This is a genomic window from Kitasatospora sp. NPDC087315 (assembly GCF_044744345.1).
GTDB lineage: Bacteria > Actinomycetota > Actinomycetes > Streptomycetales > Streptomycetaceae > Kitasatospora.
The window spans coordinates 57672-171071 of the sequence record NZ_JBIUYD010000010.1; the positions used below are offsets into that span (position 1 = coordinate 57672).

The following is a 113400-nucleotide window of genomic DNA, read 5'->3' on the forward strand; positions in this document are numbered from 1 at the left end:
AAAACAATGGGCAACAGGCCGACAAGGGCGTGGAGCGCCGCGGTGCCGGCCACCAGCGGGGCGCCGGCCTGGCGCAGCAGGGCCAGCAGTTGCCGGGTGGCCAGCAGTTGGTCGACGTTGCGGTCGGACAGGCGCGAGCGCGTCATGGTCTCAGCCCCCGACGGTGATCAGCAGCGGAAGGATCGCTCCCGCCCGCACCGGGCCCCACTCGCGCCGCTGTCGACGCACGCCAGCGAGGAGGGTGACCTCACCGCCAGCCTCCTGAGCGGCGCCGGTCCCGGCCAGGGGAACCCGGAAGCGGAAGAGGTCCTGCCCGTCCACGCGCGCGGCAGCCGCCGTGACGGGAACCGACCCGGGACCCACGTTGGAGTAGTCCGCCTCGTCAAGGAGGTCTCCCGCCGCCCAGTAGAAGTACTCGTAGCGGTGGTCGCCGAAGTTGAGCGAGACTCCGGTCATCTCCTGCTCGGTTCCAGCGGGTACGGCGAGCTCGATCAGCAGGGCTTCATCGGTGTGTTCGAAGCTGCCGCGGACCTCGAAGTCGTTGCCGGCGCGGCGGACGACGGCCCGGCTCAGCGCGCCGTCCTCGCCGAGCCGAGTGGAGAACGGGGTCGGCCGGTCGGTCAGCATCAGTTCAGCGGCGCCGATCGAGCAGAGCACATCCCTCATGCCCAGATCCCGAAAGACCAGCTGCTCAGGATCCCACGGGAGGTCGACCGCGAAGCCGACCAGGCCGTCCCACCAGAGGTCGACCGGGAAGGACTCCCGGACCGGAGCCAGTCGTTGGAGCTCGGGATACCCGGCGAACGGGTCCCGCTGCAGCAGCGCGACGGCAAGCGTGCGGGTGTAGGAGAAGACTTCACCGGCCCGATAACGCTCGATCAGCGCGGCCATCAGATCCGGGTCGAACTCGGGCAGCGCGCAGAGGTCGACCACTGTAGCCAGTTCGGCGAGGCGGATTGTCGCGGCGGGTGTCGGATAGACACACAAAAGCGCCTCGACGTGCAGGTGTGAGGAGTGGATCAGTGCGGCCACCTCGGCTCGCAGCAGGTTCACCGAGGAAGGAATCGGACCGCGGCGTACGGGAGCGATCCACTCGGTGAGCTCGTCCGGCATGATCTGCTGAACCAGGAAGCCCTCGGTGTGCTCCCAGTGCCCCGGATGGTCAGCCGGCCGGGGTGCAGGCCGGGCGCCTAGGCGGGTCACCGGGAAATAGGAGTGGATGTCGACTTCACCGCGCCCAGCGGACTCCAAGGTAGCGAACGCCGCAAGGTGGCTCCCTCCGTCGAACCGCCGGTAGCCGCGCTTCAAGGCCAGCCCCAGCAACCGGGCCGGTTCGAGGGCGATGACGTCAGCGTCCGCGCAGCGCCGTAGGAAGGCGGGGTCACCGCCGAGACCGTAGAGGGTTACGCCCTTGAGGACCATCAGGCGGTCCTCGGGGCTGTTGTCCCGGAGCTGCTCGGTGAGCTCGATGACCATGTCTACCTGGCGGGCAGTCTGCTCCTCGATCTCTCGCCGCCGGACCGTGAGTCGCTCACGAAGGGCATCGACCGCCGGTCCCGCTGCCGGGTCGGCCTGCAGCCTTGCCCAAAGGCGTACTTCGAGCCGGTGCGCGGTCAGGGCCTCGAACAGGGCCCTGGGGTCGAGCCGCTCGAAGTCGGGAGCCTCGCCCGGCCTTCCGGCTGCCCATAGAAGGGCCTCTCGAATCGCCGGAACAGCAGGGTCCTTCGGTCGCATTGTTTCTCCTCGGGCTCTTCGAGAACCGGTCTGGCGGCTCGGGGCGAGGCAGTGGCGAGAATAAATCATCTATGGCATTGGCGCGCGCCGAAACATTCGCGTTCGCAACACTCTGAGGATTGCCCCGCCGGGCGTCAAGCCTTCGGCGTTCCGGGGCCGGAAATTCATCGCCGGTCAATACCTGCAATAGGGGGAGATATCGGACTTCATGACCCTGCTGGAATGTTGCTGAGCCAACAGGCAGAACGTGGCCGAAGGTTGCGTTCGCACTGGCCAGCGAGGGCTCCACTTCGATGACTCAGCGTCAGAAGCCTTCTTGACGGCACCCCTTGGATCGGCTACCGTTCCGGAGGGGAGTTAGGAAAGTTTTCTATCGGTCCGGTCGTGACAGTCAGTTCGACAGCCACCCGACGCAGCATGCGTCGCTCCGGGCACGCAACGGAGCGCAATTCTCCTGGCATTGCCCACAGGTTCGGCAGCCCGCTGTCTTGTCCGGATGCACATCCCCGACCAGACAAGGAGTTACCTTGAGATCCTTGGGCAGCGGCGGGACAAGACAGTGCGTACCAGAAATACTATTTAACGCGCAGACGCGGCGCTCAACTGGAATGAGTTCATTTCCATGGTTATGAGGGACGCGACCGGCACCGGCCGCGGCAGGTACGTGGGGATCCTGGGATTGGACGGATCCGGTAAGACCACCGTCGCCCATGGCTTGACCGAGCGCCTGGAGAACCAGGGGCACGAGTCCGAGTTCGTGCGGTGGCGGGATATCGCCGCCAGGCTCGATCGTGTCGAGTTTCCGCACCTCACCTTGCGTCAACTCCTGGTGGAGACCTGGCGAACGCGCTACGGCGGCGCGACCGACGAATCCTCGCTCCGGGTGCAGCACGGCCCGCCCCTGTACGAGGACTTCACGCTCGCCAGGCTCGAACAGGCGGGCTCCGCATATCCGGTCGACGTCCACCGGTCCGGCGTGATGGCGTCCGCGCTGCTCGAATTCGTTGCAGACATGCTGATTCAGGCAGAGTTCTTCAACGCGAGCGTGGCCCGCGGCCGGGTAGTTGTCACGGACAGCTACGGCTACAAGAACATCATGAAGGTGCTGCGGGTAGCCAACGCGATTCCCAGCGACGACATCTCCAAGGATCTCATCGCCAGGGTGTCCACCTTCATCTCCGACGCCTATTCCAGCCACTTCATGCAGCCCGACATCGGCGTCTTCCTGAGGGTGACGCCAGAGGAATGCTACAAGCGCGTCACCGCGCAGCGCGGCGGCGTCGGTCCAGTCGAGGACATGGGCTTCGCCGGCCGCGCGGGCCGGTCGTCCTTCCTCGAACTTCAGGGCGCGCTGCTGGTGGAGTACGAGCAGATGGCAGCCAAGTGGGGCTGGCACGTCCTCGACGTGGACGAAGCCTCCCCTGCGGAAGTCCTCGATGCCGTCAACGACATCGTGGTCGCCGAGCTGCGGGAGGCACGTCGCACAGACGGGCCCTGCATCGGAGGCGTGTAGGCCTCGCGAACCTGATTCACCGGGGCCGCACGAGTCAGCGAGAAGAAGGCGCAACCACTGTCCATGGGTACCAGCCGCAGAGGGCGAATACACCGATGACCATCCTTGACGTGCGCTCCCGAGACGTTCTGGAGCAGGTCCCCAAGGGCGTGTGCGACGAACTGGGGCTGCGGCAGGCGCACGAGCTCACCGGCGGCGGCACGCCCGCGCAGGTGTACCGCTGCGAAGACGCGGATGGAAACGTGGTCGTCGTCAAACTCCTGCGTGCCGGTGCCGGTGCCGGTGCCGGGACGGTGGACGGCCATGACCTGGGCTCTTTCCTCCGTAAGCCCGCACAGATCGCCCGAATCCACCGGGAGCTGCCAGGTCTCTCGCCGCACTACGTACCGCTCGTCGGGCAATGGCAGGGGCGCGACTGGGGGGCCTATGCCATGCCCTGGATCGACGGTGTCTCCCCTGTCACACTCCTGCACGGCGGGGAAGGCGGCGGGCAGCAGTTCCTGGCGGCACTGCAGTCCGTGTTCGGGGTCCTCGGGACGCACGGCTACGCGGCGAGCGCGATGCCCGCACCCCCCGGCCACGGCATCAGCACCCATCTGGACCGCCTGACCCGCCGCCTTCCCTTGTTGACCAGGCACTTGGGCCGGCTGGTTGACGAGGTGGACCTGCGGGTGAACGGGCGGGCGGTGCCGTCCGCCCGCGAGCTGCTCCGCCGGACTGCGGCCCGGGCGGACGTGCTCGCCGCGATCGAGCCGACCCAGCTGTACTACCCGGTGCACGGGGACCTGAACCTGGGCAATCTGATGCTGGGCACCGACGGCGGCCCCGGCCGCGATCTTGGCCCCCGATTCACCGTGGTGGACCCACGCGGCATCGACGAGCACTGGGATCCCGTGTACGACGCCGCCAAGGCACTGTTCAGTCTGACGCTGTTCGACGCCGCGATGGCCGGCGGATTCGAGATCGGCCGCGACGCCCGCGGCTACCAAGTCCGGTTGCGCTGCCCAGTGCAGGCCTACAACACCGCCGCCGCGCAAGTGCCCGCCACCCTGATGACCGTCGAGTTCTTCCGTCATCTCGGTCACACCGACCCGCTGTGGCTCCGAAGGCTGTTGTACGCCCACGCCTTCCACGTCTTGGCCGAGGCGGCCTGCCGGCTCTCGGACCAGACGGTCCGCACGTTCCCTGGGGCGTCCGGGTGGGCTGCCCGCCGCGAACTCGCCCTGGGGCTCTACCTCAGCGGACTCCTGCTACTCGACGACCTGCTGTCGGGGCCCTCCGATCCCGAGAGCGATCCCGCAGCGCACCTGGCCTGCCTGACCACCGTCGACGGGTCGGCCGCTGCCTCCTCATCCCCGAGCTGACCGCCCCGCTCGGTACCACTGCCACTTTGATGTCCTGGCCCCGACACCGGCAAGGTTCGTAGACAACGCACCGACCGATGCTGCTCGACGCGAGTTCGAGCACGACGATAGGAGGTTTTCCGTGGAACGGACTGTCAAGCGCCTGGAAAAGCGGCGCCTCGCAGACTTCTTCAGCAAGGACGAGGGGGGCGGCCCGGACGTACTCTTCGCGGACCCGGCCGCCGTGGCCGCAGCGGTCGCCGCCGGGGCCGACCAGGAACTCTATTCCGCAGCGCGTGATGTCCTCCCCTCACGGGTGGTGCCCGCCCCGGAGAAGCAGGACGGGCCGACATCGGCCGGCGCCACCCTATGGTCCGCCGATCTCGTCATCTACCAGGACGGCACGCTGCCCGGCGGCGAGCCATTCCGCTCGACCGGACACTGGAACCCCGCCGACCAACTCGAGATCTTCCAGGTACTCAGCGGCCGTGTGCTGATGCTGAGCAGCATCCTCGACAAGCCCGACGGCCAGTCGTCCGTGTTCTTCCAAGAATGCCGAGCCGGAGACCTCGCCGTGGTCCCGTTCGGCGCCTGGCACCTGACCTACGTGCTCGACGGCCCGGCAATGGTGTTCAACACGTACTCCGGTCCGATCGGCTCCCGCGACGACGCGACGGCCAGCGGTACCGCCCATACCCCGGCGACGAAATACCGCTCGCAGCGCGGCCCGGCCGAGATCACGGTCACCCGCTCCGATACAGGGTTTTCCATCGACCTATCGGCGAAATGGCGTCAGGCGTGCGGTGACCCGGTGCGTGTGTCGTGCCCGGCGTGGCTCCAACAGCACATACCGCTAAGCGGGCTTCTCACCGACCTGCACGTGTCTGCAACGGACGCCGATCTCGAAGCCTTGCTCCTCTCGGCGCGTACGTCGTCCGGTGTGGACCTGACAGAAGCCGCAGAGCGGTGGTCGTGAGTCTGGCCTGGTGGCCGCAGCGACACCCGACTCCCCCAGACTACTGTGGGGAGGCCGCATGACCGCCGTGGCCATCTGCGGCCTCGGCCTGATGGGGATGCCGGTCGCGACCCGGCTGGCGAACACGGGGTACCGGGTCAGCGTATGGGATCGCACGCCTGCCAGAGCCGCCGCCTTCGCGGGCACCGGGGTGACCGTCGCTACCTCGCCTGCGGCGGCCGCGGCCGGCGCCCGGGCGGCACTCGTGCTAGTGAGCGACTTCGAGGCCGTGCGTGCGGTGATCAGCGGGCCAGAGGGTGTCGCGGTCGGCCAGCCCCAGGTCATCGTGCAGATGTCGACGATCGCGCCGCACGAGACACTTGCCCTGGCCGAAGGGCTACCGCCGACCGCACGACTGCTCGACGCACCAGTGACAGGCAGCGTCCCTCAGGCGGCGGCCGGCCAGCTCCGCATCCTGACCGGTGGCGACGACGCGACCCATATCGCCGCCGAGCCGGTCCTGGAGACGCTGGGAACGGTCGTGCGCTGCGGCCCGCTGGGCGCGGCGTCAGCGCTCAAGTGTGTCCTAAACACCTGTGTCGCGCCCATGGTCGCCCTGCTGGCCGAAGGACTTGCACTGGCGGACAAGCTGGACCTCGACCAAGACCTGCTGCTCGACGAACTCGAGCGCACCAGGGTCGGCCCGCTGGTCACCCGCAAGCGGGCGATGATCGAGCGCGGTGAGTTTCCCGCAGACTCGCGGCTGAAGCTCTTTGCCAAAGACATGAAGGTCGCGGAGGCGACGGCTGCCGCCTGTGGGGTACAGCTGCGGCTGGCGCGCCAAGCGCGGCTGCTGGCGGACGAGGCCGTGGCTGCGGGGTTGGGCAATCTGGACTACTCCGTGCTGACGACCCACCTGCGAAACCGGGTGACACTGTGAGCCGGCCGCAGGGCTGAAGGGCCCCAGACGGAACGGACGGGGCGGGAAGGTCCTCCCAAGCGATCACAGGGCGCCGAGCCCCCGATCATCGCGCGGGAGGGTCCTGCCTGCCTGAGGGTCCTGCCCGCCGCTCGGCGGGCAGGACCCTCAGGCCCGCTGCCCTTTCCGGCTCCGGGGCGGACCGCCTGAGCCCTCCTCGCTAACGTCCACGCGCACCGCCGTCACGGCGACGGTGCTGTAGGGCATGGTGAAGCTGCCGCCCATCCTGTCGATGGCACCCGCGACGGCTTCCAGCACCCGCGCCAGTTGGTCCGATGAGAGCTTGGCAAGGGCAGTCTGCGTCGGGACCAGAGCAAGCCATTCGTCCCGCGAGTACGTCCGCTCCCAGTCGAACCGCCACTGCTCGGGCTCGCCGAACGCTCCCGTCCGGCGGATGCCGTCCGCGAACGCGTCGAACATTGGCTGGTAGAGATCCATGGCTGCGCATCGGCGGCCGTCGGAGCCATACTCGGAGACGGGCGCGATCCGCCCGTATGCCTCGGCGGAGCGGGTGGTCCAAGCCGGCAACGTCGTCCCGCCGGCAGCTTCTGCCAGCTCGGGCGGTGTGTGGGACGAATGGTGGAACGGTGCGAGCACACCACCCAGCCTTAGCACCTGCGCGGCCTTGGCCGCTCCGGCCAGCGGATCCACCCAATGCCAGGCCGTCCCGGCGACGACCGCGTCGAACCGCCGTCCCGCTGCCGCCCAGTCTTCGAACGTCGCGACCTCGACCTCGACGCCGGTACTGCGGGCGTACTCCGCCATCTCCGCGTCGGGGTCAACGCCGAGCACGGTGCACCCGGCCGCCTGGAACTGCCGTGCTTCGATGCCGGTGCCGCAGCCGACGTTCACCACCTCGTGCCCCGGCATGGCGGCAACGATGCAGGAGACCATAGCGTCCGGATAGGCGGGCCTCGACCGGTCGTAGAGGGCGGCGCCGCCGCCGAAATACGCGGAGGTCTTTCCCTCCCCTGGGAGGTCGGAAACGGGTTTGGTCATGGTTAGGATCCTCCTGATGGTCAGTGCCGGGGCGGGAAGGCGCGGTCACGCGGCGCGACGGTAGACTCGATCCAGTAGGTTTCCGCCCGCCGCTTGCGACGTCGCGAGAGCGGATCATGAAGGATCCGGCTCGCCAGCCCGAGGGGCATGGCTATCAGGAAGTAGACGACGAATAGCATCTCTCAGAACCTCCGCGGCGGATGCGGTCGGCAGGACGGGCTAGTCAAGGGGGATGTCCGCACGCCAGTCACCCTCCTCGGACCACGGCGGTTGCTCACTCTTGTGCAACAGGAAGCCGCCCATCGCGAGCATGTCGATGTCCGTGCGCATGAAGCAGGTGTAGGCGTCGTGCGGTGAGTTCACGATCGGCTCGCCACGGACGTTGAAAGACGTATTGACCAGCATCGGGCAGCCGGTGCGCGCCTTGAAAGAGGTCAGCAACCCGTGGTAAGCGGGGTTACTCTCCGGGGTGACCGTCTGCACGCGCGCGGAGCAGTCGACGTGGGTAACGGCGGGGATCGTGGAGCGCCGCACACGCAGAAGATCAATGCCTGTCGTGCCGGTCTCGGTCACCGGGAGCCGCTGAGCCGCCGCCACCGGCGCCACAACCAGCATGTACGGGCTTTCCTGACGAAGGTCGAAATAGTCCTTGGCATCCGTGGCCAGCACGGATGGCGCGAACGGGCGAAACGACTCGCGGAACTTGATCTTGAGGTTCATCGCGGACTGCATTACGGGGTCACGCGGATCCCCCAAGATGGAGCGGGCGCCCAAGGCCCGGGGCCCGAACTCCATGCGGCCCTGGAACCAGCCGACGATCTTGCCCTCGGCCAATGCCCCCGCGACGTCCTCAGCCAGGCCAGCAGCGTCTCGCTGATGGTGCGGAATGCCGTGGCTCCGAAGATACTCGGCGATCTGCGCGTCGTCGAAAGCGGGGCCCAGCAGCGAGCCGGACATCGCGTCCCGTCCGCTGCCGACGTGGGCGCGCACCGCTCCCCGCTCCATCGCCACCGCCATCGCCGCCCCCAAGGCCCCGCCGGCGTCGCCTGCGGCAGGCTGGATCCACGCCTCGTCGAAGATGCCGCTGTTGATGATCTCCCCGTTGGCGACGCAGTTCAGCGCAACTCCGCCAGCCAGGCAGAGCGTGGATTCGCCGGTGCGCTCTCGTGCAGTACGCGCCAGGCGGAGCATCACCTCCTCGGTGACACTCTGGACGGACGCGGCCAGATCGAACTCGCGCTGGGTGAGCGGCCCCTCCGGCATGCGCCGCGGGCCCCCGAAGAGCTTCTCGAACGCCCGGCCGGTCATCACCCGCCCGCGCAGGTACGCGAAGTACCGCATGTCCAGGTGGAACGACCCGTCCTGCTTGATGTCGATCAGCCGCTCCCTCATCAGGTCCGCGTACCGGGGCTCACCGTACGGGGCCAGGCCCATCAGCTTGTACTCACCGGAATCGACCTTGAAACCGCAGAAATAGGTCAGTGCGGAGTACAGCAGCCCCAGCGAGTGCGGAAACCGGATCTCGGCCAGCGGCGTGAGGCCGGTGCCCTGGCCGTGCCACAGGCTTGTAGTCGCCCACTCGCCCACGCCGTCCACACACAGCACGGCGGCCGACCGGTACGGGCTGGGAAAGAACGCCGAGGCCGCGTGGGACTCGTGGTGCCTCCTTGCAGCGATGCCCGGAGCCTTCCCCCGGCCCAGAGAGTCCAGTTCACGCCGGAGGACCTGGAGCGTCCGAAGCTTGCCATCAGAGCGCAACCAATCCGGCAGCGTTTCGCGGAACGAGCCGAGAGCAGAGGGCGCGGCGCCGATCAGTGTGGCCAGCACCCTGCGGAACTTCACCCGCGGGTCCTCGTAGTAGGCGACCGCAGAGATGTCACCGAAGGACACCCCCAGCTCGTCGAGGCAGTAGCGGATCGCATGGGCCGGGAGCGAGGGATCGTGCCGCTTCCGGCTGAAGCGCTCCTCCTGCGCTGCCGCAACGGGGACCCCATCGCGGACGAGCGCGGCTGCGCTGTCGTGGTAGAAAGCCGAGATCCCGAGAATTAGGTCAGACATCGGTGCGCTCCTCCGTCTGCGGCGTGACCGCTGCGGCACTTCGCCACTGGCTTCCCGCGAGCAGGCCGCGACGGGCAGCCCGACGGGCCAGGAACCCACCGGGCGGGTTGAGCGAGCGGTAGCCGGCCCGCAACCGCTCCCAGGCCTCCGCCCGGCTGCCCGGCCCGGGAGGGTCCGGCAGGCCTGCCATGAAGGCGTCGACGGCGTCGGCCGCCCACGCGGAATGCCCTGTGGCGACGTTGTCGATGGTGTTGTGGATGTCCACGAAGCGGGTACTGAAGCCGTACGCCCGCAGTGCCATTCCAGCTCTGCGGTAGGTGCCGCCCACACCGGACAACTCCATGGCGAGGTTGAGGCCGAGCACTTCGGGCAGGAAGGTGCGCGGGAAGCGCCCAATGCACAGCCAGTAGACGGGAAGTTCGAACGACGCGTCTCGGAAGCCCGGCCAGCGCGCGAACTCCGGTGACGCCGTGGGCGGCAGGTCGATGCCCATCTCCTTGAGGACCTGACGGTAAATCAGGGGATGGTTAAGCGCGGCTTCACCATTGCCGAGTTCGTCCCAGTAGGTCGCGAAGAGCGAGTGGCCGATGTCGGACGACGCCAGTTCGTAGTCGGTGAAGCCCTGCAGCCAGCTTCCGTCGATCAGGGTGAGCGGAGCCGTCTGCACGGCGTCGGCCACCACGGCCTCACGCGACGGCAGCGGGGCGTTCGCACTCTCCTCGAACTGCGCTCCGTGCCGGTCGTGCTGCGCCAGTAACCAGGGCCGCAGGCCGTCGGTGGTCCACCGCGTGGGGAGCGGCACCGACCAAGAGTCCATGCGGTGCCGGGCGCGGGCCAGCCACCCCCGGACGTATCGCAGGCACCAGTCGTCGAGCCCCGGACCACCAGTGCGCACCATGAGTGTGTGGTACGCCTCGCGCAGGTCGCACGGGGCACCGCCGGACGGGGCATCAGCCGCCAGCAGGGTCGAAAGCTCCGCCGAGCGCTGCGGGGCGGACGGCCCCGCTGCGGGAGCCGGCGTGCCCGCGCTGGCACCGGGCCCGGCTGCGTTCCCGGGGGCAGGCCCGGCGAGGGCGTCGATCCACCGGCTGATGACGAGGAGATCGTCCGGCGAGAAGACCCGGAACATAGGGCCACGCTCACCGACTAACTCCTTGACCAGAGGGCTGGCACCGGAGCGTCCGGGCTTAACTAGCCTGCTGCGCGCCAGCACGGCGAGGAACGGCTTCGGGTCGGCCCGGCAGTCCTTCAACCACTCCGACAGCGGCCGCCCTTCGAGGAGGACCTGATGGTGGTAGACCGAGCCTTCCCTGGCGCGCAGCCGCATCAGCTCGACCATCTCGAACCCGGGATCGAGCGACGCGCACAGCTCGTCGTGCAACGCCCCGACGTGGCTGCTCAGCACGGCCAGCGTCCAGCCGAAGCCGACGTGTACCCGGGCCGCCGACTCCGGACCAGCCTGCACCAGGGAGTTTGCGATGTCGCGGCACCGCCCGATCGGCGAGGGACCGCGATCCTCTGAGCCCGAGTAGTCGATCGCCTCCCAATCCGCCCGCAGCTCCGCCCTGACCAGGGCGAGCGGCGGCGGGAACCCCACGGCACGCAGGCACAGGTCCGCTCCGATGAGCTCCTCACGGAAGTCGTCCGGCCGCCGGCTCATCAGGAGCAGGAGGGCTGGCAGACGGAACGCCGCGTCCGCGATCCGCCGATCACCAGCGACGCGAGCGTACGGCACAGCGTTCTCCGAGGCCCGCAGCAGCCGTAGCAGGCCGAGGTAGGCGTTGCTCCTGGCAGCACCAGGATGGCCGACGCCAACGTCGGAGGCGTAAAGCGCGAGCATCTGCAGGGACAGCGGCGAGTCTGCGATCCCGGGGGCGGTCAGCCACTGAAGCCAGGCCCCGGCCGCGAGGCCGAGCGGGGCCCAGCCGAGAGCGGCCCTGCGGACGAGGAGCCGAGAGGTGCCGCTGTCCGCGAGGCTCCCCACCGCCCGGAACCGCTCCGCCTCGGCGGACGACCACTCGGCCGCCGTTCGGACCAGGCTGTCGAGCGGTCGGCCGATGTCGGTGGCGGCCTGATGCAGTTCCGCGCGGACCACATCGATCAACTCGCCACTCGGGATCCGCGCTTCTGGATCGGCAGCGCGGGCGTAGAGCTGCCGAAAGGCGGAGCCGGCGCCGCTGCTAGTAATGTCGTCGTGCATGGGCGCTCCCTGATCATGGACTCAGCACACCTGTCGAGAGGAGTCGCGCGCGGTCAGAACATCGGATAGATCGATGCGTCCTCCTTCCGCCGTGCGCGCTTCCGGCGCCTGAGGACCCTGTCGATGATCTTGCGTAAGAAAGCCATGCCGTCTCTCATTCAGGTGGGCGCGCGCTGCGCAGTCGTGAAAGCTGCGGGCTAGGAGAGTTCGAGTGCTTCGGCCGTGATCCTGGCGACGATGTCGTGGCCCGCGTCGTTGTAGTGCACCCGGTCGACGAAGAGCCAGTCATCCTTCGTGGTCGCCTCGGCGACGACGGGGTTCAGGTCGAAGAACCGGACTCCCTGCTCCTCACAGCCGATTCGCAGAGTTGCCGCGAATGCCTGCGAGACCGCCGCCGTAGCGACATCCCCGTAGAGCTCCTCCCAGACGCCGCGCTTGTAGATCCGGTCCCGCTCCTCAAAGAGGACCGCTTCCTCCGGCGTCGAGGTCTGGCGCATCCACCGCGACATCGGCTGGAGCACGTAAGAGATGCGGGTCTCGGGCCCGGCCATGCGCCGCCACACGTCGAGCTGGCGGAGCGTCGTCTCCGCAGCGCAGGCGATCACCGTGTCGATGTCACGGCACACGTCCTCGAACGTCGCGATCGCGGCGGTGCTGGCGGCCGGCTTTGCCCAACGGCTGAAGCGCTTCGCCGGCCTGCGGTCCTGCTCTCGCAGCTCCGCCATCTTCGCGAAGTAGTCTCCGCAGAAGAAGAAGGCGCCGTGCTCGCCCTGCTGCCACTCAGGCAGGCGGGCGAGAATCATCGCGTTGACCCCCGAGAAGATGACGATCTCGCTGACGTCCCCCAGCAAGTGCCGGTACAGCGTAAAGAGCAGGGCCTCCTGTGTGGGGTTGAAGCAGTGGCCAGCGAAGTTAAGCCATGGCGCGGCCGGAGCGTAGCGGCGCCACAGCAGGGATGCCAGCGTGTTGGCGTCGCTGGTGGCGCCCACCCCCAGGGCGGTCGAGCCACCCGTGATAATACGAACCGGCCCTGGTGGGACGTGCCCTGCAGCGGAGGCCCCAATCCCGTCCGGCCCCGTGCTGATCCTGAAGCCAGCCCCGTCGGTGTTGACCGTCCGCGACGAGAAATCGGTCCGCCCGAAATACATGAGGTGGGGCATATAGCGCCGCTCACCGGCATCGTTGAATTTGTCGTAGTCCCGCATCTGCGGGGTCAGCTCGTATCGTTTGAGTTGCACGGAAACTCGTTTCCCCTCCCGCTCATCTCGGTGCCGGTGTCGGGCTTCCATTGCAGACCGTCCAACGCTCACGAGTCGGCCAGGAAGCGGGTCCAAAAGCCGCCGCGCCGTGCCGTTCGAGCAGGGAAGCCGGCACCAGAGAGGTGTAGTCGCCGCCGTCACTCATCACGACTTCGTTGTCGGTCGGTTTGTAGTAGTCCATCGGGTGCGATTCTTCCCCGAAATCACCGAGCATTCGGCGCAGGCGTGGCGAGAGACCGTCGAGCACCTCGCGAGGCTGTGCGTGGTAGTCGTGCGGCCGGTGCCACAAGTGCCCGAATCGCAGAATGAAACTCTTGCGCGGCGCGCGGACGTTGCAGTCGACGGCATGCCACAGCGAGTACGGAAACAGCAGCACGTCGCCTGGCTTCGCGCGCACGGTCACCGCCCCGGGGACGCCTCCCGCGCGCTGCTGCCTGTTCATCTCTTCGATGTCGCTGGGTGTGGGCGCGGGCCAGGTGTGACTTCCCGGGATCAACAGGAAATTTCCAGAACGGGGTTCGGAAACTTCCGTGAGGAAGATCTGCGCCTTGGCCTGCAGACTGCGCCGGGTATGGTCAATCTTCACGGCGTGCATTGCGGGACCGCCATCGATGTGCCAGGGCTCGTGGGGCGCCGAGTCGATGTCGCGATAGAAGACCTCCGAGCCCAGCACATGCAACCCATGGCCGAGCAACGAGACCATCGGTCCGATGAGTCTCGGGTGATCGAGAAAGTACGCTATCTCGCGTTGCTGGGCCACAGCATTCCGCACCCGCACCAAGTCTTTCCGGCTACCCTCATTGAAGTAGCTGGCGTGGTAGGGAACGGAATCCTCTCCAGTGGCCAGTGAACGAACCGCACGGTCTACGATCTCCAGCCCGAGATCAATTTCCGCCTGGTTAAAAAGTCCGCGCAGATGAAGGTATCCCTGAGCTGCATATTGCGAGATCTCCTCATCACCCAGACTGTGCCAGTCACTAACTATCTCACCCATTCTGCACTCCGTTCAGCGTCCGCCTGTCCTGCCGACAAGCCGTTCTTCCGCCCGCCGCCTTGGGTCCTGCGGCCTGCCGCAAAGTGCATCAGAGGCCTTCTGATTGACCCGCACGGAAGTCAACACACCCCTCACCATCCACTGACCCGTTCCGGATCAGAGATTCAGACGGTATGACCACAACAAGGGGTCGAGCTATAAGGAGCAACCAATGCGACCGAAACTCGATGGGTCTAGACCTGTACCCCTCTACTGCAGATGGACAGGCCATCACGTCAGCCGCGATGAGCGGCCACCTCACCTTCCGGCCCCAGGTCGTGATCCAACCGTCGGCAGCAGCGCGAAAGCTGTTGGAGTCTCCATTGATCAGCCAGCGACTTGCCCAGTATGAAGAGCTGGTAGTTTTCGCAGGTAGCGGCACTAGAGACGCCCGGCGATCGCCGATACCCACCCAAGAGCAGGATGCGAGCGACCCAGCACCAAACCCACGCTCGAGATGCCCGCAACAGGCGGTGACTACCCACCCCAGAACCCAGATCAAGATCCACAGCAGGGGCGCCGAGCCGGCCGTACGCCTCGTCGCCGCCAGCCCCTGGGAACGCTCCGACCTTCCACGAGAGGTTACTTTCAAGTCAATTGCACACGGCAGACCCCCTTACCCGGCTCCACCCACTACAATAACCCAGCCAGGAACACAAAGACGGAAAATCTGAACATTCGAGCCAATCCACACCCACCCACCCACGAAGTAGCAAAAGCAACATAAAGCCGACTTTTCACACCATGGACATTTCACGATAATCGATCAAAGATGATGGGAGATTATAGAACTAAGGCGACATAAGGCCACTTCCTCCTAATGATTATTTCTCGTCCGGCGCGGCGACCTTCGCCAGTCATCTGTGCACATTCGGTTAGCCTGCGCGTTTCACCTGCGGCGGCGTCCGGATCGTGAGCGGGAACGCGAAAGTGCCTTCTGAACTGACCCTATGAGGGTCGGGCCCCCTTCCGTGCACAGCCCGACGATGCCTATCGTCCGGGTACGTACATACGTGCTCGGGAAGGAGGCCCGGCAATGTCTGTCTACGTCGGAATCGAAGTGCACCGCAAGCGGTCCCAGATCGCTGTGATCGACCAGGACGGCGAGGTGCAGGTCAACCGCAACGTCCCCAACGGCGTCGAGACCGTTCTCGGGGTGATCGCGCCCTTTCCTGTGTGGGTTCGCAGCGTCGGAGCGGTCTCACGCTGACCGGTCCCGTCCACCGATGCGGGCGAGGCGGCGGTAGCAGATCAGGGCTGCGGCGATGCCAGTGGGCCCGCAGATATCGACGATGGCTAACGTCCATCTTCAGCTACCTGATCAAGTGCATCTAGCAGCCCCTCTACCAGGTCCTGATGCACCCGTCGCTCGACACTTCGTGACGGGCTGGACAGCACGGTGCCCTTCGCATCGCCCAGCGCGGTCGGACCTGCACCGAGCAGTTCCCGCGTGACGACGATCGAGTCCATCACACCCACCCCCCGAGCACTCAGTAGCTCCTGCACAGCGTCCATACCTGCGGCACTCAGCAACGGTCTGCACTCGGCAATCAGCGGAGTGATCCTTGCGACCCGGTCCGGATCGAACCCCTGAAGCGACATCGGCCCCTCCCATCCATCTGATGGACCAAAGTACCCCGCTGAGGTCCTGCCTCAAGATCGAGAAATGGCACTCAAACGAGTCGCCACCCAGGACCGCTAGGCACACCGAAGCCGGTCCACCCCCGCGAACTCACCCCTCATGAATAGCCACCATTACCAACAAGGACCCGGGCAGGCCGAATCGACACACAGTTGAAAGACGCAACAGGCGGCCCTGGAACCAGCCGGCGCAGGGCTGCGCGATTCCTCGCTGGCGGATCGGCCGGTATCAAGCCCGCCAAGGGCAGTCAAGGCGGGTGTGTCAAGTTAAGTAGCCGTTGTCGTACCGATCAAGGCACTTGTCGGTCGAACGGAAGTCCCGATCGGGTGATCGTGGGGCGGTCGGCGCGTGAAGGTAGGGCCTCCTGCACAGCTCAAGGGTGTCGAGTCCATGAGCAGACAGCAGGAGGCCCTGGTGTTGCAGTCTGTCGCGCTGTCGGCGGTTTCGTCCAACTCCCGTGTGTCGTCGTGTGATTGCCTCGCTCATGTGTACGGCAACGCGGCCGATCGGCCTGACCGGAAGCGGGCCTACCCCTCGGACATGACGGACGCCGAGTGGGCGGCCGTGCGTGACCAGCTGCCCGTGCCCGCCTGGATGAGTGGCAAGGGCGGGCAGCCGGAGGGCTACTGCCACCGCCAGATGATCGACGCGATCCGCTACCTGGTCGCGGGCGGCATCACGTGGCGGGCGATGCCGGCCGACTTTCCTGCCTGGGACCGGGTCTACGCTTTCTGTGCGCCGTGAGGCGCTTCGCTGTATCCCCGACTCACTCGGGAGGAACTTGGAGGAATGTTTCTGGGTCGCCTGACTTACCTGGAGGCGAAAGCCGAAGGGGACAACAGCATGTCAGGAAAGCGGTGGCCGTCTGGAGGTGTTCAGGACGGAGTGCCGCAAGACTCGCGCGATATGGCCAAGGCTGGATTGCTTGAAGCCCAATCTCCAGTGGCACAAGTAGAAACTCACCGGAACGACACCTGAAACCGGTGCCCTCTCCTTGCCGGGGACTGAAGAACAGGTTCGGACGGCAACCTCCGAGGAGAGGGGCGTCGCCCAGTGAGGGCGGTCAAGGAGATGAGTGGGCGGCCTACGTCGTGCTCGATACGTACAGCGAAGTCGTACCACGGGATCGCCTAAGGGGCGCGAGCCCTATGGCGACGGAGTGCCCGTAGTAGTCGCCGGAGTTACGACCGGCCATGAAGTCCGGGAAAGCCGGAATGAGGGCGAAGGGGCACAGGTGAACTCGACGTCCAGTTAGGGGAGGTATGCGCAATGCAGAGCGCCGAAACAGTTCTGGACGTCATCCGGGAACGCGGCAGGCGAAGCCTGCCGTTGGAAAGAGTCTACCGGCAACTGTTCAATCCGCAGCTCTTTCTGATGGCCTATGGGCGCATCTACCGGAATTCCGGTGCGATGACTCCTGGGGTCACCGGGGAGACCGTGGACGGCATGTCACGGGCTAAGATTGACACGATCATCGGCACACTGCGGTCGGAGTCGTATCGATGGACGCCCGTCAAGCGGGTCTACATTGACAAGAAGGGCGGTACGAAAAAGAAGCGCCCGCTTGGCTTGCCGACGTGGTCGGACAAACTGGTCGCCGAGGTCGTACGTCTGTTATTGGAGGCGTACTACGACGTCCAATTCTCCGATCGCTCTCACGGGTTCCGCCCCAAGAGGGGCTGTCACACCGCGTTGCAGGACGTGGTGAAGTACTGGACCGGAACGCGCTGGTTCGTCGAGGGAGACATCTCCGACTGCTTCGGCAGCCTGGACCACGAGGTCATGCTCACGATCCTCGGGGAGAAGATCCACGATGGCCGGTTCCTGCGGCTGATCCGGGCCATGCTCAGGGTCGGATACTTGGAAGACTGGCGGTGGAACGCCACGCTGAGTGGGGCTCCCCAAGGCGGTGTGGCATCGCCCGTCCTCTCCAACATCTATCTTGACAGGCTCGATCAGTTCATTGAGCAGAAGCTCCTGCCGGAATACAACCGCGGCAGAAAACGACGGCATCATCCCGAGTACCATCGGCTCGAGAGTCGGATGAACCGGGCGAAGCGGCACGGAGATCGCGCCGCAGTACGGCAACTCCGGCTCCAAATGCGGAGCCTGCCGAGCAAAGACCCCTATGATCCAGGCTTTCGGCGCCTACGGTATGTCAGGTATGCCGACGACTGGCTGCTCGGTTTCGCTGGGCCCAAGCACGAAGCCGAGGAGATCAAGGCGCGGATCACAGCATTCCTTCTGGATGAACTCCGGCTGGAACTCTCCGAATCCAAGACCCTGGTCACGCACGCCACCAGCCAGGCGGCGCGCTTCCTCGGCTACGAAGTGAAAGCCCAGCGATGCGACACGAAGCTCACGGGACCACGACGCTCCGTCAACGGTGCCATCGGGCTTTTCGTGCCACGCGAGGTAATCCGGCGGCGTTGTGCCTCCTACATGAGCGGCGGAAAACCGAAACTCCGTGGTGTACTTCTCCACGACAGCGATTTCTCGATCGTGGCGACATACCAAGCCGAGTATCGGGGACTCGTGCAGTACTACCTTCTCGCGCAGAACGTCTCCCGCCTGAACCGCCTGCAATGGGCGATGGAGACATCCATGCTCAAAACACTGGCATCGAAGCACAGATCGACCGTCACGAAGATGGCTCGCAAGTACCAGGCGACCACCGATACTTCGGATGGCCCTCGAAAGTGCTTTGAAGTTATCGTTGAGCGCGGAGGCGAGAAGAAGGCGCTGGTTGCCCGCTTCGGCGGGATCCCGCTCAAGCGACAGCGCACAGCGGTAGTAGCCGACCGGGAACCGCTGAAACCCAACTACATCAGCACCACCGAGTTGGTAAAGCGGCTCCTCGCAGATTGCTGTGAGATGTGCGGATCAACGAGCCGGATTGAGGTCCATCACATTCGGAAACTCGCCGATGTCAAGCAGCAAGGCCGGGCCGAGCGCCCCGTATGGGTGAAGTTAATGGCAATGAGACGACGCAAGACCTTGGTCGTCTGTCGACCTTGCCACGAGAACATCCACGCGGGACGAGCGACCTCATCCATCCGGAAAAGATCACTGGAGAGCGGTGTGCTGGGAAACTAGCCCGCACCGTTCGGGAAGGGGCCGTCGGAAAAGGACCCGCGCCACGGGCACCTCGTCGGCGGCCTACTTCACTCCGACGCTGGCGCGACACCAAGCTGGTCGCCGAATTCCACGACCGGTTGCGCGGGAAGGTCCGCGCGAGCGAAGGCCGCGACGCCGAGCCGACTGCGGCGATCATCGACTCGCAGTCGGTGAAGGGCGCCGCCTCGGTGCCGGCCGCCTCACGGGGCTTCGACGGCGGAAAATTGATCAACGGGCGCAAGCGGCACGTCATCGTGGACACGCTCGGCCTGCTGCTGATGGTGCTGGTCACCCCGGCCGACACCACCGACCGCGACGCCGCCTGCGGCATGCTGCAACACCTCCGCGCCCGCTACCGCAAGCTCCGCCTGCTGTGGGCCGACGGCGGCTACACCGGCCGCCTCGTCGACTGGGCCCGCGAGATGCTCCAGCTCACCCTGGAGATCGTCAAACGCAACGACGACACGAGCGGCTTCGTGGTGCTCCCGAGACGGTGGGTGGTCGAGCGCACGCTGAGCTGGCTGATGCGCTCCCGGCGCCTGGCCCGGGACTACGAGACCCTGCCCGCCAGCAGCGAAGCCGTCGTCCTGTGGTCCATGACCATGCTCATGGGACGCCGCCTCGCCCGACACCCGGCCCGTTCCGCCGCCGGGCAGGTCACCCGGCCGCCCGTCGCGGCGTGAACACCCCGGGACGCTCCTCGACCAGCCAGCCCCGCTCCACCAGCCGCTTCGCCTTCGACCGCACCCCCTCGACCTTCGCCGGCACCCGCTCCAGACCCAGCCGAGAGGCCAACTCCCCGGCCCGCAGACCGGCTCCGCCCGCTTCGGCCTCCAACACGCTCACCAGCCGCTGGTAGTCCGGCGCGAGCGCCGCCGCGGTCAGGCCCTCCCGCCAGAGGGGCACCACCGACCCGGCCACCGGGACCTTCACCACCACCGGCACCGACACCGGCCGCACCGGCTCCTCGGCCTCCGGCTCCGGCGCGGCCAGGGCCTCGGCCAACTCCGCGATCGCGATCGTCCGTCGTTCCAACAAGACTTCGGCATCCGCCAGTTCGGCCATCACCCGCTCCACCTCCGCACGGAGCTCGTCGACCCGCACCCGCGCAGCCGCCTCGCGAGCCTCCAGCAAGCCCATGACCGACGCCACCGACCACCTCCGTGTCATCCCGGACGAACGCGACAGCCCGACTCTTCCTCGACACCACGAAGTTCACGCCTGACCAGCAGAAACCCAGCGACCACGTCCGGAAAGACAACGGCTTCTTACGGGCAACGCCGATGGCGAGGCACAGGATGCCGAGCGCAGCGACGGCCAGGCAGACGAGCAGCACAGTCGGATCTGGCTGCATGGCGTTCAATGCGGGTCGTTGCCGAAGGGGGTCAGCTCACGCCCGGTCGCCCAGAACAGGTCCTCGGAGTCGATGACCGTAACGAGACGGGCCGTGCCGAGGCAAAGGTTGGCCCTTCGGGGCTCACGATGCTCTGCGCCGGGGTCGGGCTCGGAAACGATGCGGTACTTGAGCATGGTCGAAGGCTGCTTTCTGTACAGGAACGCGTGAGCCGGACAGCGAACCGCCGAGGAGACCGGAGTGGCTCCTCGGCGGTTCGGATGGGGGGCGTCCTCAGAAGTCAATGGAATACTTCGGGGGACGACACAGGGTCACCGCGGCGGCACGCAGGTCCCTCTCGTCGTCGGGCGACCTGTCGTCCTCGTCACGGAGGTCGGTGAGCGTGAAGGCACCATCCGGGAGCAGGTAGCCGTCCTCGGACGGGACTGCGTCGCGCATGCGGAACTGCAACCCGGTGCCGGTGTCCCAGTCGTTGATGGTCTGCAGGCTGTCGCTGTTGAACAGATCGACACGACCGTCGAAGACGTCGGTGTCGCCGTTCTTCCAGGTGATGTGGGCCTCGATCCGCGAGCTGGCGTGTTCGCTGCGCTTGATGTTCAGGTCACCGATCACCTCAGCGAACGACTCGCCCAGGCGCAGCTCGAAGGCGATCGCCCGCAGGTGGTCGAAGTTGATGTCGTACTTCCGGGAGAAGTCGACAATCTCGGCCACCTGCTTCTCGGCTACTCCGGGCACCTGGTCGCGCAGGTAGGTGGCGACCGTGTCGGGCTCGGGGTAGGCGAAGCGCATGTGGTAGTGGAAGCGGCCGGGGCGGTTGAGCATGTAGTCGTTGACGCGGTGCAGCTCGTTGACCGACAGGACGTAGAGGCGCTTCGTCGTGCTCAGCCCGTCGAACAGGCTCAGAAACTGGTTCTGCGACTCGTCGTCCTCGTTGGAGAAGATCTTTTCGAACTCGTCGAAGACGACGACGACTTCGCCCAGCTCGTCGAGGAACGCGGCCAGCCCCGGCGTGTTGTGCTGCACGAGCACGGTGGGCAGGTGGTGTTCCTCGCGCATACGCTCGGCGAGCAGGCGGAGCATGAGGCTCTTGCCCATGCCCTTGTCGCCGGAGAGGATGACACCGAGCGAGCGGTCCATGGCGGAGTAGCCGGTGACGATCCGCTGTACACGGGAGGCGTGGCTGCCGTAGACGGTCTCTTCGGCGGATGTCAGCGACTCCGTCTGGCGCAGGCTGTAGCCGGCCACCTGAGAGAAGGAGATCGCGTAGGTGGCCACGGGCAGATCGGCGAAGGTCTGCACGGAGTCTCCGTAGAGGCGGAACTCCCCGCCGGAGGCGACGATCGTGGATGCGGGCATGAAGACTTCTCGCTTTCGCAGGCGTAAGTGGGTGGAGATGGCAGCGGGGCAGCGACACTCAGCGGATCGGAAGAACGCCGCCGTCCGGCCGGTAGACGCCCTCGTTCTCATTGAGCGCGGGCTTGGTGCGGGTGACGGTTGTCGACATCAGGAGCGTTGCGACAAGCGCGGCCGGGTGCTGCTCGTCGGGACCAACTTCCGTGCTCTGTCGGGGTGGTGAAGCTGTTACGACTGCTGCGCGCTGAGCGTGCGGTCGATCTGCTCCACTCGGGCGCTCAGGCGGACGGCAGTACGGCGGACATCGTCGACGGCGTCGCGTAGAACCTCCTCCAGTGCCTGCCTCATGCTGTAACCGTCGCGCTCGTTCGCGACGGCGCAGGCCGTGCCCGCATCGATGCCTTCCAGCGTCACCGTGCCGGTGAAAAGGACGTCGTGACGGTCGCTCTCCAGCAGCTCGTAGTAGGACCGGACGTCCTCGGGGGTGGCGCGGCGCACCTGGAGCGCGACGGTGTAGCCCTCATGGAGGAAGCGGGCGGTGCCGTCGAGGTCGAGGCGGAAGCCCGAGTCGGCGGGGGCGCCGAGCTGCAGCAGTTCCATTCGGGACCTCCCAGTGTGGTGGCGCCGTCCCCTGCCGGCCGGTGCGGGCCGAACGCGGCAGGACTCGGCGGCGAGCAGCCGGCAGGACCGCAGATGGTCAGTACTTACGGGGTCGGGTGGTCATCAACTGCTCCCGCCGGGCTGGGTGGCGAGCGGACAGTCGTTCTCGTGTCGGCTGACGGTCAGACCGTCTCGACTGTGACAGCGGCAGCGGGCGGGCTGGGTCTCTATGACGTAGCCGGTGCGGCGGGGCTGACCGTCGCGGGTGGTCGCGCTGGCGTGAAGCTTGTTCACCTTGATGGAGCGGGGCCGAACCTCCCGCCCTTCGTCAGTGAGAGTGACGACTTGGACCTTGCCAGCGGTCCAGCGACTGAGGTTAAACCGGTTGGGTTCGGCGGTGACCTTGATGCGGATGTGTCGCTCAAGCGGGTCGGCCCTGTTGGGGCAAACGGCTCGGTAGATCTGGCCGGGCTGGATGGTCATCGGCGTTCTCCGTTTCGGTTGGTTCGGGCCCATGACGTCCTGTGGGAGCTCGGCGGCCCCGTCGGATGGTATGGCTACGAGGGGTGAGAGGAGGCACCATGCCTACGGTGAAGCGGATCGCGGGGCGGCCGTCAGGCGTGATGTCCGGGGCGGCGAAGTTCTGAACGGTGGTGTCCGTGAGGAGGAACCCGCCCTTCGGCAGTTGGAGGCCCTGGGGCGGGTGTTCTCGACGAGCGAGACACCCGCCCCTGCGGCATGAGGTGGCGGCGGTTGGTCAGACGGCCGCGGTGACCGCGGAGCGGTCGTCGGCGCTGCTGGGAGCAGCGCTGTCGTTGTCGTCCAGGAGATCCGGATCGATGCCGAGGGCGCGAGCGGCGTTCCTCTTGTCGCGCTCGGTCAGAGCCGTCACGATCTGCTCGTAGCTGCTCTGGATCGGGGGGTTCTTCACGGTGCCGTAGCCGAGTACGTACTGGCTCCTCATGGCACGGGTGAAGGCGACGTAGAACATCCGCTTGGTGTCTTGGGTCATCTTCGTGTCCTCCCTGTAGAGGACGACAGTGTTGTCGAATTCGAGGCCCTTGGCGCCGTGGATCGTCGAAACGATCAGGTCGGCCTTGGACTCGAGGTTCTTCCGCTTACGTTCCTGGTTCTTCTGCTTGTTGATGTTCAGCTTCTGCTGGTTCCGCTGAATCTCGAAGGAGAGGAGGTTGTCGCGCAGCCGATCGAAGAATGCCTCGTGCGTGAGCGTGCCCTGGTGGCAGAGCGTGACCCAGCCGTTGATGGTCGTGCTGTTCTCGATCCACCACTCGGAGATCGTGCGCAGGATCGCCTTCGCAACGTTGGCGTTGGCAGCGTTCTTCGTCAGCTTGTCCATGTTGTCCTTGATCCCCTGGGAGACCACGAACGCGGCGTTGGTCGGCGGTGCCTGCAGGACGTCGTTCCAGAAGAACTTGATGTACTTGGAGAAGATGTCCGTGGCGTAGACGCGGTCGCTGACCAGAGAGGCGACGCGACGGTGCGGGTAGCGCTTTTCGAGCACATCCTGGATCAGGGACACTTCGGCGCGCGAGAAGGCCAGGAAGGCCACCTGCTCGCCCCGGTCCAGGCACTTGCCCACGTAGTCGGGGATGACCGTGTTGCGCACGATCGCCGGCAGGTCCTGGGTGACGAACCCAGTGAGCCTGGCCACCTCGCGGTACTCCAGAATGACCTTCTCCTGGAACGAGTCCGCCGTAGGCATTGCGAGCGAGTTCGCCTGCAGTTGGATGTTGGCGATCTGGTTGGTCTCCAGTCCGCCGAGCACGACGTTCGCGAAGTCCAGGATCTCCTGGTTGCTCCGGTAGTTCGTCGTGAGCTTGAAGGTCGCGAAGACCCCTGAGCCCTCCAGTGTGTTGAGCGCGCGCGGGTTCGCTGAGCGGAACTCGTACAGCGTCTGCGAGGCATCGCCGACGATGAACAGGGACTGAGCGTGCTTGGTGATGTACTTCAGTACGTAGATGAACTCGAACACGCTGTTGTCCTGTACCTCGTCGATGATGAGGTACTTCGACTGCACGTGGGCCGGCTCGGCCATGTCGTCGATCTTCTGGTAGCAGATGATGATCTGCAGCTCCAGCGACGTCTGCTCGATGCGGTCGAGAAGGGATATCACCTCGTCGAAGTGGCTCTCGACGAAGGTGTTCAGGGCCGTGAAGGCACCGGTCCTGTTCTGGTCGAGCTCCAGCAGGCGGTGGCGGAACGTCGCCGCGAACTGGCTGTTCGGGTAGAAGATGTCGATCGAGTTGATGATGGTGTCGATGGCCGAGACCTTGTGCCGCGGGTGGTTCATCGAGTAGATGTCAATGATCATCTTGGCGATCGTCATCGAGCCGACGTCCGGGTTCTTCTCCGTGATGTTGTCGGCCGCGGCGTTGGTGAACGACAGCACCGTGATGTCCGAGGCGGGGACCCCGCAGATTTCGAGGTACTTGATGCGTTCGAGGATCACGGTCGACTTGCCGGTTCCGGCTCCCGCCTGCGTCATCACCAGCGGCTCGTGCGTGGTGAGCGCGTCGAGCTGCTGCTTGGACAGGTGGGCCGGCAGTGCCGGAGGCGTGGCCGGCTGCGCGGGTACGACCAGCTGGGCCTTCATCTGCTCCAGGTGGTCGAGCGTGTGGTTCATCAGCAGGCTGAGGTTCTGCTTCGACAGCTGCGTGGCGACCCGGTCGGAGAAGGTCGCGTCGATCTGCTTGTGGATCTGGCGGTATGCCTCCAGTGGGGCGTTGTAGTTCTCCAGGTAGCGCAGCTGGATGGCGAGCATGTTCAGCTGCTGTTCCGTCGGGCTCGCGGGCATGTCCTGGATGTAGCGGCAGACCTCGTCGGCGATCGTCTCGGAGTCCCAGATCTGGGCCAGGCGCGTGATGCGCTCGTAGATCGGGTACTGGCGCATCCACTCGTCGAACTCATCGTCGAGGTTGGAGGCGGTCAGGCCGGCGGATGTGAGCACGTCCTGGACGTAGTCGCGAGCGTTGTCCAGCGGGCTGGTGTCCCACTGGAGGAAGACGGAGGCGTTGTGGTTGCCGTAGCCGGCCGCGCGTGCGACCGCGGTGGCGCGCTCGGGCTCGGAGAGCCCCTTTTTGAAGAAGTACAGCTCCATCCGGTACTGGATGACGAGGTCGCGCGTGGACGTGCCGCCGGACTTGTCCTCGTAGAACACGAGCGCCTGCGGGGTCATGTCGAAGGCGACGTTCCAGTCGTCGAATCGGTTGGACGAGGTGTCGACAGCGAAGCGGTCGTCGGCGTGTGGGGTCGGCAGGGTGAAGGACCCGCCTGCGTTCAGAGCGCGGCGCGTGATCGGTGCGAGCGGGATCGATGTCGTGGTGATGTCGTGCTGCGTCGAGCTCTGCTTGACCTCGATGTCGGTGGCCTTGGCGTAGGCGGTGTTGGTGGCAGTGTTGATCGGCAGCAGGGACTCGTTGAGCAGGCCGAGCTTCTTTCCGTTGCCGGTGAGCTTCGAGGAGAAGAACTTCGGGTCGACGGCCTTCTGGGCAACGGCATTGGCCGAGAGATCGAGGTCATCAAGCAGGACAGGCATGTCGTTGCCTTTCTTCGATGGTTCGAGAGGCGGATTGAGAGAGCTTGAATCGCTTCGCGCAGCAATTCCGACAAGAGGTAGACAGTCAGTCCAATACTCAAAGGCGAACGGATGCACCGCGACAGGGCTGGATCCCGGGGGCAGGTACGAACACGGGCGGGGCTCTCCTCAGTCGGCGAGCCCCGCCGGTTCTCCCCTCAACCCACCCGTCAGGGGCCGTCAGGCCTCTGAATCCGGGGTATGCGGCGAAGCCACGCCCCGGACGCCGCGCGTCACCCAGGCGCGCGGTCGTTCATCGGCAGCTCATCTCACTTCGATGGCGAGTCACAGCGCCGGTCGGGACCGTCGACGGCATTGAGGTCCAAGGGGCTGACAAGGAAGGCGCACCCGGCAAGGGGTGCGCCCGATGATCCGGAGGATCAGTCGGCTACGCGCTCAAGGTGCGACCAGTGAACGACCCACAGTTCCTTGATACCGTCAGAGTTCGGCTCGGCCTGCTCGGCCCACGCACCGCAGTCGGTGGCAGTGGCGATGCCGTCGTCGGTGACTCCACGACGACCGACGACCGTGAACATCTCTGCGGTACGGGTGTCCCGCACGGTCATACCGCTCCCGCACTCGTCCTACTTCATGATCACGCCTCCTCGTGCGCGTCGGTGCCGACAGGGACGTGCCCCTCGCGCACGATGCGCGCGTACTCCGCATACGTCTCGCCATCACATGACCAGCCGTTGACCACGGTGTGACCGGACACCCGTACCAGCGCTGGGGACTCAGCCAGGGAGTATCCCCCTCCCGGGTTCTGCCAGTACTCCACTCGCTGCCCCTTCGGGGACGTCGCATTGAGGGTCTGGATCCAGGCCATAACCGACAGAGACCTACCTTTCTGAGCTGTGAAGGCGTGGAGGTGAGGACGCCGAGGGCTCCTGCGCTTTGAGCATCCTGAACGGGAGCGCTCAGGCGATCCGGGCGGCCGTTCAGTCGTCCGACGGGGATGTCGAGGATGTGCCACCGGTCTGGGCAGCGAGCAGGTAGTCCTCGATCCAGGTGCGAACAGCCTTGCGCGCCGGCCGCGCCCCCTGGGAGTCCACGTAGGTGGCCTCTTCGATGGCGCGCAGCTCGTCGTCGGGCATCGCCACGGGCAGCGCCTGGGCCAGCCGCGGCTTGGCCTCGGCGATCCGCTCACGCTGCCGCTCGTAGTCGGCGGCCATGATCAGCCGGTAGGTCTGCCGGTCGATGGGGTTGAACCCCACGATCAGTGAGAACCGGCCCAGCAGCTCGGCGTCGAAGAACTGCACCAGCGCCTTGTTGAGGCTCTGGTTCGAGACGGTCTTCGGGTTGTTGCCGAAGCCGACCATCTTGCCGTCGAGCGAATCACGGGCGGCGTTGGTCGTGCAGATGACCAAGGCCTTGGAGAAGTCCAGTATCTTGCCGCGGGCGTTGCGGATGTAGCCTTCGTCGAACGCCGAGAGGAACAGGCGCTGCACGGCCTTGTCGGCCTTCTCGAACTCGTCGAGCAAGATCACCCGGTGGGGGTTGGACTCCAGCGTGTCGAACGGGAGCTCCTGGTTGGAGTCCGATCCGACATAGCCGGGAGGTGCGCCGATGATCTTCGACGTCGACCACTCGCCGTGGAATTCGGTCATGTTGAGGATGATCGGCTCACTGCCGGTCATCTCCTCAGCGATGATCTTGACCGCCTCAGTCTTCCCCACACCCGAGGCCCCGGCGAACAGCCACGTCGTGGGTGTCCTTGTCGGGAACAGGTCGAGTTCTTCGCGGGCCAGACGGTCCGTGAGCTTCGCGAGTACGTCGTCCTGGCCCTGCAGGCGGCTGGTGAGCGTGGCGCTCAGCACGGCGACGTCGAGATCCTTGCGCTGGGCGTTTCCGGTCATCAGGCGCTTGGCCACATCGAGCACCCGGGTGTTCGTCAGCGGCACCTGCGGCATGGATCGCAAGGTCTGCGCGAGTGCCGTGTCGCCGGCGACCTCGGCCTGGACGATGAGTTTCTTCTGCTCCAGGACCCGATCGGCCATCGCCCGGTCGAGCAGCGTGATGGCGTTGTCCGGCCGGTGCTGGCCAGCCCGGGAGTTCGTTTCGGCGATCTGTACCACCGAGGCCAGGACGTCGTCGGAGACCCCGATCTGGTGACAATAGTGCGCCATCAGGCCGGGACGGACCGTGTTCATCACGGCCAGGGTCTGCTCCACGCTCAGTTCGTCGACGATGAGCCGGGTGAAGCGACGGGCGAAGGCCGGATCCTCGTCGAAGGCCCGGGATTCGGTGCTGGTGGTCGCACCGATGACGGACATGTCGCCGCGGGCCAGGGCCGGCTTGAGGATCTGCGAGATCTTGCGGCCGACGGCGTCGCCGTGGCTGCCGGACCCTCCGGTGATCTGGTGGATCTCGTCCATGAACAGGATGGCCTTGTTCTTGGGATCCGAGGCGAACTCGACGATCGCCTTGACCTTCTCCTCCAGTGAGCCGACGATGCCGGTCCCGGCGATGATGTTGGTGATGGGCAGCTCGTAGATCGTGTAGTTCTTGAGCTGGTCGGGAATGAGGGCGTCGCCGAGCGCGATGCGCCGTGCGATGTCCTCGACGATCTTCGTCTTGCCGACGCCGGCGGAACCGACCAGCAGCGTGTTGGGCTTGGTCTTGCTGATGATGACCGAGAGGACCTGCCCGATGAGCGTGTCACGGAACATGGTCGGATCGGCGTTCTTGAACTTCTCGTTGTAGTCGACGAGGAGCTCCTTGACGTCATCGGCGCTGCCACCGCTGGACGGCAGTGCCCCGGACGGGAACTGCGGAGGGAAGCTGCCGCCACCGCCGTTGCCCTTGTCGTCGTCGGAGCCGCCGGGTGTGAAGTTGCTGAGACCCACCGGGTCCTCCTTCGGTGCGGGTCGCTCGGCGTGGTGGCGCGCTGGGCGGATGCGCCACGGTGTCCCGAGCGGGGATATGGATGGGTAAGGGGGAAAGTCAGGGGTTGCCAAAGCAGCACTGCTCTTGACGGTCTCCGAGGGGCAGCCGGATCAGGTGGCCTCGACAGCGCCCGGCGCGGTGATGGGCGCAGGCTTGGTGAGCGTGGCAGCGACCTCCTCGAAAGCGGCGACTGCCTTGCGAAGATCAGCGACGATCTCCGCGGCGATGTCGGCCGGGTTTCCGAGTTCCTGCGCGTCCTGGGCTGGGATGTCGGGTGTAGGCCAGAATGGCTTTCGATTTCAGCACGGGTTATGCAGCGTTGAAGCTCCCAATGACCATGCCGGATGGCCCCTCGGAAGTAAGCTCCTCGACCTTGGCGTTGGACCGATCAAGGCGGAACCCCCGCAACGGCTCGTCATCGAAGTACCGAATCGATGCCAGTGCGGGGTCTCTGCTGGGGCCACCGCAGACAGTACGCAGCGCCTCGTCCTCGTTCTCGGCACGGACGACGACGGCGTCATACTCGTCACGCCCCCAGCCGTCTGTGCGGGTCACCTGCCACAGCTTCATAGTCTTCAGTTCTCCTCCGGGTTTGAGGTCGGCTTGACAACTGTTTCCTGAGTGACGAACCCACTCGACTCACCGGTGGTGAGCAAGGGGCGGGCGCCTCGGCGGCTTTGACGGGGAAAAGGTGAGCGCCCTCGGCCCTAGCCCATCGGCCGCCGACCGCTTCGAGGGCCTCGTTGACGCGCTGGTACAGGGCGGGAGGCAAACGGGGGCCGACGAGCATCAGGCGATGGCCATCAGCCTTGGTACGGCCTGACAGAGCTGCGAGCACATCCGCGGGAATCCGCATCGGAGATTCCTCCACAGTGCGGCTGCTCGCCGTGATGGGCGAGAGAGGAATTCAGGATCGACAAGAGCAGTGCCGGTCAGCGGAGTTGCTCACACGGCACCGCTCCTGGCGGTTGCTGGGAGGCGCAGGGTCAGACGACCATGCCGAGCAGTCTCTGCCGGATACTCGGGTCGATGTGCTGCATCGAGTCGGCGTAACGCTTGGCCAGGTCCACCATGGACGACCAGTCCATGGCGGAGCACGGCGCGTAGTACAGGTTCTTCGGGTGGTCCTGACGCTTGGACGGCGGCGACCACTCGAAGTCGGTGATCATGAGCGAGAGCCTGCGCTGGCGCACCCGGCTGGCGTTGATGTACTGCCAGATCTGCATGTACTCGGTTCCGCCCGTGACTTTCGGGATCCTGCGGAACTCCTTCCAGATCTGAGCCGTCGACTTGTTCTCCGTGCGCAGCATCACCTCCTGGGACAGAAAATGGCTGAACGAGTTGAAGTACAGATTGATGTTGAGCTTCTTGGCGATCCGGATGAGCATCATGACCGCCTCCTGGTAGTTCTCCTCGGAGATCGAACCGGAAGTGTCGATGTAGATGTGCAGGTCGGGCATGTACTGCACCGAGGTGATCCGGCCGGGCTTGTTGAAGTCGTCCGGGTTCCGGCGGTTGGCCTTGAGGAAGGTCGCCGTCGTTGTGCGGAAAATGTTCTGCGACTTGTTGACCTTGCCCATCCGGCGCAGCACACGGGTGATGTCCTTGAACAGGTCCAGCTTGCTCGGCGGCTGCTTGCGGAACGCCACCTGGGCACTGCGGCCGCCGGACTGTCCCGGATGCTGCTTGGCTCCCAGAGCGGCGGCCCGGGCGGCGGCCCGGGGCAGCGACGTGAGCTTGGACAGCGACGTGTTCGAGACGACCTTCACCGGCGAAGCCAGCGACTGGTTGATGAGGTTCCACTCCCCCGCGATCTTCGCCGCGGTCGCCCGGGCATGGGCCTCGACGTTGACCAGGACGAGGGAGCGCGGGCAGAACAGCTCCCCGACCGTGAACGGCAGGACGCCGGTGTCCAGGGAGGTGTTCTGCCGGCTGGCCCGCGCCCGCTGCTGCTCGACGTAGTTCATGAGCATGTGCACGAGCACGCGGGCGAAGGAGTGCTCGTCGTTGGCGTCAGAGTCGTCCTTGCGCACCAGCAGCGACTCGGTGAGCCCCTTCAGGGACAGGGCCGTGAAGTCGTTGAGCAGCTTGGTGGTGGCCGGCGGCAGCGCGCTGGCCATCGTCTGAGTCTGCTGGGACAACCAGGTCTTGAAGCCGTCGAAGGCCGCGGAGGACTGGAACCAGAACCCCAGGGTGTCGGGGTGGAAGGTGTAGGCGACCGAGGCGAAGAAGGCGCTCTCCTCGCCGGTCCCCGCCAGCAGTGCCTTCGCGGCCGGCAGGACATCGGCCTGCGCGGTGTAGAGCACCCGCGGGGAGGGCGCGGGCATCTTGTTCTGCTGCCCGGCCTGGACGGCGAAGAGCTCGGCAACCGGCAGCGGTGTGCCCTGGTCGAAGTTGATCAGGGTCTGCCCGAGCACCTCCTTGACCGTCTGCTCGCTGGCCACGTTCAGCGTGTCGCCGAGGCAGCTCAGGACCAGATCCGGGATGTCCCCCGTCAGATCAGCACCCTGGGCGTCGGTGATGCTCGCCGGGGCGCTGGGGTTCAACGGCTCCAGCAGCGGGTCGACGAGAGTCTGCCGGATCGCCGGCATCGGGTCGTAGTCACCGGTGCACGAGATCGTGTGCAGTGCGTCGAGTACGGCCGGCTTCTGGTTCGTGACGGTGATCGTCATAGGTCGTGGTCTCCTTCTGAGGACAAGGCGGCGCCAGAGCGCCGCCGGTGGTGGGGAGGTGCAGCAAGGACGGCAGCCCGCAGCGACCCCCACCACCGGTGATCGATCGATCAGAGGAAGGCCGAGAGGACCGGCTTGGCCTGGTTGACGATCGGAGCGTCGGTCTCCATGAAGGCCTCCAGGTTCTGGCGGTCGATCTGCTGGCTGGTCACCAACTCGATGAGCGTGCGGGTGTGCTCCGGCTCGATCTGGGTCATGGCCTGGGCCAGCTGCTCGATGAGGCGCGCGTTGTCCTCGCTCTCCTTGAGCGCGTACAGCAGCGACCCGGACTTCTCGTTGTCGGTCAGCGTCACGATGACCGCGGCCATGTCGGTCACGGTCGCCGCGGCCTTCAGGCTCTGGTAGCAGTTCGGCTTCGGGACGTTCACCCGGCGCTGCTGCACGCCCCCGGCGTTGCTCGCCAGGTCCTGGGCGATGGTGGCCACGAGCTGCGTGGTGAACGTGGTGTCCCCGACGTAGGCCTCGATGGCCTCGTTCAGCAGCGAGGTCTCGCGGTCGCCGATCTGGATCGGGGTCGCCAGGTACTGCGCCAGCTGCTGCGGGTCGGCCGCGTTGAGCCACTTCGACAGGTTGTCGATGGTGCGCGGCGTGGTGAGCTGGTTCATCTCCTCGCCGCCGTCGAACAGCTCGGCCATGGTGACGTTGCCGTTGTCGTCGTCGTCCTGGCCGTCGGCGACGATGGCCTCGGGCGTCGACTTCTGGAAGATGAGCCCGGGGTACTGGGTGAGTACCGTCTTCACCCAGGGGTTGATGTTGTCGCCGAGGACGGACATGAGGGTGGCGGCGTCGGGCTCGACGTGGAAGATCGCAAAGCGGGACAGGCTTGCCTCGTCGAGAGAGGTGACGTTGCCCTTGTCGTTGCCGGCCACGACGATGCGGACGTTCTTGGGCAGCTCCACATACCCCATGCGGCGCAGCGTGACCAGGGTCAGCGCGCCGGAGGTGACGTCGGAGGTAGTGCGGTTGATCTCGTCGAGGAAGAGGATCGGCCACTCGCGCGGGTTCTTCTCGGCGTAGTCGATGCACTCCTGAATCACCTGGTGCGGGTAGAAGACCTGCTTGTAGCTCTGCGTGCCGTCGTCCTTGGTGTATGGCACCAGGCGCGCACCGGTGAGGTCGGCCTTGTCGGCGAGCTGGTTGCACGGCAGCGTGAATGCCTGCGTGCCCATGGAGTAGGCCAGGGCCTCCACGAAGCTGGACTTGCCGATGCCGGGCTCGCCCATGAGGGCGGGCGTCGCGCCGACCTCAAGGGCCTGCTTGATGAGGGTCGTCAGGGTGTCGTTGAACTTCATGTCGTTGTCTTTTCTGTGCGTGGGAGAGGACGAGACGACGGAGGACGGCGCTGCTGCTCCCGGCGATGCCGAGGCCGCATAGGCCGTGAACGGTCCTGTGGCGCGTGCCGAGCCGTCGGAACCCGGCGGGGACCTGCACTCCCGCCATGGGTCGCGATGGAGCCCCGCTGCACATCGCCACCCGATCGCGCTCCGCGCGATTCAGCGCTGTTCCCACCTGTGATCGGCCCCGCTTCGGCAACCGTCACCCACCCCACCCGCTGCCAGAAGCAGCAGACGAACCAGGAACAGAAGCAGCAGCAGGAAGAGGCACCAAGCGTCAGTTGGCTGACGAGGAGCGGGCCTCTCGGTCGGCCACGAGCGCAGCCGCCCGGTCGAGGAGGAAGGGCCGGCCGTTGCGCCGCTCGCTGTGCTTGGGGCGCGCGGGGATGACGTCGAGCGCCGCCTTGTAGAGCAACCACGCGGTTTCGCCCGCCGAATACTCGACTCCGAGGGCGCTGTAGGCGCGCAGTTGCGTCCGCATCCAGCCGTAGAGCGACGCGAGAACCGAGAACTCCCAGCGGGACATGTCGTGGTTGAAGTCGCCAGGGTCCCGGAGCTGGTGGCGTGCACTGGCCAGGGCCTGCTCAACGATGGCCTGCGAGTACGGGATGTCGGGCATGTCCTCGGCGGTGTCTACAACTGATGCGGAAGCACCGGAGCTCTCGCTGGCGTTCACGGCCAGCTGAGCGTAGAGGTCCTCGATGGAGGTGAAGGCCGGCGCGGTAGTTGCTGCGTTGACACGGGCAACGATGCGATCGGGCACCGGCTGGCGGGTGAAGGTCGACCAGTGGTCCAGGAGCAGCTCGTACCAGCCGTGTTCCTCGCGCAGGACGCGCTTGCCGGCGGCTATAGGGAAGTCGTGGAAGTTCTTCGGCAGCGGCATGACGAGATGGAAACCCCGGCCGGACATCGACAGCTCCGAGTAGAGGCTGCCCGGCAGCCGCAGCAGGTCTGCGGCCACACCTGGCGGGCAGCCGGCCTCGATATCGAGGACGAGCAGCCCGTCAGTCTGGGCTTGGAGGTAGAAGGCGGTGTTCGCGGCGTTCGGAATCGCCGCGGTCAGTTCGTCGAGGGTCAGCAGGCAGGTCTCGTCCAGGGCGAAGGCTCCGCGTAGTGGGCCGGCGTGCTGGCAACTGGACGTGCAGCCGTCAAGCAGGTGCCGCACGTCGATCGGCACCTTGCGCTTCGGCGGCTTGGAGGGATCGCCGGGGGTCTCCTCCCCGATCTGTCCGGAGATGGTCCACCGACAGGCACTGGCGAGCGTGCGGATCGCGGAGTTGCCGTAGAACTGCGGAAACCAGGCATGAGGGTCGACTGGAGTCATCGTGGGACGCGCACTCTCGATCGGAGAAGTCAGGAGGAGAGGAGAAAGACAAGACCCCCGTACTGCACGGATGCGAGTACGGGGGCCTCATCGATAGGCGACGTGGATCAGCCCTGGTAAGTGATCCCCGCCTGCTGTGCCGGGCCGGAGCCGTCCCAGGGTCCGGGTCCCACAGGCGAGCCCACGGCCGAACCGGCATCCTTGAGGGAGGCGTTCTCGGTCTCAAGACGCGCGAGCTTCTGCTCCAGGCTCTCCTGCTGAGCCGGAGCGGCGACAGGAGCAGGAGCACCAGCGGCGGTCGCCAGGGCGCTCTGAACCGGAGCCGGCGCGGCCACAGCCACAGGTACGGACGCCGGCTGCGGGGCCGGGAAGGACAGGCCGTCCTCGACCTCGGTCGCCACCGGGACCGCGGCGGCAGGTGCGAGAGCAACCTGAACGGGGCGCGGCGTCCCGTTGAGCACGATGCCACGCGCAGCCAGCTCAGCCTGGTCGATGCCGCCGGCGCTGTAGTAGCGCGGCGTCTCGTGAACGATCACCTGTTCGAGGGCCAGGCCCCGGTTGTTGAAGTTCTTCGGCTTGTAGGTGCGCAGCACGAGCGTGACGTCGAGGCCCTGCGCGAGCTCCTGGCCGGACTCGTCCAGGTCGTAGGTGCCGTCGCCCTTCCGAGAAGGGATCGCGATGACCGGCAGGGTACTGCCCTTGGAGTCGATGGAGTAGTTGGGTCCGGTTTCGGGCCGCTTCACCGAGTCAAAGCGGCGCTCGGAGACGAACTGCTCCTCGAGTGTGGGGTTGTTCACATCGGCGAACTCGACCTCGGCGTGAGTGATCGTCGCGGTGGTGTGCGGCTTGCCGACGGGGGTCATGCCGTTCTTCGTCCTGCGCTCGTCGCTGGCGACGAGCTCCGCGCCCTCGATGAGGCGGGCGAGTACGGCGAAGCCGAGCTTCCCGCGGATGAAGACGTTCTTACCCTCGGCGATCCGGCCGGCGGAGATGGAGTAGTTGGCCATGGCGATGCGGTTCCTTCGTTCGGTCTGACGGTCTGACGGTCTGACGGTCGGCGGTTCAGGGGGGCCAGCGGGGCCTATTGGGCACGATTCGGACTGCCATTCAATCCCTTATTGTATCAACTTCGATTGAACTACGAGTAGGATGAAGGTGTCGGACATGAATGGCTGCTTGCACTATTCGAAGGGGAGTTGAGACAGGGATGACAGCTACGGTTCAGAGGCCGGTGGGGACCGCGTTGAAGCCGTCGGCGCAGACGAGGGCGGCCGCTGGGAGTCGCGTCGGCCCGATGGGCCTCGGCAACGGACCCGTCATCGCCGCCAGCGTCATGGTGGGCGGAGCGGCGCTCTTCGCCGGATGGGGCCTGACGCAGCTCGCGACGTCCGACGGCGGCTTCATCCAGGCACTGCAGGGCAATCACGCCCCGGTCGAGGCACCGGGGACTCCCGACGAGAAGAACGCCGGAGGCGGCAGCGCCCAGCAGCCGAACGAGGGCGGCACGGGGAAGCATGACGAGAGAGGTGCAAGTCAGGATCCGGCGCCCGGTCGCGGCGACGAGGACAAGCCCAACGGATCGGGTGCACCGGCCGAGGAGAAGCCCGCGCCGAAGGCGAAGCCGTACACCATCGAGCCGGGCGATACGCTCACCGCGATCTCGGGGACGACGGGGGTGCCGGTCGGCATTCTGGTCGAGTCGAACAAGATCCAGAATCCGGATCTCATCTACGCGGGGGCTTCGCTGCTCATCCCACAGGTGTGACGACCCGGCGGGACAACTGCCGCGGGCCGAGCCTGATTCGATGCCCTGGCCGCCACGAGGCAGTCAGGGCATCGTCGTCTTCTCAGGCGGAGGACTCCGCTTCCCTGCGGGACCGCTGGTTCAGCAGTCGCGTGCACAGATGCACCAGCGCTCGACTTCCTCGGTCACGGAACGGATGCCATCCGGAGCGGGAGCGTAATCCTGCCCACCAGATGGGAGCGAGAGCCGCGATCCCAGACTCGGCCGGATCCAGACACTGGACGCGCGCGGCAGGGACTTCCCTCAGGGGCCTGCCAGGGCGTGGTCTCGCCGCGGTAGCGTCAGCGCGGTTGCTGTGGAACTGGACCGTGAGGTCGTCCACGCTCGGCGGTTTGCTCATGGCTGCCGCTCCTGGAGGTCGACGGTGTCGAGACGAACTGCGTGGCCTCGTAGGGCTCGCCGCGAGGTGTCACCCGGGACCGGCGTGAGCCGGTCCATGGCATGTCTCCCCGCCAAGCACCCGGCCTGGGTTCGACACCCGGATCAGCTGTGCTGATCCCCTCCCCTGTTGTGGAAATACGGCACTGCAACAGCGTCAGAGACCAGACGACCCCGCCAGCAGCCTGGCCGGCGGGGTCGTCTGAGGTACGAGGTCGTGGCCTCTCACGCCGCATCAGTGTCATCGGACTCACCCCGGCCAAACAGGAATCCGCGGACCTCGCCGTTCTTCATCATGTCCTGCAGATGCGCCAGGAACACCGCGCGCTGCGTGGCCCGGCGATCGGCCAAGGGCTCGTACTCGCGCAGTACCTTCAGGTTGACGACCCAGCCGTTCTCACGAGAGATGGCCTGGTCAAGCCGAGAGTCCGGAACGATGTCCATGCCGGTGAAGTCGTGGTCGAACTCGGACGCGATGTCGAGGTGTTGATTCGGCTCGTCGATGTAGAGGATGTCGACGCCGACCTGCTGGCCGGCCTTGTCGAATGCCACGAGGAACACGCGGTCTGCCCTGGTGGTGTTGTCGACGTGGACCGCTGCAACGTTTGTGTCACCAATGAAGCTCGTCTGCTTGAACCGCTCGTACACGCGCGTACGAGCCTCATGGCACCACATGATGCGCCGGGCTTCGTTGAAGCCTTTGAACTCGTCAGAGTTGGACGCTTCTGGGTGGGGGTGGATCATCGGTGCGCTCCTTCATATGCGAGATCCGGGAGGTTTGCGGTGCCAGGGGGCGTATTGGCTACGACACATGCCTCGAAGCAGCGGGCCTCGTTCCTGCCGCGCACCACGCGCCGGGAGAGGAGATGCTCTACCCCGACGGAAGACCCGTCACGGGTCTGGTAGCCCGTGACCGACCTGAACGACGCCGACGAGCACCGGCGGATGCTAGCGCCACGTCTGTCCGCGTCGGGAGTCTGGATACGGATCGGCCCTGTCCGGAATCCGCTGCCGCCCGCTGACACGGCAGCACGCCGTTCCGGCGGGCCTTTCAGGTACCTCACGTTCATATCGTTCGCCCTGTTGTCTCGGGGGGCCCGACGTCAGAAAGAGCCTGTACCGCGCTGCTATGGCGTGGATCGGTCCAGCTCACTCATCCCGCAACTGGGCATCGACTTGCACCAGCAACGCTATGCATATGCGGTAGGCGACGCCATTACGCCTCTGCACAAACCAACGGGTTGGGAGTTTCGGCTCTGCACCTGGCAGCCACCTGACACTGCAGGTGTGCACCTCCCGTGAGATGTTCACGCCGGGGGTGCACACCACTGACACGGATGGCCGCCCCGGGGGCCCGACCGGCCACCCTGAGACATTCCCATTGAGACCGTTCGCCGGTTGTTGATGATTTCATCCGCCTCGAATACGCACAGCCCCGCACACGGTTCACGATTCACGTGAGCGAACGCAAGGGAACGGCATGCTGTTCTGAATTCTTGACCTGGCTCAGGCCATGATGCACAGACCGTCATCAGGGTGATCTGTGAGAAGACCAGGGTTACCCGTAGCGACGTGCAGAGAGACGTGGAGGTCGCGCACACCGGAAAGGGTGGCCAGATCGCGCTGCATGTGGTTCTCAAGAGCGCGCAGATGGGAGCGAACCGTCACCTCGGAGAGCCCGAGCGCGCGGGACGCGGGCTCGACATGTGTGTCAAAGGCGAGCCAGGCACGTGCCGTTGTCAGAAGGTCGCGCCGATCTGCCTGGACTGGCCGGACCAGGGTCTGCGCCCACGCCTGCACCTGAGGGGCGGCCAGGAGGCCTGTCAGCGCGGGCGGTTCCGCGCCGGTGAGCGCGGCCGGGACGGCTGTCTCCCTCTGCGTGACCATTTCCAGGGCCAGAGCGACGATGATGCGGTCGCCCACCCGTCCGAAATTCATGTCGAGGAGTTCAGCCGCCCGTGCAGCACGGCGCATGACGGTGTTGCGGTGCAAGTGAAGCCGGCGAGCAGCCACCGTGTACGGATAGGCAAGGGCGGCCGGGAGTGTCTCACGCATCGACTCCCACTGCGCCCCGTCCCGCATCAGTGGACTCAGCAGATGACGGGCCCAATGCTGTGCTTCCGCCTGAGGAAGAAGACCGACGAGGTCGGACTCATGTACCGAAAGGGCTACCGGGTCTGGCTGCAGTGCGGCAAAGCTCTGCGCGGTGATCGCCTCGTGAAGGGCATCGGCGAGAAGCGTCATGGAGTAGACGCCGCTGCCGCCCAGCGACGAATGGGTTCCGAATGCGCCGACCAGGTAGGTGAGCTCGGCAGAAACGGCGGCCCCATTGTCCTCCTCGGAGCGGATCGGATGCACGATTATGATCCTTCGCGCTCTCCTTGAGTCGGGTACGACGAGAGCATGATGGCCGATGGCGGCACTGCAACGACGCACAGCGGCATCCCGATGCGCCTGCTCGGTTTCCACGACGAAGACACGAGCAGTATCCGGCTCCAGCAGCCCGGGCACCATGCTGGTCATGACACGACGGGCCTTTGCTACCTCACCGTCCAAAAGCAGCTCAAAAGCTGCACTGCGTGCCGCCCTGGAGGCGTCGGAGGCCGCCCGGTACTCGCGGTGCGCCTGGTCCACGAGTCCCAACAGCTTCGCCGCGTGACGCAGCAGCCGCAGGTCCGCCTCATCGAACGGAATTCGGCGTGCCACGGCAAGTACCGTGTCCACCCCTGAGGTCGGAGCCAGCGGAATGAGCTGGGTATGCGGCCTGGAAGGAGCATCGGGCAGACCGGCGTCGATGGACTGCTGGATGATGGCCTGTGCGAGCTGTTCGGCCGCGGTGGCCGGCGAAGCGGCAAGGACCCGCTCCGGCTCACTGACCAGGACCTGAACGTCCAGGACTCGTGCGAGCCAGTCCGCAATACGCTGCATGGCCCGGGAGTCGGCAAGCTGAGCGGGCAGTTCCTGGACGAGTGAGCCGAGTTGGGAGGCGCGGCGCTCGGCAAGCCTGAGCCTGAACTGCTGGATTTCGTCGTGCACGCCTTCCCACCTTTCGGCAGGTGCGGTCGTGGTCAGGAGCGGAACGTCCAGGCGCTTGGCCTGATCCATGACAGGCTGGGGAAATGGCTGACGAGCGCCGGGAACGGCACTGACGATGAGCCCTGGGCTCCCCTTCCGGCTCATGTGCTGGAGCAATGTTTCCAGCACCGTCGTGATGCGACCGCGGAGCCGAAAAGGCACCGCACTGGTGATCAGGACGAGGGAGCTATCGGGCAGGTTTCCGGGAACACCATCATTCAGTAACTGCTCTGGAGCCATGGTGACCACGCCGGCAACCTCCTTGGCCCCGACGCGCTTTGGGTCGCCCCATACGAATGTCAGTCTGAGTTCAGGCATGTCGGTGGGCAGCGAGCCCAGTGTCGGCATCGAGCGCTCCTCGGGCTGTCCGGACAAAGTCGTGAATGCGCCATTGACGATTGAGCTGCCATGGATGGCGCACAGGAAGTCACGACTTCATAAGGGCAGTTGTGCTCGCTCGACGAAGGCTGCGCCGCGCAGCCTGTGCAGGTGTGCGAGGCGGAGTTGCGAAGCTACACGGGGCCTTGCCGTGAATCAGGTCTTCCAGGGTGTCCCAACGTGGCATACACGGGTTCTTCGTCCGGCCGGTAGCAGAGATCCGGGCCGGGGGAACGCACCACGCAGACGCGCGAGGGGCCCGCTCGAGACTCTGCGCTGAAGTGCGCCAGGAGAACTCACGGCCTGCTTGGCGCCTCACGCACACGACGGCTCGCCTGATCGCCGATGTTGACTTCACCTTCAGCTCTTCCCCCCTGTCGGCGCAGCATCTGACCTGAAGACACAAACCGCAGGTCATACGGCATGCGCCAGCCTCCTAGTTCGTCCGCCACCGCCCAACTCGGCGAACCACCATGGATCCATGGCCCAGGTGCGCGCCCACGCCGCGACACTAGAAGTCCCAGCGCAGTCACATTCAGTACACGTCCCGCTGCGCAGCGGATTTACCCCCTGCCGCGATCCTGCCTTGCATACGCGAGCGTGTCAACTAAAGTACACAGAGTACGCGTCCCCGACAGAGCGAGAGACCGATACATGGTCGTGTGCAGTTACCAGCAGGACAGCCTCCAGGCCACATCCGGTAGCTTCCGCCCGTGGTGAGCAGCAGCAGCCGCCTGTCCTTGGCGGAGAAGCTCAAAGCACTTATGGCCGGGCACCGGGGCCGGGCGCACACGTCACGCTCGCTGTCAGCTTCCGTGGATGAACTGCCGGGTGAGCACCCTTCGGTGTCTCATGCCACCATCGCCAAGCTGGCCAACGGCTCCCAGGACAACCCGACTGTTAACACGATCACGGCCCTGTGCGAAGCTCTCGGCGGTGTCCCGCCCGCCCACCTGCTGCCGCATGAGAGCTACGACGACCTTGAGGCCCTGCTGGCCTTCGAGGAACCGCTCGTACGCCGTGTCCTGATCCTGCTCAGGGGGCTTCCGCCCAGTGAACTGCAGAGCGTCATCGAAGACTTGGAACGGCGCCGGGCCGACCTCGGCCTGAATCGGGTCGCCGTCAGTGACGCCAGCGAGGCACCGGGCAAACGCCAACGCCGACGGAGCAAAGACGAGGCCGCACGTTATGCGGCTGACACATTGGAAGGGCTGTAAGTGGACGGCATAATCTTCGGGACGTGCGCCGTGGCCGGTTTGCTCGTCTCAGCACTCTGCACACGGAGAGCCGTGGGTAACCCACGCGTCTCCACATGGGCCATCGCCATCGCCTTCGGTGTGTGCACCTTGGGCGTCCTGTGTGCCGTCCCCGTAGTCGCCCAAGCGGCGGAGGACATCACAGGTATCGTCAATGTAGGAAAACTAGTAGCCCATGTCTGCGCGATACTGTGGTGCGCCGCTCTGCAGATCACGATGGTGGATCTGGCTTACCGGCCCGAGTACCTGAAACCCGCGATATACCAGCGCGGCTTCGCCGCGATAGTGGAACTGGCGATCATGGTGCCGCTCTTCCTGGCCACGAACCGGTCCGAGGTCCAGTTCACCACCGCCTACGTCGCTGACCCCAAGGTCGCCGCCTACCTACTCGTCTACCTTTCGTACGTCCTAGTCACCTGTGGAGAGCTCGCTTTCATGTGCGGCAGAGCGGCGCGACGCAACTGGGGGATCCGCCCCTGGAGCGGTGCCGGCTTCTCTCTGTCCTCGATGGCCGCCGCTCTGGGGATAGCGTATTCCATCTCCAAAGGGTCGTACATCATCTTCTATATCCTGAACGATCCGTGGCCGCTGAAGACCGAAGAGGTTGTGAGCCCCGGCCTGAGCGGGCTGGCAGTGCTCTTCCTCTTCTCAGGCCTGACGCTTCCCATGCTTGGTTCCGTACGTGAGCGTCTACGCCAGAGAAAGGCTACGGTCGTCGGTTGACGACCTCCGCCGAGACTGTTCGTCACTGAAACCATGACCTCCGTGCACTGGCCCAGCGCGAGAAGCGAAGGCGTCTTCCCACACCGGGTCCTCGTAGCGCAGCGGTTCACTCGGTCGTGGTCGTCAATGGGCATCGGCGTTTCGTGATCGTGACCACGACGAAGGCCCCGGAGATTCTCCGGGGCCTTCGTCGCCGAGGGGGTGGCTATTTTATGGGGTGCCGTCGCCTGTTCGACTACCAGCAGCTGTAGGCGATTCAGCCAGAGCGGACCCTTCGGGTCGTCGGGTTCGTAGGCGTCGACCGATTCGGGGATCGAGGGCTCGGCCATGCGGGGCCTGTTCCTTTCAGGAGGTTCATCCCCGGTCGCCGGCGTCGATGGGGAAGGAGTCGACGACGGTGCCTGCCGGAACGTAGACGCGGATACGCTCGCCAGTCTCCCCGCTGTTGTCGCGGCACTCGGATCGCCGCTGCTCGTCGAACCAGGCCTGCCCTGTGTCGTTCAGGCGTCGAGAAGCACGCAGACGGGGCACTCGAGCGTCCCGGGGGGCCCGAGGCGCTGCACGGTGTAGCCGCACAGGCAACCGCGATATGTACCGTCGCTCACATGCATGTAGGCGTCTTCCCGCCCTCGGATCCGGTTGCGGGCATCGGTGATCTCACCGGGCTCGGCGAAGGTGATACCGGTGACGCCCGTCGGGGCGAGGTTCCCCGCGATGGAATCCTTGAGGGCCGCCAGGGTGAGCACCGACATCACGCCGCCCCGACCGGAACGCCGACGCAGGGGTCGGAAACGGGCGTGGCCGCGATCCACCCAGCGACCGTCTCGTACTCCATGCCCGAGGTGGTGTGGCGGATGCGCGGCGCCTCCTCCCCGTCGAACAGCACCCGCAGCCGGTGGCCGACGGTGTCCACGATGGTGCCCGCGCGGCCTTCGCTGCGGACCCGGCCGCCGAGTGCGACGCGGATGCCCAGGCGGCGCTCCAGCGCGTAGTAGGTGGCGATGTACTCCAGGTCGGCGGCCTGCCGGCGCCGGTTCTGGGCCTCGGCCTCGTAACGGTCCTCGAAGTCGTCGTACGTCATTCCGGTCTCCTTGACGGGGTGTGTGAGAGGAACGGAGCAGCGAGCGGGTGGTTACGGCGTGGGCTCGACGGGCCACTGGGCGCCGTTGGCGGTCTGGTGGACACGGTGCTGGTGGCCGGGCGGCAGCGTGCAGTACCGGGGGGTAGAGGGCGCCGCAGATCCGCACCGGCGGCACCGACTTCTGGTCCTTCTCCTCGTCGGACAGCAGGTGTCGGCCCAGGGTCTCGGCCAGGGTCGCCAGCGCGGCCTGGATCGCCAGGTGCTCCGCGCCGTCCAGCTCCGGGTCCAGCAGCGGGCTGTCGGAGCGGAGCACGGTCCACCCCTGCGGTCGGTCGCCGTGGGCGTGCTCGATGTGCACGGTGACCTGGTCCCCGTCGGGCGGCAGGACGAGGGTGAGTGCGGCGGCGCCGGCCACGGTCTCGTCCTCGATGACGCTCAGGATGTGGTTGTGGGTGCGGCTGGCCAGCTGGCGGTCCGTCTGCCCGGCCGCCTCGACGGCGTGCGCGTGGCCGAGCGCCGTACGCAGCCGCTCGGCCAGGTCCTGGGCCAGCACGTCGCGGTGCCACGGACGGTTCTCGGGGTCGTCCAGCAGCTCGGCGATCCGGCCCAGGGCGCCGGTCATCGCCCAGGCGGTCAGCGCGAGCTGATCGGGTGCCACGGTGAGCATCGCCGGGCCGACGGAGGCGTCGGCCAGGTCGGCGAGCTCGCGCATGGCCTCCGCGCGCAGCGGCGCGAAGCGCGGCAGGGGCCGGCCGGTGGCCGCCTTGTCCTTCGGGTCGATCCCCCGGGCGCGCAGGTCGTCGTACACGGTGTCGCGGGAGATGTCCGCGGTCCGGGCGAGCTGGCCGAGGTCGTCGAGGCATACGGCGAAGACGCCGCGGTCAAGGCCCTCGCCCGGCAGCACCAGGTCGCCCCGAAGACCATCCGCCGCGTCCTGGACGCCGCCGGCGCCCGCGAACTGCCCGAGCATCTCGACGCAGCCCCGGCCGACCCCGGCGACCAGCGGCCCGTATCGGCGCCGAACCCGGCGGTGGCGCTCGACCTGCCCGGTCTGCTCGCCGACCACCTGCGCGCCGCCGGTGACGAAGCCGTCCGCCAGGCGCTCGCGTCCGGCCGGACCATCCGCCGGGGTCAAGGCCACTCGCTTCGGATCACCGCACCGCTCGAACTTCACCGGGCCGCGCTGCAGCAGAGCGCCGCCCTCGCAGCCGACACGGCAGGGGCGGCCGAACGCAAGGCGTACCGGGCCTACGCCACCCGGATCACAGCCACTGAGAGGCCGTGAGCTCGTTTGGGGCTCATGACATGGTCGTTAACGGCACCCCGAGATCCCCGTGGGTTCAGGGAAACCGAAGGTCCTTCAGCGCGAACCCACGGGTCCACCGGTGTGCGTCAGGCCGACGGACCCGTGGGTTCGGATGAAACACGAGGATGGAGCGATCCGAAGGGCTTCCGGTGTGACGTCGGTCTGGACATCCTCGGGTTATGACGGCCGCCCGCCGAACTGCCAGTTGTGCACCTCGATGTCGGCGTATCGGTCCCGGGTCAGGATGGTTCCTGCGGTATCCGGGTCCGGCGCCCGGAGCAACGCTGCCGTGCCCAGCCAGGCGGTGCCGTCGTCGGACAACAGCGGCCCGTAGGCGATCAGCTCGTCCCGGTCGGTCGGCACGGCGAGGTCAGCGGCCTGCCCTGTGCCGAGGCCGAGCACCAAGTACCGGTTGCCACCAGTCCGGCCGCCGGGGAAGTCCCACATGGTGCGCCCCAGCGTGTTGCTCCACCGCCGCAGCAGCACGTCCCGGTAGACGCCGGCCTGGTATCCCGGCTCGGTGAAGGCGAACGCGCGGGCAGTGACGGGATCAGGCAGGTCGATGATGTGCACGCTGCCGGTGGGAGCGTCGCCGTCACTGGTGAGGGTCGGGCCCCGGGCGATCAGCTCCTTCGCGTACCGGTCCATGTAGGACCAATGCTGTTCCCGCAGTTCGTTGCGCAACGCTACGGAGCCGGGCCGGTCGCGGTGGTAACAGAAGAACTCCATGCCCGTAGGGTCTCTTCAAGAAGGTAGCCAGGTCGAGCGGGTTTCACTGCGCTGACTGCTCGGCAGCTTCACCCAGGAGCATGCGTGCCGACTCCGCGTAGCGGATGGCTGTCTTCTCGGCCAGGCCGAAGACCTCGGCGAGGTGGAGCGGGTCGGGGCCATGGACGAGGGCTTCTTCGAGCTGGCGGTCGACACGGAGCCGTTCCAGGGTGGCGGTCTGGCCGCGAAGCGCGGCGGAGACGGAGACGCCGCTGATGGGGCCGGTCTCCAACGCGGTCTGCTTGTTGATCAGCAGGTGCGGGTTGGCGGTGTCGGGCCAGCGTCGCCGGTGCTCCAGCCAGGCGAGGGCGGCCTGCAGGGTGAGCTCGTCCAGGGGCCGGACGCGGCCGTCGATGACGAGTCGGCGGTTGCCGATGTCGAGGTCGTCGAGCTGGAGGCGACGGATCGCACCGGGCCGGGCGGCGTGGATAGCCGCGAGCGCGAGGATCAACCGGTCGGCCGGGCGGGTCACCGCGGCGACGGAGGACCGGACGTCCTCGGATTCCAGGGGCTGGATGACGCCGCTCTCCTGCTGACCGACCCGGATGCGGCTGGTCGGGTTCTTGAAGATCGTGCCGCTCTTCTTCGCCCGGGCGAACAGGGACCGCAGGGCGACCAGGGTGTGCCTGCGCTGCGAGCCGTGGACGGTGGCCAGGTGGGCGAGGACGTCGTCGCGGGTGACCTCGCGCAGGTGGTCATAGCGGTTCGACCACTCCAGAAGCGCCGGCCGCAGCCGGTTGAGGTAGCCCCAGACGGTTGCCACGTCCCGTGGCTGGGACCGCGGGCCGCCGTCGTGCAGGAGCCGGGCCCAGTCCTGGACATCCCGCCGGATGCCGGCCGCGAGGCCGTCGAGCTTGGACTCCAGCCAGCGGTCGAAGGAGGACGGCCGGTCGTCAAGGAAGACGCCGATGAGGCCGAGCACTTCCGCCGTGCGTTCGACGCTGAGTCCACGAGACCGCAGCGCCGGGAACATCTCGGAGTGCCGGACGACGTCGCCGCCGGTGTGACCGGACAGCACGATGACCAGGGCCCGGTCGACGTCCAGGCGGACGCGTCGGGGCCAGCCGTGGGCCTCGCCCAGGCGGTGGGCGGCATGCCGGGCCCAGGCCAGCCAGAGGTTGTCGAGCCGTGCGTGTTCCCGGCTGGTCGAAGCGGGTGAAGTCGCGGCGGGCCTCGAACAGAGCTGGTTGGACCCAGCCGCAGGCCGGCGGACGTGCCGGGGCCGGGTCGGGAAGCCGCGGCCGTCCCCGGCGCTTGCCGCGCGGAGGGCCCGGACACCGAGGGCGGTGGAGGTTGGTCAGGAACAGCTGGTGATGCCGCACCTTCTCCAAGTACGGTTGCAACGCGGTGACTTGACCTTTGGCGTCCTGACTCGCCTGGTGCCAGCACAGGCGGCAGTAGCCCTTCTTCAGCCGCACCACCCGGTGGCAGCCGCTGCACTCGGTGGGCTCCTCCGTGCGGCGGAAGCTCTGGCACGCACTGCACGCGCGGCCGGGCAGCACGCCCCAGCCGAAGCAGTCCGGGCAGCTGGTCGGCGGCCTGCACTTGCCGGCCGGCAGAACGTAGGCCATTACATCGGGGGGAGCGAGCGCCCGTCACGGCGACGGGGCACCACCGCCGGCCCCGCCGCCGCGGCGACAGTAACTTGCCCGGTCTCCTGCTGCCCGGGACGGGAGACCTTTGCCGGCTCGGGGATCAGTAGGTCGCCGATCTCGCAGCCGAGCACGACGCAGATGACGTCCAGGTCCTCCAGCTTGAGGGAGACCGGCTGGCCGGACCACAGGCCGGACATCTTCCCGGCCGAGATGACCAGCCCGTGCTCGGCCAGGCTCCGCTGCAGCTCGGACGCCTTCCAGATGCCCTTGTTGGCGGCGGTCAGCCGCAGGTTCCACTTCATCCCATCAGTCCTTCCAGCCGCTTCGCGGCCCGCTGCTGCCCGGCGGCCCAAGCGTCTTCCACCCTGGTCTGCTGGACGTGGACGTATCGCATCGTCGTGGCGATCCAGGAATGTCCCAAAACCTCCTGAATTGCAACCAGGTCCAGACCGCCCGAGTAGAGCTCGGACGCGCAGAAGTGCCGCAGGACATGTGGCGTCAACTTCTCGGTCCAGCCTGGCAGATGAGCCTCAACGGCTGCGGCAAGACCGTTCCGAACGGCGTCGTCGCCGACCCGGCGCGACGACCCGTCGGTGTTCTTGCGCTCGGAGGGAAACAGCGGGGCGCCGGGGCGGGTGTGGTCGTCGTCGAACTGGCCCCAGACGTCCTCGATGAACCACCGCAGTGTCCGGTCCGCGCCGTTGATCAGCGGCACCATCCGCTCGCGCGGCCCCGAGCCGCGGGCGCCCTTGCCGAGGCGAACATGGAGCTTGCCGAACCGGCCCAGGTGCCACTTGATGTCGTCCAGGTCGAGCCCGCACGCCTCGCTCACCCGCAGTCCGACCTGCGACATCAGCTTCGCGGCGGTGTAGTTCCTCGCGGTCGGGGCGAACTTGCGGCAGGTCGCCAGATCGCCGCCCCAGCCGGTGAACAGCCGGCCGACCTCCGGCGCGGTCGGCGGGATCCGCAGCTGGGCGTCCTTGGAGCCGCGCGGGCGGTTCATCTCGTCGATCGGGCACTCGACCACACGCCCCGTCATCCGGTGGATCTCGACCTTGTGCCGCAGCTCCAGGAACAGGAAGTACGTGCTCAGCGCCTGCGAGCGGGCCAGGCGGGTGCCGCTGGGCGAGCCCCGCAGCACCCGCCCGAAATAGGTATCCGCGTCGGCCGGCTCCATGTCCCACAACGGGCGGCCGAACCACGTCCTCACCTGCTCCAGGTGCCCGACGTCCCCGCGGATCGTGCCATCCGTCAGCCCCGCCGAGGCCCGCGCCAGCACGAACCCAGCCAACACGTCCGTCTCGAACCGCTCCAGCTCCTCCGCCGAGACCGGATCCCGGTACTCGCGCAGGTCCCGCACCACCGCCAGCGCCGACAACCCGCGCCTCCTCGCCTTCGACCGGACCGCAGATCGGTCGCACGAGCTGAGAACGCTTCAGGAATCCCGAAGTTACGTCACCTCCGGGTAGAACACCCGAAGGAGGAAGGAGCCCCTGGCCACGGCCTCGGGACCTCAGCGGGACTCAGGAGAACTCACGGGATGTCGCACAAGAGGTTGGTGTGCCGTTCGTCGCTGAGGTCGATCTGGACGCTCCGACCGGCGGACCCGTCGATGACGGTGAAGACGCAGGCGTCGTCGGCGGAGGGCTCTCGTAGCCCCGGCGGAATTTCGCCCGCCAGGCGTTCAGGGCGGCCTGGGCCGGCCAGGCTTCTTCATCGCTGTCGATCTCCCACCGCACGAGGTACGGACCTCCGTCCGTGGCGTCGTGGTCGAGCCGGTCGCCGCCAGCGGCGACCGGCTCGTCGTTCATGCGGTGCGCGGGCACCAGGTTGGCGAGGGGCGGCTGGATACGCCTCTCGTCGTTGGCGGACCCGCTGTGAGAGGTGAACGCCTCGCCGTCTCGAAGTCGGTAGGCGGCCGCGTCTCAGATCCACCCCGTGGCGGTCCGTAAGGCGTTGTGCCGGCTGGAAGCGAAGTGGCCGGCGGAGCCGGCGGGCACCTCGGCAAGGTCGTCGAAGTCGACCCGGCAGCCTTTGAGGGAGTGCGTGAACGGTGTAATCACCTGGTGAGTGCCTGGCGCCTTGACCGGTAGGTAGATCGGTGAGCCGTCGAGCAGCAGCTTCTTCGCCTTGCTGAACGACCCGTCGGCCTGCGGGATGAGCCCCTCGACACCCGGCGGGTAGTTCACCGCATCCTCCCCGGCGTCGGCCTCGGTGTAGGAGTCGAAGACGAGGCCGCCCGCGCCGTTCGGGCCCCAGCCGTCGGCCGGCTGCGACTCGACCACCACCGCCCCGGGAAAGATCCGCGCCCACCGGATGAAGACGTGGTTGAGGCCCCCTCGCAGTCGGTCAAAGGCGTCGGCCAGGGGGCCGGCGTCGTCGTCGACCTTGATGTAGCGACCCCGCCGATCGGTGGCGATCACGTGCACGAGCTGGTCGAAATGCGTGCGCGGGTTCGGCGGGTCGGAGTCGGGCACCACCCGTACCCGGAAGGCACCGTCCGCGCTGGTGGCCAGCACGTCGTTGTCGGCCGCGCTCACCACGCCTTCCCCGCCATGATCGCATCGAACTGCTCCTCCGCCAGGTCGTGACTATCGCGCGACGGCCCGAACCACCTCTCGCCGTGCTCCTCGCGGATGACCCACGACGCGCGTCCCCAGCTCCGGTCGGCCTTGCGGTGCAGGGTGTACGTGCGCCCGCCGAGCACCTCGGTGCGCAGCGTGCGCGCGCCGTCGGTGTATTCCGTCGAATACCTCGACGAGGGGATGTTGGTGATCCAGGTGCCCTCGTGCGGCGGCATGAACTCCGGCCGGATCTCCGGGTGCGCCCACACTCGCACCCCGCTGTCGGGGCTGAACGAGCGCCACGAGTGGAACTCCCCGTCCGAGGTGCGCCCCGAGTCGTGCTTCGCCGTCCAGAGCGGTGTGAGAACTGTCACCTGTCGGTCGTTCTCGTCGATGCGCCGACTGGCCAGCCGCATTCCGGTCTTGAGGTCGCACGGATGCATGAGCACCACCCCGGCCTCGGGGTCGAACCAGTCACTCATCAGAACTCCTTTCCGTCCCAGCGGAAGTCCCGCTCGGGGTCGAGGGATCGAATCCAGGTGCGGGCCGCTGCGGTCGCCGCGTCCACGTTCCTGTTGAACGGGCGGGTGTCGAGCGAGTCGTAGGCCTGCCGTGTCCACTCCGGCTGGCTGTCCGGGTCCTCGGGGTTCCAGCCGGTGGCGTACTCGGTCAGCGACTCCACCCCGAGGGATCCGAGGTCGGGCCCGTACTCGGCGTACTCATTGCCGTCCTCGGTCACCGTGTTCTCGCGCTCTGGTGTGTGGGCGTAGGCGTAGACCGTGACCACCGCACCCGGGAGATCCGGGTTGGTAAATCGCACCGAGCAGGCCGGGCCGCGCTGCTCGTCCCCGTGTGTGCCGTCGTCGTCCATGACGCCCGGCTCGGCCATGACCCAGGTCACGCCGACTCCTCCGTCAGCACCGCCGACACCTTCGCGAACAGCTCCGGCGTCAACGACAGCCACCGCATCTCGCCGTTCTCGCCCCAGACCTTCAGCCGCACATCCGTCGAACCCGCCACCTTGCGCAGCTCGTACGCGCGGTACTCCTCGTCCGTCATCGGCTCCAGTCCTTCTTGCCGTTCCAGCCCGAGCCGACGAGCGTCGACCCCCACGGCCGCTGCCACTTCTTCCACCCGGCCCCGTACTCCGGGGTGCTCAACCGCTCCCAGCGCATCCGCGTCTGCACCTCCTGCGACGCAATCGACCACTCCGGGAAGTACGGCTTCGGGTCGTGGTTCGCGAAGCACGGCTGCGCGTGCCGGCACTCACCACCCGTCGCCCGCACTCGCACCTCATCCGGCGCGAAGTGCGTACACGGCAGCCGGTTGATCGCGTCCTCCTCCGACCAACCCCGGCACTCGTACTCGAACCACGCTCCGCCTCAAGACGCCCGCGAGTTGTAGGCCGATAGCACGACCAACCACGTCCGTTCCACGTACAGGCGCCCGCTCACTTCGCCTCCTCGAACTTCAGCGTCAGCGCGCAGACGCGCGACCCATAGCTCTGCCTGTACCTGCGCAGCGTCAGCCCCTGTACCTCGAAGTCGTCACCGTCCTGCGGCCACGTGAAGTACGACGTCGTGAAGCTGCGCCCCTGGCTCTTCACCGCCGGGCCGTCGATCCGCGCGATGTAGCCCGGCCGGCCGCTGCCGTACACGTCGTCCAACAGGTGCGTCACCGTGGTCTGCCGACTGTCCTTGATGTAGTCGTGGTTGGTGACCTCGACCCGCCAGCCCGGTCGCACCTCCTCGATCAGCTCCCGCAGCTTCCGCATGTCGCCCGTGCGCTCGGCCATGATCAGCGCTCCTCCGCCTCGACCCAGATCTCCTCGCCCTTGCAGCGCGGACACTGGCAGCAGAAGTCGTGCAGCTCGTTGGGCTTGAACCACTCGTCGCCGAGCACCAGCCACGGCGAGCCGCTGAGCACGTCGCCGTGCCACTTCACGAACACGGCGTCGTCACCGAACGGCCGGTCCACGATGGCCGCCACGGTGAAGTCGGTGTGGACCGTCGTCAGGCTCGAACGGCCGGACGGGACCTTGTAGTACGGCGTGACCCGCACCGCGGTACCGGGCTCGATCTCACCCGGCTTCTTGCCGTCCCACGGCAGGATCGGCAGGCTCTCGTTCTTGACGTACGGCACGTGAATTCCCCTCCTGAATTGCTGAATTGGAATGGCTGACAGGTGGTGACAGCGCGCGGGTTGTGGTGCAGTCCCCGCGCGCTCTCGTCATCGGTCAGCTGTCGGACTTTGGCTTGAAGGTGAAGCAAAGGGAGTGCCGGAACTTGGGGCCGTATTCACCGCCGCCGGAGACCCAACTGCCGGCGGTCATCCCGAGCTCGGCTGCCCATTTCCTGGCCTCCGTGTTGCACATGCGGTCCGCCGCGTTCTGGTTGAAGTCGTTGATGTCGCCGCGCACGTGGACCCAGCGAACCGTCCCGCCTCGCGTCTCACGCTCGACCGTGTAGTTGCCCTTCGGCACGGTTACCGGCCACCTGTCTTTGGGATCGGCTTGTCGTACTCACTGAGGTCGATAGGCGCGTTCGGCTCGACCGGCGGATTCTTGAGCACGACCTGAAGCGTCCTGCCGGCCACAACCTCGACGGTGCGCTCGTCCGCGTCCAGGGCGGCCCGACCCTCCTTCGTGAGCCGGGGCGTGACGCCCCCCTTCTCCGGCAGGACGAGCAGCCCGTCCCTCTGGAGCTTGAGGACGGTCGCCACACGCGGGATCGATCGGGTGCCCTTCGAGATGAGCTTGCCGTTCTCGTTCGGGACCATAGTGCTGATCGAGAAGCTCCACCCGTCCCACGACCGCGAGCTGTACAGCCAACCGTTTGCTGCGGCGCCCAGGATCTGGATGTGGGCGTCGCTCAGCCTCTTCGCCATGAGGATTCCTCCGAAAGATGAACACGAAATAGCGTCCGGATATTCGAAAGGGAGTCGCGCCCGGCGCAACTCCCTTTCGCTTCTGCATTTCTTGCTGCTACGCCCGGAGACCTAGCTCCTGGATTACTTGTTGCCCCGGTAGATGTCGCCCTTGACGTAGGTGACCATCGAGCCGTCAGGGGCCTTCGTGCACCAGTGGTAGTCCGCCCTGCTCCACACCACCGACCAGCCAGCGTCGTCCAGCGCGCCCTACGCCATGTCGCCGCTACCGCCAGCGAAGAACGCGTCACCGGCGCGACCGTCCCAGTCTGGGGCGTTCGGGTTGCGCTCGTCCGAGAGGATGCGGAGCACGTCATCCGCCGACTCCGCCGACCTCAGCTCCTTGAGCTGCTCGGCGATCGCGACCCCCAAACTGGCTGCGCACAGTGCACAGCCGCGCCGACCGACCGCACGAGCCGGTCAATCAGCGTGGCCACCTACACCCCAGAGTTCGCGACTCGACGGCTAGTCGAGCACCAGCGGCTCTTCCAAGCCGCGCTCGCGCGCCAGGCGGACGACGGCCCGCTTCGCCGTGGAAAACGTGAAGTGCCTCTCGCCCCTGCAGCCGAGGCTCTGGGCGATCTCCTCAATCAGGAGCGGGGTCACCGTGTTCGCGCAGCCCTCTGTTCGGGCTCGGCCCACGAACACGAGGGCCTGGTCCGCGATACGCTCAGCTACTTCGATCCGACTCTGCCGCTTCCGCGCCCGCGGCTTCCGGTGCTTTGCTGCCAGATGCTTGGCGACCACGTGACGCGACCGAGGATGTACCGGAACTACTCAGCCATCTCGTGGATCGCGCTCATTCGCCGGTCTCCCTCTGGAGCAGTTCCATCGTTGTCTCCAGCTCCGCACCCACGGACGACTGCGTCCACACGAACCGCTCGACCCGAACGACGTCCGACTCCATCGGCTGTCTGTGGTGCGCCGCAAACACGAGCCGATCGGCCAGCTCGCGCAACTCGGCCGCGCGGGCGAGCATGGCGCCCTGCTCGTCCAGCACGCTGAGCGACACCCGCACCTTGTGGATCTCGCTCAGCAGCACTTCACCGTGCGCGGTGTACTCCAGTGCCAGCGTCTCGACCGCTTCGCTCAGGTCCGCGATCGTGCGGCCAATCTCGTCCTCGACCCGGTCCAACCCAGTCCGCAAGTGCCGCAAGTGCTTGTCCATGCTGATCCTCTCGGTGTTCCCGGCGCACCACGGTGGCGGCAGCGTCGGCGTCAATGAGCAGCCAGTGGCGGATGATCAGCGCGAGCGTGACGTCGAGCTTCACGTGCGCCCGTGGACAGCTCTTTCGCTGGAGGAGACCAACGGGTCGTCCTCCTCGCAGTGCTGCGCCTCGTGCGGCCGCCATCCCGGTCGGGAGCTCCGGGGGCCTGAACCTCGGAGTCGGCGCAGCCAGCGAAGGAGAGCAACGCGAAGACTCCTGCAGCGATGGTCACGGTCAGGCGTGTGCGCATGACGGATCTCCTGGCCGGGTGTGGATGCGATGCCGTGCAGGTTCGGGGGACCGGGACGGAAGGCGGACCGGCGCGGGGGGCCGACGCTGTCCCGTCACCTCCTGTCCCCGGGTCGGCTACGCCGACCCCTGTTCCGAGGCCAGCGCCCGCAGGGCGCGATGCCGAGGGGAAGCCCCACCCCACGCCTCTCACCAGCGCGGGCCGCGAAGCGCTCCTCCCACGGGGTGAACGTACGGTCGGCCGTCGACGGCCTTCTCGGCCAGGTGCAGGGCCCCTCCTCCAGGGGAAACCGGCAAACGCGAGAGCCATCCGCTGTTGCTGGACAACGGCAGCGGCTCTCGCGCCCAGGTGCCGTCGGTGTTCAAGCGGTGCCCGACGTGGTCGAGTATTGCCCAGCGGCCCTCACCCGTCTCCGGATCTGAGCCGCGCCGGCAGACACGGATCTCGAAGCAGTCCTTGTCGATGTTTGAGGACTCGTCGTAGCCGGTCGGCAAAACGCGGTACTCGCAAGGCATCACCTGTGGACCGAGTCCGACCTGCGCGGGCGGGCAACCCCACCCGCCAGCACCGCCAGAAGGAGGGCTTCGCCCGCGACGACTTCCGCATCGACTTCGACCGAAAGGAGGTCACCTGCCCACAGGGGCAGACCAGCGCCGGCTGGCACGGCCCCTACCCGACCTCCTCACCGACCGCCGCCCCGCTGATCGTGGCCGGCTTCACTCGGGTGAAGCCCCGGCGGCGGATGCGGGACTACGTGCGGGGGCTGCTGGGCCCGGTAGGCCGGACGAAAGTCGGCGGGTCCGCCCCGCCGGCACTCCGGACGGGACGAGTACGAGCGGCTCCGGCCCGGCGATGTCGCCCGCCCGGTCGCAGCCCGGCAAGTCGGCGTGAACGAGCGCACGGCCAGAGACTGGGACCGGGGCGTCAAGAAGACCCGCCATACGCGCGCCTACCCCGGGGCGTCGCCTGTCATGGACGGCCGCGCGAACGCGACTCTCGGTGAGCCGATGAACGCCGTGAGCTGCTGAGGCACCGTCTCGTACGGGAACTTCGCGCGTGCGCGCGAGGTGAGTCCGACGATCTCCTGGAGGTCTGCGTACATCTGGATCGTGGCGTCGAAGATCTCCGTGCTCTTGAGCTTCATCACTTCTGGTCCTTGAAGATCGGATTCTGCTCGGGAATCCGGACAGGACCTCCACCGCGATTGGCCTCCCCCGCATGACGTAGAGGGAGGCGCCCTGTTCCTCCGTGTCGATGGCCAGAGCCGTCGTCAGGGCGCGCTCGCGGGAGGCTGTCAGGGGGTCTGGTTGGAGGCCGCTGCGCGCCCCGGCTGACGCATTGACGGGTCCCGTCGGTGTCTTGCTCGGGGCTTCGGCGATCAGCGGCGCTGTCACGTCCGGCCGGTGGCAGCAGGGCGTCTCGTCAGGGACACCACCGGAACATGGTGAATGTCCCTGCCGAGACTCCGCGGCAGCGGTTGGGAGGGAACAAGCCGATGCACGAGCCCCCGGCCTGTTCCGGATTCAGTCCCGCACCCGGGTCGGCCTTGCCGACCCAGACCCCGGGGTCAACACCCTTAGGGCAAGCGGGGGATGGTCAGGACGGCACTTGCCTTCGCCGTGATCCTGATTCCGGATACCCTCCCCTTAGCCCGAATCAGACTGGGAACGATCCTCGACAACCCGCCTCAGCAGGTATCCGGCGAACGCAACGGCTTGGCCACGGAGGCCCGGAAGCACAGTGGGAGCGGATGACAGGGACGATGCGGCCGGAGCGGGCGTTCACCGCGTTCCACGCCGAGCGGCTGGTGAGCAGCCGATGACGCCGCGGCCCGTGCCCGACGCCGGCCGGCCGGTCCTCTTCAGACGGGCAGCTCGCCCCGGGCCCCTTCCTGCGCCGCGTCGACCGGCACGGCAACATCGGTGTGCGGGCCGCCGGCCGGCACACCAAGAACCCGCTCCGCCGCGGCGGCATCACTGCCGACACGGTCACCACCATCATCAAGGCCGCCGCCAAGGCCGCCGAGCTCACCCCTATGCCCACTCCCGCCGAGCTCGCCGCCGAGGCCCGCGCCAAGGCGGAGGCGTTCGAGGCGGCCGCGGCGGCGGAGACCGCTGAGGAAGCCAACGCGGTCATCAAGGCGTGGCGCACGGCCAAGCGGGCCACCTGCGCCGCCGTGCGCCGTATCACCGGCCACTCGATGCGCCGCGGCTGCATCCAGGCCCTGCTCGATGCCGGCAACCCTCCCGAGGTCGTGGCCGTCCACTCCCGCCACTCGCCCCGCAGCGCCGCCTTCGACGCCTACCGCAACAAGCAGCTCAGCTGGGCCCAGAACCCCGCCGCCACCCTAGGCCTGGCGGCCTGACCGGGAAGTCTCCTGGGTCTGGTGCCGGTCGAGGAGGTCGCGGAGTTCCCGCAGCGGTCCGTGCTCGCGGTCTCCGGTGTACCACCAGCGTTCGGCGAGCTCGCGTACCTCGGCGAGTGTGGTCTTGGCGTCGTCCCGCTCAGCCTCGACGGTGTCGCGTTGACGCGGAGGGCCTGGAGGACGGCGACGTTCTCCGCGAGCTCGGCCTCGGCCTTCTCGGCGCGCTCGCGCTGTTCATCGGTGTAGGTCTCCAGCGTGGCGGCGAGTCCGACCATGCAGTCGGTGTGGTCGTACACCCTCGTCAGATATCGCCGGTGATGGTGTCGGGTATGGCCGGTCCAGGAAGGGTTCGGCCGTGGTCATCGGTCTCCGTTCAGGGCGCGGGCCAGCGAGAGGGCCCAGGGGTTGATGACGCCTTCGTCGTCGCCGTCGGCCTGGTCGTCAAGGAGTTCGGCGAGGGCGCGGCAGGTCTTGGGACTCATGAGGGCGGCGAGTTCTCCGGAGGGTCCGCCGAGGCCGTTGCGGACGCCGTTGGCGTACCAGTTGGGCCGGTCGGTGAGGGCGGATCGCCAGGCGGGCTTGGTGTCGATGTCGGCCTCGGCGGCGTCTGTGTGCTGGCGGAGCGTCTGGGCGGCAGCCCGGAGTTCGTCGGCGGGAGTAGTCATCGGGTGTGCTCCGGGGTTGGTGTGGGTGTCGGGGGTCCAGTCGTAGAGCCGACCGTGCGAGTCGCGGTGAGCTGGGAGCCGGGGACCTGGGCGAGGCTCGTGTGGAGGGTGACCGCGATGTCGGCTGCTCGGTAGCGCTCGGTGGGGGAGGTGACGATGGCGAGGTCGCCGGTGAGGCGGTCGATGATGACGGGGACGCGGCAGGTCACGTGGTGTCTCCGGGGTTGGTGTGGGCGTCGAGGGCGGCGCGGACGGCGGTGACGGTGAGGGGTCCGCTGGCGCCGTACCCGAGGGCGTCGGTTTCGTCGGCGAGGGCGCGCACGGCGTTGAGGGCGGCCCCAGCCCGCTCGGCACGCTGCTTCTCCTCGCGCCACTGGCGGTTGCGGAGGCGGATCTGCGCCCACAGGTTCTGAATCTGGGTGGGGTCGGCGCCGCTCGCGCGGAGGCCACTGCGGAGAACGTGGAGTTCGGTCTCGGCGATCTTGGCCCGGCTGCGCTGCTTCTTGGCGCTCCGCTCGGCTTTCTCGGAGCGCTTGCCGATGAGCCTGGTGAGGTGCGCTGCTGCGGTGACCGCCTCTTCGGCATCCTGCTCGGCCTCCTCGACGCGCTTCCGCAGTTGATCCACCTCGGCAGCGGGGTGGACGTGGGGTTCGGCGGCGGGCGGCGTGAGGTCGTCGCGGAGTGCCTGGACCCGCTCGGGTTCCAGCTCCAGCCAGTACGGCTGACGGTTGGGCCCGGAGAGGCAGACGATGGTGGTGTCGTCGTCGCCGTGGAGGACGTCGCCGTCACCCCAGCGGAGCGGGACCGGGTCGTCGGCGGTGGTCGGGTCCGGCCCACCGGCGGCCTGAGCGGTGACCTGACGGGCGGCTCGGTCGTGGCGCCCCTCGGCGACGGCGGGGCTGAGCGTCTCCTCGGCGGTGCGCAGGATGCCCAGGAAGGCGTGGGTAGCGGCGAAGGATTCAGGGTCGGTCTTGAGGTCGTCGATGAGGTCGGATATCTCGTTGTCGTGGATCTCGACGTGGATGCGGCGCTGGCCGTCGATGCGGTTCATGTAGATGCGGTCCATGGTGGGCCTCCGGGGTGTGGGGGCCGCCCGGGCGACGGGGCGGCCCACGAGGGACGAAAGTCAGGTGTTGTCGGCCATCTGCCGCAGGTCTGCGGCCACGACGACGAGGACGTCCGCGTCCGGCAGGTCACCGTCAGGCGCTTGACCGCCCTGTTCAACCCAGGCATCGGTGAGGGCACCGATGGGTCCGGCGAGGTTGGCGAGGGTGTAGCTGAGGTCCAGCAGCACCTCGCGGAGGGAGCTGGTGTCGCGCAAGTTGTCGATTTCGGCGAGCGCCTGGGAGATGATCCGGAGCGTGTGGGTCTCGTTGGTACCGAGGTGGTTCAGGTCGGTCATGGTGTTCAGCTCCTGGCGTTGGGCCCGCCCCGTGGCCGAGCAGGGGACGGGGCTGGGGGCTGGTCCAGCCGCTGCTGGCGAGTGCCACCCGTAGTCCGTCGCGGATCGAGGCGTCGGGGCAGTGATCGTCTTCATCAGGAAGTCTTCTTCTTGATCACGCATGCTTGGTGAGCGATCGCCACAGCGACGGCCCGGCTGTGGGATCACAACCGGGCCGTCCGTCGTCGGGTGGGTGTGGGTTAGACCCTCTCGGCAGCCCAGAGGTCGTTGAGGTCCTGGCGAATCTCTTCCTCCAGGGCGGCGAGAAGCGCCTGCTCGGCGTTGAAGTCTCCGGAAACGGCTTTGATGAGGTCGTCCTGGACCTGCTGCTTGCCCGCGAGCACCGAGGGCATCCGCTCGTCCTGCGTGCCCTTCGCGATAAGCCGGTGGATGGTCACCGGCTTCGTCTGGCCCGTGCGGAAGAGCCGGCCGTTGGTCTGCAGGTAGTGCTCGAGTGAGAACGGCAGCGTGTACCAGATCATCGTCGAGCCGCCGTGCTGCAGGTTGAGGCCGTGCCCGGCCGCGGCGGGGTGGAGCAGCATTACTGGGATCTGCTTGGCGTTCCACCGGCGGACCATGTCGCGCGAGCCGTCGAAGGCCCGCGCGTCGATGCCGGCCTTCCGGAGCCGCGTGAGCAGCTGCTCCTTGTCGGACTTGAAGTGATAAGCGATGAGCACGGGCTCGCCGCCGCTGTTCCGCACCAGGTACTCAGTCATCTCGATCTTCTTGTCGTGGATGACCTCGTACTGCCCCTTCGTGGTCGGATCGTCAGGATCCCCGGTGTAGAGCGTGCCCGAGGCGAACTGCATCAGCTTGCTCGTCAGCACCGCCTGGTTCGTGGCAACGATCGATTCGACGCTCTGCGTCAGCTTCCCGTCGTCGCCGGTGTAGGTCTGCACGATGTCCAGGACCAGGTCGCGCTTGAAGTCCTTGTAGGCCCGGAGCAGATCCGGTGGGAGCGTGACATTGACGTCCTGGATGCTGAGCGCCGGGAGCTGCAGGCTCGTGTTCTGCGCGCTCATCACCAGGTGCGAGATGGCCTGATGGATCTCGGCCTCGGCGTTCGCCGTGGGGATCCACTTCGCCGGGGTCGTGGTGCCGGGCACCATCTTCGGCGTGAACCAGCGGTCGCGGAACGCGGTGATGTTCTGGCCCAGCGTCCGGCCCTGGTCAAGCAGGTAGACCTGGCTCCACAAGTCATGGAGACCGTAGGGGCTCGGCGTTCCCGTCAGCTCGATGAGCCGGGTCATGGCCGGCCGCACCGTCGCCAGGGCCTGGAAGCGCTGCGAGTCGTGCGACTTGAAGCCCTGTGACTCGTCGATGATGACCGTCTGGAAGGGCCAGATGATGGTGTCCTGGCCACCGATGTTCTGGACCGGCAGCTGGTCGACGAGACCGAAGCGGCACTGAGCGCAGCCTGCGCCGGAACAGCTTCGGCAGCCATAGGCTTCCCACGTCACCAGAGCCGACTTGAGCAACTCCTGAATCCAGTCGCGGATCTTGGCCTTGGCAGGACCCCGGTCGTTGCCGTTGCCGGCGACCAGAGCACGGTACGCGTCAATCAGCTCGTCTCGGCCCAGTGGCCCCTGTGCCTGGAGCAGACCCAGGATCGCGGTGGCCTCCGGTGAGATGGCCGGGGCAGGCACTGCTCCCGGCACTGACGTGAGCAGCTTCGTCTCCTGGGACGGCTGAGTCAGCAGCTCCTGATTGATGAAGTACATCGTCGGCGGATCGGTGGCGACCTCCCGGAAGCGCTTCAGGCGCTTGGCCTTGGAGAGCTTCCTGTCGTTCTCGTCGACGATGAGCGACTTCGTCCGAATGGGGAAGCCCCACTTCTCGATCTCGTCGATCCAGGTGGAGCGGGCGATCGCCACGGGCGCCACGACGAGGATGTGCCCCATCGGTCGAATCGTCTGCAGGACGGCGAGGGTCGTGAGGCATTTGCCGGCCCCGATGTCGAGCCACGCACCGGCGAAGGGGTGGTCAACGAGGAAGTCGTGCATCCGCTGCTGATGCGGCATCAGCGATATCGGGGATGCCGCGGTAGACGTATTCATGCTGCTTGTCCTGACTGTTCTTCCAATGGTGGTTAGGCTTGTTCGCGTCGTGGAGCAGCTTCGGAGGCGGCTCGGGAGGCAGTGCCCGCGCTGAATGTTCACGACCTCGGGCAGCACCTCGGTGGTGACCGATGGCAGACCGTCTGCAGCCCGCCTGGAGTCCAGTGCAAAAGCGCTGGCTACGGGGGTAGGTGGCAGCCGGGCTTCAGCCACAGCTGCTGAACACACGAGACGCTGGATAGTGAGCATCTGAGAACGGACATCTCGTGGTCATGAAGAACTGTCCGCCGGCGTTCAAGGCGGACGCGGTCGCACTGCACGGGTCGCGGCCCAAAGCGACGATCAGGTCGGCCGCCGCCGATCTCGGGATCAGTCCGGAAACGCTGCAGAGCCGGGTGAGGGCTGCCGGCGCCAGCCGTCCCTGGGGACGCCGGACACAGGAGCCGGCCCGGCCGTCGGCCCGCTGGAAGCGGCGAACGCGGCTCTGCGGAAGAAGGTCCGCGAGCGGGAGGAGAAGCGCGAGATCCTGCGGAAGGCCGCGAAGTATCTCACCGGGGAACCGCTGCCAGTGCGTCGCCGACCATCAGAGCCGCTACGGCGCGATGCGGCCGTGCAGCATCCTCGGAGTCAGCCGCTCGAGCTTCCACTACTGGCGCCGGACGGCCTCGGACCGGGCCGCCCGTCAGCCCGGATACGGGCGGTGCACCAGGACCCGGACGGCACCCACAGAGCCCTGAGGATCACCGCCGGCTCTGCGAGACGAGCGGCGAGGCGGTCAACCACAAGTGGGTTGCCGGATCATGCGGGCGTTCGGGATCGAAGGAGTCCGTCTGCGGCGCCGGCGTCACACCACCGTCCCCGATCCGGCCGGGAGACCAGGGGCATACGGCGTGCCGCTCACCCGTCGTACGTGAGATAGGCGTACCAGGTTAGGCGGTCGCCCTCTGCTGAACCAGGCCTCGCGGCAAAGGCCGGGTGGCCCGCCAGGGTGAGGTGGCGTGCTACCACGCAGAGTTCTGAGAGAGCGGTTTGTGAGTGTTTGACTGGTTCTGGTGTCACCTGATGGTGTGAGTGTGGACTGGAGTTCGCTCGCTCGGCGCCGCTGCTCTGCTGGGGTTGGCGGCGTGAGTGAACGCAAGCCGTACCCAAGCGACTTATCCGACGAGCAGTGGTCGTTGATCGAGCCGGTCATCACAGCGTGGAAGGACCGGCATCGGTCTGTGAGCGGCCATCAGGGCGCCTATGCGATGCGGGAGATCGTGAACTCGATCCTTTACCAGGGCAGGACCGGTTGCCAGTGGGCTTACCTCCCGCACGATCTGCCGCCGAAGAGCGCGACGTACTACTACTTCGCCGCCTGGCGCGACGACGGGACCGACCAGATCATCCACGAACTCCTGCGCTGCCAGGTCCGCGAGCGGGCCCGCCGATTAGAGGACCCGACCCTGGTGGTCCTGGACACGCAGAGCGTCCACGTGGCCGCCGGGGTCCCCGCCTCCACGACCGGCCGGGACCCGGCGAAACGGGTTCCCGGTCGCAAACGGGCCCTGGCCGTCGACGTGTTGGGCCTGGTCATAGCCGTCATCGTCCTGGCCGCGAACACGCACGACAACGCCGCGGGCATCGCCCTTCTGGACCAGGTCGCCCAACACGCTGGCGGCACCGTCCGCAAGGCGCTGGTCGACCAGGGCTTCAAGAAACAGGTAGTCGCGCACGGCGCCGGCCTGGGCATCGACGTGGAGATCGTCGAACGCAACCCGCAGGACAAGGGCTTCGTTCCGCAGCCGAAACGCTGGAGGGTCGAGCAGACCTACGGGATCCTGCTACTGCACCGGCGCCTGGTCCGCGACTACGAGCACCGACCGTCCTCCTCCGCCTCGCGTGTCTACTGGGCTATGACCCAGGTCATGGCCCGTCGCTTGACCGGCGCGAACACGCCCACCTGGCGCGACCCGCAGGCGGTGAGCGCGTGACCATCCAGCCCCTCCTCGACGCGCTCGATGTCCAGGAAGACGCCGCGCAGGCCCTGGCCGACGACCTCCGCACGCAGATCGAGGAACTGCAACGCCAGCTACAGGAGGCCGAGACCCAGCTCGAACACCTCGCGATCACCCGCAAGACCGTCACCGCCCTCGCCGACCGCCTCCCGGCTCGGGCTACCCCGCCCGAACACCCGGACTACCCCCGCATCCTCGCTCTCTTCAACGAGGCGACCGGCCCCCTGCGGGCCCGTGACGTCTGCGAAGCCCTCGGCCACGAACCACTGCCGAAGAACATCGAAGGCACCCGCGCCAAGCTGAAACGCCTGGTCAAACTCGACGTCCTCATCGAAGTCGACACCGGCAGCTTCACCAAGAAGCAGTAGCCGACCGAACCCCCGCAGCCAGCAGCCCTCTCCCCAACCTCAACTCGAAACGGACATCAACTCTCGAACCGCCCTCTGACAGCACCATGGCGTGGTGGATGTCGCGTAGCGCTGCCGCGAGGACATCCTCACCGCCACGGAGAGCCGTCCACTGGTTGCTCGTGGTGACCGCGCTCGCCGGCGAGGTGATCTGGATTGCTGTGGCTCCCATGCGCAAGGATTGGCCAGGCATGATCGCCACGTCCTCCCTGTGCACGGGGACGCGCGCCGGAATCACCGGGACATCCGGGACCTGACCGGCCTCGGCGTGGGCCGGACCGGTGTAGGTGAGCCACAGAACGACCGCCCCGTTCCCGTCGGGCCCCCGATCTTCCTCATGCGGCAGGTGCTGGTCGCGCCGGTGCGGAGGGTACACCTGGACCGAGCGATAGGTGTACCACTCATCAACTTCGTGGATGGCTAGGAGCGTGTCCCAGTAACGGGCAATCCTCCTGCGTTTCGTGATCTTTCGTGCGGGATGATGGCGGTATGCGTGGTGGGGATGGGCTGTTCGAGGTCGAGCCGGTCGAGAAGAAGCGGTCTCAGGACCGTCCGGCGGCGGTGGACAAGCGGTTCAGGGCGTTCGACCCGCACCAGGCCCTGCTGCTGCCCCCGTCGCTGGACGACTGGCTGCCGCAGGACCACCTCGCCCGGTTCGTCGCCGACCTGGTCGACGAGGTACTCGACCTGGGACCGGTCCTGGCGGACTACACCGAGAAGCGCGGCTACCCGCCCTACGACCCCAGGCTGATGCTGCGGCTGCTGATCTACGGCTACACCACCGGGGTCCGCTCCTCGCGGGCGATCGAGCGCAAGTGTGCCGACGATGTCGCGTTCCGCTATCTGGCCGCCGACCAGGCCCCGGACTTCCGCTCGATCTCACGGTTCCGCCGCCGCCATCTGGACGCTCTCGCCGGTCTGTTCACGCAGTCGCTGCACCTGGCGCAGAGGCTGGGCATGGTCAAGATGGGCCGCGTCGCCCTGGACGGCACGAAGCTGGAGGCCAGCGCCTCCAAGCACAAGGCGATGAGTTACGGCCGCCTGGTCGAGAAGGAAGAGCGCATCGAGGCCGAGATCGCCCAGCTGGAGGCCATGGCACAGGCTCTGCTGGCCGACGCCGAGGCCACCGACACCGCCGAGGACCAGCGGTTCGGCGCCGACGGCAAGGACACCGACCTGCCCGCCGAGCTGGGCCGCCGCGAGAAGCGCCTGGCCAGGCTGCAGGCGGCCCGCGCACAGATCGAGGCCGAAGCCGCCGACAAGGCGCGCGAGCACGCCGAGGAGAAGGAACGCCGCCGCCAGGAACGTGCCGGCGCCGACGACGGGCAGGCCGTGACCGACGCCGGAGAGGCGGCCGCCGCGAAGTCCCGCCCCAAGCCCAAGGCCCAGGCCAACTTCACCGACCCCGACTCGCGGATCATGAAGAACAGCGACGGCGCCTTCATCCAGGCATACAACGCCCAGGCCGTCGTGGACGCCGAACACCAGGTCATCACCGCCGCCGACGTGACGACCAACGCCTCCGACGCGCTGAACTACACCACCATGCTCGACCAGTGCGCAGCCAACACCGGCGCCCACCCCAAGCAGGCGCTGGTCGACGCCGGCTACTGCTCCGAGACGAACCTCGAAGCCGCAAAGGAACGCCAACTGACCTGCGGCACCGACACGTTCATGGCCACCGGCCGACTCGCCCACGACGAGCAGGTCCCGCCGGCGCCACGCGGACGCATCCCGGCGAGCGCCACCCTCAAGGAACGGATGGCCCGCAAGCTGCGGACCAAGCCCGGCAAGGCCGCCTACAGCCGCCGAAAAGCCATCGTCGAACCCGTCTTCGGCCAGATCATGACCTGCCAGAACGGCCGCCAACTCCTCCTGCGCGGCGAGGACGGCGCCCGCGCCGAGTGGCGACTGCTCGCCGCCTGCCACAACCTCCGCAAGATCTTCCGACACACCGGAACCACCGCACTGGCGTCCGCAATCGCCTGACCGGCGAGACACACGACCGACCCACCCCGCCGCGGCCCCGACGGGACACCCCAAAACCGCCCGCAGACGGGCGACCGGGTCACCGCCCCCGATCCCGCCGATCACGATCACCCAGCCAGTTGCCCGTTACTGACCCACGCTCCTAGCGTGGCGAGGGCATAGTGAGCCATGGCCAGGGCGAGGGACAAGATCTCATCGTCACTGGCTCCTCTGGCGCAGGCGGCGATGAGCTGGTCGTCCTCCCAGTAGGCAAAGCCGCGGAACAGGTGCGGCGGGCCCTGAGGGTCGTCCACATCCGGCACCAGGAAACTGACCCGGGGAGTGAAGGCGGAGGCGTGGCTGCTGACCTCGGTCCAGGTCAGGGTGACGCCACGGTGCTCGTAGCGGATCGTGCTGAGGAGCCGTTCGAGACGCTGGCCGTGAACGGCGACAGCGTCTTCGCGGCAGGACCTGCACATCGACTCCTCGCAGGTGAGACCGGATTGGCCGCACAAGCAGCGTTCCATTTCCCGGATCATGGGCGGGAGGTAGGGGACGAGTGTCGGCATGGTCGGGCCCACGAGCGGTATCGCGCCGTGTGGGGCTGTTCTGAGCTGGGGCATCGACTTCTTCCTTACGTGAACGCGATCGCTCTGGTCACCTACCTGTGACCTCGCCGCCCACTCCGCAGAGGCGTCCGGTCCGGCAGCAACGACTCGATCCTCGCCCACTGGCCAACATCGACCACCTGGCCAAGGCCGTCAAACGACGGCTCAAAAAGATCCAGTACCGCCCGCACCTGATCGACGGAGCACTCGCCCAGGCCGGGTTGATCATGGACGGCTGCCCCCACCAGACCCGACATCGCGCATTCAAGCTCAGTAGCACCGGTGCCGCTCATAGTCCTCTCTCTTTCGATCGTGGCGGTGGGCGCCCAGTTTCTGCCGGTGCGCTGCACGAGATAGACGTCCAGCCATACGGCACGGCTGTCTGCGAGAACCGCTTCAGCGGCCGCGCGACTCAGCCTGCCCAGTGGCTCGACGCCGTCGGGATGGGACGTGGACGCGATGCCGTACTCGAGCCTGGCCATGCTCAGCTCCTGTGGTACCGCTTCAGATGATTGTTGATGCTGGTCTGGGCTCCGGCGTATCCGCACCCTTGGGGGCACAGTTCCCAGCCGCCCCGGTTGAGGGCAGCTTCCCGGATGGTCTCGCGGCCGCCGGGGGCGAAGTCCGTGTCAGCGAGAAGGCGGGCGACGGACCCTTCATGGTGGACGGCCATGTACGCCGCTTCGGCGATCTTGTCGTGGCCTTGGGCGAAGAACTTCCCGAGACCGATCTCCTTTTCACACCCGCACCAGCAGAAGCCAGTCGGAAGGAGGCGGGGCTTGTTCACGGGGTGTCTTCAGCCTCGACGGTTTCGACGATGTCGAATGAGACGGCAGCGTCCTCGGTTCCGTCAAGGAACTCGGCTGCGGCCTCGCTCGGGCTGGTTGCCTCGGTATAGACGTTCAGGACCATGCGATAGGTGGGCATGCACTCAAGGTAGTAACTTATGGCTTACAGCCAAGACACCACGTCTGAACTTCCGCGGCTTGGGGTTGCCTGACCCGCTGGCCCGATCTGGGCTGACTCGATAATGCCCTGCACTCGAAGGTGTGAGCGAGGGCAGTTGGGCCGTCGCTTGCAGATCTTGCTGACCCGCGACGCCCGGCAAGATACGAGAGAGACGATCTAACGAGCGCGCGGCGGCGTTCACTGATCCTTTGTGACGATGTGTTCACCCTCGATCTGCTGGGCAGCCTTGATGGCGTTGGCGATCCACCACCGGTGCTGGCTGGCCCGCATGGTCTGGTCGGTGGGGATGTTGTGCTGGTCGGCGATGGTCCACAGGGTCTGGTCGCCGGCACAGTCGATGTCGTTGTGAATGTGGTCGGGGTCGGTGTTCTCGCAGTTCCAGCCGACGAGGACTGCCCAGAGGAAGGCGTCCAGCTTGTCGGCGGCCCAGTCGCGGGGGTCAAGGGCGATACGCGTGCGGAGGTTTTCGAGGGCGATCTTCACTCCGAGGAGGGCGGGCACCGTGAGGCTGTAACCCACGGCGTACGCCCGGGCCAGGCTGCGGAGCTCAGGCACTTCGGCTTCGGCGTCCCAGAGCCGGTCGTACAGCTCTGCAAGGGACTCCTCGGTGCACTCAGCCAGAGGGAGTCGGTGTTCGGGGTCGGTGACGGGCGGGGCGGGCGGCAGCGCACCGGTTTCGGTGAGGAGGTGCTGCTCCCACAGGGCGGCGAGAAGACGGTGCCAGCGCTGCGGGACGGGCCACCAGCCGCACGGGCAAGCCACGGACCAACGGCCGGAAGGCAGTTCGAGACGGCGCGGCCAGTGGCTGGTGACGAGGTCCTTGTGGTCGGGGCAGATGTGGCCGCCCGTGGGGAAGATGCTGCCCGTGCCGAGCGTGCACCAGCCTTCCCCCGACCACTCGGCGCGCATGCGCGAGCCAGCCATCGTCGCCGTGGCGTCGAATTGGCGCAGACACCCGGGCACCAGGCACGTGCGCAGCACCGGGGCGTTCGCGAGGGAGTCGATGTGGACGTAGAGGGCTTCGAGCTGGTCTTCCGTCAGGTCAGCAAGCGGGATGCGCTCTTCACGGATCACGGTCAGATCTCCTCTGTGGCGATGTACAGGTAGCTGGTGCTGGTCGGGCGGAACCGGTCGAGGCGGGTGCGGGTGCGGCGACCAGGCTGGGCCAGGGCGTAATGCCAGCCGATGACCAGCTCGAAGGTGGCGTGCGTCGCGTCGAACTCGAGGATGCGCAGACTGGCGCAAGCGGACTATCAATCTGGTCTCGCATTGCGACGGTTGGCCCGGCCGGCCACCTCTGGATCACGGTGCTGTCACCTGCTGATCGGATGGGGACTCGAGGAGGTGGGCGATGAACGCATCGACGCCCGGTTTGTCGTCGATGACGTGGACCTCGGCCCCGTGTCGGCGCAACTTGGCGTGCGTGAGCTGTTGCAGCTTCCGCAACCGGCCGCCGGGGCGTTTGACCTCGACGAAGACGGTGCCGCGGGGGGCGACGACGATCCGGTCGGGCACTCCCCCGCGGGCCGGCGAGACGAACTTCAGGCATAGAAAGCCGTGTGCCCGGCACTGGGTGAGGAGGTAGCCCTCGATGTCCCGCTCACGCGGGGTCGTCATCGGCTCTCACACGTCTCGCCCGAAGGGGCCTTCGGCGCACCGTACTTCAGCTCGCCTGGTGAGACGAGCCGGAGGCCTGTGGGGTGGGTGTGCATCCGGAAGACGCTGAGGGTGGAGCACTTCGTGCCGTAGTGATCCCGGACCTGGGCCTCCCCGTCAGCAACGGACTCGATGACGACGTGGCGGTTGCTCTGCCCATTGTCGAGGTTCTCCCAGATCTGGCCCCGACGGACCAGGATGCCCTCGCAGGTCGTGTTCTTCTCCCGCTGGGCCTGGGCATCGTCGTCCTGGGCGGAGGCGTCGGCCGGCGGGACGTCGGGCACCAGCTCGTACTTCTTCAGAAAGGGGCCGATTTCGGTGATCGTCCGGCGCCGTGCTTGGTGATGGACCGAGCGCCGGAATCGGTAGGGTGAATCTACGTAGATGACTTCGGTCAGGATCCCGTCGCTTTTGCGTCGCCAGCGCTGACCGGGCTGGACTGATTCGGCCGGGGCACTCACAACTCGTCGCCCCCCTCGACGGTGCCGACGGGAAGTGTGGTCTGGACCATGACGTCTCTCGATTCTCTCGTCAGGGCAAGGCAGACTCGCCTTTATCTCAAATTCAACTCGGGCACCAGGCAGCGTCGCGTCGACAACACGGTCCGGCACCCGCGGTCCGGTGGCGGCGCGCTGCTGATCAGGTGACGTTCTTCCAGTTCTTGGTGAACGTCTCGTCGAGCATCCGGGTGTAGATGCCGAGATCGAGCGCCTCGATGAGCTGCTTGACCCGGGCGGGCGGCAGCGCGCGGAGATCGTCGTTGACGACGACCACCGACCAGTACGGATCAATGCCGTTGATCCGGCGGATCACGGCGTCCTGGTCATCGGGCAGCAGCCTGAGACCGTCGGAGGTGCTGGCCTCACTGCGGTTCTTCGCCCACCCGTGGTGGCGCAGGATCTCCAGCGCGACCGGATCACGTCGCACCCCGGCGCTACCGGACTCGCGCCGCTTGCTCCGGCTGGCCGGGTTCACCTTCCATGCGCCGGCGTTGTGCAGGCTCACGGCACCATCGGTGCCGTCACGGACGATGAAGACCCGGTTGACCATCTGCAGGGCCCGCGGGTTCACCAGCTGCCCATCGACGTCCTCGTTGTCGTCACGGTCGGACCCGGCGCGGACCGGGTCGGCGGCGAACGGGTAGGTGATCGATCCACGCGAGGCGGCGAGGACGTTCTGGAACAGCAGCAGTGTCCGCACGGGATCGGCCGGGTCGATCGCCTCCTCGATCACCTTGCGGCCCAGCAGGGGATCGAAGGGCTCGCCAAGAGCCTCCTCTCCCCCGCTGGCGACAGCCTGCAGGTAGCGGGCCAGGGCGAAGTCGATCACGGCCGGGTGGGCCAGCGACTTCGTCGGGGTAGGACCCGCGTGGCAGGCCAGTGTCCCGCCGGAGGCGGTGATGATCGGGCTGTCGGCGACGCTGCGGTCCTCACTGGGCGACTCCAGCTCGAGCCGGTTGTTCGAGTCCTTGCTGATGAGGAACATCAGCTCCGGTTCGATGTCGATGCCGATGGCGGCCTGCTGCTCGGCGAGCACCTGGTTGTTGGCGGTCTCGTCGAAGCCGTTGTCGCCGCCGACGACGGAGTAGAGGCCGTCGGTGTTCGTCGAGATGATCCGCGCGCCGGCCAGCGTCTGGGCCTGCCCGATCCGCCAGCTGAACAGCTGGCCGATGATCCGCATCGAGACGGTGCGGTTGTTCATCCTGATGGGGGTCCGGTGTGCGGCGTCAGCGGCTCCAGAGGCCGAGTTGAGAATCAGCTTCGTGCCGTTGCGCAAGGTCGTGAGCCGGGCCTTCTCCTCGGCGGAGATGCCTGGCTTCTTCATCTCGAAGCCCAGACGTTCCTTCTCGAAGAAGATCGTCGTGTAGCGGTCCTCGCCCAGCTCGGGGTTGTAGAACGCCCTCATGTTGCGCAGCAGGTTCGGGTAGTAGCTCGTGAAGTCCTCGTGGATGACGAGACCTGCCGAGGTCCGTGCGAACTTCGGGTGCAGCTTGGTGGACCCGTCGGTCTTCGTGGTGAACAGCTCGGGCGCCCTCTTCGCCGGCTCATCGCGGTAGATGGCCTTGACCGCCGAGGTGACGGCCAGGACAACCTTGCCGTCGAGCACGGTTCCGTCGGCCAGGCGCACGTGCATCGCCTCGGTGTCCGGACGCTGAGTGTCCAGCAGCTGCGCTGGGTCCGGCACGTGGGCCTGCACACGCGCGAGCTGTTCAGCCTGGTCCGGGTTGTCCTTCTTCGGCTTGCGGTACTTCACCTTCTTCGGGTCCGAGCCCAGCAGCACGAGCCGCTTGTCGACGGGCGTGCCGTCGGGCAGCGTCAGCAGGTTGTGCTGGCGCTTGGCCTCGGCGACGAAGTCCTTGGCGTCCGGATAGAGGAGCTTGGCGAGGCCGATCATGGCTGTCTGCTCCCGGTGCTCGAAGGAGTCGGCGTCGAAGACCTTCATGTCCGCTTCAGCGCCGTGGATGCCGCCGGTGCTGAACGTCGCGAAGCACGACGACGGGGAGGCGTCGCGGTGGAAGTAGGGCACGTTGTTCGGCGTCTTCGGCAGCTCGCGCAAGGACTTGGCCGGGAGGTCGAACAGGTCTCGGTATTCCTCGGAGTCGTTGAGGTTCTGTCCCTCGATTGAGCGGTAGTAGTTGACGACCTGGATGAACTGACGGTGTGCCATGGCCTGCACCGGCGTCGCGGCTGGGTTCTTGGCAGGATCAGGTGCCACGTTCTCCTCGAAGAAGCGCACGCACTCGTCGAGCACGTTGACCTGGGGGATGCCTTGCTCCTCGGCCACCTCCTTGGCCGGATAGAGGAACGACACTGCCTCGATGTCGTTCAGCGAGGTGTACGGCGCGAGGATGCGGCCGACGAACTTCGCCGAGGAGGAGTCGATGGTCAGGCGGTCACGGCGCACCGCGCCGTTCTTGGCGTAGACGGTCTCGGAGTACTGCGCCAGCAGGCCGGCCTTGAGGTCGAAGTTGCTGGCGTAGGCGGGGTGCTGGAAGAGCTGGGCCAGGCCCAGGCAGTCGGAGACGTTGTAGGCCAGCAGCTCGTAGAGGTCCTCGATCGTGGTGATCGAGGTGTCGTGGTGAAGCTTCTCGGACTCCTTGATCTGGCGGCCGAGCATCCCGAGCAGGCGCTTAAGGCTCACATTGGTCTGCAGCTCGTTAAGGCGGGCGACGTCCAGGTGCCGGCCCGAGTGCATCATGGCGCGGCGGATCTTGGCGGCCGGGCCGTTCCAGCCGAGGTAGCCGGGCATGTACTCGATGTGCTCGTTGAACAGCTTGTCGTTGTGCTCGCGCATTTCGCGCGCGGTGGTCGGCTGGACCAGACGAGCGGAGTGCGGAGCCGGAAAAACTTCCATCAGGTACAGTGCGAGCATGGTCATGTCGTAGTTCAGCGAGTTGTACCCGGCCAGGAACGGGTGCTTCAGCGGGTCGTACTCGAGATCCGTGTCGCAGACGGGGCGCAGGATGGCTGGATAGGACGAGGTCTCGCTGCGGTCGTTGACCTGGTCGGCGTTCGAGAGGCCCATCAGCTTGGCGAGCCGGAGGTTGCCCCGTTCGCCGCGCAGGTTCCACAGCTGGACGCTCACCGCGGGCAGGCCCGGGTTGGAGCGCACCACGGCCTCATAGAGTGCCTGCGGGTCCACGGCGTCGGAGAGGTGTTGGAGGTCCGAGAGGAAGAAGATCTCCAGGTCGTCGACGGCTCTGTCGGGCTGCGGGGTGTAGGCGCACAGAGTGAAGACGTTCGACAGCGACTCGATGTCGTAGAAGGTGAAGCGTGCCTTCGAGGCCGTCACGGGTGTTCGCTGTGTGGCCATGGTGGGGATCTCCTTTCGTCGGTCCGGCCATCACGGCCGGTGTCTGGGGAGGAGGCAGGCGCTGTCTCGGATGGAGTCGCGGGAAATGCCTCGGCGCGGGGCATCCTGCGTCAGGACGCCTCACCTGTGAGCCGGGGTCTTCTCCTGGGGTCTGCCGTGATCTGCGAGTGGACGGTGAGGTTGGTGATCCGCAGTTCACTCCCGTTGTCAGCAGTTGCCGTGATCAGGTGGCTCCTGTTCCTCAGTGGCGTCGTCGGTCGGGGAAGATACACCCGTCTGCCGGAGCAGTCCGCGGTAGTTGGCCTGCAGCGCCGGCTGCGACTTCTTCTTCAGGTCGCTGCCGGTGTAGCCCGGGTGCATCCACTTCTTGAGCTCGTACTCGGCGATGAGCACCTCGGGGGTGTGCATCATCTGGCCGGGCCGGATCTTGCGGTTCTTGTCCGGGCAGTGCCACAGGACATCCAGCTTGACGATCGCCACGAGGTCGGTGATGAACCGCTTGTTGCTCACGGGTGAACCCGACGGCGAGACGTCGGCGAACCAGGCCTTGTACAGGTCGTAAAGGAACGTGAACGGTGCCAGGTCCCAGGCCAGCCGATCGCGGAACTCACTCCAGAAGTCGCGCACGGGGTCGTTGGCCTCCTTGTACTCGGCCAGGACCACCTTGGTCGCCACCGGTTCGGAGAACTCGTAGTAGTGCCCCGGGGAGGACGCGCCGGCACGGTTGATCACGTACCAGAAGACGTACTCCAGAACCTCGCGGCGCTGTAGATAGTCGTCCCTGATGTACGTCTTCTCTGCCCCGGTGAAGCTCTTCGTGAAGGGTACGAAGAGCTGGCGGCGGTAGAAAGAACCGGATTTGTCCTTCGCGACCGGGAACTCGTTCAGGCACTGGATCATGAATCCGAAGAACTGAAAGGCGACCGGTATCCGGTGCTTGCGGTTGATCATGATGACGTCGGCGGTCACGATCGCCTTGAGGTTGGCTGCCTTGTCGATGAAGGTGCCGACGTCGTTCTCGTCGACGATGATCGCGTTGGCGCGCACCAGCGGTTCGAGCGCGAAGTCCTTGCCGAAGTCCGAGAGTGGGATCGAGGCATGCGCGCCGCCTCCGAGAAGGTTGCGCATGAGCGCGCAGAGCGTGCCTTTACCGTTGTTGCCCTCCGCCGAGTAGAACCAGGCGGTCTTGCGCCAGCGCACATGCGGCCGGATGATCGCGCCGATGATCTCCCAGATCAGGTCAGCGAGGCCTTCGTCACCGGGCTGGTCGAAGAGTTCCTCGATCCAGGTGACGACGTCCCAGTCTCCGTCATCGGGGTGCGCGATGACCTGCTGCGGGGCGTTGTCCACGTAGTCGACGTCGTTCTTCGTCAACAGCACGATGGCGGGGTCGAAGGGGTGGACCTGCTTGGGTTCGAAGTGGAAGTTCTTGCCAAAGATCGTGACGTCCACCGGCTCGGCGCCGTAGAAGACGATGCCGTTGCGCGCGGCGATGAAGTCGCGGTTCGTGCTCTGGTGCCTGCGCGGGCTGTCCTCGCGCAGGACGGCCAGAACCTCGCCGAACTCCTTCAGGCGCAGCTGGGTGTTGTACATGCGCGCCGTGGTGCGGATGTCGTCCTCACTGGTGGTGTACGTCCCACGCGCGCCCCCCGTGGGCTGATACATCGCCAGCAGGTCGTACTCACGGTCAGTGTTCTTGGCGTTGGGTGCGATGCGGATGACATGGTGCAGACGCACGAGGATCTGGGCGACCTGCCAATGCGTCAGATATTTCGGAAGGGGGTGCCTCTCGGCGGCCGTGGCCGCCTTGGCGTTCTCGGACTTGATGACGCCGCCCAGGATCGCCAGCAGCTCCTTCTCCAGCACGCGGGGCGTCGGAGGATCGGTCGGGGCGATCTGGTCGAGGTAGGCAGCGGTGACGTACGTGACGATCTCGTTCGGCGGAGCCATGTCGTCGCGCTGTGAGAAGTACCCCATGACGCTGGTCAGGACGTCAGCGACGGGGTTGGTACGGGGTCCGGGCCTGGAACCGGCGGCAGATACAGCTGTGGAGGCATCAGGAGGTGTCATGTTGCTGCTTTCTCGATCGTGACCGAGCTCCTGCCGGCGATGCGTGGGAAGCCGACTTGACTCGCAATCGAATGGAACGCGATCTCGACACTACGCCATCCCGACTGCCTTTCGCAACGATTGACACATCAATCAGCAGGCAAGTCGAGTGGTGCATCGAATGACTCTCTACTGGCGACTGAAAGGACAACAGGCAGGAGCCGCAGAGGGTGTGCGCAACCGCTACAGCCGCACGAGCCGCGAGCCCGGGCGGGATGCGAGAGGTCGGCAGCTACGCGGAGCACGCACGCGAAGGCGCTGGCTCTCGCGCTCGACCACGCACCCGCGGGCGGCGTGAGCCGCCCGGCCTGCGGTCGGGGTTCGGAGGAGTTCTTCCGACCGGCCGAGTCGGCTGCCCCCGGGGCATCAACCGGGCGTCCACCAGGGAATCACGGGAGCCTCATACCCCCTCCAGGTATCCGAGCTTGTACCACCTGACGTGGTACACCCGTCTTTCCAGGTCAGAGCAGTAGCCGGAGGTGTTCAAGAGCAGGGTGTACCACGTGGCATTCTCTACGTGGTACAGGCGTTTCACCTGGTCAGACGGCGTATATATACCCCCTGTACCACCTGTACCAGGAAATGGGGACTAGATACACGCGCGGGGAGACAGGAGAGCAGGCTGGCGAGCTGGAGTTGCCTGGGCCGTTCCCGAACGCGCCCCTCATGGAAACGCCCAGAAAGACGTGGTACTTGTGGTACGCGGACCGGAAAGGCTGTCTGACCAGGCAAAACGTCGTACCGCACTGGCGCTCCCACGTGGTACACCCGATGCGGGAAAGAGCCTCGCGGTACAGGTGCTTGCCCAGGTCAGACGCGGTTCTCGGGGCTGTACCACGTCTCGTGGTACAGCTGGCAGCTCGATGCGCCCTCCCGCGACCAAGCTCGAGACGGGCTTCCACGTCAAGCTGCCGTGTGGCCCTCAGGCGGCCAGTGGGACTTGACCGCGCGGAACATCCTCGGCGTCCCGAAGCTCGCAGAACACTCCTGGCACACCCTCCGGGCATGAGTTGGAACCCTGTCCGAGTCGTTCGCTCATGAGGCTCTACTCGATGCGGGATGGCATTGGGCTGGTACTCGCCGCCCATTGTGAGTAATCCGCGACACTGCTATCGTTGACGGCAGGTGATCGATGTTGCACTGGAACGTGAAAACAGAGAGGCCGGAGAGCATCCCCGTGGGAAGGGAGCTCTCCGGCCTCTTTGCATGTGCTGATGAGGGTGAGGCGTGGACGGCGCGAATCACCCAGGGGTGACCGCGTGACTGCGGCTACGGGCTCGCTCGCCCGCTTCGACGACGTAGAGGATCTCGTAGGAGATCGTAGTGTTGAGGTTGAGCCGGTTCGTGCTCCGGCTCTCCTTCACCGTGATCCTGCGGAAGCCGCGAACGGCCTCGGCGCGATCGAAGAACCGGCGCAGTCTCGTGTTCACGCGCTCACGGGCCTGTTCGGCGGTGATGCCCATGTCGGAGACGACGAAGACGTGCGTGTGACCGGGATCGAAGGTGGGCTTTTCACCGGTGTCGAGGTCCAGGCGGATCTTCGCACGGCTGATGTCGAGCGGGTCGGGACGGACGAGCTGCCCTCGTGAGTCGTACGCGCAGGTGCTGACGATAGCCATGATGAGATCCTCTCCTCTCCCGACGAGTATGCCTGAATAGCTACTTTCAGTCACACCTCCGGTGACCGGATCACCGCGGTCACCACGAGCACGCCCTCCGTACGAGGGACCGGCGACGGAAAGGCCGCCGGGTCCCGCGCGGAGGGCGCCATCGTTTCTCAGAAGAGGCTGGGTACCTCGCTCACTGCATCGCGGACTCGCCTTCCGCGCCCTCGACTGTGCCTCGCTCAGTTCCGCCGGCGACCCGCCGGTAGAGCCCCACGGCACAACCAGCGAAGGCAAGGCACAGCAGCACCGCGGAGACGGGGTTCGCCAGAACGCCGAGCATCTGCGCCGGGACAAGGGCGGCAGCGAGGTTGAAGCCCAGATGCAGGACCACGCAGGGCCACAGCGCGCGCGTGCGCTCGTACACCAGGGCCAGGAGCACCGCCAGTGGCAGGGTCGCGGCGAACTGCACGGCGTTGCCGTGCAGCAGGCCGAACACCACGGCGGAGACCAGCGTGGAGGCGAGGATGCACACCCGCTTGCGCAGCAACGGGTAGATCAGTCCCCGGAACAGGGCCTCCTCACCCGCGGGAGCCGCAACCAGGGTGAGCAGCAGGGTCGCCAGGGCACCCGCCGCGTGCCTGGTCTGGTTCGACGCGTCGAAGCCGGCGGACCCGGCCGTGACGTGGATCCACAAGGCCAGCGACTGACCGGCGAGGAAGGCCAGGACCGCGCAGCCGAGGACGGTCCACCCGAAGCGTGGGATCTCCGACTCCGGCCGCGGGGCCGGCGTATGCGCGAGCCACCGTGGCCGATGGATCCTCACCAAGCCGACCAGGACGACGACGAGCATGCCCAGGACGGAGGTCGCGACGATCGGCTCTCCGATGAGGAGGACTGCGAAGGTGCCGAGGCCGAGGTAGACCGCGACGACGGCGAACGGCACGAGGGCGCACCACCCGATGTCGAGCAGACGCGAAGTGATCGGTGGCGACGTCATGGTCTCCTCCTCTACGGGGTTCAAGCAGCCGTGTTGATCTGTTCGTTGATGACGGCCTGGACGCGGGTGTCGCCTCGGAAGGTGTTCAGCTGCAGCGTCGCAGTGAAGCGCAGCGTGCCGAGGTCGGTGCGGCTGGCGCGCTGCACGAAGCCCCGGAGCATGTCGAACTTCTCCTCGGCGACGTTCCACCACAGGCAGGACAGGCCGGACCGGGTGACCAGGCGCAGGTGCTGCGATTCGGATCCGATCCGGTCCACGCGCAGACCCAGGGGCTCGATCGCGATCTCGACGACCGGCGTGGTGAAGCCGTGCCCGAAGGGCTTGAGCCCTTCGGTCCGGCGCGCCAGCTCGAACAGCGGCTGCAGGTCCTCGAGGCCGACGTCGCAGTCGGCGTCCGGGCCGAGCACGAGATCAGCGTTCGGTCCGTCGGTGCTGACGGCGAGGAGGGCGACCTGGGTGGCTTCCTGCAGCACGGCGACGAGGTCGCCGAGCTTCTCGGCCTTCGCGACGCGGACGCCGCAGGCCTGCCGGTGCCCGATGGCGCTGAGACCGTCGTACGATTCCAGGCTGGTGATGATGTCGAACCACCCCGGCGCGCGACCGGAGCCGCTGACGAAATCGTCGGGACCGACGGGTCGGTTGACGACGACGACCGGGTGGCCGTTGGTCTCCATCATGCGGTTGGCCAGTAGCCCGTACATGCCTGGGTAGGCGTCCGAGAAGTACACCCACGGAGCCAAGGGCTGGTCTCCGGAGGTGAGTTCTTCCATGTGTTCGATGACCAGCCGCTTGCGCAGTTCGTTGCTCTCGATCACCTGGTGGGCGGCCTTGAGCTTGACGGCAGCACCACCAGCCGTGAACACCGCGAAGCAGGGCTCAAGCGAGGCCCCAGCGCGCCGGGGGCTGTTCATCGCCGGGGCGAGGTAGAAGCCGAAGAAGCCTTCGTCGAGGTCGTCTATGTCTCGGATCTTGCCGACCTGCGCGAAGGCCTTGAGTACGATCGCGAAGCCCTCGAATGCCTGGAGGAAGACGGGGTGGTGCGGCTCGGTGCGCAGCAGTTGCATCAGGATCGACTGCTCGACGTCGATGACACCGGGGTCAGCGTCGAACCCACCCCAGGAATTGGGGATCGTCTTCGGCGCGGCGACGCGCAGCAGACGGGCGATCGAGATCGCATCCCGCACCAACTGGCGGTTCTCGTACAGCACGGGCATGACGTCGGAGACGGTGCCCAGGCCGGCGAACAGGCGCAGCAGGTGGATCTCCCAGAGCTTCTCGGGCCGGTGCACGCGGGTGTAGGCCTCGATCACCTGGTAGAGCACGTGGGCACCGCAGATCCCGGTGTGGGCGTAGGTCTCATCGATCCGGCACGGATCGACGGTGATGTCCGCGGTCGAGCCCGGCGCGAGTTCCTCATGGTGATCGGTCACCAGCGTCGTCCAGCCCAGGGCACGCGCGGCGGCGATGCCGCCGTGGGAGTTCACTCCCCCGTCACAGGTGAGCAGGACCCGGGTGGCGGGCCACTTCGCCTGGATTTCGGCGATGTCCTCGGGCGCGAGCTCGTGGCCGCGGCGATAGTCGGGCAGGTGCAGCTCGACATCGAACCCGAGCTCGGACAGGCCGGCATAGCCGAGGACCCCGGAGGAGATGCCGTCCATGTCGAAGTCGGGGGCGATGGTGACCTTCTTGCCCCCGATCCGGGCGTCATGAAGGGCCTCGACCATCTCGGCCAGGTCCAGGAGCTCGTCATGCTCGGTGGACTCGATCTCCTTCAGGTACTGATCCGACCACCCCCTGCGCCGGCACAGCAGCTCGAAGAGATCGGTGTCCTCATCGGTGAGCGAATGGTCGTCGACGGTGTGGAGCATCGGCATGGTGGGGACCTCTCGATCCGGGTTTGCTGGTCGGTGGCGAACGGGGCATGCGACAACCCTGGCCATGCTGCGATTTTAACAGCACCACCCATCACTTCTGCTCATTTAGCAGCATTTTCGGGTCTCATTCGGGCTTCGAATGACACACTTATCTCGAATGGCCATGACAGGCTTTCCAAGGTCCTTGCGTATCGGCTACTGTCGCTGATATGGCCATTCGAAGCGTTGTCGAGTCAGATCTCAGTGGTAAGCCGGATGCGGCTACCGTGACCTTCGGCCTGGGCGACACCTGGTACGAAGTCGACCTCACCCCTGAGGAGCAGAAGGGCCTTGAGAAGGCGCTGGCGTCGTACCTGAAGGTCAGCCGGAAAGCCGGGAAGCCGGCACCCAAGAAGCGAGTCGTACCCGAGACGACTGCCGAGGAGCGCGAGAAGATCCGCGAGTGGGCCAAGCAGGCGGGTCACGAATTCGCAGAGCGCGGACGCATCCCAAAGAAGGTCATGAAGGCCTATGACGAGGCGCACGACATCGATCGGAGCAAGTAGCGCCGAGCCTAGTGTCGCCTCCCGGCCGACTCCCCTCCCATCCCCCATCCGCCCCTGAAGGGCCCTGCAGCACACTGCAGGGCCCTTCGTGTGTCTCAGAACGGCGGCGACGGATGGATCACGCTGGTCGTCTTGATCCCCGCGGCTTGCGCCCGAGACCTGCAGTGGATGGTGCCGTGCGAGAAGTGCCCCGGCGTATCCGGCATGAGCTGCTCCTGGCCTCGCTGCGGGCATCCGAGCTTCCGGCAGAGGTCGAGAAAGGCCGTGCACAGTACCTGAGCCCCGGCCTCGCGAAAGGCTCGGGCGGCGTCGACCATCTCCTGGTTGCGCTGGAAGCCAGCCGTTCTCCCGCGGGTCGACCAGTCGGCGGGGAAGGGGATGATTTCGAAGCCTGCGTCCTGCCACAGCAGCTCGGCTATGGCGTCGGCACCCTTGGGGCAGCGCCCCGAGAGGAGCACCGGCCTGGTGACGTTCTTGGGGCCCAGTCGCGCCAGGCGTCGTTGAACGTCTCACGCATGCTCCTCTCGTCGTCCCAGCTGCGGGAACCGGTGACGAGGACGACGTGCGAGAACGATTCTTGAATCATTTCAGCAATCATTCGAGTCTCCTCTCCCTGTGACTCGGCGGTCTCCGCAGCTGGAGTCGAGAGCTGCGGCCATGATGTCCGGGCAGGCGTGGCGGCCTGCATGTCGCTGGTCCATACCGGCCGGCTGGTACAGGGCTCGATGACGGCCAGGTCCTCCTCCCGGTGGAGCTCGACGCGGATTTGATCGTCGTTCCACATCGGCATGAGGTGGACGGTGTACATCCCGTCATCGCTGCGGGAGACGTGCACGGTGACGATCGTGGTGCCCTCGTCGTTGGTGAAGTCGACGTTGCCGATGTCCTCGGCTTCGCCGGCTGGGACTGCGTCATGGTGGGCCTCTTCGTGGGCTCGGGTACGGATGGCGACCATCGAGTGCGGACCCCGGTGGGGTCCGTGTGTCCGTGTGATCTCGTGGTCGACCCAGCTCCCGGGCCAAGCTCCGCTGGCTGACGATCCGGAAGATCTTGCTGGCGTGATCTGGTCCCGGATGGATCGCATAGCGAGCCGCCGCACGGGTCGTCACTTCTCGCCTGAGCCGGACGTGCAGCACCAGGCGATCCACCACTGCTGCACCCTTTGCTGTTGTCCACATCTATGGCCAACAGGAGCGGGGCAGTGGTGGGGCCTCCTGTCTCAAGCGCAGCGCTGGGCATAGCCGGAGGGAGCGCCGGCGACCGACGGACCGGTGAGCGAAGCGAACGGTGGAACCCGTCGGCTATGCCGACTAACACGTCCTCGGAGCGCAGCGGAGAGGCCGAGCGAAGCGAGGGTCCGCAGGACACGTGTTATCAGGTTCCCTTATGCCCTTTTTGCTTCCTTGTCGTCGTCGTCGCTGTTCCACGGCTGGAGCGTCAGCGGAAGCCTGGAACACCAGGGGAAACAGGCCGTACCCTCTTGACCCGTACCCCTCCCCCCTTTCCGCGCAGCGGGGGTACGGGACGGGCTGTTTCCCCTGGTCATTGCACCCTTGGCTGTACTGCTGTTTTGCCGTCCGTGATACGACCGTACCCCCATGCTCATCCGTCCTCGTGAAGCACGAGCGAGGCGGGGGTACGGGTCTGCTCCCGACGGGGCGCAGCCCTGGCTCATCGACCTGCTGCCGCAGGCGGCACAGCCCTCGCCGCGGCTGCGTTAACCAACCGTGAAAGAGGCCGACAGGAGCCCCCCATAGGCTGATGGGCATGATGCACACTCAGCTCACGGACGTCCCCGCGGGCGTTCTAACAGCCGTCGCCACCGCTGTCGGAACGGGTGGTCCCACCGGCGACGGTGCCTACGTTCACGTCCTCCAGGACGGCACCACGGCGGCCTGCGTGGTCGACGGCATCGGGCACTCGGAGCGCATCACCGCGCGCTCCGCTTTCCTGGCGGAGGTCGGCGCGCGGATCGCCGCCACCCGGGGGCCACTGCACGGCATCCTGACCGCCGCCGAGATGATCGCCGACCCGGGCCCGGACTCCTGCCCGGAGGAGGACGCGGTCGCGGTCGCCGTCGTCGCCAGGCCCGGCCGGGAGGTCACCGTCGGGTGGACGGGTGACTGCGCGGCCTGGTCGTACGACCCGGTCACCGATGAGGTGGTGCGGCTGACCTCCGATCACACGATGGGCTCCTTCCTGCGGACGGTGCACCCGGGCGGGCCCGCGACGCGGGCCGAGCACCACGACGACTGGGTACGGGTCTCCCTCGCGCGATCGTCCGTCGCGTCGGTACGGGAGTCGGAGGCCTCCGAGGGGGTGCGGCTGGTGGTGCTGGCCAGCGATGGCCTGCACGGAGCGATCGGCGAGGACCGTCTTGTCCGCCTGATCCGGAACCATGGGGCCCCCGGCTCAACGGAGCACCCGCCGAGCCGGATCGCGGACAGTCTGGTCGGGTCGGCGCTGGCCTGCGCTGCCACCAGGGGCGGCACCCGGGACGACGTCACCGTGATTGTCCTCGCCTGGCCGGACCGCTGAGGCTGGGGCTCGATCCGAACCGTGACGGTCGACGTCCATACAGGCGGGTGGGGCCAAAGAAGACCGTCCTAGACATGCAGCACGAGCCTGGAGGACTCGCACTGTGGTGGTTGTTCTGGGACGACGAGGGCCGACGGGAGCTACGGATCGCGCCGGGGTGCGAGAAGGTCGTCGTCTCTGAGGCGTTCCTGCTCGTCGAAGACCACCCCGGCACCTGTGACCAGTCGATCGGCTTCACTCGCGAGGAGCTGGCGGCACTTGGGTGAGAAATCGCCGGCTCCCAAGCTGGCGACCAGCCCCCGCCCCGTCCGTCCATCAAGCGAGCCGATGGCACCCACCCCCTTACCGACCGCCGCGATTCGGCGTGAAGCGCAGACAGGCGTTTCGTCCCTACGAAACGGCAGTGAAAAGCGTCCCCCTCGCGTCTCCGAGGTGACCCATCGGGATACACGGGGGACGCAACTAGGGCACGCACAAGACGCCGACTGGCCGGCATTGCGGCTATCAGAGTCCCGAGAGCGTCCTTACGGCGTCTCGCGCCCGCTCCAACGATGCCGCCCTGGTGTCGCATACGGAACCCTCGCAGGGCACGTCTGGGTAGCGGCGACCGGTGAGGCCCTTCAGGAGACACAGTCAGGACGCCGACGGGATGCCCTGTGTACTCGAATGCGGTTCCCCCTGGGACGGCGCCGTGACCCCAGGTGTCTCGAGGGTGCCCCCTTGGAGCCCTTGTTGCGTCGCACGTAGAGCTCATAGGCGCATGGCGTCGGCGGCTTGCATGCGGTCGTCTCAGGTGGAGCACCGCGACGTCTCGCCGGTGTACCCACCAGTACTCAACAGGGACACCAATGACGCCTAACTCGCGTATCGAATGAGACTTGCAGGGGACTCTATAGGGCCACTAGAGTGACGTTGCATCGATTCGCATTCGAGCAGAAACGCGGAAGGCGGTGAGTCCATATGGCAGAGCGCGAGACATCCGGTGAGCGACTGGATGAAGTGCATGAGCAAGTGGCCGGGCGAGGTGAGTGCGATGGCGAATCAGTCGGGTGAACCTCGCAAGGTTCGCTGGACCGTGCCCGCTGCCGATACCTCGGTGATCGAGTGGCTCGATCAGCAGGAGAACATCTCGCAGTCGCTGCGACAGCTCATTCGGGAGTCCATTCAGCGCGACGGGTACATCGACGTCTTCTACAAGCCCGTCGACCAGCTGCCGCGTCGTGGCCGCCCACCGCTGGAGACTGCCGAACAACGCGAGGACGACGAAGCAGACGAAGCAACAGCCGAGCCCCGTCCGGCCGTCCGGCCGGTTCAGCCGCAGCAGCAGCCCGTAGTCACCGACCGGGCCGACGTCGTCGTCGAGCAGACAGCCCCAGCGCCGGTGTCCCGGCCCGAGCCGGCTCCCGCACCGGTCGAGACGGCCGAGGCCTCCGCCCCCATCCCGCCGCCGGAGCCGCCGAAGCAGGCGTCCATCGACGAAATCATGGCGAGCACTCGGCGCTGAGTGACGCGGTGGCTCTCACCTTCCAGACAGACAACGCAGACACCGAGGGGCCGAATTCATGAGCACGAACACCACCGACATCATCACCCTCACCGGCGGCGTCGACGTCGGCAACGGCTACGTCAAGGGCGTCATCCAGAACACGAAGCAGAGCACTTTCGACGAGATCGATCTGCCCAGCGCGGTTGTCTCGACTTCCCGCACCTCGCCGAAGGTGCCGCTCCCCGACGCGGATGCAGCCACCGTGATGGCCGGCGACTTCTACAACCAGATCGACTGCTCGCTCACCACTCCCCTGGTGGCGGCGTCGGACCGCCGGATCTTCGGCCGGGCGGCGTTGAGCGTACGCGGCTCGAAGTTCACCGAGTTCGAGGTGCTGGGCAAGCACTCCAAGGCCGATCAGGAGCTGAGCAAGGTCCTGGTCCTGGGTGTCTTCGCCGCGAAGGCCCTGCGCGACTACGTCAGCGAGAACGGCGCGCTGCCCGATCACGAGCTGCGCGTGCACGTGCGTGCCGGCCTGGCGCTGCCGATCTCCGAGTTCGTCGCGCGCCGCCACGCCTACGCCGCCGAGTTCATCGGCCTGCTGGGCAGCTCCGACCCCGCGGTGCACCTGGTGACGATCAAGAACTTCAGCACCCCGGTCTCGGTGCGCCTGCAGTTCGTCGACGTCCAGGTGATGGCCGAGGGTGCCTCCGCGCAGTTCGCCATCACCGACAAGGGCGAGCCGCTGGCCCAGGCTCTTCTCGATGATCTGCGCACCCGTGACGCGTCCATTGTCGAGGGTGTCTCTGCTTCCGACCTGGTGGCGGTCCAGCACACCATCGGCGTCGACGTCGGCGAAGGCACCGTGAACTTCCCGGTCTTCACCGACGGGCGGTTCAACGCCGAGGCGGCCGCCACGCTCGACGAGGGCTACGGCACCGCGCTGATGAACGCCATGGAGCGCATGAGTGAGTCGGACGCCACGCTGAAGTTCTCCTCGCGCAAGCAGCTGGCGGACTTCCTCCACGCGGAGCCGTCCGTGCTGGTGAGGAACCGTCACCAGCGTGCCGCCGGCTTCGTCGAGGACGAGGCCAGCTACCTGGTCGACGAGATCGTCTCCTCCTTCGGCGACGTTCTCTCGCAGGCTGGCGCGACGACCGAGGTCGTCTACGTCTACGGCGGCGGCTCGGGTCCGATCAAGCACCGGCTGCACCCGGCGCTGCTGAAGGCCGCGGGCGACGTGCCCGTGCTCTACCTCGACTCGAGCTACTCGCGGCACCTGAACCGCGAGGGCCTGTACATCGCGGCTCGCCACGTTGAGCAGCAGGCCCTCGCCGCGAAGCCCACGAACAAGCGCGGCAGGGAGGTGGTGTGATGAGCGGTGCACCGGAGACTCCTCGAAGGACGCGGCCGGGAGGCCCGTACGGGGAGTGGGGTGACTTAGTCCTCGCCAAGCGAATCGAACTGCAGCAGCCAGGGGCCGATGCCTGGTGCCAGCGCTGGAACCAGCGGTTGCCGACGTGGAGACGGACCCGGGACGGTGGCTTCGACCCGGAGGCGCACCGTGTCGTCCGGATCCCGGAGGCTCCGGCGAAGCGCTTCACTGTCGCCCATCACTACAGTGCGAGCTGGCCGGTCGTACGGCTCGCGTACGGTCTCCAGCGCGTCGACCAGCTTCCTGGGCCCGGTGAGCCCGAAGGCGGTCGGCTGGTCGGGGTGCTCGCCCTCGGGGTTCCGATGAACACCGCTGTCCTCAACGTGTTCCCGGACCTGGTCCCGCTCAAGGAATCGCTTGAGCTCTCGCGTATGTGTCTTCTTGACTCAGTGGCTTCGAACGGCGAATCCTGGGCCTGCGCGAGAGCATTCCAGGACGCCGCCGCCAGGGGAATCCGAGGGATCGTCGCGCACGCCGATCCCGTCCCGCGGGTGAGGATCTCGGCCGACGGCCCGTCGTACGTGATGCCGGGGCACATCGGCCATGTCTACGGCCACGGCCTGGGTTTCGCCTATCTCGGCCGCACCCGCGCCCGGCGCCTGGTTGTACTTCCTGACGCCACCGTACTGAGCGACCGCGCAGCAGCCAAGGTCCGCCGAGACGAGACTGGCCATGCGGCAGTCGAACGGCGGCTCACCGCACTCGGAGCCACCGCCCGCCGAGCTGAGGAAGACGGCGCGCGATGGCTCGCTCGGGCACTCGAAGATGTCGGGGCAACGACGGCGTACCACGGCGGCTGCCACAAGTACGCGCGGACCATCGGCCTGCGGCGCACGCGGGTTCTGCTGGCTGGGCCCGCTCTTCCAGCTCCGCGACATGGGCCCCGTTCACCCTCACCGTCTACCCCAGAGATACGAGGAAACCACCAGATGAGTCACGGCCTCAGCCCTACCGGCGCGAAGATCCTCGACGCCAACGACGACGGCCTCGTTGCCGGGCACCCCGCAGCGCTCGCCAAGCTGATGTCCGACGGCTTGCTCGTCCCGCACACCGCCGACCGCGGTACCCACCGGATGATCGAGGCCGGCTGGATGGCCCTCGGCGCCTGGCGGAAGGAGAATCCGGGCCGTGCTGCGCTGGCGGACGCCCCACGCGCCCTGCCGAAGCTGCCTGGCCGGCAGCACGAGGCAGTGCTCGCTGCCGCGCGGCGCCCCGACCAGAACGTCCCCGGCCAGGATGATCCGGCCTACCGTGCCGGCGAGGCATGGTTCCGGGGCTCCACCCTGCGGAAGGTCGTCGCGAGCGGCTACGCCGCCATCCGGCCCGAGCCACACGACAAGAGCGAGGCCACATGGGAGGCGACGGGCCGCCCTCTCTACCTCACGAAGGCCGGGCGGCTCTACGCCCGACAGCGCGGGAACATCGCTGTCCACCGGCGGCGCGTCGTGGTCATCGCCTGCGGGGAGAAGAAGCTGCCAGCTCCAGGCGTCAACGAGTACGGCAACCCGCTTCCTGGCCACCCGGCTGGCGAGCTCTACATCGGCGACTACCACCGGTCCCTGCGCGCCGCCGCGGACGCCCTGACCGACTCCGCGCTGATCTTCATCGCCTCCGCGCTCCACGGCCTCGTCCCGCTCGACCGGCCCCTGCACCCCTACGACGTCACACTCAAGGACGAGGAGGCCGTCGCGCCGGAGACGATCCGCTGGCAAGCGGCGGGCCTCGGCCTGGACGACGCGGATGTCATCTTCCTCGGCGGCCAGGACTACGCCGCACTGCTTCTGGCATCCGTCCCCCACTTGCACGCGCCGTTGGCCGGCGGCATGGGCGACCAGCGCGGCCAGTGCGCGCGAGCCCGCGATGACGCCGGCATACGCGAGGACTGGTGGAAGAAGGCTGCCACCCTGCACGACGAGCACGCCGTGCGGTGAACGCCTCCCAGGCCCAGACCATGAGTGCCAACCGCGAGATCGTGACGTTGCTGGCCGCGAACACCGGCGCGAAGCGGATGAGCGATGTCTTCGACCACTTCGTCGAGATGGCGGCGCTTGCTCTGCGCAACGCCGTGGACGTCCGTGGAAGCACGTCCTGGGAAGCGCGCGAAAGACAGTACCTCCAGATCGCCGGTCGCTACGGTGGAGAAGAGCTGAACCGCTTCGCGCGCGCCCTGGCGCTGCTGACCATGGAGTTGCAGCGTGGTCCCCGTGACGTACTTGGCCACCTCTACATGGAGCTGGAGCTCGGCAACGAGGCGCTGGGCCAGGTCTACACGCCCTATGACGTCGCCCGTTTGATGGCTCGGATGGAGATCCGCACGGTGACCGAGCAAGTCAGGCACCGGGGATTCGCCGATGTCTACGAGCCCGCCTGCGGAGCGGGCTCATTCATGATCGCCCTGTCTGAGGTCATGCTCGAGCACGGCCTCAACCCGCAGACGCAGTTGCACGTGACGGCGGAGGACATATCGCCGCAGGCCATGCACATGGTCTACATCCACCTCACGCTGCTGAACATTCCCGCGGTCGTGCGCCGTTGCAATGTCCTGACGCTGGAGACCTTCGAGACATGGCCCACCCTCGCTCATGTCCTGGGCCATTGAAGCCCGAAGCGCAGGGCGGTCCGGGCAATCAACGGATCACGTCGACTGATCATCGCGCCGCATCAGGAGACCACCGGAACACCCGCAGACGCCTTGGAGATGAAGCGATGACGATCACGCAAGGACAAACCGATCCTTCTGACGCCGGCAGCGACGACACTTCGGCATGGCGCGGGAAGGAGTCGACAGCCGAGTCGTGCCTGGCGTGCCAGCGCGAGGAAGCACGCGCGGGACGCTGCGGCGGATGCGCAGCAGCCATCGGTGCCGACGCGGCCGCCGTAGCGCTGGAAGGCATGCCCAAGAACGCGGCCGGCCTGGTGCACGAAGCCGACCAGCTGGGCTGGGACGTCCGAACGGAACGCCGCCAGCACGGCCGCCGTCGCACCCACCACGTCCACGACCAGGCCGGATGACTCCGCGATCCGCCAGCCGCAGTAACTTCTTTCTTCGCCTTCCATCTGCGCTCTCGGGGTACCGAATACCGGCCGAAGCGTTCCCCCGTGGCTCCTGGGAGTCCACGGAAGGCACAGGCATTGTCGTCAATTTCCGGATCGTCGACCGCCGTGACCTTCGCAGGAATCAGTCACCACCAGTGCCGGTACAGATAGTTGCCGCGCGGCAGCTCGCCGCGGCGGATGAGGTCGCCGAGAATCAGTCTCAGCGACGGCGAGAAGGCGCGATCGGCGAAGAACCGGTCCTCGAACACTGCGTTTTCGAGGTCTTGCGTCGGCGGCGGGTTGGCCTCGACGGTGGCCGGTGCGCTCTCATCGGCAACGCGGATACTCAGCCAGTACTCCAGCGCTGTCATGCCGGACTTGTAGACGCTCGTGCCCGTGCGGGAGTCCCAGCCCAGGTAGATCGTGACGGCGTCGAAGTCATCGACCGCCTGCAGGTATTCCTCGTCGGAGGCGAGCTCGTAGAGCTTCACACTGTCATTGCCAATGTGTTCGTCGTCCCGTTGGCATCCGCGCAGCGAGCTGTACGGCTTACCGTAGATGCGCCCGGCGATGGATTCGATCGGGATGTATCCGTTTTCGGCGCTAACGTATTCAACATGTGGCTCCAGCACGTAAATGCTGTGGGGCGTGTATTCGGATACATCGGGCATGGTGGAGCCTCCTGTGGGTGGTTCAGGGGTGATTCAGGGGCCAAGCGAAGGACCCCGGCCTGATGCCGGAGCACCAGGTCGGGGTCCTCGTAGAGATCCGGCGTCAGTGAGTCCCCTGGGGTAGTCGCAGTCCGTCCATACCCAGAGCATCCGAGTGGAAGCTGATTTCCATGGCAGCCAGCCCGTCGACGACGTGCTGGGCCGCTTCACCGAGCTCGCGCACGGCGTCGCGGTTGTACTTGCCGAGGATCTGCTCCACGCCGTGCGACTGCGTGATCTGAAGGTTCAGTCGTACGCGTCCGTCCGCTTCGCAGACCGCGGCGAACACATCCAGCTCCAGTTCGCCGGCGTACCCGCCGATGCAGTTGTTGAGCATCGCGCCCCAGCGGGAGAGTGTCTCGGCATCCCGGGCGACGACGAACCGCAGATCATGGTGCGCATGGCATCGATGAGCCAGTCCACGGGCACCAGCCCGCGAAACAGGGCGAACCAGCTCAGGGTGCTGATGTCCAAACGCTGCACCTCGCGGGCCAGCGGCCGACGGTAGGTGCGCACGCCGAAGAGGTTCTTCGCGACCTGCGCATGGTCGTGGGCATCGAGATAGGGCATGTAGTCGGAGGCCGGAGGATACATCCGGTAGTCCTCGAGCAGCGGGAAGCGGTCGTTCCAGTCCGGCAGCTCGCCGATGTGTTCGCGGATCGCGGCGATCGCCTGGTCCATAGCGTTGCCGACTCCCGCAGGCTCCGGCCCTTCGAGCTGGCGAGCCTGTGGGTTGCTGCGGATCCAGCTCTGCAGCGTCCCGGACAGCCTGCGGATCCAGGGCTCAACCTCAGTCTCTGAGAAGACATGGTGGGTGGTGGATTTACCTTTGCGGCGGTCGATCTCTCGCAGGACGACGAGGTCCTTCTTCGTGCGGGTCATTGACGTGAGCTTCTCGGAGGTCCAGTAGTGAAACGCCTTGCCCGAGGCGCGCATGCGGTGAACGCGCCTGTAGAGCGAGACAGCGACGGACGTCCGGCCATCAGGCAGAGCCCGCGCCAGGATCCTCAGACTCATCCCGGAGATCGCACCTTCGACTGCAGCGACACCCTGCTCGGCCAAGGCGTCGTCGACATACTTGATGTACAGCAGGGTGCGCTCGGTGCGTTCGGGCATGGCGGACTCCCCGGGAACTATTTGATGGATTCGGCAGTGAGACTCCCGGCGCTGCCTTGCAGCGCGCTGCCCGCGCCTTATCCGATTCCGCCTACCGCAATTCGATCTCCCTGTCGATCCATTCGGGATCACCTACGACGTAATATCCTTTGTGCTGATGCTGCTGATACACTTGGCACTGTCCTACCCTCACACTCCTTACCTCGCCCATTTCAGGATCAGAGCGTCTCCGCCCGCGTCCTCATCTCGCGGCGGAACCAGGCCCTCTCCATGGGCTTCAGGGTCTCCCAGAACTCCTTCAGCTCCCTCGGGTGGAGGTACTTACCCGAAACGCTGAAATATCCGATCATGCGGCCGAGGGTGGCCTTGTCCGGGCCCAGCATGAACGCGGACAGCTCCTTCAGCTCCCCGCCATTCTTCATCTGACCGCTCTTGACGCCAGCGCTCATTCCTCTATTTCCCCCAGTCGGTGAGCTGCGGATCTTTCTTGACCGTGAGTCAGCGGACTTCTCTCTGCGCAGGACGGTAGGTCCAATGCGGCCGTAGCCTCCAGCAAATTCGAAGGCGACCCTGGCTGCTCCGACAGCGCGCTCGGGCGGGGCGGGTCGCGGGGGGCTCGTCTCGCTCCGTCGCCTTGGAGCACGGGTGGCAGGACGCGGCCCCAGCTCCGGAACGGATCCGTGACGGACCAACCGGCCGCGAGCCGCGGTGGTCCGTCACGGTGCCGCAACTCAGTAACTACCGCGGGCCGCTGCGCGGGCCTGCGCTTCGGCGTCGCGGGCGGGGATGGTGGCGATGAGCTCATCGGCACTCGCAGCCCTGGCAAGGGGCTTGGTGCGGGCCTGGTCGGCGTACAGGGTCCACACGTCGCCGCCCATCCGGGGCCGGTAGGAGAGCTGCCAGAACCGGCGGTTGGCATAGCAGATCTGCCAGGAGTGCGGACCGGACGGGTGTGCGCTCACGCCGGCAGGAAGGTCCGGAAGTTCCGGCGCGGGACCGTACGCGCGGTCGATGTAGGCGAGGTGCTCGGCGGTCGGCACGATGGTGACGCGTACCGTGTGCGGCCACCGGTGACCCTCGGGCAGGAACGGCGCCCACTCCCTCCACTGCGCCTCGCTCGTCGGGTTGCCCGTGTGGGGCACCCAGACCACGCCGTGCGCGCAGTTGAATCCAAGCCGCGTCAGGTGCCACCCGGCGGCGATCTTCAGTCCCTCCGTGTTCGCGCCGTCGGTGATGGTGTCCAGGTAGATCCCGGCCGGGTCGTTCTCCCGGCCGGCCGCACCACTCTCCGTGAGCGGGATCATGTGGCGTTCGGTCGTGCTGCCCTCGGCGGACATCAGCCGCAGGGTGGCGCCGCCGCCGGCGAGCGGGTACGCCATCTGGATTTCCGCGACGGTCGGCAGTGCGGCGAGCTGACCCGCGCGTATGCGCGCCAGTCGCTCGTCGACGGTGGCCGGTACCTGGAGGGGCTCTGCACTTTCGGCGGCCGGACGCCACGCGGTGCTGTGCGCACGGGTGCACTGGTCTCGAGCTGCCGGCGCGGCCTTCTCGCGCTGGGTGGCCACGTGCCCGACCGCGAGCGCGAGCGCACCCTTACGGGTCGTGCTCCGGCTGCCGCACTGCCGCCGCTCTCCGCTGACTTCGCGCACCTGCCAGAACAGCATCCCGTGTTCCGAGACCTGGTAGGCGGCATACGTGGCTTGTGGGAACCCGCGGCCGCTGAGGGTCTCGCCGGGCAGGTCGAACAGCCAGCCGTCCGCGCCGTACTCGGCGCCCTGCGGCGCACGGCCGTTGGTCGGCGTGTAGCGGCGGTAGGAGCGGGTGACGATCTCCCGCACGATGCTGCGGGCCGTGGTGGTGGTCATGGTCTGGGGTTCCTTCCCAAGTGCTGCCGTGGTGACCGCACGTCGGCCGGCGTGCGGTCAGTACTCAGCCCCACCTCGAACGGGGAGGGACCGGCCGAAGGCCCCGGACACGGGGCGCCGCGGTGTTAGAACGGAGGGCAGCAGAGATGACCGGCGCACACGTGAGCGGCGGCTGCGGCCTCTTCGGCGGCGCGCTTGCGCTCGTGCTCGGCCGCGCGCTTCGCGGCTCGGGCCACACACTGCGCGTCGTCGCACCGGCTGTAGCCGGTGATCCCGTCCGTGGACGGGTGATAGTGCGTGATCAGGCCAGAGTCCTCACACGAGCCGCACAGCGGTTCCGGCGCGTGTGGAGTCTCGCCGGACACACTTGGCAACGCGGTCAGAGCCCCAGCGAGGTCGACCTTCCGACCTCGGGCGATCTCGGCGGCCGGGACGTCGATGCGGAAACCGCCGGCCGAATAGCCCGGGTGGTCGGAGAACACCACGGCACACATCCAGGAGCCGGAGTGGAGCTTGCGCGGCAGCGGCTCCTCCTCGACCCCCTCGGGCAGAGCATCCTCGCGGAACTCGATCGGAACGACGACGATGCGGTAGGCCCGGTCAGTGTGCGGCTGCTGCCAGGGCAGCTCGACGAGCAGGTCCTTGGCCCACTCGTCGATAGTCACGGGCAGGGTGGACAGGTAGCGGTTCAGTGAGCCTTCGGGGGCCTGGGCCAGCCGGGTGCGCTCCTGCTCTTCGGTCTCGATGAAGCCGATGCTGCTGAGGAAGCTCATGATCGTGCGTTCTCCTGAGGTCCGTGCTTTGGTCGCGGCGCTGCGGCGCCATCGATGGTCTCCGTGCGTCCCTGTTCAGCCGTCTGGACCGGTCCGGGTTCGACGTGGCCACGTGATCCGGAGCCGTTGATGAAGGCGCCCGGCCCGGGGGTGGTGAAGGTGTCGCCGGTCAGCAAGGCGACGGCCGCCGCTCGGCCCCAGGTCCGGAACGCAGTCGCGGTGCATGTGCTCCGTCTGTCAGGGTTCAGTGGGTTCGAGAGTCTGGCTCAGGACTGCGCTCCTGGCGTGGACGTGATCTTTCGAAGACCAGTCCGGATCAGCTCCGCTGATCACGCAGAAAAAGAGAGAGCCCCGCCCGGCGGCCAACATGCTCAGTAGGCGGGGGCTTTGCGGAATTACTGCCGACGCACAGAGGCACTGACTTCGGCGTTTCAGGGTGATGGTGGTGGGAGGTCCAGGGAGAGGCCTGTGCCGCTCGCCTTCTCGGGAATTTCCGGGCCGACGCCCGCGCCCTACTGGCTCACTCCTCGCTGTCCTCGTGGATTCGGCGTCGTGGGCGCTACTGCGATCGCATTCGTCATCGCAGCGCCGAAGAGCTGGACGAGTAGCAGGGGAAGAAGGGGGGAACCCGGCCCGATGCGGATGCGCCGGGTCGGGTTCCGCTGGTCCGCCGCTCTACCGTCGATGGTCCCGGATCGCCATGAGCAGCTCTCCGAGCATGTTCCGGCCCGGCGTCCCGGCGTGGGCCGGGCAGAAGCACGAGCCCCAGAACTGGTCGTGCCAGTGGTTGGTCTCCACGAGCTCAAGGTCGCCGGTGGCCTCCAGCCGCGCGGCCAGGTCGGGCAGCGCGAACTTCGTGACGAGCACCTGCTGCATCGCGCGCACACGCCCGCCGGTGTCCCATCCCGGGCGCAGCGAGACGCGTCGGCCCTCGCGCTTCGCGCCGCCGGGTGTGGCCTCGCCGAGCACACGGGCCCGCTCGACGGGGTCGATCGTCTTCAGTGCGTTGAAGGCATGCTCGCCGGAGGCGACCGTGCCGCTTCCGGCGAGCAGGGGCATCGCGAAGGGCGTGTCGTCGAAGTTGGAGAGGAAGCCGAGCTCGTCTCGGAACATCGGCTTCAGATTATTGGTCTGGGTCACGGTCGTCTCCTCGAGGTCAGGGCCAGGACTGCGAAGTCGACCCGGATCCGCGGCTGCGGATCTTCACCTGTACAGGTAAGAAGCCCTCCCGGCGCTGCACGGGGCTGCGGCCGGGGGGTCTCGGTCATGCAGTCACCGCGTTCCGGCCCGGCATCGCGAGCTGCCGCAGTCCGAGCGCGTGCTCGTGGACCGGGATCCCGGCGCCGGTGATGGCATCGAGCACCAGCTGAGCAGGCCCCTTCCCCAGCTCCTTCACCTTGACCGCGTCGCGGTTGTTGGTGCCGAGGAACTGCATGATGCCGCCCTCGCGGTTGATCTCGATGTTGAGCCGTACGCGGCCGGCGGAGTCGCCCTGGTCGTCGATCACGGCGACGAAGACGTCCAGGCCCAGCCTGTGTGTGTAGCCGGCGATGCAGTTGTTGAGCTGCGATCCCCATCGGGCCAGAGTGTCCGTGTCGCGTGCGACGACGAGCCGGAACCCGCCGACGTGCATGCCGTCGAGCTTCTCGGCGACGTCCGCGGCCCAGGCGGCCCGCTCCTTCTCGCGGGCCAGCTGCTTCTGGTGGTAGCGTCCGGCCCACGCCTCGCATTCGCGCTGCTGGGCTGTCATCAGCGCCCGCCGGTGCTCGATCAGGAAATCGTCGGCGGCCTCGCGGAATGCTCGGTCCTTCCACAGCTCCCAGGTCGCGACCGGCAGGTCACGGCCTTCGAGCCGGGCGATCTGCTCGTTGTAGCTGTGCATCTCGTGCAGAGCGTTCGCCTCGTCAATCATGGCGCTGATCGCCTGGTTCGAGCGCGCGAACGAGCGGCTCTCCACCCGGGTCTCGGGCATCGAGCGCACCAAGGTCTCCAGGTCCTGAGCGCCGCGGATGCGGCGCTGCCCCCGGGCCTTGATCAGTTCGGGCAGGAGGTCCAGGTCGCGCAGCTGCATATGGACGTTGCCGAGGTCCCGTACGGTGTCCCCGATGATCCGGACGCTCTGCGTGGCCGGCTCGGCGAGGATCCGCCCCAGGATCGGCTGGGGCACGCGGCGGAACAGCGCACGGGCCTGCACGAGCTCGGCCGGCTTGAGGCCGATGTAGTGGTTCGTCTCGGTGCGGCGCATCGACTCGATGATCCAGTCGATCGGCACGAGCCCGCGGAACAGGCGAAACCAGTTCAGCACGCTCATGTCGTGGGGCTGACGATGCCAGTCCTGCTTGGTCAGCATGTGTTCGGTCAGGCGTTGGATCTCGCGCGCCAGCGGCTTGCGGTACCGGGTCTTGCCGAGCACCTTCTCTGCGACCGTCTTGTAGTCCTCGGCGTCCAGGTAGTGCATCTGGCCCGAGTGTGCGAGCCCGATAGGAGAGACCTGCTTCAGCAGCGGGAACCGCTCCCCGGCGGCTGGGAGGTCGCCGATCAGGTGCAGGATTTCGCTTTGGAGGGCCTGGAGGATCGAGCTCATCTGGGCCTGGATCCCGCCTTCGAGGTCCTGGAACTCGGGGCCCTCGACGACGCGGGTGTTCTGACGGTGTGCGTCCCACATGTAGTGGCACATCGGAGCCAGCAGGGTCTGCTCCCCGAGCCGGTACAGCAGCCCCGCGAGCTGGCGCTCGCCGCCAGCGAAGAGGTGCTGGGTGCGGTTCTTCCGGCTGGCCTTCTCCAGCATGCGCAGCACCACGAGGTCTGCCTTGGTGCGCAGCAGCGAGAACGCCTGCTGGGTCTGCCAGTGGTGAAGGACCCTTCCGGAGGCGCGCATCCGGTGCACGCGGTGCGACACGGAGCCCGACACGGTCACGCGGCCATCGGGTGCGGTGCGCGCGACGACGCGGAGGCTCGCGCCGGTGCGGACGCCTTCGACGGTCGGCTCGAGGTGGTCGTTGAGGAACTTGACGTGCAGCAGCACGCGCTCGCTGTTCTCGGACATGGTTGCCTCCCGCGGAGCGTGGAACAGGGCCTGTGAAGGCTCTGTAGGGCCCGGCACTGACCAGCAGGCAGTGCTCTTCTGGGAGGCACCCGAGATCGGCTTCGCCGATCTGCTTGTGAAAAAGAAGAACCCCGCCGCAGGAGCGCGGTGCTCCGTACGACGGGGTTAGTACTGCAACCGCATCTGGGGGATCTGGCCTCGACGTTTGTAGTGAGAGCGACGGGCTCGGGCTTGGCTGCGTCGCCGGAAGCGTGACCATCGAAGATGATGCTCGTTGGTCTGATGGCGGGGCCTGATGAGGTGACCCATCAACCATGGTCGACCAGGCGCACGTCGATGCCGTCCCGGCGGAGGGTGACGTGGGTGACGATCAGCTGGGCGAGCTCAATCCGGCGACTCAGCAGGCTCAGCCGAGGCGGATGTCCCGCCGCGTGCGGATGATCTTGTCGACCAGGCGGTCGGCCTCGGGGCGGTCGATGTCGGCCTGGCCGTGGGCGGCCGCCTCGGATCCCGAGAAGAACAGCGGTACCGGGGACACGTAGGTGACCACGGTTTCGAGGGTCGAGCCGTGGGTGACGGGGCGGCACGGGCGGCGCCGACCCGCCGCCGGGGGCCGGGGTGGGGAGGCACCGGGGGAAGCCCGTACGGCCGGGGTGGTCACGGCCGACGGGCGGGCACAAGACGCACAGTCGAACCGGTGACGGGCCGGTCAACCCTCAACGGAGCAGGGCCGGGCCGGGGCCACCGTGTGGCGGGGTGTCGGGTGGTGGTGTGCGGGGTCCCGGCCGCCGGTGTGCCGGACCCGCCCGGGGACGGGGTGCGGGGGCCTGTCAGAACGGCGCTTGGGCGGGGATGCGCTCGGGCCGGGTGAGGTGCACGCGCAACCAGGGTCGGATTCGGGGACAGGTGCACACGGCGCGGGGGCGGGGCTCGGGTTCGAAGGCGTAGCGGCCGGCGGGGAGGCAGTCCTCGTCGGTGACGGGCGCGTGCCAGTCGCAGTCGAACTCGGGCAGGCGTCGCACCCGTATGCCGGACTGGTCGAGGGTGGCGCTCCACGGCCCGGCTGTGAGCGTGCGGCCGGAGCGGTCCCGGGGCCCGGTGGCGACGGGACCTGCCGGCTGGAGGGCCGCGTCGGGGTGGCGGTGGGCCCAGCGCTGCCACACGCGGTGGGGGTAGTGGCGCAGGGCGCACCGCTCAGGGGCGGGGTCGGTGACGTAGGTGTCGGTGAGGGCCGCGCGGACGGTGAGGGCGAAGGCGGGCTGGGGGCCGTCCCACCGGTCCGGGTCCAGGGGGCGGGGGCGGGTGAGGGCAGCATTCAGACGGCCGGGGCCGGTGGTGAGGGCGAACGTCCATCCGCGAAGCGGGAACTGGCGGGTGCGCACGGTCATGCGGTGTCCTTCCGGAAGAGGAGCCTGGGGCTGAAGTTCCTCCGCTGAACTGGACAGCCTGATACTGGGACGGTTGGGTCCCGGCGGAAAAGTCCAGGTTGAGTGGCAAGAGCAACATGAGTAAGCGGTACACGGCGGAGTTCAAACGGGACGCGATCGCGCTCGTCCGATCCTTGCCGCATCGGACCGTCACCGAGATCGCCCGGAAACTGGGGGTCCGGAGGGGCTGCGTGGCTGGGTGAAGCAGTCCCGGGTTGACCGGGGTGAGGGCCCTGCGGGCGCGCTCACGACGGCCGAGCGGGAGGAGCTCGCGCGGCTGCGCAAGAGAAATCGGGAACAGCAGCAGACCATCGAGATCTTGAAAAAGGCCTCGCCTTCTTCGCGAAGGACGATGAAGTAGGCATCGTGTGCCGCTTCATCGATGCGGAGAAGGCGACCGAGGCCAACCCCGGCGGCTTCAGCGTCGCCTTGATGCGCCGTGTCATGGGCATCAACCGCTCCACCTACTACGCCTGGCTGGGCTCCCGGCCGGCGACGGCCGAACGGCAGCGCGTCGAGGACGAGCCGGCCGCGGAGATCCGCGAGATCCACGGCACCTCCCGGGGCACCTCCGGTGCCCCGCGCGTGCATGCCGCGCTGCGGCGCAAGGGCCATGCGATCAACCGGAAGAAGGTCGAGCGGATCATGCGCGAGCGCGACATCCCGGGCGTCACCCGCCGCACGCGCGACCGCCTGACGAAGCAGGACATCATGGCCGACCACCACCACGCCGAACTGGTCACCGACGCCCTGAAGATGGCAGCCGGCCACGGCGCCCTGAGCCCGGCTGCATCATGCGCACCGACCGGGGCAGCGAGTACACGAGCGGCGAATTCCGCTGGGAGATAAGGAAGTTGAACCTGAGGCAAAGCATAGGACGAACTGTTGCGATAACGCCGCAGCCGAGAGCTTCTTCGGCTTGCTGAAGGCGGAGATCGGCACCACCGTCTGGGAGAGCCGCGAAGCGGCCCGAGCCGACGTCTTCCGCTTCATCGAGGTTGAGTACAACCGCGCCAGGTTGACGAACCGTTCTCCCCGAGTGCGGGAAGAACGGTGCCCAACGCGGCCGGACATGGGGCTCGTCACCGCCGGTTGGCAGGCGCGGCCAAGGAGCTGAGGTTCAGTCGGGCCCTGACCTCAAGGCACCATCCGCGGCAACCGGAGCAGAGCCATAGCGAGCGGTCACGGCAGCAGACCGAAGTCGAACTCACCGTCCCTCGCGCCTCGCAGCCAACAGTCCGCGGCCACTGGATCGAGAACGAGAACGCCTGCCTCCGGCCATCGCGAGTTCCTCACCAGAACCCATCCCTCAGACGTGGCCAACTCAACACAGTTGCCGCCGCCACCGCTGTGGCTGGACTTGGTCCACACTGCGTCTGTCATGTCGGGCGTCCTGGTGGCTGCGATCAGTTCGTACGGCTTGGTCGTCACGGTGACTCCTCGATCAGGCGGGCAAGGTGGTCCTGCGTTTCGGCGGCTGTCAGCGCGAGACTCTCCACCCTGGCGAATGCCGTCTCGTACCGTCCGGCGGCTGCCGCTCTGTCCGACAGACGAACGCTCCGGTCCATCAGCTCCACCCATACGGACGGCTGGCCGCCGACGGGCGGGTCCATCAGGACGAACGGCACGGTGAGTCCCGGGTGATAGCAGACATCGGGCGGCAGCACCCGGATGGTCAGCCCGGGCTGGTTTGCCGCGTCCAGAAGGCGCTGGAGCTGGAGACGGGCGGCATGTGTTACGTCCAGGAGCGAGAGCGCGGCGGCACCGAGCAGAATGTGCTGTTCCGCCGGCAGAACCTCGTTCTGTCGGCGCATGCGCAGGTCGACGAGGTCGGCGACCTCGTGCGCGGGAAGGTCGGGTCGCATGCCCGAGATCACGGCTGCGGCGACTTCTTCCGTCTGTAGCCGACCGGGTACCAGATGGGGTTCGACCGACCTGATCCGGACTGCCTCCCGCTCCTCCGCGAGGTAGGCGCCGAAGTCGTCGGGCAGCGGGAAACGTCTCCACCATGACGGCTGGGACCTGGTGCTGGCGTCTGCCTCGACGAGCGAGACAACGGTCTCCCTCGCGGGTCCGGGTGCCTGGTACAGGTCTAGCAGTGCTTCGGCGGTCGGGGGTTCGATTTTGCGTAGCCCGTGCTCGTACCGGCTGAGCGTCCCTGGGTCGATACCCGTGCTGGCCGCGACCTGAGGACCAGTCAGGCCGGCCCGGGTGCGGAGACGTCGCAGCAGGCTGCCCAGCTCCGTACGTGTTGCTGAGGCTGTCGGCTGTCTCCTAGGCATGGCGGCAGTTTCCCGGGCAAGCCCGCTCACGGGCAAGAGGGCCCCGCGCAATTTGCGCCACCAACTTCGTGAAGTCCATTGCTGGCAGGGCGTCTGACGAGCATTCTAGAGTCTCACGAAGTGTGCCGAGGCCGTCGCCGCTCGTTGAACCGTCGCGCGCGAGGCCGGCATCCATCCAGGGGAAGAGGTGCTCGTTGTGCTGCGCATTGCCCTGCTGTGCAAGGAACGCGGCTGGGACAGGTACCCGGACTTCGACATCGCCCTGGCCGAGGCCCGGACCAGGGCCGCCACGGAGGATGGAAACCCGGATCTGCTCCAGGTGACGGTAGCGCGCCGGACGTATGACCGCTGGACGCGCACAGGCGAGATGCACAAGCCGAGGTGGGAGACGGGACGTGTCCTGTCCTTCATGTTCGACGTACCGGCGAGGGAGCTTTTCGAAGACGTCGGCGAGCAGACCGGCCCTCTCGACTCGTTCAGCCCCGCCGCGGCGCGGTCCGTCAGGCCGACGCCGGGTGTCAGCCCGGAGGCGCTGGCCGTGATGGTCCGCAAGCTGGACGAGGTCATCGAGGACTACGAGGAGCTCGGTCCGCACCAGCTGTCGCGCGAGACCCTGTTCGTCCACACGATGCTCGGAGCCTTGAGCGGTGGCCATCGGTCCCTTCGCGAGCAGGAACACCTTCTGCACCTTGCCGGCCGGGCCTCGGCGCTCCTGGGGTACATGGCTACGGCGGCCGGGAGGTTCGCCGCGGCGGACGCGCACCTGCGCGAGGCGTGGACCATCGCGACGGACCTCGGGGACACTGATCTGCGGATCTGGACCCTCGGTACGCAGGCGTTCCGGCTGTACTACCTCAAGCGCTACGAGGAGTCGGAGCACGCCGCGCGTATGGCGGTCGACCTTGCGCCCACCAGCCCCCTCGCCATCAGACCGCTCGTCAACGGCCGGGCCCGGGCCCTGGCCCGCATGGGGCGCGCCAGGGAGGCAGATCACGCGATCGCCGCGGCCCTGGCTCTGAGCGACCGAAGCGACGGTCTGCCGGACGGCGTGAGCTCCTGTATCTCTCTGGGGCCGTACTCGGTGCCGCGGACGCTGGCGAACGCGATCACGGCTCAGCTGTCGCTCGGGAACACCCGGCGCGTGTTCGAGCTGGCCGATGAGATCGCACCGATGGTCGCCTCGTCGGAGTCACGGTGGACCCGTGCCCTGGTCGGTCTCGACCTCGCCTCCGCCCATCTCCAGGGCAGGAGCCCTGACCTGGAACAGGCGATGCGCCTGGGCGCCCGGGCACTGACCGCCGACGGAATGACACCGATCCGGTCGGTGCACCAGCGGGGCCAGGAACTGCTGGACCAGGCATCGAAGTGGCGCCGGAAGCCCGAAGTGCGAGACTATGCGGCCCAGCTGCATGTCTGGGAATCGGACCCGCGGGTCGCTCGGCTTGCCGCGAGAACCACCACGTAAGGAGCGTCGCATGCTGCTGACCGACACGCGTGCTTTCCCGCCGCGGCCGCCGGCCAGCCTCGATAATCCCGAGATCATCACTGCGCATGACCACGCGGCTTTCGACGTGGTAGAGGTCCTCAAGAACCACTGGGAACGGCCCGGGTGGGACGACGAACGGCGAGCCCTGTACTGGCTCCTGACCTTCCCCGATGAGGCGGACCTGATCGGCAGCGCCCGTTTCTGCCAGGAGGCGCTGGCCGGGCTCGCACTGGACCCTGTGCCTTCCGACGGCCTCCACGTCACCCTTGCCCGTGTCGGTGAGGCAGCCGACGTGTCGACCCGCATGCTCGACAGCCTCACCGCGGCGGTCGAGGACGCCGGGCCGAGGAGCTTCGAGGTAACGGCCCAGCCCCTTTCCGGCAGCATGGGCGCCGTACGTTTCTCGCTGGGCCCTTGGCGTGGTCTCGTGGAACTCCACCAGATGCTCACCGTGTGCGGCCGCCGGGCGGGCGTGCCCGGAGGCCGCGGCACCTCGGCGTTCAGACCTCACCTGAGCATCGCCTACAGCTCCGCGGCCCAGCCAGCGGCACCCGTGGTGGAGCGTGTGCGCGGACTGCGCGACCGGCCGGCGGTGCCGCTGCGGATCGCCAGAGTTGATCTCGTCGAACTACGGCGGGAGGACCACGTCTACCGCTGGGACGTGCTCCGGCAGGTCGTCCTGCGCTGACACCCTGCGTGGCAGCCGTCACTCGAGGCGCCCGGGATCCGGCCGCTCGTCAGAGCTGGCCAAGCTCAGACGAGCCGCTCGCCAGCCTGGCTCGGATCCGCTCGTAGGCGGCACCGGCTTCGGTCAGGTCGTCTGCACCGATCCGACGGAGCGCCGCCGCGAGCTGGGTCACGTGTTCACTGGAGCCGGATGCCGCGAGAACCGCTGTGGCCGGACCCCGGCTTGTGCAGTATCGGACGGCAAGGGCCGCTTCGGCCCCCGGCAGGCCGGCGAGCCGTCGCCGGAGCGGCTCCAACTCCTCTGCCGCAGCGGTTTTCCAGCCGTCGGGCAGGCCCGCGGTCAGGCCACCTGCCACGGCGGCCTCGAACGGGGTGCGGAGGATCAGGCCCACCCGCCGACGGGTCGCGAAGGCGAAGATGTCCTCTTCCGGAGCCGCCGGAAGGACAGGGCTGTAGCGGGCGACCACGATATCGGGCCGGACCACGTCGAAGACGTCGGTGAACCTCGCCCATGCGCCGCGCCCCGGGCTGACGATCGGATCGGGCGCACAGAGGCCGACCGCGCCAACGCTTCCCAGGTGTCTGAAGGTGCCCAGGGTCTCCGCCGCAGGTTCCAGGTAGCGGTCATCGGGGCCGAAGTCGAGGCTGGGGAGCACGAACACCGGGATCCGCTCCGCCCCCAGGTTGTCGAGCGCCTGTTCCAACTGGTGGCGCAGGTGCGGGAAGGCGTACCGGTGCGGCGCACTGCCCGCTGGACCGAAGTGCGTGGCGACCTGGATGTCCGCCCCGGGGTGGTCGGCGAGGAGCCTTCCGAGCAGACGCTCCGACTGCCCGAGGCAGCCGGAGCGCTCGGTGCCGAATGCGGTGAACAGATTCACGCCGTCTTCCAGAGCGGCCCTCATGGCCGCCAGGACCGTGTGATCGTCAGCGCCGGCCGTACCGCAGCTGATTCCGAACGGGTGCACGCTCAGCCCTGGGGCCAGGCGGTGCCGGGGCATCTGTACGTCGGTCACGCGGTCTTTACCCCATCGCTCTGAAAGGCCGCGCTTACAGCGGTCCCGCTTTCCGTCTGGCGAATCCACCATGCGGTGGAGAGCCCGTCAACGATGAGCAGCCCGCGTCCGCCCTCGTCATCAACTCGGTCCTCGACACCGCCCAACGCCGCTGCCGACTTCTCGATTGCCGATGCTCCGCAGCCCGCGTCGACCACGGTCACGGCCACGCCCTGATCGGCCCAGACGATCACCATCGCGACAGCACCGCCGCCGTGCACTTCGGCATTGCCGACCAGTTCGGAGACTGCCAGGACAGCATCGTCGAGCACCGGCGGGCTGACCCATCCGGACACCGTGTCCCGGACCGCCGCACGGGCTGCTGCGCAGGGGCTGGATGTCCGGGTCGAGCCGAGCGCGACGTGGCGCTCTCCAACGACTGTTCCCAACATGCTGATCTCCTGCGGTGATTGGGGACGGAAAGTCATGCCTTCCTCCCTGCGGCTGGGACCCTGGCGCGGGCGGACCTACCCGCAGTCCAACTGTGGTCTCTCGCCGGCGGCGATCCATGGCCAAAAGTTGGCCAAATGCATGACCGTCCAGCCTTTGAAGGGCAGAACCAATCGGTCAAACCGTCCTGAATCGCCGCCCTGGCCGTACAAGCAGGCCACTCAAGTCCGTGATTTGGCCAAGGTTTGGCCATGTTTTGCCGTCGCGGACGCATCAGGGTGGTGGTGAGCGCAGCCCGTCGGTGCCCGTAGCCCCCGTACACAGCTGGACGGCGTCACGGACGGCCCGTTTCTTCCTCCAACCTCATGGTGATCTGATGACCTCCCTCCTGCGTACCGTCGCGATCCCGGCCAGGGCCGACTGTTCGGGCCGGGATGCCCACGTCGGGCACTGCCTGGACGAGGCGGATACCGTCTCCGGTGCTGGCAGTTCGGTGGCGGGCCTCGGCGCGCTCCTCTCGCGCCAGCTCCTTCATCGGGCCGGGCGCCTGCGCTACCTGACGGCCCACCTGGCGACGGGCGGCGGCTACAGCGGCCTGGAGCAGTACCTGGAGGAGTGCCACCTCCCCCTGGACCGGCTGAGGGAGATCGTCCGCGACCACGGCTGGCCGACGTACGTGATGGTGGGCCGGGAGGGCGGAGACGCGGCTCTCTACCTGGCCGTGCACTGTACGGCCGACCTGGACTTCCAGCGGACCTGCCGACAGCTGATCGCCGTCGCCGTTGAGGCCAAGCAAACCCCGTGGGCGCACCTGGTCACCATCGAGCAGGTCATCACGGTGACGTCCTGCGAGCCGCTGGCCAACGCCGGGAACCCACGGATCCCACGGAAGGAACGGTTCATGAATGCAGCCACACAGAGCCACGCGCGGCTTGTGTACCATCCGGCCGGCCGTGACGGGGATCTCCGGAACGCGGTTGAGGAGCTGCGGGCGGGGCGGTGGATGGCGGCACGGGGGTTGCTCGCGGCGAGTTGGGGCGATTGGACGCTGTGGACCTCACGCACCCAGGTGCTCGGTGCGGCGGCGGCCCGGTCTGATGTTCTTCGGCGTTGGGAGCAGGAGGAGCCGGAGGGGCTGGGCCTGGCCACGCTTCAGGCCAGGGCTGCCGTCGAGGTGGTGGCCCTGGTCGACCCCCGGCAGGCTGATCCGCGGCAGTTGGCGTGGCTGGAGCAGTCGGCGCGGGAGGCGTGCTGGCGTGCCGCCGCGACTGTCGCCGACGATCCGGTGCCGTGGGTCTGCCTGCTGGCCCTGGCCGGGCTCGACCAGGGCCAGGTCCGCCCCGAGCACCGGGCGCCGGCTCCCGACCCGATGCTGCCTCCCGGGCCGTGGGGCCTGCTGGAGCAGGCGCGCCGGGCGGACCTGTGGAACCGGGAGGCGTATCACCGGATGTTCCGGTTCTGGCTCGCGCTGGCCAGGCCCGGCACCGCGACGACTTTCCTGCGGACGTACCTGGGGTCCGCGCCGGCGGGTTCGCCCCTGTATGCCCTTCCCTTGCACCTGCACGTGGAGCGGTACCGCACGGCGTCGCGCAGGGACGCGGTGCGTCGGCAGTGGTCGGATGGCGAGGTGCTCCAGGATGTCCTGCTGGCCTACGAGCACTGGCTGGCGGCGCCTGGCGGGCGGGGTAAGTGGCCTGTCGTGGACGAGAGTTACCTCGCGCATGCGCTGTGGGCGAGCCACCACCTCGAACAGGCCGGCGGCGTGTTCGCCTCGCTCGCCCCGTTCGCCTCTTCCCAGCCGTGGCTGAGCCTGGCCGACCGGAGGGAGCAGGCCCACGGTCTCCTCCAGCAGGTCATGACCCAGATCGCTGCCCGGCGCTGATCCATCGCCCGCGGCTCCGGCCTCGCCCTCTGTCTTTTCCCCCGCCTTTCCGCTTCCGGAGGTTCACCCATGCCCGTTTCCCATCGCACGGCCCCGGCCCGGGGAGAGGACGACCATCTGAGATCGCTCGGGTACGAGCCCGAACTCACCCGCCGGATGGGGCCGTTCGGAAATTTCGCGGTCTCCTTCTCCGTCATCTCGGTGCTGAGCGGGTGCATGACGCTGTTCGGGTTCGGGCTGCTGACCGGCGGCCCGGCCGTGATGATGTGGGGCTGGGTCGGGGTCGGCGGGGCTGTGCTGCTGGTCGGGATGGCCCTGGCCGAGGTCACCAGCGCCTACCCGACCAGCGGAGCCCTGTACTTCATGGCGCACCGGCTGGGCGGCCCGCGGTGGGGGTGGGTGACCGGGTGGCTGAACCTGCTGGGCGGGATTGCCGGGATTGCCGGGATCGACTACGGTGCCGCGAGCTTCGTCGCGGCACTCGCGGGCCTGCAGTGGGGTGTGGAGCCGACCCCCGGGGTGGTGCTGGGCATCTTCGCGGCCGTTCTGGTCCTGCATGCCCTGGTGAACCTGCGCGGGGTGCACGTGGTCAGCGTGCTGAACAGCGTCTCGGTGTGGTGGCACCTGCTCGGTGTCCTGGTGATCGTCGGTGTGCTGTGGGTGGTTCCCTCCCACCACCAGTCCGCGTCCTTCGTGTTCGGGCACTTCGCGAACGGCACCGGGTGGACGAATCCGCTTTACGTGTCGGCGATCGGGGTGCTCCTTTCCCAGTACACGTTCTCCGGGTACGACGCCTCGGCGCACCTGTCGGAGGAGACGACCGATGCGCAGCTGGCTGCCCCGCGCGGAATCGTCCGCTCGATCTGGGTGTCGCTGCTGGTCGGAGGCGTCCTGCTGGCCGGGCTGCTGTTCGCGGTGCAGGACTACGACCGCACGGTGGGGGCGGCCGTGCCGCCGGCCCAGATCTTCCTCGACGCGCTCGGCGACACCGGGGCGAAGCTGCTCCTGCTGGTCGTGATCGGCGCCCAGCTGTTCTGCGGCTCCGCCCAGACCGCCGCCGCCAGCAGGATGATCTTCGCGTTCTCGCGGGACAACGCGTTGCCCGGCTCGGCGCTGTGGCGGCGGGTGTCCGGCAACGGAACGCCGGCCCGGGCGGTCTGGCTGGCCGTGGGTGCGGCGTTCGTGCTGGCGCTGCCCTCGCTGTGGTCGACGGCCGCCTACGGCGCGGTGACGGCGGTGAACGTGATCGGCATGACGCCGGCGTACGCGATCCCGGTCTTCCTGAGGCTGCGCAAGGGCGGGCGGTTCCGGCCGGGGCCGTGGCACCTGGGCCGGTGGAGCCGCCCCGTCGGGGTCCTCGCGGTGGGGTGGGTGGCCGTGGTGACGGTGCTGGTGTGCCTGCCGCAGACCAGCCCGGTCACCGCCGAGACGTTCAACTACGCGCCGGTCACGCTCGTGGTGGTTCTGGTGATGTCGGCGCTGTGGTGGCGGATGGCGGGCCGGAAGTACAGCGTGCCGGTCGTCGACGACCCGCAGATGGCGGCGCTTGAGGAGCAGGTCGTATGAGGGCGGTGATGCGTGCCGCCCGGTCCCGGGCGGCCCGGAGCACGGTTTCCGTGCCTTCCCCGGTGGGCCGGCTGTGGGAGCTGGTGGACGCTCACGGGATCGACACGGTGCTCCTGGCGGCGGTCGATGTGCAGGGCCGGCTCAAGGGCAAGGCGTTCGACGCCCGGGTGCTGCTGGAGCGGCTTCGGTCGGGCGGGATCTCTCCGGAGATGTGCGGGTACGTGATCGGCACCGACCTGGGCATGACCGCCCCCAAGACCGGCGAGTTCTCCTGGGAGAACGGCTTCGGCGACGTCGCGCTGCTGCCCGGCCTCTCCTCGGCCCGGGTCCTGCCGTGGGTGCCGGGCGCCGTCGTGGTTTTCGCCGCTCCGGTCGAGGACAGCTGGCCGCACCCGCTGGCGCCGGCCACTCTGCTGACCGAGCAGCTCACCCGCCTCGCCGGCCTGGGCCTGAGCGCGAAGGTGGGCGTCGAGACGGAGTTCGTCCTCTACGAGGGCGCGGCCCGGGATGCGGCGGCGGCCGGGTGGCGCGGGCTTCGTCCCGTCACCTGGGACAACCGCGACTACGCGCTCGACCTGCCGGGGCCGGTCGCCGACTTCGGCAGGCGTCTGCGGCAGGTACTCGCCGAGGCGGGCCTGCCCGTCGAGGCGGTGAAGGCCGAAGGCGCCCACGGCCAGTTGGAAGTCACCTTCCCCTACGGGTCGGTGACGGCGGCGTGCGAGCAGCACCTGCTGTTCAAGCACGCCGCGAGGACGGTGGCCGACGAGCAGGGCCTGACGGCGTCGTTCATGGCGGCGCCTGCCACCGGGGTCGGCAGCGGAATGCACCTGCACGTCTCGCTGCACGACGTCGACGGCCTGCCGGTGCTGACCTCCGACCCCGAGGACGGGACCGCCCTGTCGGAGCTGGGAGAGCAGGCGGTGGCCGGGCTCCTGGCCGTGCTGCCGGTCCTCGGCCCGTTGTGGGCGCCGTACGTGAACAGCTACAAGCGCTTCGCCGACCACTCCTTCGCCCCCTCCCGCTTCACCTGGGGGCGGGACAACAGATCGTGCGCGGTGCGGGTGGTCGGCCACGGCCGCAGCCTGCGGCTGGAGGTGCGGCTGCCCGGTGCGGACGCCAACCCCTACCTGGCGCTGGCGGCCGTCCTGGCCGGGATCCGGCACGGCGTCGAGGCCGGACTCAAGCCCCCGCCCGCCACCAGCGGCGACGCCTACCAGAACCTCAACGCCCCACCCGCTCCGCAGTCCCTGGCCGAGGCCCTGGCCGCCTTCGAAACCAGCGAGCTGGCCGGTGACCTGCTCGACGAGCTGGTCACCGCGCACCTGGCCCGCGTCGCCCGCCTGGACCTGGACCATCACTCCGCCCGCGTCACCGACGCCGAGCTGGAGCGCGGTCTCACCCAGGCATGAGCCCCGGGTCGGCCGCGGCGCCACACCCCTGGAGCCCGCGGCCGACCCGGTTCCACCTCCTACCCTGCCCTCACCTGCTGGAGGACCTTCATGGACACCGTCGTCCAACGCCACACGCACGAACACGAAGGCGCGACCCCCGCCACCGGTCTGCCCGACGTGCTGACCAGGGCGCACCTGGTCGATGTCGCCGTCCCGGGCATGGCGGGGCTGGCCCAGTGGCTGGCCGGGCGGGGCGCCGACGTCACCGGCTCCGTCGCCCCCGGGGAAGAGCACGACCGGACCGTCGAGCAGCTCACGGCGGCCGGCGTGCGGATCATGATGGGGTCCAAGGCCGGGCACGTCACCGAGGACCGCACGGCGGTGGTGTGGTCCGGCGTCGTGGTCGGCCCGCACCCCGAGCTCGACCGGGCCCAGCAACTGGGGCTGCCGGTGCTGGCCCGCACGCACGCGCTGGCCGCGGCGTGCGCGCAGGCCGGACCGGAGGCGGTCGCGGTCGGCGGCAGCCACAGCACCGCGACGGCGGCGGCGGTACTGGCCGCCGCGCTCGACGACGGCCGGACGGGCTGGATCCTCACCGCCCCGGCCCGCGGCCTGGCGGCAGGTCACGGGGCAGCGGGGCGGCTGGTCGTGGACTTCTGCCCCGACACCGCGACCCACGAGGCCGCGCCGCCCGGCGCCTGGCAGCACCGCCCCTCCCGCCACTACCTGGTGAGCACGCCGAAGCCGGCCGTGGCACTGATCACGGCCACCGCCGCCACCGCCCCGCACTACACGGACAACATCGAGGGGCTGGACGCGGCCGAGCGCCTCGCCCGGTCGGCCGGCACGGTCGTCCTGCCGAGCTGGGACAGCGGCGTGCGGATCCTGCGCGAGCGTCTGACCTTCCGGCCCGGCCCTCGCATTGTCACCGTCGGTCTCGCCGACACGGACGAGGTGCGGGTCCTGGCACCCCGGTGGACGGGCGTCGCCTACCACCTCACCCTCCAGCACGACGGTGCCCAGTACGCGTTCGTCCTGCCGCTTGCCGGCCGTCACCACGCGATGGCCGCGTGCGCGGCCATCGCCACCGCGCTCGTCGCCGGCGAGGACGCATCCGCTATCGCGGAGCGCCTGGTCGCCTTCGGCGGCGTCGACCGCTCGCTGGCCGGCCTCGGCACGCAGGCCGGGATCACGGTCGTGGACTCCCGGGCCCGCCACCCGCGCGAGGTCGCCGAGGACGTCGCGGCCGCCCGGATGCTCACCGAGGGCTCAGTGATCGCCGTGCTGCAGCCGGACGGCTTCGCCCGCGCCACCGCCCACGCCGCCGAACTCGGCGCGGCCCTCGCCGAGGCGGACCGGGCGGTGCTGCTGCCGGTCAGCACCCCGCTCACGAGCGTGCACGCCGACGATCCGCTCGACACCGTCGCCGAGGCCGCCCGCGAAGCCCTCGGCGCCGACGCGGTCCACCGCATCCGCTCGGGCCCCCACGAACCGGGCACCGCGGAGCTGATCGCCTCCCTCACCGAGCCGGACGACCTGGTCCTCGTCATCGGGACGACCGACGCCGCCCGGCTCGGTCCCCGGCTGCTGGCCCGCCTCGCCGCCCCCACCACGCCCGTGCCCAGCCTGACCGGCCAGGACATCGCGCTCCTCGTCCTGGTCGCGGCCGGGGCCGGCCACGGCACGATCGCCGCCGACCCCACGCTCGCGCTGGAGCGCCACCAAGTTGGCGACGCGATCAGGGCGCTGCTGGCCAGGACGGGCACCCGCACCGTGCTGCAGCTCGCCGCCTGGGCCACCGCCCGGCGGATCATCACCGACTCCGCCGAGCCCTGCGCGGCCCTGGCCGTCACCCCGTGCCTCGCCCCGCGCCCGCGGCAGATCCTGCGCGGCTGGGCCGGGGGGCGGAGCACGCCCGAGCTGGCCGCCGACTTCGGCGTCACGCCCGCCACGATGCGCGCCTACACCAGGACGCTCCTGTCCGACCTGGGTGTCGGCAGCCAGGCCCAGGCGAGTGTCGTCGGCGTCCTCGCCGGCCTGACGCTCCTGAGCGACATCGACCCCGCGTGGCCGTCCGTTCCCCTGGACCGCGCCACCCGCCCGAACGGGCCGGCGGCGTGAGCACGCGGCGCCGGTCCGGCCGCGCGGCCTGTTCGGCGGTCTGCTTCGTCATCGGTGTCCAGGTCGGCGCCGCCGCCCTCTACCTCGTGCAGTACCGCGCCGAAGCCGGCCGGCCGCTGTACCTGGGCATCTTCGCGGTCGTCGCTCTCAGCACCTTCGTCACCGTCGACCGCCTGGTCAACCACCACGTCACTCCCACCGGCGACCACGCCGACCGGCGCCCACCCGCCGACTGAACCTCCCGCACCACCGGCACCACCCCCATGGCGGCCGTCCGGGCCAGGGCCGCACTCCTTCGAGCACAGAGAGCCGATGAACGTCCCACCACACCCGCAACCACCAGCCGAGACCGCCGACACCCGACAGGAGCAGCCGTCGCCAGTCATCGCCGACAACGGTGTCACCAACGGGGAGCTGGACCCCTACCTGCACGGGAGGACGCTGGAGTTCCTCGCGAAGCACCCCACGAGCAGGGCAGCCCAGATCATGGGGGTGGCAACGACCACGCTCCGCGGCTACGCCAGCGGAGCGGTCAGTCGGCTCCAGGCAGTAGCGATCACCCTCGCGGCAGATACCGCCGCAGGCTCCGCCGACCAACTCCCCACCCACTGCGACCAGCAGGCCTCGTGAAATACATCGAGGCCCCGCAGAACTTCCATCCCGACGGCCGCCCCTCGGTCTACCTCGCGGGGCAGAGCATGGGCTGCCCGGACTGGCAGGCCGAGGCCGTCAACTTGTTCGCCACCGCCGGCTTCACCGGCACGGTCCTGAGCCCCCGGCCCTCGCGCAACCCGCGCTTCGACCCGTTCTGGGCGTGGCGCCCGAACGGCTGGCAGGACCAGACCATCGGCCGCTGCGACATCGCGATGTTCTGGCGCCCGCTCGGTCTGGACCGCGTGCAGGACCTGTACGAGCTGCACCTCTTCGGCCGGTCGAAGACCACGGTCGTCGTCGGCTGCGACCCGCGTGATCCCGTGCAGGCCACCGCCCGTGCCGCCATCCACGCGCGGATGCCCTGGCTCCCCGTGGAGCCGACGCTCGGTGAGACCGTGCGCGCCGCCCTCACCCACCTGGGCGCCCTGGCCACCACCCGGCCCTGAGCACCCACCCGCCCACCGCACCCATGTCAGGACTCCCCATGCCCCGCACCGCCCCGCCCGCCCGGATCGAGGACCACGCCCTCATCGGCAACACCGCCAGCGCCGCCCTGATCCGCACCGACGGCACCATCACCTGGGCGTGCCTGCCCCGCTTCGACGCCCCGGCCGTGTTCGCCGGCCTGCTCGGCACCGCCGGCCACGGCTTCTGGCAGGTGGCGCCCGCCGTCTACGACGGCACAACGCCGCCCCCGGCCACCCGCCGCCGCTACCGCGGCAACTCCCTGATCCTGGAACAGGAATGGGACACCCCCACCGGCAGTGTGCGGGTCACCGACTTCATGCCCGCCCCGGACGCCACCGACCGGGCCCCGGCCCAGATCATCCGCGTCGTCGAAGGCCTCACCGGGCAGGTCCGCGTCGCCTCCGACTTCCGGCCCCGGCCCGGCTACGGCAGCACCACCCCCCGGATCCGGCGCACCGGACAGCACGACCGGGCCCGGCTCAGCGCCACCGCCGGCCCCGACGCGTACTGCCTCGGCGGACTGCGGCACAGCCCCGGCCGCCAGGGCACCAGCCGCGCGGACTTCGCCGTCACCGCCGGCCAGAACGTGGTGCTCTCCCTGACCTGGCACCCCTCACGCATGCCCGCCCCCCAACTCCCCGACGGCCTCGCCGCCCTGGCCGACACCCAGGCGTACTGGGACACCTGGTCCAGCCGCTCCACCTACCAGGGCCCGGACCGCAGCGCGGTCCTGCGCGCGGCGATCACCCTCAAGGGCCTGTGCCACATGGACGGCGGCATTGTCGCCGCCCCCACCACCTCCCTGCCCGAGGACATCGGCGGCGAACGGAACTGGGACTACCGCTACACCTGGCTGCGCGACGCCGCGCTGACCGTCGCCACCCTGGTGAAACTCGGCTTCCCCGACGAGGCCCGCGCCTGGCGCGACTGGCTCACCTCCACCATCGACCCCGCCGACCTGCGGATCATGTACGGGCTCGGCGGTGAACTCGACCTCGCCGAGCGGGTTCTGGAGCATCTGCCCGGCTACGAGGGCTCACGCCCCGTACGCGTCGGCAACGGGGCGGCCGGCCAGCTCCAGCTCGACGTCTACGGCGAGGTCGCCCACGCGCTCCTCGCCGCCGAGGACGCCGGCCTCACCCCCGACCGGGACTGCGACGAACGGCTGCTGGCCATGGCCGGCCAGCTGGAACAGCAGTGGCGCGAGCCGGACGAGGGAATCTGGGAAGTACGCGGCCCGCGCCGCCACTTCACCCACTCCAGGGTGATGGTCTGGGTCTTCTTCGACCGGCTCATCACGATGCTGGACCGCCGCCCGTCCACCACCAGGAAGACGCTCAGCCGGCTGCGCGAGCTGCGCGAGACCATCCACCAGGACGTCTGCGAGAAGGGCTACGACCCGGAGCGGGGAACCTTCACCCAGTACTACGGCGGCCGGGAGCTGGACGCGGCCCTCCTGCTCATCCCCCGGGTGGGCTTCCTGCCCGCGGACGACAAGCGTGTCATCGGCACCATCGAGGCCGTCCAGCGCGAACTGTCCACCGTCGACGGCTTCGTGCTCCGCTACCCGACGCACGACGAGAACGGCGCCAACGTCGACGGCCTCACCGGCCACGAAGGCGCCTTCCTCGCCTGCTCGTTCTGGCTGGCCGACGCCCTCGCCATGATCGGCCGGGCCCCGGAGGCCCGCGAACTGTTCGACAAGCTCCTCGCGCTGCGCAACGACGTCGGGCTGCTCGCCGAGGAGTGGGACCCGCGCGAGAAGCGCCAGGTCGGCAACTTCCCTCAGGCGTTCAGCATGTGGGCCCTGGCCGACACCGCCGTGGACCTGGCCGCCCACGGCACCGTGTCCACGCCGCTGCCCCGCCAGCGCACCGCCGCCGACGGCACGCACACCGGCCTGGGCGCACGCGCCGGAGCGCTGGGGGCGTAGTGGGCGACGGGGTCCACAACAGTGTGAGCGGCGGCGAGTCCGGGACCGTCGTCCAGGCCGGCCAGGTCCACGGCGATGTCCACGTCCACGCCCCGGCGCCGCCCGCGCGGCCGGTGCCGCGTCAGCTCCGCCCGGTGCCCGCGACGTTCACCGACCGCGAGGCGGCGCTCCAGGCGCTGGACGCCCTGCTCGACGGGCCACCGGGTGAGACGGCGCCCGTCGTGATGATCAGCGGAACGGACGGCGTCGGCAAGCGCACCGTCGCCGCCAAATGGGCACACCGCAACGTCGGCCGCTACCCCGACGGGCAGCTCGTCGTGCGGCTGCGGGCCGGTGCGCCCGGCGGGGCGGCGCCGGTCGCGGAAGCCGCACGGTCGCTGCTGCGGTCGCTCGGACTCGGCGACGACAGTGCCGCTCTGCCGTGGGCGGAGGAGGAACTGCTGGGCCTGTGGCGGTCGGTGGCGGCGACGCGGCGGCTCCTGGTGGTGCTGGAGGACGCCGCCGACGCCGGGCAGGTCCTGCCCCTGGTGCCGGCCGCCGCCGGCTGCCTGCTGGTGGTGACCAGCCGGGAGCCTCTGACCCCGCTGTTCGCCCACGGCGCCGCCCACCAGCGGCTCGGCCCGCTGCCGGCCGTCCACGGTGTCCAGCTGCTCGCCCGGATCATCGGCCAGGACCGCACCCGGCGCGATCCCGGCGCCGCGGCGGCGCTCGTCGAGGCGTGCGGCGGCCTGCCGCTGGCCATCAGTCTCGCCGCCGCCGACCTCGTCCTCCAGCCGGACCGCTCCCTGCCCCGCTCCCGTCCCCTTCCCCCCGCCCCGAGCCGATCGGACGACCCCGTGCACCTCGCCGCCGCTGCCGCCTACGCCCGCCTCCCGGAAGACAGCGCCCGCTTCCTGCGGCTCCTCGGATTCGTGCCCGCCCCGGACCTCGACGTCGCGGCCGGCGCCGCCGCCACCGGCACCACCCGCCAGCAGGCCCAGTACCACCTGCGGGAGCTCGCCGCCCGCAGCCTGCTCGACACCGCCGGCCGCGCCCCGGTACGCGGCGACCTCTACACCATGCGCCACCCCGTCCGCACCCACGTGACCGGAACCAGCACCACCACCGCCGCCCAGGACGCCGCCCACGCCGTCACCGGCTACCTGGACCACCTCGTGGCGACCGCCCGCGCCACCGCCCAGCTGCTCACCCCCCACCACCGCGTCCTGCCCCGCACCTACGGCCGGCCCTCCGAACCCGTCCGCTTCACCACCCGGCGCGAGGCACTCGACTGGCTGGAGGCCATCGCCCCGGCAGTGCCGCCCGCCCTGGCCGCCGGGGCCGCCCTCGGCCTCCACCAGATGGTGTGTGTCCTGGCCAGCGACCTGTGGCCGCTCCTGCACTACCACCGCGACAGCGACCTGTGGATCTCCGTCTACGAGACCGGTCTGCGCTCCGCCACCGTCTGGGGCGACCGGATGGCGATCCGCGAGATGTCCTCCAGCCTCGCCCTGGGCCTGGTGGCGGCCGAACGCCACGAGGAAGCCGTCGCCCACTACCGCCGCGCGGCCGACATCGCCAGCGCGGACAACGACCCCGGCGGGATCGCCCAGTACAGCTCCGGGACCGGCGCCGCCCTCCACGACGCCGAACGGTACGCCGAGGCCGACTCCTTCCT

Annotated in this window: 112 protein-coding genes and 1 pseudogene (2 of these 113 running past the window's edge); 38 read left to right on the top strand and 75 right to left on the bottom strand. The window is 67.7% G+C overall.

Going from position 1 to position 113400, the window contains the following annotated elements; all coding sequences use genetic code 11:
• Positions 1-146, bottom strand: partial view of an ABC transporter ATP-binding protein gene (locus ACIO5D_RS16020; RefSeq protein ID WP_400795611.1) — the 5' end (the start) only. It extends 1708 nt beyond the left edge of the window; the window shows 146 of its 1854 coding nt (coding positions 1-146); its start codon is at positions 144-146; its stop codon lies off the left edge, out of view.
• A 4-nt stretch (positions 147-150) separates the two neighbouring features.
• Entirely contained in the window at positions 151-1734 is a 1584-nt protein-coding gene (locus tag ACIO5D_RS16025) for a nucleotidyltransferase family protein (protein WP_400795614.1), read from the bottom strand.
• Between the two features lie 628 nt (positions 1735-2362).
• Between ACIO5D_RS16025 and ACIO5D_RS16030 the strand changes: the two genes are divergently transcribed.
• The 4 genes from ACIO5D_RS16030 to ACIO5D_RS16045 all read left to right on the top strand — a co-directional run bounded on the left by ACIO5D_RS16030 (position 2363) and on the right by ACIO5D_RS16045 (position 6485).
• Positions 2363-3247 (top strand): dTMP kinase, encoded by an 885-nt coding sequence (locus tag ACIO5D_RS16030; RefSeq protein WP_400795617.1) that lies wholly within the window; start codon positions 2363-2365, stop codon positions 3245-3247.
• 95 nt (positions 3248-3342) lie between these two features.
• Positions 3343-4611 carry a phosphotransferase gene (locus tag ACIO5D_RS16035; protein WP_400795619.1) on the top strand — a complete coding sequence of 423 codons (1269 nt, stop codon included), beginning with the start codon at positions 3343-3345 and terminating at the stop codon, positions 4609-4611.
• Positions 4612-4732: 121 nt separating this feature from the next.
• Positions 4733-5566: a hypothetical protein gene (locus tag ACIO5D_RS16040; RefSeq protein WP_400795622.1), complete on the top strand. Its 834-nt coding sequence runs from the start codon at positions 4733-4735 to the stop codon at positions 5564-5566.
• 58 nt (positions 5567-5624) lie between these two features.
• Positions 5625-6485, top strand: coding sequence for an NAD(P)-dependent oxidoreductase (locus ACIO5D_RS16045; protein ID WP_400795624.1), 861 nt, complete (start codon positions 5625-5627; stop codon positions 6483-6485).
• Between the two features lie 147 nt (positions 6486-6632).
• Here the strand turns inward: ACIO5D_RS16045 and ACIO5D_RS16050 are convergent, their stop codons facing one another.
• From ACIO5D_RS16050 to ACIO5D_RS16075, 6 genes are all read right to left on the bottom strand, one after another.
• Positions 6633-7523, bottom strand: a complete 891-nt coding sequence (locus tag ACIO5D_RS16050) for a class I SAM-dependent methyltransferase (RefSeq protein WP_400795626.1) — start codon at positions 7521-7523, stop codon at positions 6633-6635.
• 20 nt (positions 7524-7543) lie between these two features.
• Positions 7544-7702, bottom strand: a complete 159-nt coding sequence (locus tag ACIO5D_RS16055; protein ID WP_400795629.1) for a hypothetical protein — start codon at positions 7700-7702, stop codon at positions 7544-7546.
• 40 nt (positions 7703-7742) lie between these two features.
• Positions 7743-9581: a carbamoyltransferase gene (locus ACIO5D_RS16060; protein WP_400795632.1), complete on the bottom strand. Its 1839-nt coding sequence runs from the start codon at positions 9579-9581 to the stop codon at positions 7743-7745.
• Complete coding sequence (locus ACIO5D_RS16065; protein WP_400795635.1) at positions 9574-11781, bottom strand: iron-containing redox enzyme family protein; 2208 nt, start codon at positions 11779-11781, stop codon at positions 9574-9576. The genes ACIO5D_RS16060 and ACIO5D_RS16065 overlap by 8 nt, the downstream gene beginning before the upstream one ends.
• Before the next feature lie 197 nt (positions 11782-11978).
• Positions 11979-13019, bottom strand: coding sequence for an Inducer of phenazine A (locus ACIO5D_RS16070; RefSeq protein ID WP_400795637.1), 1041 nt, complete (start codon positions 13017-13019; stop codon positions 11979-11981).
• 22 nt (positions 13020-13041) lie between these two features.
• The gene (locus ACIO5D_RS16075; protein ID WP_400795640.1) at positions 13042-14034 is read right to left on the bottom strand and encodes a phytanoyl-CoA dioxygenase family protein; all 993 of its coding nucleotides are present in this window, start codon (positions 14032-14034) and stop codon (positions 13042-13044) included.
• A gap of 1075 nt (positions 14035-15109) precedes the next feature.
• Between ACIO5D_RS16075 and ACIO5D_RS16080 the strand changes: the two genes are divergently transcribed.
• The gene (locus ACIO5D_RS16080; protein ID WP_400795643.1) at positions 15110-15283 is read left to right on the top strand and encodes a hypothetical protein; all 174 of its coding nucleotides are present in this window, start codon (positions 15110-15112) and stop codon (positions 15281-15283) included.
• Between the two features lie 86 nt (positions 15284-15369).
• On the opposite strand, the gene ACIO5D_RS16085 is transcribed toward ACIO5D_RS16080, so the two are convergent.
• The gene (locus tag ACIO5D_RS16085) at positions 15370-15543 is read right to left on the bottom strand and encodes a hypothetical protein (RefSeq protein WP_400795646.1); all 174 of its coding nucleotides are present in this window, start codon (positions 15541-15543) and stop codon (positions 15370-15372) included.
• A 562-nt stretch (positions 15544-16105) separates the two neighbouring features.
• On the opposite strand from ACIO5D_RS16085, the gene ACIO5D_RS16090 reads away from it, so the two are divergent.
• The 3 genes and pseudogenes from ACIO5D_RS16090 to ACIO5D_RS16100 form a co-directional block, all read left to right on the top strand.
• Entirely contained in the window at positions 16106-16459 is a 354-nt protein-coding gene (locus ACIO5D_RS16090; RefSeq protein ID WP_400795649.1) for a transposase, read from the top strand.
• Positions 16460-16984: 525 nt separating this feature from the next.
• Complete coding sequence (locus ACIO5D_RS16095) at positions 16985-18811, top strand: reverse transcriptase domain-containing protein (RefSeq protein ID WP_400795652.1); 1827 nt, start codon at positions 16985-16987, stop codon at positions 18809-18811.
• 119 nt (positions 18812-18930) lie between these two features.
• Positions 18931-19515: pseudogene (locus ACIO5D_RS16100) on the top strand (IS5 family transposase); the annotation flags it as partial.
• On the opposite strand, the gene ACIO5D_RS16105 reads toward ACIO5D_RS16100, so the two are convergent.
• The 14 genes from ACIO5D_RS16105 to ACIO5D_RS16170 all read right to left on the bottom strand — a co-directional run bounded on the left by ACIO5D_RS16105 (position 19490) and on the right by ACIO5D_RS16170 (position 35017).
• Positions 19490-19984, bottom strand: a complete 495-nt coding sequence (locus tag ACIO5D_RS16105) for a hypothetical protein (protein WP_400795654.1) — start codon at positions 19982-19984, stop codon at positions 19490-19492. The pseudogene ACIO5D_RS16100 and the gene ACIO5D_RS16105 sit on opposite strands and share 26 nt — an antisense overlap.
• A gap of 207 nt (positions 19985-20191) precedes the next feature.
• A complete protein-coding gene (locus ACIO5D_RS16110) occupies positions 20192-20362 on the bottom strand; it encodes a hypothetical protein (RefSeq protein ID WP_400795657.1) in 171 nt (56 codons plus the stop codon).
• 97 nt (positions 20363-20459) lie between these two features.
• Positions 20460-21542 (bottom strand): AAA family ATPase, encoded by a 1083-nt coding sequence (locus ACIO5D_RS16115; protein WP_400795660.1) that lies wholly within the window; start codon positions 21540-21542, stop codon positions 20460-20462.
• 225 nt (positions 21543-21767) lie between these two features.
• Entirely contained in the window at positions 21768-22139 is a 372-nt protein-coding gene (locus ACIO5D_RS16120; protein WP_400760356.1) for a hypothetical protein, read from the bottom strand.
• Between the two features lie 123 nt (positions 22140-22262).
• Complete coding sequence (locus tag ACIO5D_RS16125; protein ID WP_400760351.1) at positions 22263-22622, bottom strand: hypothetical protein; 360 nt, start codon at positions 22620-22622, stop codon at positions 22263-22265.
• A 274-nt stretch (positions 22623-22896) separates the two neighbouring features.
• Positions 22897-25695: a UvrD-helicase domain-containing protein gene (locus ACIO5D_RS16130; RefSeq protein ID WP_400795663.1), complete on the bottom strand. Its 2799-nt coding sequence runs from the start codon at positions 25693-25695 to the stop codon at positions 22897-22899.
• A 419-nt stretch (positions 25696-26114) separates the two neighbouring features.
• Positions 26115-26300, bottom strand: a complete 186-nt coding sequence (locus tag ACIO5D_RS16135; protein ID WP_400760345.1) for a hypothetical protein — start codon at positions 26298-26300, stop codon at positions 26115-26117.
• A gap of 29 nt (positions 26301-26329) precedes the next feature.
• Positions 26330-26512, bottom strand: a complete 183-nt coding sequence (locus tag ACIO5D_RS16140) for a hypothetical protein (protein ID WP_400795665.1) — start codon at positions 26510-26512, stop codon at positions 26330-26332.
• A 160-nt stretch (positions 26513-26672) separates the two neighbouring features.
• Entirely contained in the window at positions 26673-28691 is a 2019-nt protein-coding gene (locus tag ACIO5D_RS16145; protein WP_400795668.1) for an AAA family ATPase, read from the bottom strand.
• 238 nt (positions 28692-28929) lie between these two features.
• Positions 28930-29190: a hypothetical protein gene (locus ACIO5D_RS16150; protein ID WP_400760340.1), complete on the bottom strand. Its 261-nt coding sequence runs from the start codon at positions 29188-29190 to the stop codon at positions 28930-28932.
• A gap of 416 nt (positions 29191-29606) precedes the next feature.
• Positions 29607-31292 carry a hypothetical protein gene (locus ACIO5D_RS16155; RefSeq protein ID WP_400795671.1) on the bottom strand — a complete coding sequence of 562 codons (1686 nt, stop codon included), beginning with the start codon at positions 31290-31292 and terminating at the stop codon, positions 29607-29609.
• Between the two features lie 110 nt (positions 31293-31402).
• Positions 31403-32644: an AAA family ATPase gene (locus ACIO5D_RS16160; protein ID WP_400760334.1), complete on the bottom strand. Its 1242-nt coding sequence runs from the start codon at positions 32642-32644 to the stop codon at positions 31403-31405.
• A gap of 319 nt (positions 32645-32963) precedes the next feature.
• On the bottom strand, positions 32964-34010 hold the full coding sequence (locus ACIO5D_RS16165; RefSeq protein WP_400795674.1) for a hypothetical protein: 1047 nt from the start codon (positions 34008-34010) through the stop codon (positions 32964-32966).
• A gap of 107 nt (positions 34011-34117) precedes the next feature.
• Positions 34118-35017, bottom strand: coding sequence for a hypothetical protein (locus tag ACIO5D_RS16170; protein ID WP_400795676.1), 900 nt, complete (start codon positions 35015-35017; stop codon positions 34118-34120).
• Between the two features lie 287 nt (positions 35018-35304).
• Between ACIO5D_RS16170 and ACIO5D_RS16175 the strand changes: the two genes are divergently transcribed.
• Complete coding sequence (locus tag ACIO5D_RS16175; protein WP_400795679.1) at positions 35305-35775, top strand: LysM peptidoglycan-binding domain-containing protein; 471 nt, start codon at positions 35305-35307, stop codon at positions 35773-35775.
• 642 nt (positions 35776-36417) lie between these two features.
• Here the strand turns inward: ACIO5D_RS16175 and ACIO5D_RS16180 are convergent.
• A complete protein-coding gene (locus tag ACIO5D_RS16180) occupies positions 36418-36936 on the bottom strand; it encodes a hypothetical protein (RefSeq protein WP_400760323.1) in 519 nt (172 codons plus the stop codon).
• 762 nt (positions 36937-37698) lie between these two features.
• Positions 37699-39615, bottom strand: a complete 1917-nt coding sequence (locus tag ACIO5D_RS16185; RefSeq protein ID WP_400760321.1) for a helix-turn-helix domain-containing protein — start codon at positions 39613-39615, stop codon at positions 37699-37701.
• A 743-nt stretch (positions 39616-40358) separates the two neighbouring features.
• Between ACIO5D_RS16185 and ACIO5D_RS16190 the strand changes: the two genes are divergently transcribed.
• Together ACIO5D_RS16190 and ACIO5D_RS16195 are read left to right on the top strand one after the other, a co-directional pair.
• Positions 40359-40862 (top strand): helix-turn-helix domain-containing protein, encoded by a 504-nt coding sequence (locus ACIO5D_RS16190; protein WP_400795682.1) that lies wholly within the window; start codon positions 40359-40361, stop codon positions 40860-40862.
• Positions 40863-41624 (top strand): hypothetical protein, encoded by a 762-nt coding sequence (locus ACIO5D_RS16195; RefSeq protein WP_400760316.1) that lies wholly within the window; start codon positions 40863-40865, stop codon positions 41622-41624.
• A 500-nt stretch (positions 41625-42124) separates the two neighbouring features.
• Here the strand turns inward: ACIO5D_RS16195 and ACIO5D_RS16200 are convergent, their stop codons facing one another.
• On the bottom strand, positions 42125-42376 hold the full coding sequence (locus ACIO5D_RS16200) for a hypothetical protein (protein WP_400763443.1): 252 nt from the start codon (positions 42374-42376) through the stop codon (positions 42125-42127).
• Positions 42376-42705 (bottom strand): hypothetical protein, encoded by a 330-nt coding sequence (locus ACIO5D_RS16205; RefSeq protein ID WP_400763440.1) that lies wholly within the window; start codon positions 42703-42705, stop codon positions 42376-42378. The genes ACIO5D_RS16200 and ACIO5D_RS16205 overlap by 1 nt, the downstream gene beginning before the upstream one ends.
• A 208-nt stretch (positions 42706-42913) precedes the next feature.
• Here ACIO5D_RS16205 and ACIO5D_RS16210 point away from each other — a divergent pair, with 208 nt between their 5' ends.
• Positions 42914-43990 (top strand): hypothetical protein, encoded by a 1077-nt coding sequence (locus ACIO5D_RS16210; RefSeq protein WP_400795685.1) that lies wholly within the window; start codon positions 42914-42916, stop codon positions 43988-43990.
• A gap of 198 nt (positions 43991-44188) precedes the next feature.
• Here the strand turns inward: ACIO5D_RS16210 and ACIO5D_RS16215 are convergent, their stop codons facing one another.
• The 15 genes from ACIO5D_RS16215 to ACIO5D_RS16285 all read right to left on the bottom strand — a co-directional run bounded on the left by ACIO5D_RS16215 (position 44189) and on the right by ACIO5D_RS16285 (position 54465).
• Positions 44189-44740 carry a YciI family protein gene (locus ACIO5D_RS16215; RefSeq protein ID WP_400759359.1) on the bottom strand — a complete coding sequence of 184 codons (552 nt, stop codon included), beginning with the start codon at positions 44738-44740 and terminating at the stop codon, positions 44189-44191.
• A gap of 43 nt (positions 44741-44783) precedes the next feature.
• The gene (locus ACIO5D_RS16220; protein ID WP_400795688.1) at positions 44784-45797 is read right to left on the bottom strand and encodes a hypothetical protein; all 1014 of its coding nucleotides are present in this window, start codon (positions 45795-45797) and stop codon (positions 44784-44786) included.
• 552 nt (positions 45798-46349) lie between these two features.
• On the bottom strand, positions 46350-46676 hold the full coding sequence (locus ACIO5D_RS16225; protein ID WP_400759354.1) for a helix-turn-helix domain-containing protein: 327 nt from the start codon (positions 46674-46676) through the stop codon (positions 46350-46352).
• Positions 46673-47752 (bottom strand): tyrosine-type recombinase/integrase, encoded by a 1080-nt coding sequence (locus ACIO5D_RS16230; protein ID WP_400759351.1) that lies wholly within the window; start codon positions 47750-47752, stop codon positions 46673-46675. Before ACIO5D_RS16230 ends, ACIO5D_RS16225 begins: the two co-directional genes overlap by 4 nt.
• Positions 47753-48299: 547 nt before the next feature.
• A complete protein-coding gene (locus ACIO5D_RS16235; RefSeq protein ID WP_400763429.1) occupies positions 48300-48914 on the bottom strand; it encodes a hypothetical protein in 615 nt (204 codons plus the stop codon).
• Entirely contained in the window at positions 48911-49420 is a 510-nt protein-coding gene (locus ACIO5D_RS16240) for a hypothetical protein (protein WP_400763426.1), read from the bottom strand. Before ACIO5D_RS16240 ends, ACIO5D_RS16235 begins: the two co-directional genes overlap by 4 nt.
• The gene (locus ACIO5D_RS16245; protein ID WP_400795690.1) at positions 49420-49839 is read right to left on the bottom strand and encodes a hypothetical protein; all 420 of its coding nucleotides are present in this window, start codon (positions 49837-49839) and stop codon (positions 49420-49422) included. The genes ACIO5D_RS16240 and ACIO5D_RS16245 overlap by 1 nt, the downstream gene beginning before the upstream one ends.
• Positions 49836-49997 carry a hypothetical protein gene (locus ACIO5D_RS16250; protein WP_400763422.1) on the bottom strand — a complete coding sequence of 54 codons (162 nt, stop codon included), beginning with the start codon at positions 49995-49997 and terminating at the stop codon, positions 49836-49838. Before ACIO5D_RS16250 ends, ACIO5D_RS16245 begins: the two co-directional genes overlap by 4 nt.
• Positions 49994-50224, bottom strand: a complete 231-nt coding sequence (locus ACIO5D_RS16255; protein WP_400795692.1) for a hypothetical protein — start codon at positions 50222-50224, stop codon at positions 49994-49996. Before ACIO5D_RS16255 ends, ACIO5D_RS16250 begins: the two co-directional genes overlap by 4 nt.
• Positions 50225-50388: 164 nt before the next feature.
• A complete protein-coding gene (locus ACIO5D_RS16260; protein ID WP_400763417.1) occupies positions 50389-50733 on the bottom strand; it encodes a hypothetical protein in 345 nt (114 codons plus the stop codon).
• A gap of 2 nt (positions 50734-50735) precedes the next feature.
• Positions 50736-51080, bottom strand: coding sequence for a hypothetical protein (locus ACIO5D_RS16265; protein WP_400763416.1), 345 nt, complete (start codon positions 51078-51080; stop codon positions 50736-50738).
• A gap of 94 nt (positions 51081-51174) precedes the next feature.
• Positions 51175-51420 (bottom strand): hypothetical protein, encoded by a 246-nt coding sequence (locus ACIO5D_RS16270; protein ID WP_400763413.1) that lies wholly within the window; start codon positions 51418-51420, stop codon positions 51175-51177.
• 2 nt (positions 51421-51422) lie between these two features.
• The gene (locus ACIO5D_RS16275; RefSeq protein ID WP_400795694.1) at positions 51423-51824 is read right to left on the bottom strand and encodes a hypothetical protein; all 402 of its coding nucleotides are present in this window, start codon (positions 51822-51824) and stop codon (positions 51423-51425) included.
• A gap of 838 nt (positions 51825-52662) precedes the next feature.
• Entirely contained in the window at positions 52663-53031 is a 369-nt protein-coding gene (locus tag ACIO5D_RS16280) for a hypothetical protein (protein WP_400795696.1), read from the bottom strand.
• A 1239-nt stretch (positions 53032-54270) separates the two neighbouring features.
• Complete coding sequence (locus ACIO5D_RS16285; protein WP_400763406.1) at positions 54271-54465, bottom strand: hypothetical protein; 195 nt, start codon at positions 54463-54465, stop codon at positions 54271-54273.
• Between the two features lie 780 nt (positions 54466-55245).
• On the opposite strand from ACIO5D_RS16285, the gene ACIO5D_RS16290 reads away from it, so the two are divergent.
• Positions 55246-55686, top strand: a complete 441-nt coding sequence (locus ACIO5D_RS16290; protein WP_400795699.1) for a hypothetical protein — start codon at positions 55246-55248, stop codon at positions 55684-55686.
• Between the two features lie 359 nt (positions 55687-56045).
• Here ACIO5D_RS16290 and ACIO5D_RS16295 read toward each other — a convergent pair whose 3' ends face one another.
• From ACIO5D_RS16295 to ACIO5D_RS16315, 5 genes are all read right to left on the bottom strand, one after another.
• Complete coding sequence (locus ACIO5D_RS16295; protein ID WP_400763403.1) at positions 56046-56351, bottom strand: hypothetical protein; 306 nt, start codon at positions 56349-56351, stop codon at positions 56046-56048.
• On the bottom strand, positions 56348-56560 hold the full coding sequence (locus tag ACIO5D_RS16300) for a hypothetical protein (protein WP_400763400.1): 213 nt from the start codon (positions 56558-56560) through the stop codon (positions 56348-56350). Before ACIO5D_RS16300 ends, ACIO5D_RS16295 begins: the two co-directional genes overlap by 4 nt.
• On the bottom strand, positions 56557-57417 hold the full coding sequence (locus ACIO5D_RS16305) for a hypothetical protein (protein WP_400795701.1): 861 nt from the start codon (positions 57415-57417) through the stop codon (positions 56557-56559). Before ACIO5D_RS16305 ends, ACIO5D_RS16300 begins: the two co-directional genes overlap by 4 nt.
• 60 nt (positions 57418-57477) lie before the next feature.
• Complete coding sequence (locus ACIO5D_RS16310; RefSeq protein ID WP_400763396.1) at positions 57478-57753, bottom strand: hypothetical protein; 276 nt, start codon at positions 57751-57753, stop codon at positions 57478-57480.
• Positions 57754-57992: 239 nt separating this feature from the next.
• Positions 57993-59813: a helicase-related protein gene (locus ACIO5D_RS16315; RefSeq protein ID WP_400795704.1), complete on the bottom strand. Its 1821-nt coding sequence runs from the start codon at positions 59811-59813 to the stop codon at positions 57993-57995.
• A 1160-nt stretch (positions 59814-60973) separates the two neighbouring features.
• Between ACIO5D_RS16315 and ACIO5D_RS16320 the strand changes: the two genes are divergently transcribed.
• The 3 genes from ACIO5D_RS16320 to ACIO5D_RS16330 all read left to right on the top strand — a co-directional run bounded on the left by ACIO5D_RS16320 (position 60974) and on the right by ACIO5D_RS16330 (position 64242).
• Complete coding sequence (locus ACIO5D_RS16320) at positions 60974-61822, top strand: IS5 family transposase (RefSeq protein WP_363615384.1); 849 nt, start codon at positions 60974-60976, stop codon at positions 61820-61822.
• Positions 61819-62214: a hypothetical protein gene (locus tag ACIO5D_RS16325; RefSeq protein ID WP_363615386.1), complete on the top strand. Its 396-nt coding sequence runs from the start codon at positions 61819-61821 to the stop codon at positions 62212-62214. The genes ACIO5D_RS16320 and ACIO5D_RS16325 overlap by 4 nt, the downstream gene beginning before the upstream one ends.
• A 546-nt stretch (positions 62215-62760) precedes the next feature.
• A complete protein-coding gene (locus ACIO5D_RS16330; RefSeq protein WP_400796073.1) occupies positions 62761-64242 on the top strand; it encodes an IS1182 family transposase in 1482 nt (493 codons plus the stop codon).
• Between the two features lie 107 nt (positions 64243-64349).
• Here the strand turns inward: ACIO5D_RS16330 and ACIO5D_RS16335 are convergent, their stop codons facing one another.
• From ACIO5D_RS16335 to ACIO5D_RS16390, 12 genes are all read right to left on the bottom strand, one after another.
• Positions 64350-64760 (bottom strand): hypothetical protein, encoded by a 411-nt coding sequence (locus ACIO5D_RS16335; RefSeq protein ID WP_400795707.1) that lies wholly within the window; start codon positions 64758-64760, stop codon positions 64350-64352.
• A gap of 122 nt (positions 64761-64882) precedes the next feature.
• The gene (locus tag ACIO5D_RS16340) at positions 64883-65311 is read right to left on the bottom strand and encodes a hypothetical protein (protein ID WP_400763389.1); all 429 of its coding nucleotides are present in this window, start codon (positions 65309-65311) and stop codon (positions 64883-64885) included.
• A gap of 2 nt (positions 65312-65313) precedes the next feature.
• A complete protein-coding gene (locus ACIO5D_RS16345; RefSeq protein WP_400763387.1) occupies positions 65314-65616 on the bottom strand; it encodes a hypothetical protein in 303 nt (100 codons plus the stop codon).
• On the bottom strand, positions 65613-65756 hold the full coding sequence (locus tag ACIO5D_RS16350) for a hypothetical protein (protein ID WP_400795710.1): 144 nt from the start codon (positions 65754-65756) through the stop codon (positions 65613-65615). Before ACIO5D_RS16350 ends, ACIO5D_RS16345 begins: the two co-directional genes overlap by 4 nt.
• Positions 65757-65975: 219 nt before the next feature.
• On the bottom strand, positions 65976-66872 hold the full coding sequence (locus ACIO5D_RS16355; protein WP_400795712.1) for a hypothetical protein: 897 nt from the start codon (positions 66870-66872) through the stop codon (positions 65976-65978).
• 228 nt (positions 66873-67100) lie between these two features.
• Positions 67101-67415, bottom strand: coding sequence for a VRR-NUC domain-containing protein (locus ACIO5D_RS16360; protein ID WP_400795715.1), 315 nt, complete (start codon positions 67413-67415; stop codon positions 67101-67103).
• The gene (locus tag ACIO5D_RS16365; RefSeq protein WP_400795718.1) at positions 67412-67738 is read right to left on the bottom strand and encodes a hypothetical protein; all 327 of its coding nucleotides are present in this window, start codon (positions 67736-67738) and stop codon (positions 67412-67414) included. The genes ACIO5D_RS16360 and ACIO5D_RS16365 overlap by 4 nt, the downstream gene beginning before the upstream one ends.
• A gap of 355 nt (positions 67739-68093) precedes the next feature.
• On the bottom strand, positions 68094-71267 hold the full coding sequence (locus ACIO5D_RS16370) for a hypothetical protein (protein WP_400795721.1): 3174 nt from the start codon (positions 71265-71267) through the stop codon (positions 68094-68096).
• 207 nt (positions 71268-71474) lie between these two features.
• The gene (locus ACIO5D_RS16375; protein WP_400795723.1) at positions 71475-73217 is read right to left on the bottom strand and encodes a phage/plasmid primase, P4 family; all 1743 of its coding nucleotides are present in this window, start codon (positions 73215-73217) and stop codon (positions 71475-71477) included.
• 1400 nt (positions 73218-74617) lie between these two features.
• Positions 74618-74995, bottom strand: coding sequence for a hypothetical protein (locus tag ACIO5D_RS16380; RefSeq protein ID WP_400795726.1), 378 nt, complete (start codon positions 74993-74995; stop codon positions 74618-74620).
• Between the two features lie 181 nt (positions 74996-75176).
• On the bottom strand, positions 75177-75980 hold the full coding sequence (locus ACIO5D_RS16385; protein ID WP_400795729.1) for a lysostaphin resistance A-like protein: 804 nt from the start codon (positions 75978-75980) through the stop codon (positions 75177-75179).
• Positions 75981-76000: 20 nt separating this feature from the next.
• Positions 76001-77854 carry a DHH family phosphoesterase gene (locus ACIO5D_RS16390; protein ID WP_400795731.1) on the bottom strand — a complete coding sequence of 618 codons (1854 nt, stop codon included), beginning with the start codon at positions 77852-77854 and terminating at the stop codon, positions 76001-76003.
• 209 nt (positions 77855-78063) lie between these two features.
• Here ACIO5D_RS16390 and ACIO5D_RS16395 point away from each other — a divergent pair, with 209 nt between their 5' ends.
• Entirely contained in the window at positions 78064-78399 is a 336-nt protein-coding gene (locus ACIO5D_RS16395) for an Lsr2 family protein (RefSeq protein ID WP_400763362.1), read from the top strand.
• Between the two features lie 95 nt (positions 78400-78494).
• On the opposite strand, the gene ACIO5D_RS16400 is transcribed toward ACIO5D_RS16395, so the two are convergent.
• Together ACIO5D_RS16400 and ACIO5D_RS16405 are read right to left on the bottom strand one after the other, a co-directional pair.
• The gene (locus ACIO5D_RS16400; RefSeq protein WP_400795733.1) at positions 78495-78857 is read right to left on the bottom strand and encodes a hypothetical protein; all 363 of its coding nucleotides are present in this window, start codon (positions 78855-78857) and stop codon (positions 78495-78497) included.
• Complete coding sequence (locus ACIO5D_RS16405) at positions 78815-79354, bottom strand: hypothetical protein (protein ID WP_400795736.1); 540 nt, start codon at positions 79352-79354, stop codon at positions 78815-78817. The genes ACIO5D_RS16400 and ACIO5D_RS16405 overlap by 43 nt, the downstream gene beginning before the upstream one ends.
• Positions 79355-80166: 812 nt before the next feature.
• On the opposite strand from ACIO5D_RS16405, the gene ACIO5D_RS16410 reads away from it, so the two are divergent.
• The 7 genes from ACIO5D_RS16410 to ACIO5D_RS16440 all read left to right on the top strand — a co-directional run bounded on the left by ACIO5D_RS16410 (position 80167) and on the right by ACIO5D_RS16440 (position 86870).
• Entirely contained in the window at positions 80167-80937 is a 771-nt protein-coding gene (locus ACIO5D_RS16410; protein ID WP_400761754.1) for a hypothetical protein, read from the top strand.
• Positions 80938-81011: 74 nt separating this feature from the next.
• Positions 81012-81203 (top strand): hypothetical protein, encoded by a 192-nt coding sequence (locus ACIO5D_RS16415; protein ID WP_400761757.1) that lies wholly within the window; start codon positions 81012-81014, stop codon positions 81201-81203.
• A 737-nt stretch (positions 81204-81940) separates the two neighbouring features.
• On the top strand, positions 81941-82441 hold the full coding sequence (locus tag ACIO5D_RS16420; protein ID WP_400795739.1) for a hypothetical protein: 501 nt from the start codon (positions 81941-81943) through the stop codon (positions 82439-82441).
• 58 nt (positions 82442-82499) lie between these two features.
• Entirely contained in the window at positions 82500-83798 is a 1299-nt protein-coding gene (locus ACIO5D_RS16425; RefSeq protein ID WP_400795741.1) for a hypothetical protein, read from the top strand.
• Positions 83799-84787: 989 nt separating this feature from the next.
• Positions 84788-85789: a DUF6884 domain-containing protein gene (locus ACIO5D_RS16430; protein ID WP_400795744.1), complete on the top strand. Its 1002-nt coding sequence runs from the start codon at positions 84788-84790 to the stop codon at positions 85787-85789.
• 20 nt (positions 85790-85809) lie between these two features.
• A complete protein-coding gene (locus ACIO5D_RS16435; protein WP_400795747.1) occupies positions 85810-86457 on the top strand; it encodes an N-6 DNA methylase in 648 nt (215 codons plus the stop codon).
• A gap of 107 nt (positions 86458-86564) precedes the next feature.
• Positions 86565-86870 (top strand): hypothetical protein, encoded by a 306-nt coding sequence (locus tag ACIO5D_RS16440; protein WP_400795750.1) that lies wholly within the window; start codon positions 86565-86567, stop codon positions 86868-86870.
• A gap of 170 nt (positions 86871-87040) precedes the next feature.
• Here the strand turns inward: ACIO5D_RS16440 and ACIO5D_RS16445 are convergent, their stop codons facing one another.
• From ACIO5D_RS16445 to ACIO5D_RS16490, 10 genes are all read right to left on the bottom strand, one after another.
• Positions 87041-87565 carry a hypothetical protein gene (locus tag ACIO5D_RS16445; RefSeq protein WP_400795752.1) on the bottom strand — a complete coding sequence of 175 codons (525 nt, stop codon included), beginning with the start codon at positions 87563-87565 and terminating at the stop codon, positions 87041-87043.
• Positions 87566-87668: 103 nt separating this feature from the next.
• Positions 87669-87824, bottom strand: coding sequence for a hypothetical protein (locus tag ACIO5D_RS16450; protein WP_400795755.1), 156 nt, complete (start codon positions 87822-87824; stop codon positions 87669-87671).
• Positions 87825-87850: 26 nt separating this feature from the next.
• Positions 87851-88720, bottom strand: a complete 870-nt coding sequence (locus ACIO5D_RS16455) for a hypothetical protein (RefSeq protein WP_400795757.1) — start codon at positions 88718-88720, stop codon at positions 87851-87853.
• Positions 88721-88938: 218 nt separating this feature from the next.
• Positions 88939-89169, bottom strand: a complete 231-nt coding sequence (locus ACIO5D_RS16460; RefSeq protein WP_400795760.1) for a hypothetical protein — start codon at positions 89167-89169, stop codon at positions 88939-88941.
• Between the two features lie 282 nt (positions 89170-89451).
• Positions 89452-90585 (bottom strand): hypothetical protein, encoded by a 1134-nt coding sequence (locus ACIO5D_RS16465; RefSeq protein WP_400795762.1) that lies wholly within the window; start codon positions 90583-90585, stop codon positions 89452-89454.
• A gap of 125 nt (positions 90586-90710) precedes the next feature.
• On the bottom strand, positions 90711-91358 hold the full coding sequence (locus tag ACIO5D_RS16470; protein WP_400795765.1) for a hypothetical protein: 648 nt from the start codon (positions 91356-91358) through the stop codon (positions 90711-90713).
• Positions 91359-92033: 675 nt separating this feature from the next.
• The gene (locus ACIO5D_RS16475) at positions 92034-92498 is read right to left on the bottom strand and encodes an NADAR family protein (protein WP_400761773.1); all 465 of its coding nucleotides are present in this window, start codon (positions 92496-92498) and stop codon (positions 92034-92036) included.
• 124 nt (positions 92499-92622) lie between these two features.
• Positions 92623-94404, bottom strand: coding sequence for a PcfJ domain-containing protein (locus ACIO5D_RS16480; RefSeq protein ID WP_400795768.1), 1782 nt, complete (start codon positions 94402-94404; stop codon positions 92623-92625).
• A gap of 406 nt (positions 94405-94810) precedes the next feature.
• Entirely contained in the window at positions 94811-94954 is a 144-nt protein-coding gene (locus tag ACIO5D_RS16485; RefSeq protein ID WP_400795771.1) for a hypothetical protein, read from the bottom strand.
• Positions 94955-95234: 280 nt separating this feature from the next.
• Positions 95235-95792, bottom strand: a complete 558-nt coding sequence (locus ACIO5D_RS16490; protein WP_400795774.1) for a hypothetical protein — start codon at positions 95790-95792, stop codon at positions 95235-95237.
• 116 nt (positions 95793-95908) lie between these two features.
• Between ACIO5D_RS16490 and ACIO5D_RS16495 the strand changes: the two genes are divergently transcribed.
• The 3 genes from ACIO5D_RS16495 (at position 95909) to ACIO5D_RS16505 (ending at position 96948) form a co-directional block, all read left to right on the top strand.
• Positions 95909-96034, top strand: a complete 126-nt coding sequence (locus ACIO5D_RS16495) for a transposase (protein ID WP_400796076.1) — start codon at positions 95909-95911, stop codon at positions 96032-96034.
• Between the two features lie 163 nt (positions 96035-96197).
• Positions 96198-96680: an IS3 family transposase gene (locus tag ACIO5D_RS16500; RefSeq protein ID WP_400795777.1), complete on the top strand. Its 483-nt coding sequence runs from the start codon at positions 96198-96200 to the stop codon at positions 96678-96680.
• A complete protein-coding gene (locus ACIO5D_RS16505) occupies positions 96670-96948 on the top strand; it encodes an IS3 family transposase (protein ID WP_400796079.1) in 279 nt (92 codons plus the stop codon). Before ACIO5D_RS16500 ends, ACIO5D_RS16505 begins: the two co-directional genes overlap by 11 nt.
• 65 nt (positions 96949-97013) lie before the next feature.
• Here the strand turns inward: ACIO5D_RS16505 and ACIO5D_RS16510 are convergent, their stop codons facing one another.
• Positions 97014-97214 (bottom strand): DUF397 domain-containing protein, encoded by a 201-nt coding sequence (locus ACIO5D_RS16510; RefSeq protein ID WP_400796081.1) that lies wholly within the window; start codon positions 97212-97214, stop codon positions 97014-97016.
• Positions 97215-97258: 44 nt separating this feature from the next.
• A complete protein-coding gene (locus ACIO5D_RS16515; RefSeq protein WP_400795779.1) occupies positions 97259-98113 on the bottom strand; it encodes a helix-turn-helix domain-containing protein in 855 nt (284 codons plus the stop codon).
• 196 nt (positions 98114-98309) lie between these two features.
• On the opposite strand from ACIO5D_RS16515, the gene ACIO5D_RS16520 reads away from it, so the two are divergent.
• Positions 98310-99578 (top strand): hypothetical protein, encoded by a 1269-nt coding sequence (locus tag ACIO5D_RS16520; RefSeq protein WP_400795782.1) that lies wholly within the window; start codon positions 98310-98312, stop codon positions 99576-99578.
• A 10-nt stretch (positions 99579-99588) separates the two neighbouring features.
• On the top strand, positions 99589-100287 hold the full coding sequence (locus tag ACIO5D_RS16525; RefSeq protein WP_400795785.1) for a 2'-5' RNA ligase family protein: 699 nt from the start codon (positions 99589-99591) through the stop codon (positions 100285-100287).
• A 49-nt stretch (positions 100288-100336) separates the two neighbouring features.
• On the opposite strand, the gene ACIO5D_RS16530 is transcribed toward ACIO5D_RS16525, so the two are convergent.
• Complete coding sequence (locus tag ACIO5D_RS16530; protein ID WP_400795787.1) at positions 100337-101299, bottom strand: aldo/keto reductase; 963 nt, start codon at positions 101297-101299, stop codon at positions 100337-100339.
• Positions 101296-101766, bottom strand: a complete 471-nt coding sequence (locus tag ACIO5D_RS16535) for an ATP-binding protein (RefSeq protein ID WP_400795790.1) — start codon at positions 101764-101766, stop codon at positions 101296-101298. Before ACIO5D_RS16535 ends, ACIO5D_RS16530 begins: the two co-directional genes overlap by 4 nt.
• 338 nt (positions 101767-102104) lie before the next feature.
• On the opposite strand from ACIO5D_RS16535, the gene ACIO5D_RS16540 reads away from it, so the two are divergent.
• From ACIO5D_RS16540 to ACIO5D_RS16580, 9 genes are all read left to right on the top strand, one after another.
• Positions 102105-103610, top strand: a complete 1506-nt coding sequence (locus ACIO5D_RS16540) for a hypothetical protein (RefSeq protein ID WP_400795793.1) — start codon at positions 102105-102107, stop codon at positions 103608-103610.
• Positions 103611-103679: 69 nt separating this feature from the next.
• Positions 103680-105176 carry an amino acid permease gene (locus ACIO5D_RS16545; protein ID WP_400795795.1) on the top strand — a complete coding sequence of 499 codons (1497 nt, stop codon included), beginning with the start codon at positions 103680-103682 and terminating at the stop codon, positions 105174-105176.
• A 50-nt stretch (positions 105177-105226) separates the two neighbouring features.
• The gene (locus ACIO5D_RS16550) at positions 105227-106585 is read left to right on the top strand and encodes a glutamine synthetase family protein (protein ID WP_400795798.1); all 1359 of its coding nucleotides are present in this window, start codon (positions 105227-105229) and stop codon (positions 106583-106585) included.
• 90 nt (positions 106586-106675) lie between these two features.
• Positions 106676-108688 (top strand): Mur ligase domain-containing protein, encoded by a 2013-nt coding sequence (locus ACIO5D_RS16555; protein WP_400795801.1) that lies wholly within the window; start codon positions 106676-106678, stop codon positions 108686-108688.
• Positions 108685-108924 carry a hypothetical protein gene (locus ACIO5D_RS16560; RefSeq protein ID WP_400795803.1) on the top strand — a complete coding sequence of 80 codons (240 nt, stop codon included), beginning with the start codon at positions 108685-108687 and terminating at the stop codon, positions 108922-108924. The genes ACIO5D_RS16555 and ACIO5D_RS16560 overlap by 4 nt, the downstream gene beginning before the upstream one ends.
• 76 nt (positions 108925-109000) lie before the next feature.
• Positions 109001-109318 carry a hypothetical protein gene (locus tag ACIO5D_RS16565; protein WP_400795806.1) on the top strand — a complete coding sequence of 106 codons (318 nt, stop codon included), beginning with the start codon at positions 109001-109003 and terminating at the stop codon, positions 109316-109318.
• On the top strand, positions 109315-109788 hold the full coding sequence (locus tag ACIO5D_RS16570) for a hypothetical protein (RefSeq protein ID WP_400795808.1): 474 nt from the start codon (positions 109315-109317) through the stop codon (positions 109786-109788). The genes ACIO5D_RS16565 and ACIO5D_RS16570 overlap by 4 nt, the downstream gene beginning before the upstream one ends.
• Positions 109789-109826: 38 nt before the next feature.
• Positions 109827-111743: a glycoside hydrolase family 15 protein gene (locus ACIO5D_RS16575; protein ID WP_400795810.1), complete on the top strand. Its 1917-nt coding sequence runs from the start codon at positions 109827-109829 to the stop codon at positions 111741-111743.
• Positions 111743-113400, top strand: the 5' portion of a protein-coding gene (locus ACIO5D_RS16580) for a hypothetical protein (protein ID WP_400795812.1). The gene runs 454 nt beyond the window's last position; the window shows 1658 of its 2112 coding nt (coding positions 1-1658); the start codon lies at positions 111743-111745; its stop codon lies beyond the right edge, outside the window. Before ACIO5D_RS16575 ends, ACIO5D_RS16580 begins: the two co-directional genes overlap by 1 nt.

Excerpts from the sequence above, each read along its gene's own strand:
- ACIO5D_RS16025 (WP_400795614.1), bottom strand. The coding sequence starts at position 1,734 with ATGCGACCGAAGGACCCTGCTGTTCCGGCGATTCGAGAGGCCCTTCTA.
- ACIO5D_RS16030 (WP_400795617.1), top strand. The coding sequence starts at position 2,363 with ATGAGGGACGCGACCGGCACCGGCCGCGGCAGGTACGTGGGGATCCTG.
- ACIO5D_RS16035 (WP_400795619.1), top strand. The coding sequence starts at position 3,343 with ATGACCATCCTTGACGTGCGCTCCCGAGACGTTCTGGAGCAGGTCCCC.
- ACIO5D_RS16045 (WP_400795624.1), top strand. The coding sequence starts at position 5,625 with ATGACCGCCGTGGCCATCTGCGGCCTCGGCCTGATGGGGATGCCGGTC.
- ACIO5D_RS16050 (WP_400795626.1), bottom strand. The coding sequence starts at position 7,523 with ATGACCAAACCCGTTTCCGACCTCCCAGGGGAGGGAAAGACCTCCGCG.
- ACIO5D_RS16055 (WP_400795629.1), bottom strand. The coding sequence starts at position 7,702 with ATGCTATTCGTCGTCTACTTCCTGATAGCCATGCCCCTCGGGCTGGCG.
- ACIO5D_RS16060 (WP_400795632.1), bottom strand. The coding sequence starts at position 9,581 with ATGTCTGACCTAATTCTCGGGATCTCGGCTTTCTACCACGACAGCGCA.
- ACIO5D_RS16065 (WP_400795635.1), bottom strand. The coding sequence starts at position 11,781 with ATGCACGACGACATTACTAGCAGCGGCGCCGGCTCCGCCTTTCGGCAG.
- ACIO5D_RS16075 (WP_400795640.1), bottom strand. The coding sequence starts at position 14,034 with ATGGGTGAGATAGTTAGTGACTGGCACAGTCTGGGTGATGAGGAGATC.
- ACIO5D_RS16080 (WP_400795643.1), top strand. The coding sequence starts at position 15,110 with ATGTCTGTCTACGTCGGAATCGAAGTGCACCGCAAGCGGTCCCAGATC.
- ACIO5D_RS16085 (WP_400795646.1), bottom strand. The coding sequence starts at position 15,543 with ATGGACTCGATCGTCGTCACGCGGGAACTGCTCGGTGCAGGTCCGACC.
- ACIO5D_RS16090 (WP_400795649.1), top strand. The coding sequence starts at position 16,106 with ATGAGCAGACAGCAGGAGGCCCTGGTGTTGCAGTCTGTCGCGCTGTCG.
- ACIO5D_RS16095 (WP_400795652.1), top strand. The coding sequence starts at position 16,985 with ATGCAGAGCGCCGAAACAGTTCTGGACGTCATCCGGGAACGCGGCAGG.
- ACIO5D_RS16110 (WP_400795657.1), bottom strand. The coding sequence starts at position 20,362 with ATGCTCAAGTACCGCATCGTTTCCGAGCCCGACCCCGGCGCAGAGCAT.
- ACIO5D_RS16115 (WP_400795660.1), bottom strand. The coding sequence starts at position 21,542 with ATGCCCGCATCCACGATCGTCGCCTCCGGCGGGGAGTTCCGCCTCTAC.
- ACIO5D_RS16120 (WP_400760356.1), bottom strand. The coding sequence starts at position 22,139 with ATGGAACTGCTGCAGCTCGGCGCCCCCGCCGACTCGGGCTTCCGCCTC.
- ACIO5D_RS16125 (WP_400760351.1), bottom strand. The coding sequence starts at position 22,622 with ATGACCATCCAGCCCGGCCAGATCTACCGAGCCGTTTGCCCCAACAGG.
- ACIO5D_RS16130 (WP_400795663.1), bottom strand. The coding sequence starts at position 25,695 with ATGCCTGTCCTGCTTGATGACCTCGATCTCTCGGCCAATGCCGTTGCC.
- ACIO5D_RS16135 (WP_400760345.1), bottom strand. The coding sequence starts at position 26,300 with ATGACCGTGCGGGACACCCGTACCGCAGAGATGTTCACGGTCGTCGGT.
- ACIO5D_RS16150 (WP_400760340.1), bottom strand. The coding sequence starts at position 29,190 with ATGAAGCTGTGGCAGGTGACCCGCACAGACGGCTGGGGGCGTGACGAG.
- ACIO5D_RS16155 (WP_400795671.1), bottom strand. The coding sequence starts at position 31,292 with ATGACGATCACCGTCACGAACCAGAAGCCGGCCGTACTCGACGCACTG.
- ACIO5D_RS16160 (WP_400760334.1), bottom strand. The coding sequence starts at position 32,644 with ATGAAGTTCAACGACACCCTGACGACCCTCATCAAGCAGGCCCTTGAG.
- ACIO5D_RS16165 (WP_400795674.1), bottom strand. The coding sequence starts at position 34,010 with ATGACTCCAGTCGACCCTCATGCCTGGTTTCCGCAGTTCTACGGCAAC.
- ACIO5D_RS16170 (WP_400795676.1), bottom strand. The coding sequence starts at position 35,017 with ATGGCCAACTACTCCATCTCCGCCGGCCGGATCGCCGAGGGTAAGAAC.
- ACIO5D_RS16175 (WP_400795679.1), top strand. The coding sequence starts at position 35,305 with ATGGGCCTCGGCAACGGACCCGTCATCGCCGCCAGCGTCATGGTGGGC.
- ACIO5D_RS16180 (WP_400760323.1), bottom strand. The coding sequence starts at position 36,936 with ATGATCCACCCCCACCCAGAAGCGTCCAACTCTGACGAGTTCAAAGGC.
- ACIO5D_RS16185 (WP_400760321.1), bottom strand. The coding sequence starts at position 39,615 with ATGCCGACACTGGGCTCGCTGCCCACCGACATGCCTGAACTCAGACTG.
- ACIO5D_RS16200 (WP_400763443.1), bottom strand. The coding sequence starts at position 42,376 with ATGTCGGTGCTCACCCTGGCGGCCCTCAAGGATTCCATCGCGGGGAAC.
- ACIO5D_RS16205 (WP_400763440.1), bottom strand. The coding sequence starts at position 42,705 with ATGACGTACGACGACTTCGAGGACCGTTACGAGGCCGAGGCCCAGAAC.
- ACIO5D_RS16215 (WP_400759359.1), bottom strand. The coding sequence starts at position 44,740 with ATGGAGTTCTTCTGTTACCACCGCGACCGGCCCGGCTCCGTAGCGTTG.
- ACIO5D_RS16225 (WP_400759354.1), bottom strand. The coding sequence starts at position 46,676 with ATGAAGTGGAACCTGCGGCTGACCGCCGCCAACAAGGGCATCTGGAAG.
- ACIO5D_RS16240 (WP_400763426.1), bottom strand. The coding sequence starts at position 49,420 with ATGAGTGACTGGTTCGACCCCGAGGCCGGGGTGGTGCTCATGCATCCG.
- ACIO5D_RS16250 (WP_400763422.1), bottom strand. The coding sequence starts at position 49,997 with ATGACGGACGAGGAGTACCGCGCGTACGAGCTGCGCAAGGTGGCGGGT.
- ACIO5D_RS16260 (WP_400763417.1), bottom strand. The coding sequence starts at position 50,733 with ATGGCCGAGCGCACGGGCGACATGCGGAAGCTGCGGGAGCTGATCGAG.
- ACIO5D_RS16275 (WP_400795694.1), bottom strand. The coding sequence starts at position 51,824 with ATGGCGAAGAGGCTGAGCGACGCCCACATCCAGATCCTGGGCGCCGCA.
- ACIO5D_RS16280 (WP_400795696.1), bottom strand. The coding sequence starts at position 53,031 with ATGGACAAGCACTTGCGGCACTTGCGGACTGGGTTGGACCGGGTCGAG.
- ACIO5D_RS16285 (WP_400763406.1), bottom strand. The coding sequence starts at position 54,465 with ATGAAGCTCAAGAGCACGGAGATCTTCGACGCCACGATCCAGATGTAC.
- ACIO5D_RS16295 (WP_400763403.1), bottom strand. The coding sequence starts at position 56,351 with ATGACTACTCCCGCCGACGAACTCCGGGCTGCCGCCCAGACGCTCCGC.
- ACIO5D_RS16305 (WP_400795701.1), bottom strand. The coding sequence starts at position 57,417 with ATGGACCGCATCTACATGAACCGCATCGACGGCCAGCGCCGCATCCAC.
- ACIO5D_RS16310 (WP_400763396.1), bottom strand. The coding sequence starts at position 57,753 with ATGACCGACCTGAACCACCTCGGTACCAACGAGACCCACACGCTCCGG.
- ACIO5D_RS16315 (WP_400795704.1), bottom strand. The coding sequence starts at position 59,813 with ATGCCGCATCAGCAGCGGATGCACGACTTCCTCGTTGACCACCCCTTC.
- ACIO5D_RS16335 (WP_400795707.1), bottom strand. The coding sequence starts at position 64,760 with ATGATCCGGGAAATGGAACGCTGCTTGTGCGGCCAATCCGGTCTCACC.
- ACIO5D_RS16340 (WP_400763389.1), bottom strand. The coding sequence starts at position 65,311 with ATGGCCAGGCTCGAGTACGGCATCGCGTCCACGTCCCATCCCGACGGC.
- ACIO5D_RS16350 (WP_400795710.1), bottom strand. The coding sequence starts at position 65,756 with ATGCCCACCTATCGCATGGTCCTGAACGTCTATACCGAGGCAACCAGC.
- ACIO5D_RS16360 (WP_400795715.1), bottom strand. The coding sequence starts at position 67,415 with ATGACGACCCCGCGTGAGCGGGACATCGAGGGCTACCTCCTCACCCAG.
- ACIO5D_RS16370 (WP_400795721.1), bottom strand. The coding sequence starts at position 71,267 with ATGGCCACACAGCGAACACCCGTGACGGCCTCGAAGGCACGCTTCACC.
- ACIO5D_RS16375 (WP_400795723.1), bottom strand. The coding sequence starts at position 73,217 with ATGGCTCCGCCGAACGAGATCGTCACGTACGTCACCGCTGCCTACCTC.
- ACIO5D_RS16380 (WP_400795726.1), bottom strand. The coding sequence starts at position 74,995 with ATGGCTATCGTCAGCACCTGCGCGTACGACTCACGAGGGCAGCTCGTC.
- ACIO5D_RS16385 (WP_400795729.1), bottom strand. The coding sequence starts at position 75,980 with ATGACGTCGCCACCGATCACTTCGCGTCTGCTCGACATCGGGTGGTGC.
- ACIO5D_RS16390 (WP_400795731.1), bottom strand. The coding sequence starts at position 77,854 with ATGCCGATGCTCCACACCGTCGACGACCATTCGCTCACCGATGAGGAC.
- ACIO5D_RS16395 (WP_400763362.1), top strand. The coding sequence starts at position 78,064 with ATGGCCATTCGAAGCGTTGTCGAGTCAGATCTCAGTGGTAAGCCGGAT.
- ACIO5D_RS16405 (WP_400795736.1), bottom strand. The coding sequence starts at position 79,354 with ATGGTCGCCATCCGTACCCGAGCCCACGAAGAGGCCCACCATGACGCA.
- ACIO5D_RS16410 (WP_400761754.1), top strand. The coding sequence starts at position 80,167 with ATGATGCACACTCAGCTCACGGACGTCCCCGCGGGCGTTCTAACAGCC.
- ACIO5D_RS16415 (WP_400761757.1), top strand. The coding sequence starts at position 81,012 with ATGCAGCACGAGCCTGGAGGACTCGCACTGTGGTGGTTGTTCTGGGAC.
- ACIO5D_RS16420 (WP_400795739.1), top strand. The coding sequence starts at position 81,941 with ATGAGCAAGTGGCCGGGCGAGGTGAGTGCGATGGCGAATCAGTCGGGT.
- ACIO5D_RS16425 (WP_400795741.1), top strand. The coding sequence starts at position 82,500 with ATGAGCACGAACACCACCGACATCATCACCCTCACCGGCGGCGTCGAC.
- ACIO5D_RS16430 (WP_400795744.1), top strand. The coding sequence starts at position 84,788 with ATGAGTCACGGCCTCAGCCCTACCGGCGCGAAGATCCTCGACGCCAAC.
- ACIO5D_RS16435 (WP_400795747.1), top strand. The coding sequence starts at position 85,810 with ATGAGTGCCAACCGCGAGATCGTGACGTTGCTGGCCGCGAACACCGGC.
- ACIO5D_RS16440 (WP_400795750.1), top strand. The coding sequence starts at position 86,565 with ATGACGATCACGCAAGGACAAACCGATCCTTCTGACGCCGGCAGCGAC.
- ACIO5D_RS16445 (WP_400795752.1), bottom strand. The coding sequence starts at position 87,565 with ATGCCCGATGTATCCGAATACACGCCCCACAGCATTTACGTGCTGGAG.
- ACIO5D_RS16455 (WP_400795757.1), bottom strand. The coding sequence starts at position 88,720 with ATGCCCGAACGCACCGAGCGCACCCTGCTGTACATCAAGTATGTCGAC.
- ACIO5D_RS16460 (WP_400795760.1), bottom strand. The coding sequence starts at position 89,169 with ATGAGCGCTGGCGTCAAGAGCGGTCAGATGAAGAATGGCGGGGAGCTG.
- ACIO5D_RS16465 (WP_400795762.1), bottom strand. The coding sequence starts at position 90,585 with ATGACCACCACCACGGCCCGCAGCATCGTGCGGGAGATCGTCACCCGC.
- ACIO5D_RS16470 (WP_400795765.1), bottom strand. The coding sequence starts at position 91,358 with ATGAGCTTCCTCAGCAGCATCGGCTTCATCGAGACCGAAGAGCAGGAG.
- ACIO5D_RS16480 (WP_400795768.1), bottom strand. The coding sequence starts at position 94,404 with ATGTCCGAGAACAGCGAGCGCGTGCTGCTGCACGTCAAGTTCCTCAAC.
- ACIO5D_RS16490 (WP_400795774.1), bottom strand. The coding sequence starts at position 95,792 with ATGACCGTGCGCACCCGCCAGTTCCCGCTTCGCGGATGGACGTTCGCC.
- ACIO5D_RS16495 (WP_400796076.1), top strand. The coding sequence starts at position 95,909 with ATGAGTAAGCGGTACACGGCGGAGTTCAAACGGGACGCGATCGCGCTC.
- ACIO5D_RS16510 (WP_400796081.1), bottom strand. The coding sequence starts at position 97,214 with ATGACAGACGCAGTGTGGACCAAGTCCAGCCACAGCGGTGGCGGCGGC.
- ACIO5D_RS16515 (WP_400795779.1), bottom strand. The coding sequence starts at position 98,113 with ATGCCTAGGAGACAGCCGACAGCCTCAGCAACACGTACGGAGCTGGGC.
- ACIO5D_RS16525 (WP_400795785.1), top strand. The coding sequence starts at position 99,589 with ATGCTGCTGACCGACACGCGTGCTTTCCCGCCGCGGCCGCCGGCCAGC.
- ACIO5D_RS16535 (WP_400795790.1), bottom strand. The coding sequence starts at position 101,766 with ATGACTTTCCGTCCCCAATCACCGCAGGAGATCAGCATGTTGGGAACA.
- ACIO5D_RS16540 (WP_400795793.1), top strand. The coding sequence starts at position 102,105 with ATGACCTCCCTCCTGCGTACCGTCGCGATCCCGGCCAGGGCCGACTGT.
- ACIO5D_RS16545 (WP_400795795.1), top strand. The coding sequence starts at position 103,680 with ATGCCCGTTTCCCATCGCACGGCCCCGGCCCGGGGAGAGGACGACCAT.
- ACIO5D_RS16555 (WP_400795801.1), top strand. The coding sequence starts at position 106,676 with ATGGACACCGTCGTCCAACGCCACACGCACGAACACGAAGGCGCGACC.
- ACIO5D_RS16565 (WP_400795806.1), top strand. The coding sequence starts at position 109,001 with ATGAACGTCCCACCACACCCGCAACCACCAGCCGAGACCGCCGACACC.
- ACIO5D_RS16575 (WP_400795810.1), top strand. The coding sequence starts at position 109,827 with ATGCCCCGCACCGCCCCGCCCGCCCGGATCGAGGACCACGCCCTCATC.